The sequence below is a fragment of the Orientia tsutsugamushi genome, assembly GCF_900327275.1.
Classification (GTDB): Bacteria; Pseudomonadota; Alphaproteobacteria; order Rickettsiales; family Rickettsiaceae; genus Orientia; species Orientia tsutsugamushi.
Window position 1 is genome coordinate 1,441,784 of sequence record NZ_LS398548.1, and the last position, 115,343, is coordinate 1,557,126.

Genomic DNA, 115,343 nt, shown 5'->3' on the forward strand with positions numbered 1-115,343 from the left:
ACAAAGTCAAACTATATAAGGAGCTTAGAACATGCATCGTGGGAGCAGTACGCAATTTAATATCCAGGCAATGGGTAGCATCCAATTATGTAAGATGCTTAAAGATAGAGATGTATTATCTAAACCTATTATAACAGAGATTTACAATAGAGCTTTGTTTTTACTGCAAACTGAAGATGCAAGATACAATAGATTGCAGTTTGATGCTAGAGGCTTAGCAACAATTTTATATCAATTTGCAAAGTTAAACTATGTTATAGGTTGGGAGTTTATTGAGGCTTGGACAAATAAAGCTATAAATCTAATGGATGAGTTTAACCCTCAGGAGTTAGCTAATTCTATATGGGCATTAGGACGGTTAGAAATTCATCCATCAGATCAATTCATTAATGCTTGGACAAATAAAGCTATAAATCTAATGGATGAGTTTAACCCTCAAAATTTAGCCAATTCCATATGGGCATTAGGACGGTTAGAAATTCATCCATCAGATCAATTCATTAATGCTTGGATACATCACGCTACTAAAACTATTGATAACTTTAATACTCAAGGGTTGGCTAATTCTATATGGGCATTAGGACGGTTAGAAATTCATCCATCAGACCAATTTATTAAGGCTTGGATACATCATGCTACTAAAACTATTGATAACTTTAATACTCAAGGGTTAGCTAATTCCATATGGGCATTAGGACAGTTAGAAATTCATCCATCATATCAATTCATTAAGGCTTGGATACATCATGCTACTAAAACTATTGATAACTTTAATACTCAAAATTTAGCTAATTCCATATGGGCATTAGGACAGTTAGAAATTCATCCATCATATCAATTCATTCAAGCTTGGATACATCATGCTACTAAAACTATTGATAACTTTAGTCTTCAAGAGTTAGCTAATTCTATTTATGGAATATTCACATTAAATGTTTTATGTAACTCTAAAATTAAAGTACCACAGCAATTTATTTCTGCTGTTAATCAAAATATTGAACTGTTTGATGAAAATATTGAAGATATTGGTCAAATTTTAAAAGCGCATTATTATTTTGGTAAACAAGGTGTAGGAATATTAACTTCACAAAATCGTCAACTTCTTGAAAAAAAGTTTAAAACCAAATTAACACCTTGTCATACTTCAAATTTACAACTAAATGTTCTGAAGGTAGTCAAAAAAGTATTAGCACAACACACTGTTAAAAGCGAGTATTATATTAAGCAGATTACTTCTAGTGTTGATATCTTTATTAAAGAGAAAAATACAGTAATTCAAGTAGATGGCCCATCCCATTTTGATGACAATAATGCTCCCAATTTTTCAACTAGGCTTAATACTGAATTATTGAAAAGTTATGGATACTTAGTACATAGAATTCCATATTGGGTTTGGAATAAGTTAAAAACAAATATTGCCAAAGAAGAATATATATGTGAATTGATATGCACTGATGAATTTGTTTCTCAATCAGAGACGTTAGAGGAGGTGTTCTATGATGCACAAGAGAATATACCAGAGCAATCAACAAGCGAAATTTTACCTCATTCTGAATCACAAATATCAGATGATGTATTTTATGATGCGTACGAATATATTCCACAAGATCCATTAACACATGACTCTTCATTTCATTATGACATGCAAGCATTAGGCAACATATGTTCTTCTGATTTTGAGACATGTAGTTTGTAACCCTTTTTACAAAAACTTAGCAAGCTTTTGATGCGAATGTATGCTAGAAAAATATGAGTTCTATATATAGCGGAAGGCATAACTATAGTTACATTATAATATTGCCAAATTTAGAATACCTACTTTATAGTGCAACTTCACTGTACCAACTGGACCATTACGGTGTTTAGCAACAATTATTTCAGCAGTGTTATAACATTTATTTTGTTTTGTAACCCATTCTGTGTATTCTGGAGTACCTGGATCTGGTTCTGATCTAGACAAGTAATATTCGTCCCGATATATAAGCATTACAATATCAGCATCTTGTTCAATGGAGCCTGATTCTCGTAGATCTGATAGTAGAGGCTTTTTATCTGACCTTTGTTCTACAGCTCTAGATAATTGAGATAATGCAATGACTGGAATATTGAGCTCTTTAGCAAGAGCTTTTAAGCTCTGAGTAATTTCAGAAATCTCCTGTACTCGATTATACTGACTTCCTCTGTTATCAATTTTTATTAGCTGTAAATAATCAATAAATAATATTGCTAAATTATGAGTACGTTTAAGTCTACGAGCTCGAGATCTAATTGCAGATATCGAGATTGCTGGAGCATCATCTATAAAAAAATTCCACTTTTGTATTTCATTTTGTACAGTCTTCAACTTATCAACATCTTGTTCATCTATTTTACCGTTAAATAATGCAGAGCTATTAATTTCTGATTCTATAGAAAGAATTCGAGTAGAGATTTGCTGAGATGACATTTCTAAAGAAAAGAATCCAACTGATGGCACTACATTATCTTTAGTATTTTTTTTAGTAAGAAAATATTTACAAGCATTTATTGCTAAGTTAACTCCTAAAGCAGTTTTACCCATTGATGGTCTGCCAGCTAATATTATTAGGTCAGAATTTTTAAATCCTCCAAGCTTTGAATCAAGGTCAAGTAGTCCACTACTAATACCGTTAATAGAGTTTTTATTTTTAATAGCAGATGAAATTGATGTCCATGATTCTTCAATTGAAGTTTGTAATTTTGTAAATCCTTTACTTAAAGTTCCTCTTGCACCTAGATCATATAATTGAGATTCAGCAGTTTCGATCTGAGTTATAGCTAAATCTGCTAAAGTAGAAGAATATGCATTTGTTACTATTTTTTCTCCAATTTCAATTAAATAACGCCGCAGCGCAAGGTCATATACTATTTTGCCGTACTCATTAACATTAACTATACTTAATGCTAAAGTTGTAAGTTTAGCTAGATAATCCACTCCACCTATTTCATCAAATGTGAGTTCATTGCCTAGCATATTTTTGAGCGAAATTACAGTAGCGCTAATTCCTTTACTAATAATGAGATTAATTGACTTGTATATTTTGCCATGTAATGGTTCATAAAAATGTTCTGGCAGTAAAAATTCGTTAATGTTATATAGCGCACGATTGTTAATCAGAATTGCTCCAAGTATCATTTGCTCTGCTTGAATATTATTTGGAGCAATCTTTGCAAGATCTTTTTCCATATCACTCTTTAAATTTTATTAAAATTACTAAACTTAACTAACTCGAAAGAAAATCCCTGAGCTTTAAAAGAGGACTCAAGATCTTTCAGATAGTTCTCTCTGATGTAACTATTTTCAAATTCTGTTTTTGCTTTGATGAATATTTTTTTGTTAATAAGATATTCTATAGGAAAAATTGGTCTTCTAAGGCAGATAGTATAAGTATGAAGATTTATATAGGTTTGGCATAATGATTTTTGTCAACCTTTTGTCAACCTTTTGCATAAAAATTTGATGGTAATTTGTAAAAAAATTATTTTCTAAAAAACCTACTATAGCTGTATTTTTGGAGATGAAAAATGCGCCCTGTAGTATTCGATTTTTTAACCAATGGTTGTAATTTTGTTAAAAATAATAGTAACAATAATGACACAATATTTTATAACTTTATTGGAAATATCATTCCACCAGAATGGAGAAAGCTAACTGGAGATAATGGAAAAGCATTAAGTAAAACATCTAAACAGCTTTTATCATTCATAGTATTTAGACTACATATCTATTACAACAAAGATATAGATGAATTACAGGAAAGTTATCAGCTTTATGAAGATAAGCTGAATGTTGGTCAAAGAAGAGTTAGGCAATGCTTAGTAGAATTAAGAGATGCAGGTTTTATTGAAATTGAAAATAGGACAATCATTAAAGACAATCTTAAGTTACGTAATGTCCCTTGCATAAAAATTCTGAAAAATTTTCAGCACTATAGCGAAAAAGGAAAAGAAGAAAATATAGCCTTACCAGAAAAAAAATTTCGTCCCAACCTGAAAGAAATTTCAGGTCAACCTGAAACTTTTTTCAGGGACATATATAGATATATAAAAAAATCTAAAATATCTAGATCTACTGAAGGTGAGTTAGTAGAGAATAAAAAAAATGAAAATGAAGAACAAAATTTTCAAAATGTTGATGATTTTGAAAATGATATACAGACTTCAACTAAAAATTGCAATCAAGACATTAAATCACTAATAACAAAGATTCTCAAGTCTTCGAATGGTAAAAAAGAATGGTTCAAAAGGTACAGGCTAGAAGACTTTTACCCACTAACACCAGAAGATGTAGTTACACTGCAACATAAGTCTGATAGAGGCTTTAACATATACTTTATCAACAAATTGCTATTAAAGCTAGCAGATCGATATTCAAATTATCATTTTGGCTGTAAGGCATCAGTTCTAAACTATATAGCACAAGCGTTAGCAAATGAATTACGAACTACTGATCAGGCAAATAGCATCAACCGTAGATTTGATAACGTAGAAAAATCTAATAAGGAAAAATATCTTACTCAAATTGAAACAAGCGCAAATCTTAGTAAGGAAAGTCAGTTGAAGCATAAAATTGCTGGTTCTTTTGAAGCAGCTATGGCTTATCAAATTTTGACTTCTTGTAGTTTTGGGCCAGCAGTTCGAACTAGGTTTTTTGTTAAGTTGCTTAAAAATATCACACTAACAGAATGTGATAGATCAAAGATATTACAAGCTGTACAAGATGTATATGGATACGAAATTCAAGAATTGCAAGTTACACCATTTGAGCAACCTACAACTGTTTCACAGAAACAAATCAATGAAGAAGAGTATCTCTTGAATATCAGTAAACAACTGGGCTCTAACTCGACTTGGTACAAAGTACGAGAATCTTTAGTTACATGTTATGGTCAAGCTATCGGTAAATCATGGTTTAGCAAATTAGAAGTTATAAATGAAGATAGTGTTAACAAAAAAATATTCATCAAAGCAAAAACAGAATTTGAAGATAGTTACATCAGAGAGAACTATCTGAAAGATCTTGAGTCCTCTTTTAAAGCTCAAGGATTTTCTTTCGAGTTAGTTAAGCTTAGTAATTTTAATAAAATTTAAAGGGTGATATGGAAAAAGATCTTGCAAAGATTGCTCCAAGTAATATTCAGGCAGAGCAAATGATACTTGGGGCAATTCTGATTAACAATCGTGCGCTATATAACATTAACGAATTTTTACTGCCGGAACATTTTTATGAACCATTACATGGCAAAATATACAAGTCAATTAATCTCATTATTAGTAAAGGAATTAGTGCTACTGTAATTTCGCTCAAAAATATGCTAGGCAATGAACCCTCATTTGATGAAATAGGTGGAGTAGATTATCTAGCTAAACTTACAACTTTAGCATTAAGTATAGTTAATGTTAATGAGTACGGCAAAATAGTATATGACCTTGCGCTGCGGCGTTATTTAATTGAAATTGGAGAAAAAATAGTAACAAATGCGTATTCTTCTACTTTAGCAGATTTAGCTATAAGTCAGATCGAAACTGCTGAATCTCAATTATATGATCTAGGTGCAAGAGGAACTTTAAGTAAAGGATTTACAAAATTACAAACTTCAATTGAAGAATCATGGACATCAATTTCATCTGCTATTAAAAATAAAAACTCTATTAACGGTATTAGTAGTGGACTACTTGACCTTGATTCAAAGCTTGGAGGATTTAAAAATTCTGACCTAATAATATTAGCTGGCAGACCTTCAATGGGTAAAACTGCTTTAGGAGTTAACTTAGCAATAAATGCTTGTAAATATTTTCTTACTCAAAAAAATACTAAAGATAATGTAGTACCATCAGTTGGATTCTTTTCTTTAGAAATGTCATCTCAGCAAATCTCTACTCGAATTCTTTCTATAGAATCTGAAATTAATAGCTCTGCATTATTTAACGGTAAAATAGGTGAACAAGATGTTGATAAGTTGAAGACTGTACAAGATGAAATACAAAAGTGGAATTTTTTTATAGATGATGCTCCGGCAATCTCAATATCTGCAATTAGATCTCGAGCTCGTAGACTTAAACGTACACATAATTTAGCAATATTATTTATTGATTATTTACAGCTAATAAAAATTGATTCCAGAGGAAGTCAGTATAATCGAGTACAGGAGATTTCTGAAATTACTCAGAGCTTAAAAGCTCTTGCAAAAGAACTTAATATTCCAGTAATTGCATTATCTCAATTGTCTAGAGCTGTAGAACAAAGGACAGATAAAAAGCCTATTCTCTCAGATCTACGAGAATCAGGTTCAATTGAACAGGATGCAGATATTGTAATGCTCATATATCGGGACGAATATTATCTATCTAGATCAGAACCAGATCCAGGTACTCGAGAACACATAGAATGGAAAGCTAGACAAAATAAATGTTATAACACTGCTGAAATAATTGTTGCTAAACACCGTAATGGTCCGGTTGGTACAGTGAAGTTGCACTATAATAGTAGGTATTCTAAATTTGGCAATATTGTTAAAAACTATCAGCAAGCTTAATAAACACTAGATTATGCATAAGATGAAAAAATGCTGGTCCAAAAAAAAAATTACAGCAAAATTTTACTCATTAACACCAGAGATATGCAACGTAAGGTTAGTTTTAGCATCGTGATAACTGAATTCAAAAAATTTATAATTTAATTTGCTTCTTTTCCAGTTTTTATCTGGGATTGGAGTATACAAAAAGTTTAAATTATGGTATAATTTATTAATAACCATTTGGAGGTGGCCAATGATAGATTTTTATAGTGAGAGCTTAATAAATAAGCTGTTCAGAACCAACATAAGATTTAACACCAAAATTGATCTTGATAAAGTTGAAAGAGCAATAAAATATGCTAAAAAATATCATGGTCAGCAAAAGAGAGATACTGGAGAACTCTACTACACACATCCATTAGAAGTAGCGTACATGGTATCAGACTACAGCTCTGAAACAGATACAATTATTACTGCAATACTACATGATACCATCGAAGACACAACACTAACTAAAGAAAGAATAAGGTACGAATTTGGTGCTAATATTGCAGAACAGGTTTCAGACCTTACCAGAGTTAGGGATAATAAGAAAATCAGTGCTATGGAAATGATACAAATATTACGCAGCCAAAATAAAACAGAACTATTACTGATCAAACTTTTTGATAGATTCCATAATATTACAACTATATTCATCAAACCTCCTCACAAAAGGCAAGAAATAATATTTGAAACTCAGCAAGAATTTATAGCTCTTGCTGAATACCTTAAACTACCAGAGATAGGAGAACGCTTAAGCGAATATTGTAAACTTCATGCTAGTTAAAATGTAGTAAATAATTGAGAATGAAAGGATTAAATATATGATATTAAAATCTAAGACTAAGTATACCTTACATAGCGCTATTCAAGATGGTGATATTAAAAAAGTGAAGCAGCTTATTAATAAGGATAGTACACTTGTCAATTCAAAATATAAAGACGGTACTACAGCTTTATCTGTAGCTTTGAAATATAAGAATCTACCTATTGCCGAGATTTTACTAAGCAATGGAGCTAACGTAAACGCACAAGATAATGATGGGCATACTGCTTTACATCTCGTTGTTGACACAATTCAAGTATATTATGAATTTTTCGAAAAATATCCTACCTATTGCAATGATCATATAGCATTACTGCTAAAATATAATGCTGATGTAAATATCGAGAATAATCAAGGTAATACACCTTTATCTGATGCTGTTGAATGCAGATGTGTAGAACCTTTAGCAATTATGCTAAAACATAATTCTACTGGTGTTAATAAAAAATATGATGAAGGAGAAACACTACTACATATTGCTGTTCGTAATAAAATCATAGATATTATACAGCTTTTGATTGATTATGGAGCAGATATTGATGCAAAAGATGATAACGGCATGACTACTATAGATTATGCTGCTAAAAGCGGTAATGCAGATATATTCAACTTTCTAACGGAACAATGGGTCCCATGGTATTAGGTTTCAACAGATAGCTAATATGTTAATGCTAATAAAGAGAAGTTAATATGAATGTTTTGAAATCACTTTTACAACCGTGTTATGCTGTTGTAATGCTAATATCTGTTGTATTATTTTCACCATCGATATGTACAGCAAATAATAATATAAAATTCAATTCTTCTAAAGTTAGTGTTGATACTTCACAATTCTATATAAAATTTTCAACTGGTATTGCTACTAACTACGACACATTAGAAGCTGGAATTGGTTATAGATTAGATCGGCACAGAATGGATGTAAGATTAGGATTTATGTGTCATCACAACTGTAGAGATAACTTTGTTCAAGGAAATTATTATTACAATATAATTGAAGGTAACAAAGCATCAATTGTTGTTACAGGTGGCCTAGTATCAGTTCTCAAGTCTTATAGTGATATTGGAGTAGACTTGGGAGTTGGTACAACAATAAACTTATCAAGAGATACATATTTAGACATTGAATGTAGCACAATTGCTAACTATAGACCACTTCCTATTCATATACGATTTGGATTGCGGGTTCACATTTAATAACTAGCAAGTTTTATAGTTAGTAATGATTAGCTCATTAACAGGATTGCGTTGTTCATTGATTGAGTATACGACTGTAACGGTATTGATATTAAAATCTTTGTATAAGTCTCTAATAAAGGCAGTATTATTATTTGAGATCATAATCTTAACACCTTTATTTGTTAATTCTTGGACAAAATCCCGTAATCTAATTTGATCTTTTTCATCAAATGGAAGTCTAGTATAGAACCTTTCTCCAGATTTATGATAAGGAGGATCAAAATAAACAAAGTCATTTTGTTGAGGCTCTATAAATGAAAAATCTGTAGCATAAATTGATACACCATGTAGAAGGTTGCTGCATTGGTTTATTCTAGATGCAATGTGGAGTTTAATGTAGCATTCACCAGAAAATGTTTGAGCAGATTGTCCGTTTTTGTAGACTCTATAAATTCCTCTAAAAGAATATTTATTAAGATATATAAATTTTGCGGTAATTTCATTCGGATTATTACTATATTTGTTTTTAACTTTATAATAATAATCCTTCGAATGATGTTTGTGATATAAACTCAGTAATCTATTGACCTCATTAGGATTATTTTTAACAGCATTATAGCTAGTAATTAAATCGAGATTGATGTCAGACAAAAAACATTGTTTAAAAAGATGCCTAACTTGAAAAAATAAAGCACCTCCACCAAGGAATGGTTCATAGTAATTATAGTGTGGACCTTGAGGAAGATGTTCTATTAATTTATTAACAATTCTTCGTTTACTACCAATCCAATGAAGAAAAGGCTTAGACTTATTAGCAACAGCTACTGACACATGAAGTTTAATTAATTTCTGTTAGTTGAATCTCTATTGAGATTATACCAGAAAACAGCTTGTAATGCTAGTAATAATAACGCTTACAAGACTTTTTATGTATCCTTTTTGAATAAGATTTATTATTGATTATAACCATAAGTAAGGAATGTAATAATTTTACATCAACATTAGATTATTATGCAAAAATTTAACCTAAAAATTAAAAGATTTTAATAGACTAATAAAAATTATAATGCTACTCTATACCTTATATTATCTAGGTTTCAAAACTTTGATGATAATGATCTGAAGATTAAATAAAACAAAGGGTTGAACTTTTGGAATTAATCTTCAGAAACCATTTTTTAAACAAAAACAGTAGGGGAATTCTATGCCTATTGAAGACGAAGGTCAAAATAAAATCAATAAATTAACCGAAAAATTATCTACAGAGGGAATTAATAGCACAACAATAAAACAAATAGACGCTGAATTGCAAAAACTATACTGTCAGCTAGAGGAATCTGGGCAAGTAAGCATAAAACTCATAGATTGGATACAATATTTTAGGCGAATCGTAAATAACTATGATAAAAAAAAGGTAAATATAATAGCTTCTCTAAATGGAATAATTTTTTTATTTAGACAATACATAGCATCAACAAATATAAGGATTGAAACATTTAATATAGAACCGCTAATAAATAATACTGTTATCAGAATGAGGGAACATTTTGAAAATGAGAATATAAAGCTAAATGTTCAAAATGACATAAAGACGGTTCTGATTGGAGATAGTTTTCGAATAAAAGCAGTAATAAGTCAGTTAATTGGTAGTGCTATTATAAATAGCAGCAAAAATAGCAAGATTACTATTAACCTCAATCAGTATTCAGAAATATTACAATTTACAGTACAAAACATAGGACTAAGCACTTCTAAAGAAAAATTAGAAAGAATAAATGCTGAACTAGAGAATACGAATTTGGTAATGTATCAAGAACTAGGAGAAGGATTAGCATTTATAAAACATCTTACACATCAGATGAAAGGAAATCTACGAGTGAAAGAGCGCAATAATTATGTAACTTTTTCATTTGATGTACCAACAATAGTTTGAATTATTCTTTAGGAGAATGCTATGAAAGAAAAGAAGAAAACAATTAACCAATGGATGGTACAAATTCCTCCAATACCAATTAAGTTGGTGAATGGAGAGAGTGAGAATATCGATGAATATATGGAAATAATAACAAAGCTAAGAAAAGCGAAGTATCAGGTCGAGGTAGCTGAATCATTGAAAGAATATTGTACAGATTTAATACAGGAGATTAAATATAGATTTAATATTGCAACGAGTGAAATTGCAAGGCTAGCAAGCGAGATCATGTTAAATGATTCGGAAAATAAAGATAAGCTGAAAACAATATTAAATCGATCAACAAATCTTCAAGAGTACTGTAATGATGTAGTTTACACGCTTAGAAGCGAAATTGAGAATGAAAATTTATGTTTAAAAAAATTTAGCATACAAAAGCTAGTAAAGAATGCCGTTAGGCGACTAGAAGACATTGCAAAAGAGAAAGATATAAAAATCAATTACAATTTTCAGTACAAAATGAAGGATATTGTGATTGGAAATAGTGATCATTTACAGGCTATATTAAGTCAATTAATAGGAAGCGTCATTAGATTTAATCACAGCTGCCAGGTTATAATTACAGTTCATTTGTTTACTGTAAAAAATTATATAAAAAGCGATAACATACTACAATTTAGAATACACGATACAGGAAGCGGTATTTCAAAAGAAAAATTAGGGAATATAAAAGCTAAATTAGCTGATTTTGAATTGGTACGAGACTATCCGCTAATGCTGGAATCAGGATTATGGTTTGTAAATTACCTTATTAATCAACTTAATGGAGAAATGGAAATAGAAAGCGAAAAAGACAAGTTTACAACCATTACTTGCAATATTCCAGTACAACTTTTTTAATCAAATTAATTCGCTTCTTTCCCAGTTTTTATCTGGGATTGAAGTATATAAAAAGTTTAATTTATTGTATAATTTATTAAAGATTATTTAGAGATGAAAAATGATAGACTTTTATAGCGAAAGCTTACTAAATAAGCTGTTTGAAACCAACGTAAGATTTGACACTAAAATTGATCTTGATAAAGTTGAAAAAGCAATATTTTATGCTAAAAAATATCATGGTCAGCAAAAGAGAGATACAGGAGAACTATACTACACACATCCATTAGAAGTAGCTTATATGGTTGCATACTACAGCTTTGAAACAGATACGATTATTACAGCAATACTACATGATACCATCGAAGACACAACACTAACTAAAGAAAAAATAGGTCAAGAATTTGGTCATAATATTGCAGAACAGGTTTCAGATCTCACCAGGATTAAGGATAATAAAAAAATCAGTTCTAGAGAAATGATTCAAACATTTTATAGACAAAATAAAACAGAACTATTATTAATTAAGCTTTTCGACCGATTCCATAATATTCAGACTGTATCAATAAAACCTTATGAAAAAAGACAAGAAATCATACTAGAAACGCAGCAAGAATTTATACCTCTTGCTGAATATCTTAAACTACAAGAAATTGCTATAGAGCTAAATAAATACTGTGAGCTTTATACTACCAAATAAGCTAAAGTTTAATAGGTGGTTAATGTAGTGAATTGCAGAAATTAAAATTCAATAAGAGAATGTTCATATAAGTTATTTTGTTGTATAATTTAAAAAGAATAGAAAATATGAAAAACATATGCATTTATCAAGATTTCTAGATCCAAAGAATGATGTAGCATTTAAAAAGATATTTGGATCAGAAAAAAACAAGGACATACTAATACATTTTCTGAACGATATATTATTGTTTGAAGGAAATAGAGCAATAACAGAAGTAGAGTTTTTAGGAACGATATTAGATGCAGACATAGCGTCTAAAAAAGAATCAATAGTAGATGTTTTGTGTAAAGATAAAAACGGTGCGCAATATATAATAGAAATGCAAGTAGATCCTACACAAGGATTTGAAAAAAGAGCACAGTATTATGCAGCAAAAGCATATGGCAGGCAACCAAATAGAGGAAAAGAAGGAAAATACTCAGACCTAAAGGAAGTTATATTTATAGCTATAGCAGATTATAAATTGTTTCCAAATAAAGAAGACTATATATCAAGGCATGTAATATTGGATAAAAAGACATATGAGCATGATCTAAAGGACTTTTCATTTACCTTTATAGAATTACCAAAATTTAAAAAAGATAAAGTGGAAGAGTTGAATAATATAACAGAGAAGTGGTGCTATTTTTTTAAACATGCAAAAGAAACAACATTAGATGGATATAATAAAATAATAGGCGAAGATTTAATAATAAAAAGAGCGTATGAGGCATTAGATCAGTTTAATTGGAGTGAAGACGAACTAATAACCTATGAACAAGAGTTAAAGCGTATATGGGATAATAAAGCAGTCGAAGATTATAAACTCGAACGCGCTAAAGCTGAAGGTAAAGCTGAAGGCATAAAGCTCGGTGAGGCTAAAGGTAAAGCTGAAGGTAAAGCTGAAGGTATAAAGCTCGGTGAAGCTAAAGGTAAAGCTGAAGGTAAAGCTGAAGGTAAAGCTGAAGGCATAAAGCTCGGTGAAGCTAAAGGTAAAGCTGAAGCAAAAAAAGATTTGGCAATAAAATTATTGAAATCTGAATTATCAGTTGAGACAATTGCTGAATATACGGATTTATCAATACAAGAAGTATTAAATTTAAAAAATAGTGTAAAATAATAAGAAATATACAACACGAAATCTTACTTTTGATGTGTTGTATGCTACTTCTATTAGATGCTTTATATCACACTACAAGTTCTATACTATACTAAACATTGAGAAGCCTATTCTTTGGCCTCAATGTCCTTAACATGGCCGCACCATTCTTGACTTATGAACATGCGACTCTGTACCTTGATTCTAAAAATTAATCAGTTATGATGCGGAGATTGCTTTTTTTAATTTTTTTTGCAAGTTCATTTGCTAACTGGTATGCGTACACATTATCAGGATCATATTTGATAGCCAGGTTATAACTTTCCATTGCTTCTTGATGTCGCCCCAATTCATTCAAAGCAATTCCTTTATTATTGTAAGTGTATGAAACATCTGGTTTATACTTAATAGCCAAATCAAAATTCTCTATTGCCTCTTGATATTGTTTAAGTGTACATAAAGCAGCTCCTTTACTATTGTAAGCGTCTGCATAATTTGGTCTATATCGAATAGCTTGATCATAATTTTCAATTGCTTCTAGTAGCTTTTCAAGATTTTTCAAAGCATTTCCTTTAGCATGATAAGCTAGTGCAAAATCTGGTTTATACTTAATAGCTATATCATAATTTTTAATTGCCTCTTGATGGTGCCCTAATTCATTCAAAGCAATTCCTTTATTAATATAAGCTTCTACCAAATCTGGTTTATACTTAATAGCTATATCATAATTTTTAATCGCCTCTTGATGGTGCCCTAATGCCTTCAAAGACTCTCCTTTATTAACATAAGCTTCTACCAAATCTGGTTTATACTTAATAGCTACATCATAATTTTTTATTGCCTCTTGATGGTGTCCAAGTTCGCATAAAGAAACTCCTCTATTAATATAAATACCTAGATTAGTTGAATCATATTGAATAGCTTGATCATAATTTTTAATTGCTTCCTGATATTGTCCTAATTCGTCTAAAGATATTCCTTTATTAACATAAGCCTCTGCATCATCTGGTCTGTATCGAATAGCAGTATCAAAATTCTTTATTGCTTCCTGATGTTGTCCTAATTCCTTTAAAACAATTCCTTTACTCATATAAAAGTCTGCATCATTTGGATTGTATTGAATAGCAGTATCAAAATTCTTTATTGCTTCTTGATATTGACCTAACTCTTGAAAAGTTATTCCTTTAGCATAATAAGCTTCTGCCAAATCTGGTTTATATCGAATAGTAGTATCAAAAATTTCAATTGCCTTTTGATATTGTCCCAATTCCTTTAAAGCAATTCCTTTATTAATATAAGCTTCTATACAATCTGGATTACACTTAATAGCTACATCATAATTTTTAATTGCTTTTTGATATTTTCCCAACTTAAGAAATGAATTTCCTTTATTAAAATATTTGTCTGCTAGCATATCTTTACCCTAAAATTAAATACTGTTATATGAGCAGATTATTTTGATGCAACAGATGTAACTGTATTAATAATACTGTCATATATTTTATATGATTTATAAAAATTCCCCTTTAAATTTTTGATTAGCTGTGATAATTGCTAAATCAAATGTGCTGTTACAAATTTTCTTTTTTACAGCCTTATTTTTAACACTATCATAAATTTCATCAAAATTCTTTATTTTTTTTATTATTACCATCAGTTATGTTATTCTAAAATTCTTACTCTATATTTTCTATCAGTACTAATATTGCTAGCTGTGCATATAGTTTGAACTATTATCTAAGATACAAGCTCAAGTTTATACTGAACATTGAGAAGGCCATTCTTTAAGGCCTCAATATCCTTAACATGGCCGCACCATTCTTGACGAAAACTGTTCCATTTTAAGCCATGAAGGCGAATGTAGCGCTTAGTGTTTTCGTCTGGTTCAGAGGCAAATTTTAAAATCACGGCAGCTTTATTTTGCTGTTCTTTATCAAAAATATCTTTACCTATTGTAGTCCAATGATCCTGAACATTTGGATGTTGTGTTAAAATTTCTTTTAGTGAAACAATAGCACCAAATAAAGTGTTTGCTGATAAGTGATCAAGCTTAGCTTTAGAGCAACTAATCCACCCATTTCGATAAGACGTCGAGTACGCATTTTACGTTCTTTAATTTTAAGGTTAACCTCATCCATGATTAGCCTAGCCTTTTTTTGTTGAAGAGTAATTTTTTGCTGCATAAGATTTGCCATGTTAGTAATTCAGAAAGATAAAAAAATCAGGCAAGAATATATCAAAATACAATTCCAGTAAAGAAAAAAAACCGCGCCTACCAAACCAACATCAAATAATTATAGTCAAAAAAACGTGAATTCAAGGTTAGAAGCTTCATTAAAGAATAAGCTTAAGCGGGTAGGTAAGCGCAGAAGCGCTTTTCCTCCCAAAGAACCGTACAAGCGAATTACTCCGCATACGGCTCAAGCAATTTACAAACAGCTGCAATAAGTTGTCCGCGATTACTGTGTACTTGTCGATGGCAGTTTTCATGCAATAAGCACAAATTGTTAATATGGTCAGTGCCACCACATCTTATAGGTGTTATATGATGTACATGAACACTTTCACCATTATCTATTAAATCAAAACAAACAAGACATTTACCCTTTTGTCTACGCCAAAGAATCTGCCTAGATTTAAACAAATACTTAGGGCTATCAGCCTGACGTTTATGCCAATATTCTCTAAGTTTTGAATTATCAGGAGAAGATTTACCTTTAACAAGAATATGTCGTTTAATCGTTGTCCATTGTAATTTCCATAGATATAGATCTTTATTCATAAAGACCCAATTATCATTTCTGCCTTTAATGCGACCCCAATACTTTTTCTTAAGCCATTCCCAGGATTTTTTAGGATGTTTTCTACATGCAAATCTTGCTTGTCGAATCCACATCCAACAGTCTAAATTGGAAAAAATTTTCTTGGACACAACTTTGTTGAAATAACTGCACCATCCAAATATTTTAGAATTTAGATTATCAATTATTCTATCAATATTCCATGAGAAACTTTTTTTCCATTCTATTGACATTCGTTTTTTAAACGACTTTATAGAGTCTTTAGACGGTTTAACTAGTAGAGCTACACCTCTTCTTGTACTATTGGTTTTATATTGTCGAATATTAAATCCAAGGAAATCAAAACCTTCATTAATATGAAGTATCCTGGTTTTTTCCTTTGACAATTCTAAGCCTCTAATACTTAACCAATCATTAATAATACTTTTGGCTCTGATACATGAGCTTTCTGACTTAGCGCAAACGACAAAATCATCAGCGTATCTCACTAAAGCATATTCGGATTTAGAATATAGGTGATCATACTTATTATAGATAATATTAAGTATATCACTCATTCCATGAAGAGTTATGTTTAAAAGTAATGGAGAAATTAATCCACCTTGTGGAGTACCAGCTGTTGTTTTGATAATTTGATAATCCTGCATTACACCAGATTTAAGCCATGCTTGAATCCAATTACGAGCAGGGAAATTTCCTATAATTTTCAAAAGAAAATTATGATCAATATTATCAAATGCTCCTTTAATATCAGCATCTAATATCCAATTTCTATTGGTTCCATGTCGAATAATACCAGATATTCTCTGTATTGCATCGTGAGCGCTACGTCCAGGTCTAAAGCCATAGCTGCAACCTTCAAACTTAGCTTCCCAATATGGTTCAAGTGCTGATTTTACAACAGCCTGTCTACACCTATCCAAAATAGTTGGCAAGCCTAAAGGTCTAGATTCGCCATTACTTTTTGGTATGTATACACGCTTAATCGGTTTTACAGATGATAGATTATTATCTGCTAACTTTTCCATCAACAGACTCCTTTCTTTATCTGTCTTAACAACTATTTTATCAATTCCAGGACTTTTTCGTCCTTTGTTGATTTGAGTAACACGTCTTATAGCAAGTAACCTATTTGCTCTTGATTTTAACATCAATCTTTGTAAGTTACCTACTAACTTCGTATTACCATTTGCGAATGCCCTATAAATACGTCTACGAAGATTATTAACCTTTTGTATAATTTCTTTCCAGTCTATTGAATGCCAATAGATTTTCTTGAAATTATCTTTAGTCTCAATTGTTACATTTGCGTTTAGCATTCACTTTTCCAATTAATTCATAATCTTGTTTACCTATTTAGGGTAAATCACCAGTCTTAAGTTAGCATCATTTCTGATTAGCATATAAATGCCTATACACTCAGTTATTAATTTCTGTAGTCTTTCGACTTAGTGTCATTTGCTTTCTAAGACCTCTCTTACCTACTATCAGTTGCCTAATAATAGGCTTACCATGTTTCACTCATCAGAGAGACGTTAAGTTGGTTATCTTCTTTATACCGAGGAGCTGGCATTTTTAAAAAAAAAGGCTGCGTATTCCTTCTTACAGCTAAGCTTTTCAGCTTTATCCCTATAACAGAATTTATCTGGAGTATCTGCTTTCACATTTACGATATTTTCCATACGAAGATTCACTTTCGTTTAACCAATTTTAACTTTACCTTACCCCTATTTCCCATCCAGATTAGTACTTTAGTTAGGCTTTCTATCGCGCTTAGTACAAGATCGTTACCAATCTCGCACCGCAATAGCGGTAACTAAGGTTTAAATGCAACCTTGCTACATCTGTAGTCTCTGTTTGAGCGACCTCATGTCGCACTATGCAATATGCAATCTATAAAGATTGCTGCTAAAAAATTGAGTACTCATTAACCGATTGAATGTTAAAAAAAAGAAGTTTATGCTAGCAAAATCAAAAAAACCATGCTAACTTAAAACTCAGGTGAGAATTGGTATTGAGATGGCTATACAGTTTACAAGGATTGAATTTTTAACTAGAAGTAAAGGAGGTGATAGTTGTCGTAAGGTAGCGTATAATGCAAGAACTATTGTTAAAAATGAGCAGACAAAAATAAGGTATAACTTCTTTACTAAGCAGGATGTTGAAAAAGCAGTAAAAGATATACCAGATCTAATAGCAAGAGAACAGTTAGTTCAGCAAGTGCTTAGTTCAAATAGAATACTAGAGTTATACCATGATGATGGTGAAAGTAGCAAATATTTTACGACAATTGAGGTTCGAAATGAGGAGACGAGAATAATCAGAATAGCTAATAAAATCAATAATCAGGTTTATTACAACGATATTTACAATCTTAAAAGTGATATCGAAGGTCTAGCAAATGTTAGTGAAGAACAGAAACAAGCTCTAAGGCATATTTTGCTTAGCACTAGTGGAGTTAGAGTCTTGAGAGGAAGAGCTGGTACAGGAAAATCTTATGTTTTAATAAAAGCGCATGAGCTCGCAACAAATCGTGGACAAAAAGTTATTGGTCTTGCTCCTACTCATAAGGCAGTATCAGAGCTGAGGAGCAAAGGTTATACAGAGGTCTATACAGTAAAAGGATTTTTATATAATCGAAAAAAAATTTTTATGCAAGACAGCTTAATAGTAGTAGATGAAGCTGGAATGGTAGGTACTAAAGCTTATGCAGAGCTGTTTAGAGTAGTTAGAAACAATAATTGTCAACTGATACTTGCTGGAGATGAAAAACAGCTAGCTTCAATAGAAAGAGGCGGAATGTTTGAGATGCTGAGTAATATTTTTGGTTCACATGTTTTAGTAAATATTCGAAGACAAAGTGAAAACTGGAGCAAAGAAGCAGCAATGGAGTTTGCTGAGAGTAATATTTTAAGCGGTATAACCTTACTGAGGCAAAATAACTGCGTTAGGTTTGATAATACGTTGCAGGACTCAATGAGTAAGTTAATATACAACTGGAGTCTAAGCAAATTTAAACCACATGAAAAATTGGTAATTACAGTACGTAATAAAGATGTCGACATTCTTAATTCAAGTATTAGGTCTTTGTTAAAAGCAAATGGTACGCTAAAAGGCACAGAATATGAGCGTTCTATTGATGGAAGGAAAAAGTCATATATGGCAGGAGATAGAATCGTATTTCAAAAAAGCTATAAGGATTTACAAATACAAAATAGTGAATTTGCAACTTTAACTTCGGTTAGTAAAAATAAATTTATAGCTAAGACAGATGCAGGAAAAGAGGTGAGTTTTGACCCAAGCAAAATACAATTTAAACATGGCTATGCAAGTACTGTTTATAAGGTCCAGGGAGCTTCTATAAAAGATGTATACGTTTTGCATAACGGAGTAAGTAATATAAGCAGCTCATACGTAGCTATGACAAGGCATATAGAGAACTTGCAGCTATATTGCAATAAGAAAGCTACTGCAAGCATTAACAGTTTAATAAATCAGCTCAGCAGACCAAATGAGAAATCAGCTAGCATAACTCTGAAAACTGCTCATGATTTTGAGAAAGAACGGACAAAGACAACTGTTTTTAGTAAAGTTTTTAGTAAAGTTGAAAACTGGTTTAAGTCTATAATCAATGATATCAATGATAGATCTCATGTGAATGAAGAATATTATCATTTTACCGTTAAACCAGAGCAAGAAGCTAAAGTAGAAAAAGTCCAGCAAGAGAATAGCATAAAGCAATGCACCACCAAAGATATTTCTACTCCATTGTTTATGCAAATCAAAGAACAAAGACAATATGATTATGATGTAACCATTCTGTCAGCAGAAGGAAAAACGATATCAAGTTTTCAGGAAGCTGGCATTGATAGCAGAATGGTATATAGCTCAAATGTAAATAATTTGAAGTACTATCAACCATTTCAAGGAGAAAAGATTCTTATAGCTGCAAATAATTATAAACAGAATAAAGAATATGTAAGCACTATAAACGAGGCTGCAAAAGTACTGACAAGCAAAGGAGCAATCACTAGCATCGTAGTTCCTTCAGAAGGTGAAGATTTTAACGAAATGCTAAAAAATAAAGGAGCCACAGCTGTTAAGGAGCTTATGATACCTGAAATCATGAAGTTAATTAATACTCAGAACGTAAAAACAGAGTCTGAACAAGTGGTGAAAACTAACATAGCTCCAAAAATTGGAGTTAGACGGTAGTGCTGAAGATTTGAAATTGAATGTAAGCTATTCATTCATAGAGCAAATTACAAAATGAGCTATACATAACAGCTCACAGTGATGTTTGTAATTTGCATTATGCCCTGCTAAGATAATAATGACTATATATGTTCTTCATAATAATGGTGTATGCATAGAAAGTTCTAACATAAGCATGATAGGGAATGCAGAGCAAATACGGTTGTACTACAATGTGCAAGCTACAAAAAATGTTGCTAACCTAATAGAGCAGCTTAGCACAGCTAAGACAGACTCTATCAATTCAAAAGAGGAGAATAATGATGTTCAAGCAAATGAAGTAAGGCAATATCAATCTGCTCAAAACTATAGAAAAAACGATTATTATTCAAATAGCAAGGAAGAACTACAAAAATTGAGGGATGCAATAGCTTATAGAGCTGACACTATAGCTCGTGATATTCTTGGAGATCCAAATAACCGCCTATCTAAACACGGAAGATTACGTTGGGAAGACACTGGCAAAATACAAGTAACCACCGAGGGCAAGTACGCTGGACAATGGTATGACTTCAGCACAGGACAAGGTAGTAATTTATTATCTCTGCTTCAAAGAGAAAGAGGAGGCAGCTTTTTTGAGGCAAAGGAATATTTGAAAAGTATGGTTGGAATGTCTAATATTAATCAACGGTATCAGAGACCGCCTAAGACTGACGATTCTCAACAATACACTCAACAATCTGAAAGTGTTAAAATCGCAAAAGTTCAAAACTTGTATGAACTATCAAGCAGAATACATGGTTATGAGATAGATACGAGCCCAAGCGCAGAAGTTGAAATAGTAAAAAAGTATCTTGAAAATCGTGGTATTACTTTTGACAAAAGCACCGCAAGTTCAGACTTAAAAGCAAGTATACTGTTTGATACTCAAACGAGAGAAAATTATCCAGCATTGACAGCATTTGCAAGAAATTCAAAAGGAGAAATTACAGGAGTACAGGCCGTATATCTAAATTCGGCAGGAGATAAGGCGAATATTTCAATTAACAGAAGATCTTTCGGTAAAATCAGCGGATCGTTCATAACAATCGCAAAGCGAAATGCGAATGACCCTAATATAACAATTATAGCAGAAGGCGCTGAAACAGCATTGAGCTTGCAGCAAGCAGGAATTAAAGGTAATATCATTGCTAGTGCAGAAATTTCGAATTTGACAAATTATTCACCATTTCCTGGTGAAAAAATCATCATTGCAGCAGATAATGATAGCAAAAATTCTCTAACTAATAATACTGTAATTAAAGCTGCAAAAATATTAGAAATGAAGGAAGCAATAACTTGTATAGTTAAACCACCAGAAAATGGTGATTTTAATAATCTGCTGCAAAGTTGTGGAGACCAGTCAATTAGAGACATTATAGAACCTGAAATTACTAAACTGACTAAGGCAGTTGAAACAACCAAACTTACTCAAACAGAAAATAATAGTATAGAAAAACAAAATAATATTACGAATGTTAAAGAATTGTATAATAAATCTTCATCTCTATACTACTTTAAACAAGAAGAGGAAGCTAAGGTGGAAACGATAGTAGTAAACAAATTTTTAGAAAACCATACAGGAATTTATAGTGCAAAAATCTTTAACAATTCTAATTTAAGGGCAAATATGGTTTTTGATGAAGAGACTCAAAAATCCTGGCCTGCACTCACTATTTTTGTTAAAAATGAAACAGGCGAAATTACTGGAGCTAAGATATTAGCTCTGAATTCAAAAACATGTAATAAAGCTGATATTCCAGAAAAGTCTATTGGTACAATTAGTGGGTCATTTGCTGAAATTGCTCAACAAAATTCAAAATATTCACCTGTAACAATTATTACAAAGGATATTGAAACAGCGTTAACCATTAGGCAAGCTGGAGTCGAAGGAAAAATCTTATGTGCAATTGAAGCCGAAAATTTGCAAAACTATAATCCTGGCCCAAAAGAAAAGATCATTCTAGCAGTTAAAAATGACGTAAATACTGAAAAAGCAGAAAAAGTTCTGGAGGATAAGGAAGCAGTAGTCTGCACAGTCAAAAATGACTTCAATAATGTATTAAAAACTCAAGGATTATATGCTGTTAGAAATATTATCAGCCCTGAAATAAGAAAACTTAATGAAAAAATTGAATCAATACAAACTAATATGCAACAAAGATTATGTCCGAAACACTAGGCAGAGTATGACACAGCATTTTTTATTTAAAAAACTATAGAGTGAAAAAATATGACAAAAAAATTAAAGCATGATTCATTGGCAAAGACAATCATGAGCGATCCAGTGGCTGCACAAGAATTTCTAGAGTATTATTTACCAATGAATTTCAAGAGTTTAATAGATTTATCACAAATAAAAGTAGAGCAAGAGAGTTATATAGAAGAATCGTTAAAGAAAAAATACAGTGATATCGTCTATAAAGTTGCAACCAAAAAACATGGCAATGCTTTTATTTATATATTAATTGAAGCTCAATCAACCGTCGATTATTGGACAGCTCTGCGGTTATGGAGATACACATTGTTATTGTGCGAAAGGCATAAGAAAGAAAAAACTAAATTACCATTAGTGTATAATTTAGTGATCTACAACGGCAAAGAAGTCTACAATGCACCTAGGAATTTGTGGGATTTATTTACAGATTCAATGATAGCTAAGCAATTAATGACCTCCGACTATCAATTAGTTGATTTGCAAAGTATGTCGAATGATGAAATTGTTAGGAAAAAGCATATCGGAATGCTCGAATATATGCTAAAGCACATTCATCAACGAGATATGTTAAAGCTTTGGGAAGACTTTCTAATAAAGTTCAAACATGTTTTAATACTTGATAAAGAAAAAGGTTATGTTTACCTAAGATCATTTTTATGGTATACTGATACTAAATTACTAGAGAGTCAGCAACCAGAATTAGAGCAGGTTCTGGCTAAGTATTTATCTGAAGAAGAAAAAGGTAATATTATGAGAACTATTGCTGCAAAATATATTGATGAAGGCAGAGCTGAAGGCAGGGCTGAAGGTATAAAGCTTGGTGAGACTAAGGGCAAAGCTGAAGGCAGAGCTGAAGGCAGAGCTGAAGGTATAGAGATTGGCGAAGTAAAGGCTAAACAAGAGCTTGCAAGGAACTTATTAAAAGCTGGCTTTTCAGTTGAATTTATTTCTGAAAATACTGGATTGTCAAAAGAAGAAGTGGTTAATTTAAAAAATAACATAGAGTATTAATTTTTCGAATTAATACTCTACTAACTTAAGTTTTTTGAGCAATTTATATCCCCAAACAAAAGCTGTATTTAAGTTTTGTAGCTGCATAGTTAGTTTTGTGATAGGAAAGTTACCAGCAAGCTTTACATAACAAGTTAGGTCTGGTAGGTTCATAATTTCAGATGGCATAACTAAAATCTTTTTACGCTCAACATTATTCATATTTACTCCATCTCGCATAGTATTTGATCCATATGACAAGTTCTCTTGAGTTTCAATAATTTCTTGCTCACCTAGTGTTAATGCTGATTTATAAGCTGTAACCTGATCACTAACTCGAAAAATAAATTTACTATTAAATAAATCCAGCATAGAAGCACATTCAGCAGCCCCATATATTGCTTCTAATTGATGAATGTTCTGCAATCCAGCAACAAAGCAGCCTCCATACTTTCTACTTTCAGCTAAAGCAACTGGTAAAGACGAAACTTTTTGTAGAGCTGGCAGTTCATCAAGTATAAACCACATGTTTTTGTTATCATGATTAGGATTTCTACACATCAAAGCCTTGATAGCTATGCTTATCCATGCTGAAATAAGTGGGCATAAAGTAGCTCTTTGATTTGGGTTAGCTGTGATAAATAGCCAGCTAGTTTCATCAGAATTACTAAACCATTCTTTTATGCTAAAACTACCTCCAGGCTTTAAATATTGTAGCGAAGTAATATTCTTTCCAAGCGTAGATTGAATTCCTGCAGAAGTCTCGAGCGCGCTTTCGCTTATAATACCTGATACGGCAGTGCTTCTAAAAGCTTTTGCAAATCGTCTATTATCAGAGTAAATGATTGTATGAATTAGTTTTATGATATCTTTATCATCCTTATATAGCTTCAATGCTTCAGACAAGACTAATTCAGCATTTTTAGCAAAAAAGTCATCAAGTTTAGGAGTATAATTACTAAAACTACTCGCTATATCATGAAAATCAGCTGCTTCAAAACAATCATTCCAAGGCAACCATTGCTCACTATTTTTTTCCAAAGGATTAAGCAGTTTATCACATTTAGGGTCAAAAAATCTATCAGTAAAAGCTCCAGTAGTGTCTACAATTATTGCTCGATCCTTATGTAATCGAATTTGTGGTAGCAGTTCGTTAAGCATATTAGTTTTACCGGTACCTGTTGTTCCAGTAATCAGAATGTGTAATCTTTCACTATTCTTTACTAATGGTAAGCCTCCAAAACGGATTTTAGAGGCCTTTTTAGCTCTTTTTAGCATTTTGGCTAAGCATTTGTATCCTACAAAATCAGCACCTCTAATTTTGGCCTTAATAATCGTTTTTTTACCTTGAGCTGTAAAGAAAACAATTGAGATTATCACACCAATAGTAAAAACAATTAATCCTTCTAACAATGCTGAATTGATTAAGAATTCCCATAATTGCTGTATTTTAAATCCATGTTTGCCTGTATAAAACTCATGCAAAAAGTCTTGAGCATTGAGGTGCATCCATTTTTTAAACCTTAAACTATAAAACTTAATGCCTATTTGATCGATATCATAAAAATGCTCACCAATTGCTAGCTTAAGCTGCACATATCTTTCAATTGCAAAATAATACAAGCTGCTCAGAAAAACTTTTTGATATAATCGACATATAATCCAGAATATCGATAATCCTAGCCCAATCATAAAAACGTTGGTACTACCTTGCCCAAACATTCTTAACTTATGGGCAAATAACTGCGAGCCCCTGGTGAAATTTCCTTGATTCTGAAAATTCATCTATCTCAAGAGTATTTTTTCAATATCTGTAGTTTTTGCTCATACTCTTTTACTCCAGTAAAATTCTTCAATTCTGTTAACCTTTTTAACATTGTTTCATGTTCTGCAATGATATTAGGATTATATTTAATAGCTAATAAAAAATTCTCTTTAGCGCTTGAGTACTGCCCTAAGTTTACTAATGAAATTCCTTTTTCAAGATAATTTTTAGCAAAATTAGGATCATATTTAATTGCTATATCATAATTTTTAATTGCTTCTTGATGTTTGCCTAATTTCTCAAAAACCATTCCTTTGATATAATATGAATCTGCACAATTTGGATCAATTTTAATAGCTAGGTTACAACTTTCCATTGCTTCTGCATGTCTCTTTAATAGATTTAATACATATCCTTTATTATTATAAGCTTTTAAATCATTAGGATCGTATTTAATAGCTAAATCAAAATGTTCTATTGCATTCTGAAATTGTCCCAAAATTGCTAAAGTTAAACCTTTATTATGATATGCTTCTGAATAATTTGGTCTGTATCTAATAGCTATATCATAGTTTTTAATAGCCTCTTGAAATTGTCCTAAATTCATTAATACTGTGCCTTTGTTATAATAAGCTTCTGGATAACTAGAGTTATACCTAATAGCAATATCAAAATTTTTCATTGCTTCTTCATACTGTCCTAAGTTGTTCAAAGAAGCTCCTTTATTATTATAGGCAGTTACATAGTTAGGCTTATATTTTATAGCAAGATTACAAAGTGTTATAGCTTCTTCGTTTTTTCCTAATTTTCTATAAGATACAGCTTTATTATTATATGCTTCTGCAAAATGAGGTTTGTGCTTAATAGCTAAATCATAATTTTCTACAGCTTCTAGTGCCTTTCCAAGATCAGCTAAAGCTATTCCTTTACTATTATATGCTGTCGCATAACTTGGATCGTACTTAATAGCTATATTAAAATTTTCTATTGCTTCATGATATTTTTTTAATTTCAGAAAAGAGCTTCCAATATTAAAATATTCTTTAGCGAAAACATTTTCATCGTTACTGCTATTTTGTGGAATTAGCTTGTTTTCTTCTGCCGCAATAGCTGTATTTAAAAGCATTAGCGGTAAAATTATTGTTATAGCTAATTTATATATATTTTTCATAAATCCAACATATCTTTAACTTTTAACTTTTATCTTTATTAGTTATTCCAAAATTTTCCAGAGCTTGTTTACCAGCCCTTAAAATTGTTGAATCAGTAGTATCTGAAAACTTTTTCTGTATTTTTTGAGTCTTATCCTTAATACTATCAGAAATTTGATTAAGATTCTCTATTTTTTCGTTATCAACAAAAGCTTGTTCTATATTTTGAGAATGCATTTGATTGCTTTTATCATAGATAGCTTCTAATTGCTCAACATTTTTATAAAAATCTGATTGTAGATCTTTTTTAGTCGAAAAGTTACCATCATTAATATGATCATTCAAATTTTTAGGTACTTCATTGTTGATTTTAGCAACCTCAAAAGCAATTTTTTCTGCTTTAGCCGAGTGGTTTATTATCCATCTAGCTGCTTGCTCCTTGCTTCTTATTTCAGGATTTTGAGCAATAATTTCATTTAATACAAGTTCATTAATGTTACGATCAATAGTGGCAGAGTTTTGGAATACATAGTTCATACTATGAGTCAGTTGCTCCATTTCTTGTTTAGTTTTAGCTATTTCTTGCCCAACAGATTGTTGCTCAGAAAGGTTAGCACTAAGATTTTCACTTAATGACTTCACCTCACTATTTGTACTACTAAATTTTCCTTCTTGAACTGCGCTTTGAATTTTTGATAATGCTTCACTATGTGATTGTTGTTGATTTGCTGATTTTCCTTGGGTTTCTTCGTCAGCATTTCCTCCTAAAACTCTACTATTAACTCCCCACACCCCACCTCCAGCACTAGTACTAGTACCACTACTTTTACTGTGGCTACTACCTGTATGCTGACTGAAAGACTCACTATCGGAACTTACCTTTTGCAGAGCTTGGTATTCGCTCTCAGTTAGACCTATATACAGAGCTTCATCATGAGTTATCCTGTCGGCTATTTCCATGGTAATGGAGTTTCCTGTTGAAATAAGATTGGACTCTTTTTTTGTCAGTGAATCAAGATTGCTCTGTGAACGCACAAACTGGTTTTGATATCCAGATTGTAGCAGTGCAGAAGAGCGGTAGTTATCTAATAATAAATCTACGTTTTTATTTATAATTTGTCGACCATCATCCGTTGTAGTGACTTTTATACTACCATCATTGATAATAGCAGCCATATGTAATGAAGGAGCTAGGTTTTGTTGAGAAATAGTTCTATTGCCTATGCTGTAATTATCCATACTCAAGTTATTGTCGACTATATTACTTCCTAAGCTGCTAGCAACTTGTATAGGAGAGAACTGGCTGGCTAAGTTAGCTGTAGCATGAGCGCAAGCTTTTATCACTGACCAAGAAAGCATTGGTATTGATGATGCAAGCATTTGAAACGTCGCATAGCTATATAAAATCATCTCTGCAAAGCTTCCTTGCGATAGCATATTCAGACCATAATCACTACCGAAAGCTCCAGATTTACTGGATAAGCTGATCATTCCTAGACAATGGATTATTGTAAAAAATACTGGCCAGCTGCTGACCCATATTATTAATAGAATCCATGTTTTGAGTATGTTGTAACCACCAGGCAGTAAGCCCATTGGAAATACAATAAAGATCATTGAAACTACTAATGCAAAAAAAACAGATTGTAAAATAGGCATCATGTGAGCAGCCATTTCCCCAGCGACTAGATACGAAAATGATTGTTGAAAGAGCCCTCTGATTGCATGCATACTCACCAGATTAGGATAAATTCGTGATAATGAAAACTTCTCACGCCAGTCATCATATGACTCACGATTAGCATTAAGTAGCATAGCTTGCTTCATCCATTCATGAATATCTTGTTGCTCTCTCTGTAAATATTTTAGTGTGTCGCCAGTCATGACTTTTAGTCTTTGACTTAACATGTGTGACTGATCAGATTGAACTCCAATCGCTGCTGCGAACTTTGTTAGAAGCCCTTCATTTAATTCTTTATGAATTGCTGCTTTAATCAATGGAGTAGCTTGTCTGCATGTCTTGAAACTAATACCTAAATTACTAGGCTCACGATAATAAATACCGAAATTATTAGGTATATTCTGCTCGATAAATCCTATAATGTCATTAGTTTGTTGAGCAGCTGCTTTTTTGCCTAGAATATTACCTATGATGTAAGGCTTCATAAAGCATTGTCTAAGAAATTCCTTAGTATTAGTTAAAGTTACTGGATCATGTATTTGCACATCTCGAATCTTAGCTACAGCCTTTGCTCCAAACATAATACCAGTTTTTCTGCTTGATAGTCCTTCATAAGCCGGTAAAAGATGATTTTCCAACATTTTGGACACAAAGTAACTCGTTTGCGATGAAAGAGAAGCAAACATTGCAATACCTATCGGAATATTATCAACTTTTACTGGTGCACTCATTGATACCTCATCCTTCAGCCAAACAGTAGCTTTGGGGGCAAATAACAGCGTAAAAATAAATATCGATGGAAAGAACCACTCCATAGCAAAGATGCCGATATTTCCTCTAAAAATAGCCCTAGTAGCAGCCCATATGCCACCAATAGTCAAGGCTAAGTGTCCTACTGGAGTGAAGTATTCGCTATTTGAAGCAAAGACTCTGCCTATGCCGTTAAACACATGCCATAACAGATCTCCACCACCAAATGTGTATATTACGTAATCCATTAACTTTTCTCCTTCGCTATTAAATGCTGCTCTATTAATCTAGCCCTTTTATCTATTCGACTTGCATCTGTTTGTAGGCTAGTCCATTTCTCATTTGCAAAAAGTTGTACCCGATTCAATTCCTTCAAATATCTTTCTAAATGTTCATTCGAAACTTGCTTAGCACCTAGTGAAGTAACGGCTCTACGTATTTCGGTGATTACTTCCTTCAAATGCTGAACTAATGTATAGCTAGCTATTAATTCTGATGAGCTATCTAAAATTGTGACTCCAGAAATAGCTTCTAATGTAATATAATCATAAATCGGAAATATATCTCCAATCGAAGATAAAAAGGCTATTTCAGAGTCAATGAATTCAGAATTCTTATCAAACTTAATTTTTAGATTAGTCAATTGTTGTTTAGCTTTACCTGCATAAGATTTCTCTGGTGATATTGTGATATTTCGTTGCAAGCGTTGAATGCAAGCAAATGACACTATCACAGCTGTAAATCGAGGCTGATTCTCCGCCTTTTAAATGACTAATCCAACTTTTTTCGTCCTGAGCTAAGGAGTCATAAAAGTGTACATTATTGTTTGTAACCACGATAGTGCCAGTCATAGACATGATTGAATCATGCATATTTGATGGTATTCCAACCTTTGCTGCTGCTTTAGTGAAGATGTTATAATCATCTAGCATTAACTCTGAATCCTTATTTTGTGCTTGTCGCAGAGCTTGTTTTTGAGCTAAATCATTACGACATTTTTTACCAGCTGCAAAATAATCAAACCCGCTTTGTGACTGTATATCACGGCAAACAGCTTCTCTCATAGCCCAGTTTCTTGGTAAAGCTGTAGCAAATAATGCTTTTGTTAATTCACAATCTCCTTTGGCAAATTGATTCATCTCCATTGCTAGATTACGTAAGTCCTTGAGAGCGTTCTCAATCTGTGGAGCAAATGTTTTTAATCCTAATGAAAATGCATAAACTTTAGCTTGAGAACCAATATTTTTCATTAGTTGAACTAATTCTTCTCCAGAAATAACAGAGAAGCTACCAAGATAGGCGTCAATACCGCTACAGCTCATGTTTAAAGATGGGGGAGTTATAGCAAATGGCTGAAAGGATGTTTGGCTTGTTCGAGCAGATAATCCACCAGCAGCATAATATCCAGCTGCTTGATCTTGATATGATCCAGATCTGGTGACATTAACACTCATTCCTTGAAATACGTTTTCGATATTCCAAGCCAGTGATACTGGAGCTTGTAGGGAAAATAATGCTGCAATAACATAAACTCTGATTTTGATGCTCATCTAGTCTCCAATTTATGATAATATCTATCGATTGCTAGAATATTGTCGATAATTTTATCTTCAGAAATTATGCCTCTAGCTACTGCATATATTTTTTTACCATCGCTAGCTACTAGGTATAACACAGGTACAATATGCTTAGGGTTTAGTTTATTCAGCAACTCATTATTCTTACTGACAGCTAGCAACTGAAATGCATATTTATTAGCAAAGCTCTGAACAATAGGAATAAAGGCTTTACAGAGCAAGCAATCTTGTTTAACTTGCAGAATCAGTCCCCAGTTTTTAGCAATATTTTTGAGCTTAAAATCATTTTTCTGCTCTGATTTTTCTTGATACAGTTTTCTATGTAAGCTATTAGATGGCTCATTAGCATTAATCAGTTGATAATCAAGTAGAGTAGCTAGTTGCCACATAGTAGCAAACTTATGCGCCTTCTCCATGATTTGTTTCTGTAGCCTTTGAGCTGTAATTACATTTTCGAGCGTTGGATTATCAAGCGCTATACGCTGAGCTCGATTAAATTGCTCCTTTAATTCCTCGATTCTATGATCATGAGTCCAACTCATCAACTTAGAACTAGAGTTATTAAGCTCATGATCATGTTTATCATTATACCATAGAAATCCTGTTGGCAAAGAGTTAGCAGTAGCTAATTCTATCGACAAGTAACCAAATAGCGCTATTATTACCGATAAGTGTATTGCATTCATTGATCTCAATCCTAAGAAACTCCACTATCATAGTTCATCCACCATTGATCTTCAGCATTTACTATTTCTGCAGTATCTTTTTTTGAAACAGGTAAAAGATAATCTTCAGGTCCATTTTCCCATGCTTCAATATCTTCTTTAAAAAGAGGCTTATCAAATAAAGCTAGGTGCGCACCTTGGGCAAAATACACTAATTTTTGCAGTTTCAATTGAGTTATTACGTCTCCTGCTGCTCTATCAACCAATACCAGAAAATAGCTAGCAACATCAAAACAACTCAATAACTCACCCTTTTGTTGTATAGTCATGATTTTATTATTATATCTTATGACTATTTTATAACAATTTATATCACAAATAAATCATGATAATGCCTTATAATACCTGCTTATTACAGATCTTGTGTTAAAAATCAAGATTACTTTTTAATACCTGCAATTTCTTGTTTGAGAATATTTATTAACTGGTATGCTTTCACATTATTAGTATCATATTTAATAGCTAGATTACAACTTTCTATTGCTTCTTGAAATTGTCCTAATTCAGCTAAACAAACTCCTTTATAAAAATAAGCTTCTGAATAATTAGGTTTGTACTTAATAGCTAAATCAAAATTTTTTATTGCTTTTTCTTGATGTTGTCCTAATTTACCTAAACAAACTCCTTTATTGTAATAAGCATCTTCATGATTAGGTTTATATTTAATAGCTAAATCAAAATTTTTAATTGCTTCTTGATATTGTCCTAATTCAGCTAAAGAAACTCCTTTATTATAATAAGCTTCTGCATAATTAAGTTTATACTTAATAGCTAAATCAAAATTTTCTATTGCTTTTTGATATTGTCCTGATTTACATAAACAAACTCCTTTATTAACATAAGCTTTTGAATAATTAGGTTTGTACTTAATAGCTAAATCAAAATTTTCTATTGCTTCTTGAAATTGTCCTAATTCATCTAAACAATTTCCTTTATTATAATAAGCTTCTGCATCATTAGGATTATACTTAATAGCTAAATCAAAATTTTCTATTGCTTTTTGATATTGTCCTGATTCACATAAACAAACTCCTTTATTAACATAAGCTTTTGAATAATTAGGTTTGTACTTAATAGCTAAATCAAAATTTTCTATTGTTTCTTGAAATTGTCCTAATTTATCTAAACAATTTCCTTTATTATAATAAGCTTCTGCATGATTAGGATTATACTTAATAGCTAAATCGTAGTTTTCTATTGCTTCTTGAAATTGTCCTAATTCAGCTAAAGAAACTCCTTTATTAACATAAGCATTTGCATAATCAGGTTTATACTTAATAGCTAAATCGTAGTTTTCTATTGCTTCTTGATGTTGTCCTAATTTACCTAAACAAACTCCTTTATTATAATAAGCATCTGCATAATCAGGTTTATACTTAATAGCTAAATCGTAGTTTTCTATTGCTTCTTGAAATTGTCCTAATTCATATAAACAAACTCCTTTATTACAATAAGCATTTGCATGATTAGGTTTATACTTAATAGCTAAATCGTAGTTTTCTATTTCTTCTTGATGTTGTCCTAATTTATCTAAACAAACTCCTTTATTATAATAAGCATTTGCATGATTAGGATTATACTTAATAGCTAAATCAAAATTTTTCATTGCTTCTTGATATTTGTTTAACTCAAGAAATGAAATTCCAACATAAAAATGTTTTTCTGCTAATATAGCTTTATCCTGAATTAATTTCTGTTTTACAGGTTGATTGTTGTTTCGTTTTGCTGCAATGGTTGTATTTAACAGTGTTAATAATAAAACAGCTGTTATATATTTTACAAATTTCATATGATTATTAATTACCCTTTAAATTTTTGATTAGCTACTGAACACCAAATAATTACTGAATTAGAGGTATTGTAATTATTCTTTCTTTTATATTTTTTTCAGTCTCATTAATAATACTATCAGAAATTCTATTAATATTCTTTATTTTTTTTTTATTATTACAACCGGTTATAACAAATTATGTTGCATTAAATACGTGTGATTTTTATAGGTAAAGTCATTAATATAAAGTCTATAGGGATTAGAGGTAGTATTAATGACGACTTTGTTGCATACGATGAACTTTATCTTTGATTCCTGCAATAATGTCTTTGTTCATGCTGTTTTGAGCCTTAGTGAGTATATCACCAAATAGTTCATCCATATTGATTTTAGTGAAATCAACTTTTTGTAATTCCTCAACAGTAAGGCCTCTACAATTTGGACATTCAGGTGTTCCAAAGTCTATTTTTAGCTGTTTTCTTGCTTCTTCCTGAAAAATTCTAGCAAGTTTTGACTGAAAGCAGCAATAAGTAGACTTTCTAGCTAAGCAAATACCTAATATCGGAATTCTTGAAGAACAGTATGTTCCAATATAGTAGCAGTAACCTTTTTTTCTATATAGAGCTAATTCTTGTTCCTTAGATTTGCATTGCGATAAGCCTATATCACGCCCCCAGCCAGTCATTGAAGAGCAGCAATTCAAAAAACTAAATACATCTTTTTTGCATTTGCGATGTTTACCTGAAAATACAGAAACGGGATTTGTTTTAATGTCTTTGCTCATCTGATTTAGCATAGCTAGATGAGCTACTTTAGCTATATCCCTGTTTGGTATAATAGTTGGAGTATTGCAATTGCCTCCTAAACAAAAGATTGAGTTATTACGCAATGATGAGTGTAGCATTGTTTGCTTCTCAGTTGAACAGCTGTAATCGTGCTGCCATAGTAAACAAATATTTGCTACTGATTTTTGGCAAGTGCTGTTTTTTAATTCGCAATTTTGAATTTTAAGGTGTTTGCAACCATCTTTTGGATCGCTAGTACAAGAAAAAACAATCTTTTGTTTCCAATATGGACGATTGACTTTAAACTTGTCAAAAAATACTCTATCACCACCATCATAGTTGATTCTATTGACCTCATAGCATTCGTTACTTTCTGTTAATTGCTCAAGTTCAGGGTTTAAAACTTTCCAATATTCTGCTACTTCCCTTAGTTCTTGAGTCTTATCTCTGTAGTCATAGTGAAGTATACATATTTTTTCATTTACTTCTAATAAAAAATTTCTACCAATATTGTGTATAGATGCACCAAGCCTATTAGCAATAGCCCATTTCATTTGTTTTACAATTGCTTCGGGATCATCTGCTAGGCAGTATATTTGCGCATCTAATTCATCATCATAGACATCGCTACGACTATTAAGCCAATTACTATGATTCTCCTTTATTTCTTCTGTTGCAAATTCCATTTGCCGGCTTTGCCATGGAAGCCATACATTCTCTAATTTGCACTCAACGTTTAATTCTCGAATAAGTTCAATATTGAACTTACTGCCTTCAGTACAACTTTGAATGATTTCAGTATTAGTTGTACTTGTCTGAGTTACGAAATTACTGCTATCAAGGGCACTTAAAGGATCAGATTCAATTCTCATTGAATTAGCTATCATATAATTTTGATCGTTGATATTATGTTGAGTTAAGGCATTGTTTTTACTGTTTTCAGCTTGAAATAACATTGCTCCACTTTCTGTACCAAGCTGATTACGGCCATGGTAGGTTAAATCCTCATCATTATTAGGATAATTAACATTACTACCTTGATGAAATAATTCTTGTGTATTTGAAGAATTTCCAAGATTTACATTATAGTTGCTAGCTTCATTATAACTGCTTTGCATTGAAGCTAAACAACAATTGATGTTCAATATTATCAAAACTAGTACTATAAGTTGCTTCATGGAGTATTCTCATTCATAATTTCTAATGCTGTTGCTAAAGGAATATGGCCAGTTAATTTCTTGGTTAATCCTCTTTTTTCATCATCTATTACTATCACTGGTACAACATCAACCTTATATTTCTCAAACAAGCTAGGATCTATATCGAAGCTAATATCAAGCTCCATAGTTTTATTCTTTGTTTGTGTAAATGAGTTATTAATTAACCCACGCATAACTAATTGAGCTCCGACCTTTTGAGACTCAGCAAAATAGCTTTTTAAAGCCTCATCACTCATTGAAAATGAGACAAAAATAAAAGTTTTTTGCTTGTCCAAAAAAAAAGCATTAGCATTATTAACAAATAATAAAACCATCAACATCATTACTCGTATAACCATATTCCTCTCCAAGCTTTATAAATCAAAGCAAACAACAATCTCTTTTTCGCCAAATCAAGTAACCAAAATCTTCACCATTAACTGGAAATTCTCTACCAGCTTGCCATATAGCTTCTGTTTGACCTATGCTCTTGCAGGATTTTGTTTCTGGAATTGGATAAGTCATTTGTAGTCGATACTGACTTTTCTTGATAATAGGCATTGGATACTTACCACATAGGCCTTTATAACCATAATATCCCCATAACATCAGTTGCCTATGCATTTTAGCCATAAACTTACTTACCATTAATACAGATGTTCCAACTCCACCATTATGCGCTGCAGCTGTTCCAGTGAAAGGGTAAAGCATTCCTTGACATCCAGCACACCAAAAAGCATAATCGCTTGCTAATAAACCAGCGCTACAACTGATGCAATCAGCTATACATGCTTGATAAGCAGCTACATTTTGAAACAACAACGTTTCTGGATTTAAAATCGCAGATTTTGCATCGTCACTCCATAATGGATCAAACTCTGTTAAATATGCTATATCGACTGCAGCCATTTCCAGACAAATAAAATCAAGCAAAATTTCCAGCCAGTAAATCACGGGATAGACATACCAATGAATGTGGTAAAAAGCACTTCCTTCAGCCTCATCTTTCATGCCTTTTTGAGTAGCAGTTCCAAATGACAAACCTCCAAGACTTACCATACACATTGGTGACTTTGTAACGTCTACAAGGCGTACTGGCTCCCAAAATCCTACCGGAATACCAGGTATAGGCACTGGAATCCCTGGCTTAGGACAAAGACATATAAGTCTACCAGAAGCATTAGTATCAGGCATTGAACTACTTACTACCTTAAATCCAGCTATAGTAATTGGAAACAAGCACTTCCAACACACATCTGTTATAGGATTTACAAATCTTCCAACACATCCAGCAGCTGCATAACAGTTATTAGCTGTTATAGACATTACTATCGCAAACAAAATTACCAGTTCCTTCACTCACTTTGCTTGCATTGATGAAATTTTACGAAGAAGTTTTGGATATCTATTTCCTGGAATTAAATATAAAGTTTCACCACCTGGATTTACTATCTCTTGTATTTCACCTCGTAGCGTATTATTAACTATTTTAACTAGATCTTGTTCTAATTGCTGCAATTTCCAACTTTTCATATAAAACCTTCTTTTAAGTTGAATTTAGTAGTATATTGAGTTATACTATTTACAGCGTACCTCCATCGTACGTTACATGCTTTTCATAGGGTACTTACTTCGCTAATTTTAAGCACAGTGTTTTCTTGCTCTATTATGGCTGGCACAGCTTGTATTTTAAACTTCATACTCAAAAAACCCAATTGATCGAAGAATACGTGCCGGCCTAATAGATTGCTAAGTTCAATAGGATTTCCATTAACTAACACTATCTTTCCTGGTCTTGATTTTGCCCAAGCGACCTGATCTTCATCATCTCCATCAATTAATATTAGTGGCTCACCCCAATGTATCATCTCCAAAGGATTTATTTTAGTTCCTCCCTTTACTATTATTATACCATTTTTTGTCTTAATGTCATCCTTTTGAACATAGGTAGAATCATATATTCGCGTTTTATTTTCAGTAGCTTTACTCAAATTTTTTACTGGAACTGGTCTCATGATTTTTTGCCTAACTTTTTCCTGAAATTCAAGCTGCATTTGATTCAACAAACCACTTTTTGATGCAGCATTAAGTTTAGCCATAATCACCTCCAGTAATGATTCCTCAATGATTGGAAAAACATGCCCTCTAGTTCCATAATCCTTAATCTCAACACCTATATCAGCATTTAATAAATTGGCCCTTATATCGCTTACTTGATAAGCAACAGCGAATAAAGCAAAGAGTGTGCCTATACCAATTACTACTCCTTGCTTCATGGAATTATTTTCCGCTCTCTTATCACATAATTAATTGCCTCACTGACATTCATACCTTTAGCCATGTGATCTTCTATTGCTTGATAATCTCTAGCATTCGTCGAAGTTAACAGCAGAGTAAATGGATCAATCATTAATCTGCCTACAACACCTGAAACATTAGGGCTGTAAATAGCTATTTCACTATAATACGGAGGATTTGAATGTACAGATTGCAGTAAATTTAGCTTCCAATCCTCATCAACAAAGCCTGCAAGCTTAGGATTAGCTCGCATTGCCTTAAATGATTCAGAATTTTGCTTTAAGATTATCTTATGTGATGAATTCTCAAATGCTTTTTCAGACGCAGAACCCTCTTGACGAAAGTAATCCGTGAGTTGCTGAGTTGCTAAAGCAATCGATCCATTATATTTTCGAGCTATTCGACCTGCTTCTTCAATAAACTCTCCTGAACGCTTTCCAGCTAATAGCTTCCAAGCTTCATCTATCATAATTAAAAATGGTCTACTTCTATCTCCCTTAACCATTGTTTGATTAATATGAACAATCATAATCTGTACAATCACAGCTAATAGCTCTGGTACAGAGCGTAGATGATCAGTTTCAATTACCACAATATCAGAGTTTAGAGATAATTGCGCCTTACCGCTAAAAAATCTTCCATGTTGACCATCTTTAGTAAAAGGAAAGAGCATATTTCCAAGCTCTTTAGCATATGATTCTTCTCTATTTGATAACCAGTCTGCAATATCGGTAATTTCAGCTTTAGCTCCCTTATTTTGCCAGACTGATATCAAAGCTCTCTGCAACATCGGTTGTTGCAAATCACTTGTTCCATACTGTGGAGCTGCCATAGTAGCTAAAATAGATGGAAAGTTAGATAAAAAGTCTGATCTAGCCTCTATAGACTTTGCACTGTCATCCTCTGGCACCTCTGAAAATGGATTAATTGATACAGGATTTTTCATGTCAAATTCTATGTATCTACCGCCTAGAATCAAGCATGTACGCTTAAATGATCTTCCATAATCAAGAACAAAAACTTTACCACCAACTCCTAGAACCGATAGCATTAATTCTTGCATAAAAACGGATTTTCCAGAGCCTGGAACTCCAGCTATACAAAGGTTAAAGTTCTCATTTGGAGCTACTCCATGCTTATTTAATGCAGGTAATAAAGCTCCACCAAAAGGTGACCAATACATTATTTGACCTCGTCTGCCAGCTAGTAACATACCTGGAGAACTTAAATCACCTTTCCATTCACCAATGATTGGTAATAATACTTTGCTCTCTACAGAAACAGTTTTTATGCCTCGACCTAAGCTAGAAAGCGCTACTCCAACTCCTGATGTTTTATTTTGACCCAATACACCTTTTGGGCCTTGTTCAACTAATTGCATTGGTAGGGCAGCTAGTAACACAGCTACATGATCATATTTACATGGAACAAAATACCATCCACTGCGTCTTAACATCGAACAAAAGGCTGATGCAGATTGCTTAGCCTTTTTTGTTTTATCAAACATAATAACGTTGAAGTGAATATTAACTACTCTATCACCACTCTGCAGAGCAGCCACTACACCGGCTAAATCAGCAGCTTCTTGTTGTATATCAGGAAAAAATTTACTCATTCCTGCATTAATATTTCTTTCTAGCGCTTCTCTTTTAGTTATGGCTGCAGTCCTTTCCATCGCTTGATTTGGTAAAATTTGCAGACCAAAATGAATCAGGAAATTTGATTTTATATATTCATCACGACGCATTTCATTGCCTAAAAACAGATCCATGGCAGATAATTTCCATTCTGCAGGTCTTTTGCGAGCTTCTAGGCTGATAAATATTTGATCATCATTTACATTTATACAATCATCATTCTCAAATAACGAGAAATCTCCACTTAAAATTTGTTCAGACAATATTTCATACTGGTTAATATTTGAATGTTCTTCTTCAGGCCAGCCAAATATTACTCTCAGGAACTTTAATAATTGCTGCGCATTCACATTTTCAGTGCTTAATCCAATTGACCTAAACGTATCTTTTAAAGCATCTCGTCTGCGAATCATATCATCGATATTTGCATTTAAATTAGGTATAGTAACTGAAATTAACAATACTATATCCTTTATAGAACCTACTTTTTGAGCTTGATCACGTAAAAATTCTGTTCTTTTATTTGCTAACTCAATAAATATCTCTCCTTTACGATATGACTGCCAGTTGCTTAAAAAATTCTCTATATTATTACTACCAAGCATCAAGACTTGCAGGCTACTTTCAGCAGGTAAATTTTCATCGCTTTTCAGAAATTCAGCAATTTCATTTTGAGCAGAAACACTAGCTCCAACTAATGGCCATGCAAGCAATACAAAACCTATTGAACCACGATTAAAGAATAGCTGAGTCTCCTCATCATACGATTCATAGACAAAATGTTTAGAAAATCTTTCTCGATCAAAATCCTTATGTATGCTTGCGTTCACCTTGACTCTGTTTTGATTTAAATAAATTAATAAGATATTTTTTTGGTTTTTTCTGCGACTTGTTAACAACATCTACGCCTTGAACTGCTTTAGCTTGCCTGTAGCATAGAATACAACGTCTTTTTGATTTAATTTTTGATGTTTCAAGATTATCAATATCAAAAGCGCCTTGAGCAACCATATTCTTTATTTCGTATAAAGACTTACATTTTAGCCCTTTAGGAATTTTACAATCAAAAGTACTTCTGTAAAAGAAACTGGTTAGGCTCATACAGCACAATAGCAATAATAAAAACTTCATTATAAATACTCCTCTAACTTTTGTGATTGATCGAATTTATTATGCAAATTAACTTTTTCATTGTTAGTTGATTGTGAATAAGTTAAATTATGTGGCTTCTTCTTGTGCTCAAGTAAGTCAAAACCTTTTTTAAATACAACATCGATGACTCTACCTGACGCAATAAGAACGACTGGGCTCATAGAATCAGCTCGTTTTATAGCAAAATCAGCTAGCTTATCAAAAGCATTGCTAGCTCCAGCGTAAGCTCCAGACTGAAGCGCATCTCCAATCTGAAACTCTTGTTGTTGGCCTCCAGCTACTAGGTTTAAAGTTGGTAGCATATCAGGTTTAATAGCCTTAGATTGCAGAAACTTAGCTATACTGCTAAATACTCCATTTAATGCAGCCATGCTTGCTATGTTAGACGATTTATCTACCACGATTCCTTTAATTCCAGAACGTCCGTCTTCGCCTATCAACCAGCCTTCCACCTTTTTTTCGATAATATCTCCTTGGTTATTGACTACTGAAAGAGTTTCGATGCGACATTTAGCTCTCTCTGAAGACATCTCTCCGTTACAGGATCCAATTAAAATTGCATTTTTGATTTGATCAGTTTTATATTTATTATAAAGAATTGCTGTATCAAGCAACTGCAGAACAATTGGTTCTGGTGATGAAGAGCTGTTTGTTCCTGTGCCTACAACGACTCCAGTAAGTAGCACAGCTCTAGCAGAACTACCGCTAGTAACATAGTTCTCAACATTTTTTTTTTGCTCAGATTCAGCTCTCCTAAGATTTACATAAGGCTTTACTACTACAGGAGCTTGCTCTGTTTTGTTATCATGTGGTGAATTTAAAATATGATGATTAAGATCAGAACTAAATTCATCACTATCATTATTATATAGACTCTGCTTAGGCTGATTCTCCAATATCTCAAGTTTTTGGTTAAAATTATTAATTTGGGCTGTAATTTCTAAATATCTGCTGTCTATTACACTTTCAAATCTATCTTTTAATGTTTTGACTTCATTAAGTATTTCTTCTGTCCATTTTGCTCTCAAATCTACAGCTTGTTCTATTCCAGAAATCGCTTCTCTTGACTCACGATTTTCAATAAAAATTATAGATTCTTTCGTTTTACCACTTTCAGATAAAAAATATGAAACAACCATTATTGTGATGCTTATAAAAGTTAAGGCAATTACTGGCTTTCTACGAATGATATTTGTTAATTCTGATAACTTGCTATTAGGCCTAACAGATTCAGCCTTTGGTTTATCATTTAGCTCTAAATCTTCTTCTTTTGTATTATTATTGTCTGAATTGTCCTGTTCCACTATTCCTCCGCTTTTTGAATGTTAATGTTTCTACCTTATCAATTAATTTTCATACCACTGGCAATCCAATCTAGGTAAAAGCCTAAAATAACACCAATTGCTACCATTACTCCTGCAAGCTTTATATTCCCTCGTGCTACAGCCCAAATCGATGATAAAATAGTTGCGCTTGATATACCTATTGTTTTTAGCTTTCCACTAAAAAGTCCGTCTATTTTATTAAGCTGTCCTTCAAGAGTATCAGCTAATGCTGGCTCAAAAGAAAAAACACAAGCAGTAATTATAATAATTAACAGCCCTACAACTACATTATTCCACTGTATTCCAAATGTAGGGTTTAGCATATTTAGTCGAGTTTTTTGATATATGAACATTGTTATTGCTTATTAGTAAATTTTGCATTATTCTCCTAGTGCTAGTGAATTCCACGTTGAATAAAATTTTACTTTGAAGAGAGTTTCAGATACCCTACCAGAACTTTAAGGCTTTGAAGTAAAAACTAGCATTTTAAGCCAGTTTTATTTTTCCTTAGTATTTCTACTTTGTTTTTTAGAAGGTTTTGCTGTTAATTCTTTTGTATTAACATCATTACTGAACAAATTGGTGAAGACACATTTGAGCCTTTAACAAATTGCATATGAACATTGTTATTGCTTATTAGTAAATTTTGCATTATTCTCCTAATGCTAGTTAATTCCATACCAGTGAAATTTTACTTTGAAGCGGTTTTAATTAATAATCTTTGTAGAACTTTAAGTCTTTGAAGTAAAAACTAGCACTTTAAGCCAGTTTTATTTTTTTCTTAGTATTTCTACTTTGTTTTTTAGAAGGTTTCGCTGTTAATTCTTTTGTATTAAGGTCATTACTGAACAAATTGTTATTGTTTTGTTTTGAATTATCCTTTTCCTCTATTTTTGTAGCAGCATTAACAAGCATTATAGGGCTTGGAGTTTTTGGAGTAAAAGTTAACATTAAATCCTGAATTGTTTTGTATTCTCCTATTACTGTTAAATAAACCTTGTTTCCTTCTTCTCGTGGAACAATAAACAAAAATCCAGACTCATGAACTACAACTTCAGCTGCATTTTGAGGATACATAAAAATATCATTAATTTTTTCATCTTTAAGATTAATTCTTGTTGGCCCACTATCAGAAATCTCAAGCTTTAGTAAATTGTCAGCTTCTAACTCATATTCTACTGCATATATATTATTAACGTTTACCAAAGCAATAAACCATATGATAAATCTCAAAAATCTAATACTCATTTTTTTATTCCATTCTCTTTAACACCAGTCAACAATAAAAGGTAATTAGGAGTTTGCTTGTAAGTCAAAAGGTAAGTCTTATCGACAGCTATATCTTTACTATCGCTAAACCAATAACGAAGCGTTCCACTAATTAATACTCCATCCTTTATCACTTCAATCTTTTTTGGAAAAAAGACTGAAGATACATTTGAGCCTTTAACAAATTGCAAATGATCATGAAAAAATTTATTTAAAGATTCAGTATTACTAGATGCCACTTTCATGTCTGCTATTTGTCTTTCTACCTCATTTGGAGAAGTAGTAAATAAGAGTTTCGTCACATAAATTGCCCATTCCTTTAAATAGGTTTCATGGTAATTTTTTGATGAAACCATCATTTTACGATCAGGCTCCATTGCTGGAATTAATAACCACTTTTCTTCTTTGGTAATTGCAGCCATTATCGCAATTATATTAGCTGCAGCTAGCAATATAGTTACTGAAAGTAAGCATTTATTATATTTAACCAGCTCTTGTATAGCATTTTGCTTAAAGAGATGATTCATTATTTGCCAACTTTTTTGCCCAGCAATCTTGAATATCCTAATGGAGCTGGCAATAAACCTTTAGCTACTAAAAAACTTTTTAGCAAAAAATTCTCCGATACCTTCTTAAATTTCTTAAAGCAATAACATAGAGCAATTCCTCCAACCATAAATGCTAGGCCTAATTTAGCATGCCTGCTGTTTAGTAGTACAATTCCTGGAGCTACTCCAGCTAGCACTACTCCCCATTCATCAATGCTCAAACCCATATACTTCAATGGCCTCGATAATGCCCAACATAATTTTTGATTTTGCATAATCACCTTTAGCCCCAATTGTAGCATGAGATTTCTCATTCTACTACTATAATGTTTAAATTAGCTAAATATCTTCAAACATAGATTTTACCTGCAATAATTAGTTTACATACATGCATGCATGTGCGACATGAAGTCGCACTATTCTTACCACAACGTTTATATCAGTCAGATAGTATTATAAATATTATAATTTTCAGCACATTCCCTAATTATTTTTGTAGCCTTAGACATATACTGTCGCACTAACTCCATACAAGCTATAGTATAATGCATTGTTGAGTTTGAATTCATATGATTCAATGCTGTGCTAATTGTTTTCTGACTTGCACCTGCATCTGACATACAACTTGCCAACGTCCTTCTTAGATCGTGTATCCTTAAATTTTTTATGCCTGCCTTTTTACAAACCCTATGCCATGAGTTATTTGGCCGCTCTAAGTGTCCGCTTGCGCTAGCACTTGGTAGTACCCATTTACTTTCAGATGTGAATTTCCTTGCTTGCAATATTTCCATTGCCTCATCTGTTAATGGTATATTTTGCGCCTTTCCGTTCTTAGTTTTTGGTATATGCCATATTTTTCTTTCAAAATCTATATTGTCCCATTCCATCTCTAATACATTAGTTTTTCTAGCTCCAGTATATAACGCTAGTAATGCAAAATCTCTTATCAACGTATTTTTTTCTCCACATAATACTTGTAAAAATCTACCAATTTCATCGTAACTTAGACGTCTTTCTCTTGCTTGCAGTTTATGCAGCTCTATCCCTAGAGTAGGATTGTTTTCTATTAATCCCCATTTTTTTGCCTTATTAAATATAGTGCGTAAGGTTGCTAGCAATGCATTTGCTGTGGCATATTTTCCCTCTTTGCTGATATCATTGAATATTTGTTCAATATCATTACTTTTAATATCACTTATCTTTTTTAAAATAACAGTTTCCCATAATTATGTATTCTTGCAGTATCTTTCTGCAAGTTTATAGTATATATTTTGGCATACTCTTCAATATACTTATAACACAGCTCTTTGAATGTAATCTCTTGTCTTTCTTTTATACGATTCTCATTTTCTTCTATCTGTTGTTAACATTTTACTTCTCTTGAATCTATTCCGTTCGCCATTAATGTCTTTAATTCTATTGCTTTTTTTGTAGCTTCTTTAATAGATACATATGGAAATTCTCCTATCCTTATTTTTAAACTCTGGTTTTTAAATTTTTGTTCTAAAACCCATGTTTTTCTTACTCTTCCTCCACAGACTGTACATGAGATTTTCAGTTTAAGTCCTCTTATATATGGATGGTGGATAATTTCTGATTTTTCTCCCTCAGGAATTTTAATTTTATTTAATGACCGCTTTGTAAACTTTGATGATGATGATATTGAAGGCATAATTACCCCACATAATATTAATGTTGATATTATTAATATATATTACGTTTTATTGAACATCTGATATAAATTATGCTTTTTTTGATATCAAATTTTTTATACTAATTTGTTCATAATACATATAACTTGAAAATCACTTATCAATCCCAGGTTGTATATATTTTTTGATCATTAGATTAACCTCTAGATTGAAAACTGATCACCAATTTCCTAAATTTTCTGTCAACCTTTTGTCAACCTTTTGCTTTAATTTTTTTGTTATATTGACAAATATTGCAAATATGTTTATAGTTAAGGTTGAAGCTTGATTAAAAATATTAATAAAAATTAACACAAGTTAATAGTAGGTTCTATAAAGTGTAGAAGTTAATAAAAATTAACTTTTCTTCTTCCTTATATTTGATCTACCTTTGCATTTTTACCTATAGCACATCTTATTGAGTATAAGATGAAGCTTAAAGTCTAAGAACAAGCCATAACTACTTTTACCAATTTTAGAAATTTTGTTAAAAACTCTATTGCTGGAGGTACGTTTATTATGACAAATTGTTAACTTTGTAGCATCGATGTAATAGACCTCTTTCGAAACTGGTTAACGTATCAAAATTATAAATGCCAGAGATCAAATTAAATCTAAGACCGAATCTTTTACGTCTATTTCGATATTTATCAGCAATAATTTTGAACTACCTTAACCAGTTTCGAAAGAGGTCTAATATATACCAGCCTCTTCTCCTTTCAGATAATGCATTAATACGACTAATGGTGGCAACATTCTAGGCCACAGTTGTATTATCCTACTATAGCTTGGTAAACAAAAGTATCTTTTATACTTATGACTCAAGTAATATAGATAATAATTTTTACAATCCTTGCATGAAGACAAATAAAAATGTATAACTACTGTTAATAACTCAGCTAAGGACAACTTTCCATCTATGTTCCTTTGATTACTACTTGGTATTAATCTCTTTCTCTCCAACTCGTGATATATCTTGCAAAAATTGTCTATTAAATAGTATACTGTTATAGTACATTTTTTCATGTTGGGTTATTCCTTGTTTATTTAAATTTTTTTTATAACTCAACATTTTCTCTTTGTATACCTCTTATTCTCTACATTTCATATTCCAACTTATCCTAATCTGGCGTTTAAATGGCCTTAAACAGACTTACGTATAACTTCAATAAATGAGCTATAGTAGAGATTGATATCACAAAGTGTGTCAATACAATTAAGCATTGTGAGTTGATGGAATTTCTAAGAAAAAGAATAGACCTCTTTCGAAACTGATTGAATTACTCCGCATACGGCTCAAGCAATTTACAGACAGATGCAATAAGTTGTCTGCGATTACTGTGTACTTGTTTGATAGCAGTTTTTATGTAATAAGCACAAATTGTTAATATGGTTAGTGCCACCACATCTTATAGGTGTTATATGATGTGTATGAATATTTTCACCATTATCTATTAAATCAAAACAAACAAGACATTTATCTTTTTGTCTACGCCAAAGAATCTGCCTGGATTTAAACAAATACTTAGTGCTATCAGCTTAACGTTTATGCCAATATTCTCTAAGTTTTGGATTATCAGGAGAAGATTTACCTTTAACTAGAATACGTAGTTTTATCGTTGTCAATTGTAATTTCCATAGATTATAGATCTTTATTCATCAAGATCCAATTATCATTTCTACCTTTGGTGCTACCTCAATACTTTTTCTTAAGCCATTCCCAAGATTTTTTAAGATGTTTTCTACATGCAAATCTTGCTTGTCTAACCTACATCCAGCAGTATAATTTGGCTAAAATTCTCTTTGAATACAACTTTGTTAAAATAACTACACCATCCAAATATTTTAGAATTTAACTAGTAAAACTATATCTCTTCTTGTACTATTGGTGTTATATTGTTGAATATTAAATCTTAGGAAATCAAAACCTTCATTAATATGAAGTATCATGGTTTTTTTTGACAATTCTAAGCTTCTAATTTAACCAACTATTAATAATGCTTTTGGCTGTGATACATGAGCTTTCCGATTTAGCACAAGTTATAAAATCATCAGTGTATCTTACTAAAGCATATTCAGATTTAGAAAATGTAGGTAATCATATTTATTATAGATAATATTAAGTATATTGCCTATTCCATAAAGAGTTATGTTTAAAAGTAATGGAGAAATTAATCTACATTGTGGAGTATAAGTTGTTGTTTTGATAATCCTGCATTACACCATATTTAAGCCATGCTTGAACTGAATTACGAATAGAAAAATTTCCTATAATTTTCAAAAGAAAATTATGATCAATATTATCAAATGCTCCTTTTACGTTTGATACAGGTTAGAGGTATCAAACGCATAAAACATCTACAGTGCACTATAAAGATGAAAAATCTAACTTGCTGGAACGATAAATGTTTATTTTCTTTCTGCTACTTGAGCACGTTCTGTAGTTATATGGTCAACTAATCCAAACTCTTTTGCTGCTACTGGATCCATAAAGTTATCACGTTCCATACTTTCCTCTATTACCTGTAATGGTTGATTAGTATGATGAACATACAAGTTATTAATAATCTTTTTCATTTTAAGTATTTCCTGTGCATGAATTTGAATATCTGTAGCCTGCCCTCGAAATCCGCCTGATGGCTGATGAATCATGATTCTGCTATTAGGCAAACAATGACGCATACTCTTCTGGCCTGCTGCAAGTAGCAATGATCCCATTGAACATGCTTGTCCAAGGCATAATGTTAATACAGGCGACTTAATATATTGCATTGTGTCATATATAGCCATGCCTGCAGTTACTGCTCCACCTGGGGAATTAATATACATAAAAATCTTTTTATCAGGTGATTCAGCTTCAAGAAACAATAATTGCGCTACAACTAAATTTGCCATATGATCCTCTATTTCACCACAAACAAATACAATTCTCTCTTTAAGTAATCTAGAGTAGATATCATAAGCTCGCTCCCCACGATTAGTTTGTTCGACAACCATAGGTACATATAAAGAGGTTTGATTATTATTCATAAAATATCCTTAATTTGTATTGAAAATTATTATAGATAAATTTTAGCTAAATAAGTATTAGCAATTTTTACATAATGTGCATGATTGTCAAGGGCTGATGTTATAATATTCTGAAATGAAGAAGCGATATGATATAAAGATATAGAAAAATATTTAATAGACCTCTTTCAAAACTGGTTAAGGTAGTTCAAAATTATAAATGCCAGAGATCAAATTAAATCTAAGACCGAATCTTTTACGTCTATTTCGATATTTGTCAGCAATAATTTTGAACTACTTTAACCAGTTTTGAAAGAGGTCTAATGTAAGAAAAAGAACTAAAATTAAGATTAAGTAATATATAGCCAAACTAGTATAAAGCAATTATAACAATAAGATGTAATGAAAAAGTAATTAGTATGACATATTCTATAGATTTTTGGAGAAAAGGGCTAAGCATAAAGACAAGATAGAAAATTAGTTTTGAAAAAGCATCTAAAAGTTTTGTGACAGAAAAGAATACATTAGACTTCTTTCGAAACTAGACAATGATGTAAAATGGTGTTATAAAAATCTGATTTGAAGTAATAATGAAATTAGATCAGATTAAAGAGTTAGGTGATGAAAAATTTCGTCGATTAACAGGAGTAAGGAAGGGAACGTTTGCAAAGATAGTGGATATTTTGAGGAAAGCTGATGGTCTTAAGAAATCAAAAGGTGGGCGTAAAAATAAGCTTAATTTGGAGGAACAGTTGCTGATGGCCTTAGAATATAGCACGAACGTAGGAAATAGGTACAATCAGATAAACTTCATTAAGTGTTCTACAGCCATGCTAATATCTTTGAATTGAGGAGTAACTTTTCTTATTTCGTTCTTAATCTTAAACCAATAATGTTCTATAGAATTTAAATCTGGACTATATGTAGGTAAGAATAGAATACTGCAGCCAACCGATTCTATTAATACTTTAATTATAGTGTTCTTATGAAAGTTGATATTATCCATAATTACTATTTGTCCAGGACGCAATTCTTTGATTAATATAGTTTTCTACATAAGTTGTAAATATTTCTTTATTACAATTTCCTTCAAATATTACTGGTGCCATAATTTGATTATTACAAAGCTCTGCTATCATACTGACCCTGGATTTATGTTGATAAGCTTTATTGCCATAACATCTAGTACCTTTTATACTCCATCCATATTCTCTACAAGCATTATCCTCTATTCCTGACTCATCAATAGATACTAGATTTTCTTTAGAAATTTGCTTTACCTTCTCGATAAATCCATTTCTTAACACAATATCCCTTTTGGAATGAAAATGAGTTTTTTTTATAAGTGTATCCTAGTAGGTACATTTAATGTTTAAGATGATTTAACTAACAAGAAGAAATAAGTTAGATTAAGAGCTATTATGAGCTTTATACGCCTTATAAAATCTGCTATGTAGTTTATTCTCGTTTGAGTTGATACATGAATTTAACTGTAGATGTATTAATATTACTTGTCAATATGATAATAATATCTTGATGTTAATTGCGGAAATATAACGTAAATTTATGTCTAATATTTGGCTAGTTGAAGTGCTAATTTTTAATCAAACAACTTGAATTTATAGTTGATAAGCTCAGAGTAACCTTCAGTTGATAACGTCGCTTAAAAATATTTTTTATTTTTACAAAAGTATTTGCTATTAAATAAAAATCATACTACAGACTATAAGTTTAAGCTAATTTTAAAAATTAATAAGTTATTATTTAATTACTTCAATTTTAAATTAATGAAGGGTGATAAATATGCCAGTAAAAGTATTTAAATTTACACAATCAGCATTAAATGAAATAAAAGTACCAACCAAAGAAGAAAAAATAATCAAGTGTAGAGATATAATAGAAAGGAACTTACTTTGGATAATATCATATACTGGATTTAGAAGATTTTATTTAGGAATAAACATTGGTGGCATATATTATAAAATAAAAATAGGAGATTCACCAGATCTAACGGTAGCAAAAGCTAGAAAAAAGAGAGAAGAGGCTTAAATTAAAGAATGAACTAACATTCGGACAGGTGCATGTAAAATATACTGAATATAGTAGTCTTTATCATAAAAGTTGGAAGAGAACCGCTGAAAGAGTAAAGATATATGCAGCATTTTTATACAATAAAAAGATATCAGAGATTACCAAAGAAGATATTCAGAAAATTTTTGATGAAATAACAGCAAGGAAACACTATGTAACAGCAAACAGTATTCTAAAACTGTTAAGCCCTATATTTAATAAGGCTATAGAGTGGGGATTAATAGAAAAGAATCCTGTATGTGGAATAAAAAGGCACAAAGAGGAATCAAGATCTAGATATGTAACAAGTGAAGAAATGGAAAGAGTCATGAAAGTGCTGGCAGAGAAAGAAAATAGTCAATTAACAGAAGAGCAAAAACAATCAAAGATATCAGAAAAACTGTTTTTATTTACAGCTTTATTCACAGCAGCTCGTAGTGGCAATATATTAGCAATGAGATGGGACGAGATAAGCCTTAGCGAAAAAATATGGTGTATACCAAAAACTAAGACTAAAAATGGTAAAACTCTATATATAGGGTTAGCAGATAAATTAATAGAAGTATTGCAAACCAGAAAACTATGCTCAAAAAGTGAATGGGTATTTCCAAGTTCAGCAGACAATAGTAAACACATATCAAGTTCAACAATGCAGCGAGCATGGGCTAAGATTCGAAAAAAAGCCGGAATACAGAATGTAACAATACATGATCTTAGAAGAACGTTTGCAACTTGGATGAAAAATAATGGTGAAACACTAGATACAATATCTCAAATACTAGGACATAGTGATACTAACATAACTAAAATTTATATTGTACATAGTTTAGCTAAGGCAAAAATCGCTACAAATAAAGTTGTCGAAAATATGCTGAGTATATTCGGTCCCAATATTTGTTTAAACGAGATACTATCTGGAATAGTGCCATAATTAAGTTGTGGAGAAGAAAAATTGACAACAACTTAGCTAAGTAGTTACTCTACATTAGATTTTGTAAATTTTTGAAAATCACAGTAGTAGAATGAGAAATCTCATGCTACAATTGCGGCTAAAGGTGATTATGCAAAATCAAAAATTATGTTGGGCATTATCGAGGCCGTTGAAGTATATGGGTTTGAGCATTGACGAATGGGGAGTAGTGCTAGCTGGAGTAGCTCCAGGAATTGTACTACTAAACAGCAGGCATGCTAAATTAGGCCTAGCATTTATGGTTGGAGGAATTGCTCTATGTTATTGCTTTAAGAAATTTAAGAAGGTACCGGAGAATTTTTTGCTAAAAAGTTTTTTAGTAGCTAAAGGTTTATTGCCAGCTCCATTAGGATATTCAAGACTTCTGGGCAAAAAAGTTGGCAAATAATGAATCATCTCTTTAAGCAAAATGCTATACAAGAGCTGGTTAAATATAATAAATGCTTACTTTCAGTAACTATATTGCTAGCTGCAGCTAATATAATTGCGATAATGGCTGCAATTACCAAAGAAGAAAAGTGGTTATTAATTCCAGCAATGGAGCCTGATCGTAAAATGATGGTTTCATCAAAAAATTACCATGAAACCTATTTAAAGGAATGGGCAATTTATGTGATGAAATTTTTATTTACTACTTCTCCAAATGAGGTAGAAAGACAAACAGCAGACATGAAAGTGGCATTCAGTAATACTGAATCTTTAAAAATTTTTTTCAGAATCATTTGCAATTTGTTAAAGGCTCAAATGTATCTTCAGTCTTTTTTCCGAAGAATGTTGAAGTGATAAATGAATGGAGTATTAATTAGTGGAACGCTTCGTTATTGGTTTAGCGATAGTAAACATATAGCTGTCGATAAGACTTACCTTTTGACTTACAAGCGAACTCCTAATTACCTTTTGTTATTGACTGGTGTTAAAGAGAATGGAATAAAAAAATGAGTATTAGAGTTTTGAGATTTATGATAGGGCTTATTGCTTTAGTCAACGTTAATAATATATATGCGGTAGAATATGAGTTAGAAGATGATGAGCTGCTTAAGCTTGAGATTTCTGATAGTGGGCCAACAAGAATTAATCTTAAAGATGAAAAAATTAATGATATTCTTATGTACCCTCAAAACACAGTTGAAGGTATAGTTCATGAGTCTGGATGTTTGTTTATTGCTCCACGAGCAGAAGAAAACAAAGTTTATTTAATGGTAATAGGAAAATATAAAACAATTCAAGATTTAATGTCAACTTTTACTCCAAAAACTCCAAACCCTGTAATGCTTGTTAATGCTGCTACAAAAATAGAGGAAAAGGATAATTCAAAACAATAACAATTTGTTCAGTAATGACCTTAATACAAAAGAATTAACAGCAAAACTTTCTAAAAAACAAAGTAGAAATACTAAGAAAAAAATAAAACTGGCTTAAAGTGCTAGTTTTTACTTCAAAGACTTGCCCGCTCTGAATCAAGCTTATTAAAACCACTTCAAAGTAAAATTTCATTGATCATGGAATTCACTAGCACTAGGAGAATAATGCAAAATTTACTAATAAGCAATAACAATGTTCATATATCAAAAATCTCGACTAAATATGCTAAAACCTACATTTGGAATACAGTGGAATAATGTAGTTGTAGGACTGTTAATTATAATTACTGCTTGTGTTTTTTCTTTTGAGCCAGGATTAGCTGATACTCTTGAAGGGCAGCTTAATAAAATAGACGGACTTTTTAGTGGAAAACTAAAAACAATAGGTATATCAAGCGCAACTATTTTATCATCGATTTGGGCTGTAGCACGAGGGAATATAAAGCTTGCAGGAGTAATGGTAGCAATTGGTGTTATTTTAGGCTTTTACCTAGTGAATTGCCAGTGGTATGAAAATTAATTGATAAGGTAGAAACATTAACATTCAAAAAGCGGAGGAATAGTGGAACAGGACAATTCAGACAATAATAATACAAAAGAAGAAGATTTAGAGCTAAATGATAAACCAAAGGCTGAATCTGTTAGGCCTAATAGCAAGTTATCAGAATTAACAAATATCATTCGTAGAAAGCCAGTAATTGCCTTAACTTTTATAAGCATCACAATAATGGTTGTTTCATATTTTTTATCTGAAAGTGGTAAAACGAAAGAATCTATAATTTTTATTGAAAATCGTGAGTCAAGAGAAGCGATTTCTGGAATAGAACAAGCTGTAGATTTGAGAGCAAAATGGACAGAAGAAATACTTAATGAAGTCAAAACATTAAAAGATAGATTTGAAAGTGTAATAGAAAGCAGATATTTAGAAACTACAGCCCAAATTAATAATTTTAACCAAAAACTTGAGATATTGGAGAATCAGCCTAAGCAACTTCTATATAATAATGATAGTGATGAGTTCAGTGCTGATCTTAATCATCATATTTCAAATTCACCACATGATAACAAAACAGAGCAAGCTCCTGTACAATCATTTGTCAATCTTAGGAGAGCTGAATCTGAGCAAAAAAAAAATGTTGAGAACTATGTTACTAGCGGTAGTTCTGCTAGAGCTGTCCTACTTATTGAAGTCGTTGTAGGCACAGGAACAAACAGCTCTTCATCACCAGAACCAATTGTTCTGCAGTTGCTTGATACAGCAATTCTTTATGATAAATATAAAACTGATCAAATCAAAAAGGCGATTTTAATTGGATCATGTAATGGAGAGATTTCCTCAGAGAGAGCTAAATGTCGCATCGAAACTCTTTCAGTAGTCAATAACCAAGGAGATATTATCGAAAAAAAAGGTGGAAGGCTGATTGATAGGCGAAGACGGACGTTTTGGAATTAAAGGAATAGTGGTGAATAAATCGTCTAAAGTAGTAAAAATGGCTGCATTAAATGGAGTATTTAGCAGTATGGCTAAGTTTCGGCAAGCTAAAGCTATTAAACCTGATATGACAACAGCTCCAACGTTAAATATAATGACTCCAGGTCAGGCGCAATCAGAGTTAAGTGTTGGAGATGCGCTTCAGTCTGGAGCTTACGCTGGAGCTAGCAATGCTTTTGATAAGCTAGCTGATTTTGCTATAAAACGAGCTGATTCTATGAGCCCAGTCATTGTTGTTGCCTCAGGTAGAGTCATCGATGTTGTATTTAAAAAAGGTTTTGACTTACGTGAGCACAAGAAGAAGCCACATAATTCAACTTATTCACAATCAACTAACAATGAAAAAGTTAATTTGCATAATAAATTCGATCAATCACAAAAGTTAGAGGAGTATTATTTATAATGAAGTTTTTATTATTGCTATTGTGCTGTATGAGCCTAACCAGTTTCTTTTTCGAAAGTACTTTTGATTGTAAAATTCCTAAAGGGCTAAAATGTAAGTCTTTATACGAAATAAAGAATATGGTTGCTCAAGGCGCTTTTGATATTGATAATCTTGAGAAAGTTGAAACATCCAAAACTAAATCAAAAAGACGTTGTATTCTATGCTACAGGCAAGCTAAAGCTATTCAAAGCGTAGCTGTTGTTAACAAGTCGCCGAAAAAACCAAAAAAATATCTTATTAATTTATTTAAATTAAAACAGAGTCAAGGTGAACGCAAGCATACATAAGGATTTTGATCGAGAAAGATTTTCTAAACACTTTGTCTATGAATCATATGATGATGAGACTCAGCTATTCTTTAATCGTGGTTCAATAGGTTTTGTATTGCTTGCATGGCCATTAGTTGGAGCTAGTGTTTCTGCTCAAAATGAAATTGCTGAATTTCTGAAAAGCGATGAAAATTTACCTGGTGAAAGTAGCCTGCAAGTCTTGATGATTGGTAGTAATAATATAGAGAATTTTTTAAGCAACTGGCAGTCATATCGTAAAGGAGAGATATTTATTGAGTTAGCTAATAAAAGAACAGAATTTTTACGTGATCAAGCTCAAAAGTCAGGCTCTGTAAAGGATGTAGTATTGTTGATTTCAGTTACTATACCTAATTTAAATGCAAATATCGATGATATGATTCGCAGACGAGATGCTTTAAAAGATACGTTTAGGTCAATTGGATTAAGCACTGAAAATGTGAATGCACAGCAATTATTAAAGTTTCTGAGAGTAATATTTGGCTGGCCTGAAGAAGAACATTCAAATATTAACCAGTATGAAATATTGTCTGAACAAATTCTAAGTGGAGATTTCTCGTTATTTGAGAATGATGATTGTGTAAATGTAAATGATGATCAAATATTTATCAGTCTAGAAGCAAGAAATAGGCCTGCAGAGTGGAAATTATCTGCTATGGATCTGTTTTTAGGTAATGAAATGCGTCGTGATGAATATATAAAATCAAATTTCCTGATTCATTTTGGTCTGCAAATTTTACCAAATCAAGCTATGGAAAGAACTGCTGCTATAACCAAAAGAGAGGCACTAGAAAGAAATATTAATGCAGGAATGGGCAAATTTTTTTCATGACATACAACAAGAAACTGCTGATTTAGCTGATGTAGTAGCTGCTCTACAGAGTGGTGATAGAGTTGTTAATATTCACTTCAACGTTATTATGTTTGATAAAACAAAAAAGGCTAAGCAATCTGCATCGGCCTTTTGTTCGATGTTAAGACGCAGTGGATGGTATTTTGTACCATGCAAATATGATCATGTAGCCGTGTTACTAGCTGCGCTACCAATGCAGTTAGTTGAGCAAGGCCCAAAAGGTATATTTGGTCAAAATAAAACATCAGGAGTTGGAGTAGCTCTTTCTAGCTTAGGTAGAGGCATAAAAACTGTTTCTGTAGAGAGCAAAGTATTATTGCCAATAATCGGTGAATGGAAAGGTGATTTAAGTTCTCCAGGTATGTTGCTAGCTGGAAGACGAGGTCAAATAATGTACTGGTCTCCTTTTGGTGGAGCTTTATTACCTGCATTAAATAAGAATGCAGCAGCTCCAAATGAGAACTTTAACCTTTGTATAGCTGGAGTTCCAGGCTCTGGAAAATCTGTTTTCATGCAAGAATTAATGCTATCTGTTCTAGGAGTTGGTGGTAAAGTTTTTGTTCTTGATTACGGAAGATCGTTTAAGCGTACATGCTTGATTCTAGGTGGTAGATACATAGAATTCGACATGAAAAATCCTGTATCAATTAATCCATTTTCAGAGGTGCCAGAGGATGACAGCGCAAAGTCTATAGAAGCTAGATCGGATTTTTTATCTAACTTTCCATCTATTTTAGCTACCATGGCTGCTCCACAGTATGGAACAAGCGATTTGCAACAACCGATGTTGCAGAGAGCTTTGACACTTGTGCTATTCTCCCTCATATATAGCATATGCTCCTGCAAGTTTATCTTCCATTAAGTCATTGAAGTAAGTGGGTTGAAGTTTTGTTAAATCATTATTACCTAGATTCTCTAATATCATCATCTTTAATTCTGGTGGTAAGTGAAGCCAAGATGTCTGACTTTCTTGATTAGCATCCTGATTGGATTCAAATATCTCATTTATTGATTCAGCTGCTCCTTGTAGCATCATAGATCTTGTTGTCATCACTTCTACAATAGCCCTTTCAATAAAGGGAGAATACATACAAAACTCACCCTTAATCTTTATAAGATCAAGATCATAAGCCAATCTTGCTAGCGCTTCTTTATCTTTTTTCAGCATAAATATATCAAAAAAAGATAAGTTACTTTCGCTATCAAGAGTAGACTTCATTTGTTCTATTTCATTATGACATTTCTGTTCGAGTTCCTTTAGCAGATCTGATCCACTAATAAGTTGTTTATTGAAATTAAACCCTTTTAAAGTACTTTCACTAATCTTTACGCCACTGTGATCTAATTTAACAATCTCAGCAACTAACAACTGCATAACTTCTCTATTTTTCTCTTGATCTTCCATAAATATCGTGAAAACTTCTCTAAATGGAGTTGTTGTGCCAAGTATATCTAGTGCATTAAGATCACCCCCCTCCTTCAATAATAGAAGTTTTATAATATCAGGGTTGCAGTAATGAGCTGCATAATGAAAAGGAATATCATCATGGTGATTTCGTATATTAGGATCAGCTCCATTCTTCAATAGAAGCTTTATAAATTGTAAGCTTCCTTTACGAAAAGCGGAATGAAAAGGAGTGTTACCATATGTATCTTGTGCATTAGGATCAGCTCCATGAGTTAATAAAAGGCTTGCAATTTCTAAGTGACCTGCTCTGATAGCATAATGTAAAGCCGTCGTATTAATCCTATCAGGTGAATTTATATAATCTAAATCATTTCCTTTCTCATGAAGAATTGATTGTACAGTTTGTATATTGCCACTTTTAGCAGCTTCATGTAAAGCAGTATTCATCATTATCTCCTAAATTAGTTTTTTTTATTAACAATTAGAAACTTGAAAAGCTTCTGTGTAGAATTGCATTGTAAGTAAATGTAAAATAGCAAATAATTACTCAATTTTTACCTTGAAATTAATTATATCTTACAAAGATAAGACACATTAAATAAGTAATTTGCAATCTAAAATTGAATATCTTTTTAATTATTTTATATGATTTTTTATTAACAAAATCATACTTTCCTCAAAACATCGCAAAATCACTTTTAAAGCAAAAAATAAATTAGCTGCCTTTGTCCTAAGCCAGGGATTCCAGTGCCTGTACCTGGTATTCCTGTTGGATTTTGGGAGCCAGTACGCCTTGTAGACGTTACAAAGTCACCAATGTGTATGGTAAGTCTTGGAGGTTTGTCATTTGGAACTGCTACTCAAAAAGGCATGAAAGATGAGGCTGAAGGAAGTGCTTTTTACCACATTCATTGGTATGTCTATCCCGTGATTTACTGGCTGGAAATTTTGCTTGATTTTATTTGTCTGGAAATGGCTGCAGTCGATATAGCATATTTAACAGAGTTTGATCCATTATGGAGTGATGATGCTAAATCTGCGATTTTAAATCCAGAAACGTTGTTGTTTCAAAATGTAGCTGCTTATCAAGCATGTATAGCTGATTGCATGAGTTGTAGCGCTGGTTTATTAGCAAGTGATTATGCTTTTTGGTGTGCTGGATGTCAAGGAATGCTTTACCCTTTCACTGGAACTGCTGCAGCGCATAATGGTGGAGTTGGAACATCTGTATTAATGGTAAGTAAGTTTATGGCTAAGATGCATAGGCAGCTGATGTTATGGGGATATTATGGTTATAAAGGCCTATGTGGCAAGTATCCTATGCCTATCATAAAGAAAAGTCAGTATCGACTACAAATGACTTATCCGATTCCAGAAACTAAATCCTGTAAGAGCATAGGTCAAACAGAAGCTATATGGCAAGCTGGTAGAGAATTTCCAGTTAATGGTGAAGATTTTGGTTACTTGATTTGGCGAAAAAGAGATTGCTGTTTGCTTTGATTTATAAAGCTTGGAGAGGAATATGGTTATACGAGTAATGATGTTGATGGTTTTATTATTTGTTAATAATGCTAATGCTTTTTTTTTGGATCAGCAAAAAACTTTTATTTTTGTCTCATTTTCAATGAGTGATGAGGCTTTAAAAAGCTATTTTGCTGAATCTCAAAAGGCTGGAGCTCAATTAGTGATGCGTGGGTTAATTAATAACTCATTTATACAAACAAAGAATAAAACTATGGAGCTTGGTATTAGCTTCGATATAGATCCTAGCTTGTTTGAGAAATATAAGGTTGATGTTGTACCAGTGATAGTAATAGATGATGAAAAAAGAGGATTAACCAAGAAATTAACTGGCCATATTCCTTTAGCAATAGCATTAGAAATTATGAATGAGAATACTCCATGAAGCAACTTATAGCGCTAGTTTTGATAACATTGAACATCAATGGTTGTATAGCTTCAATGCAAAGCAGTTATAATGAAGCTAAAAACTATAATGTAAATCTTGGAAATTCTTCAAATACACAAGAATTATTTCATCAAGGTAGTAATGTCAATTATCCTAATAATGATGAGGATTTAACCTATCATGGCCGTAATCAGCTTGGTACAGAAAGTGGGGCAATGTTATTTCAAGCTGAAAACAGTAAAAACAATGCCTTAACTCAACATAATATCAACGATCAAAATTATATGATAGCTAATTCAATGAGAATTGAATCTAATCCTTTAAGTGCTCTTGATAGCAGTAACTTCGTAACTCAGACAAGTAAAATTAATACTGAAATTATTCAAAGTTGTACTGAAGGCAGTAATTTTAACAAAGTTGATTTCATTAAAATCAATATGGATGAACTATTTGGTGATATACTCACTAAGGCTTAAAACAGCATGAACAAAGACATTATTGCAGGCATCAAAGATAAAGTTCATCGTGTGCAACAAAATCGAGTTGCTTCATAAAGTATATTCTTTATAAATGATTTTATTTTCCTCATTTAGATATTGCTTTACTTTCGAAAAAAACTAAGTTACCATCGCTAACTCTTAGTGTATAGGTGATTATAAGTATATTTAAAGATGCAGATAATAAAAATCATGTTAAGTGCTGTAAATTATTGGGGATATAAATGTTATACTCAATTAGTTCATGGATCTAATCTGGATGAAAATCAAGATTTATATAGCAAAAATATTTTTTTAACAGGAGGAAGAGCACAGAGTTTTAAGTGTAAAGGAGTTCGCGAATTATTATGTATAAATGAACGAGTTAATCATTCTATATGGATAGAAAAAAGGCGATTAGATATAGAGATGCAGCAAAATAATCAAGATAGTAGCATCGTAGTTGATGATTTTTGTTGTAGTATTTCATTAATTTGGAGCAAGAATCTTTCTGACCTTGCAACTGAAGATGAGATTATTGTTAATGGTTATTGTTCTATGCCTATAACAAATTTGTTATCTAAACCAAATTTATGCCGTCAAACAAAAGCTTTTTCTTTTACTTCATATGATAATTGTGATTTAACACAATTATCTTTAGTATTTGGAGATTTTTTAATAGAAATAAAAAATGTATTTAAAAACGCACAAAATAATATACCAGATGATAGGTGGGTAATATTTTCTAAGTTTGTAGATATATTTTTTGTTGAAGTTATGCGTAATCCTACAACATTAATCACTCTACCTATGTGTTTTGAGTTATATAATCATCTTGTTAATAATAGCGATGACCTAGAAAAATTTATACAAAGCAATATTTTATTATATCAAAATATTAATCAAGAAAGTATGCAAAATAGCGAAGATGATGATGATCAAAGCAACAACGATAATCATGATATTATTTTGCGTTGTATACTAATGGACTACTTTTCAATGTCTACTGAAGGAGCTGTAGTTTCTAGTATGCTTTTTTCTCAAAAAATAAATGAAGTATTAGAAAATCATGGATTATGCAAATATTATTACTCTTATGATAATCGTGCTACTAATCGTGCTACTAAAGGAAAAATTTCATTGATACATACTTTTGCTAATAAGGAGGCTAAAATTGTTCAAGAATGGCTATCTTTGGTTCGAAATGTTAAATCAGAAGATTATAGTCCTACAAATAAGGCAATTACTCTTTTTGCGAAAGAGATAGATAATTTATTAGTTGATTGGTATGGAGAGGAAAATATTCACAATTTATGTTCTGAATCAATACACAAAGATGTACTAATTGGCATTAGTGATGCAGTATATAAGGATATAAAACTTGAATAATTGAGTTATACTAAATTTTATTTAAAAAATAATTGACTGTGATCTATTAACTTAGTTATAATAAAAATTATACTAAAATTATGGGGTGAAAAATGGGATATAAAACACTTACAGAACAAAAACAGTGTTATATTCAGTACCAAAAAGAGTATTTACTTCGAGAACAACAAAGGATTTATAAGCAGAGAAATGATGCACTTAAGGCAAAATTACGAAAAAATGACGATGAATCTAAATTTCTAACAAAATTAATTAACTGTATAAAAGATACTAGTGATAATGCTATAAAAATCAAGCAAATACATAGTCTTGTAGAAGGTAAGGTAGATATATTCAAATGTTTAATGAAAAAGGAATCATCTGGTAGTGTAAGTAAAATAATGGATGCTGTAGATGCAATTGCTGAAGAATGTGGCGGAGTAGAACTATCTGTAGAGTTTGAAAAAGAAGTATCAAAACACTGTGGTATATCAGCTTTGCTTAATGATTGGGATTAATGCAAACACTTCATTAATTTAAAAAAGTAGAAGGTAATAGCCAATAATAACAATACTTAATTACTTATCGATAGAATTAGCTATTGCTAACTCTTCGCCTACATGGTTTTTTATGGTACAATGATAAACATGGTCATGAGCCTGATGACTCTACTTCTAAGTTGATAAATTTGGCCCATGATCATAGAATCGAGGAATTAAAGGAGCAATTTAATGGAGCTCAGCGTATAGCGCTTGATAATCCAACGCTCGAAAATGTAATTACAGCCCAAAGATTGCAGAAGCAAATCATGGAGAAGGCGCATAAGTTTGCTACTATGTGGCAATTAGCTACTCTACTTGATTATCAACTGATTAATGCTCATGAGCCATCTAATAGCTTACATAGAAAGCTATATCAAGAAAAATCAGAGCAGAAAAACGACTTAAAACTCAAAAACATTGCTAAAAACTGGGGCTTGATTCTGCAAGTTAAAGAAGATTGCTTGCTCTGTAAGGCCTTTATGCCTATTGTTCAGGGCTTTGCTAATAAATATGCATTTCAGTTGCTAGCTGTCAGTAAGAATAATGAGTTGCTTAATAAACTAAATCCTAAGCATATTGTACCTGTATTATATCTAGTAGCTAGCGATGGTAAAAAAATATATTCAGTAGCTAGAGGCATAATCTCTGAGAATAAAATTATCGACAATATTCTAGCAATCGATAGATATTATCATAAATTGGAGACTAGATGAGCATCAAAATCAGAGTTTATGTTATTGCAGCATTATTTTTGCTACAAGCTCTAGTATCACTAGCTTGGAATATCGAAAACGTATTTCAAGGAATGAGTGTTAATGTTACTAGATCTGGATCATATCAGAATCAAGCGGCTGGATATTATGCGGCTGGCGGATTATCTGCCAGAACAAGCCAAACATCCTTTCAGCCATTTGCTATAACTCCACCATCTTTAAACATGAGCTGTAGCGGTATTGACGCCTATCTTGGTAGTTTCTCTGTTATTTCTGGAGAAGAATTAGTTCAACTAATGAAGAATATTGGTTCTCAAGCTAAAGTTTATGCATTTTCATTAGGATTAAAAACATTTGCTCCACAGATCGAAAATGCTCTTAAGGACTTGCGTAATCTAGCAATGGAGATGAATCAATTTGCCAAAGGAGATTGTGAATTAACAAAAGCATTATTTGCTACAGCTTTACCAAGAAACTGGGCTATGAGAGAAGCTGTTTGCCGTGATATACAGTCACAAAGCGGGTTTGATTATTTTGCCGCTGGTAAAAAATGTCGTAATTATTTAGATCAAAAACAAGCTCTACGACAAGCACAAAACAAGGATTCAGAGTTAATGCTTGATGATTATAACATCTTCACTAAAGCAGCAGCAAAGGTTGGAATACCATCAAATATGCATGATTCAATCATGTCTATGACTGGCACTATCGTGGTTACAAACAATAATGTACACTTTTATGACTCATTAGCTCAGGATGAAAAAAGTTGGATTAGTCATTTAAAAGGCGGAGAATCAGCCTCGATTTACAGCTGTGATAGTGTCAGTTGCTTGCATTCAGAGCTTGCAACGAAATATCACAATATTACCAGAGAAATCTTATGCAGGTAAAGCTAAACAACAATTGAAGAATCTAAAAATTAAATTTGATAATAATACTGAATTTAGTAACCCTGAAATAGCCTTTTTATCTTCGATTGGAGATATATTTCCGATTTATGATTATATCATATTAGAATATATTTCTGGAGTCACAATTTTAGATAGCTCATCAGAATTAATAGCTAGCTATACATTAGTTCAGCATTTAAAGGAAGTAATCACCGAAATACGTAGAGCCGTTACTTCACTAGGTGCTAAACAAGTTTCGAATGAACATTTAGAAAGATATTTGAAGGAATTGAATCTAGTTCAACTTTTTGCAAATGAAAAATGGACTAGCCTACAAACAGATGCAAGTCGAATAGATAAAAGGGCTAGATTAATAGAGCAGCATTTAATAGCGAAGGAGAAAAGTTAATGGATTACGTAATATACACATTTGGTGGTGGAGATCTGTTATGGCATGTGTTTAACGGCATAGGCAGAGTCTTTGCTTCAAATAGCGAATACTTCACTCCAGTAGGCCACTTAGCCTTGACTATTGGCTGCATATGGGCTGCTACTAGGGCTATTTTTAGAGGAAATATCGGCATCTTTGCTATGGAATGGTTTTTTCCATCGATATTTATTTTTACGCTATTATTTGCTCCCAAATCTACTGTTTGGCTGAAGGATGAGGTATCAATGAGTGCACCAGTAAAAGTTGATAATATTCCGATAGGTATTGCAATGTTTGCTTCTCTTTCCTCGCAAACGAGTTACTTTGTGTCCAAAATGTTGGAAAATCATCTTTTACCGGCTTATGAAGGACTATCAAGCAGAAAAACTGGTATTATGTTTGGAGCTAAGGCTGTAGCTAAGATTCGAGATGTGCAAATACATGATCCAGTAACTTTAACTAATACTAAGGAATTTCTTAGACAATGCTTTATGAAGCCTTACATCATAGGTAATATCTTAGGCAAAAAAGCTGCTGCTCAACAAACTAATGATATCATAGGATTTATCGAGCAGAATATACCTAATAATTTCGGTATTTATTATCGCGAACCTAGTAATTTAGGTATTAGTTTCAAGACATGTAGGCAAGCTACTCCATTAATTAAAGCAGCAATTCATAAAGAATTAAATGAAGGGCTTTTAACAAACTTTGCAGCTGCGATTGGAGTTCAATCTGATCAGTCACACATGTTAAGTCAAAGACTAAAAGTCATGACTGGCGACACACTAAAATATTTACAGAGAGAGCAACAAGATATTCATGAATGGATGAAGCAAGCTATGCTACTTAATGCTAATCGTGAGTCATATGATGACTGGCGTGAGAAGTTTTCATTATCACGAATTTATCCTAATCTGGTGAGTATGCATGCAATCAGAGGGCTCTTTCAAAAATCATTTTCGTATCTAGTCGCTGGGGAAATGGCTGCTGACATGATGCCTATTTTACAATCTGTTTTTTTTGCAGTAGTAGTTTCAATGATCTTTTACCTACTAAATATAATCCTAATATTATTTCAGAACATGAACTAACAATTCAAAAGTTAACAGAATTGAACAATTCTACTATTGCAAAAGAATTTGAGCAAAAACTACAGATATTGAAAAAATACTCTTGAGATAGATAAATTTTCAGAATCAAGGAAATTTCACTAGGGGCTCACAGTTATTTGCTCATAAGTTAAGAATGTTTGAGCAAGGTAGTACCAACGTTTTTATAATTGGATTAGGATTATCGATATTCTGGATTATATGTCGATTATATCAAAAAGTTTTTCTGAGCAGCTTGTATTATTTTGCAATTGAAAGATATGTGCAGCTTAAGCTAGCAATTGGTGAGCATTTTTATGATATCGATCAAATAGGCATTAAGTTTTATAGTTTAAGGTTTAAAAAATGGATGCACCTCAATGCTCAAGACTTTTTGCATGAGTTTTATACAGGCCAACATGGATTTAAAATACAGCAATTATGGGAATTCCTAATCAATTCAGCATTATTAGAAGGATTAATTGTTTTTGCTATTGGTGTGATAATTTCAATTGTTTTCTTTACAGCTCAAGGCAAAAAAACGATTATTAAGGCCAAAATTAGAGGCGCTGATTTTGTACGGAGTAGGAGGAAATCTATCTAAAATGCTAAAAAGCGCTAAAAAGGCCTCGAAAATCTGTTTTGGAGACTTGCCATTAGTAAAGAATAGTGAAAGGCTACACATTCTTATTACTGGAACAACAGGTACTGGTAAAACTAATATGCTTAACGAACTGCTACCACAAATTCGATTACACAAAGATCGAGCAATCATTGTAGACACTACTGGAGCTTTTACTGATAGATTTTTTGATCATAAATGTGATAAACTGCTTAATCCTTTTGAAAAAATAGTGAGCAATGGTTGCCTTGGAATGATTGTTTTGAAGCAGCTGATTTTCATGATATAGCGAGTAGTTTTAGTAATTATACTCCTAAACTTGATGACTTTTTTGCTAAAAATGCTGAATTAGTCTTGTCTGAAGCATTGAAGCTATATAAGGATGATAAAGATATCATAAAATTAATTCATACAATCATTTACTCTGATAATAGACAATTTGCAAAAGCTTTTAGAAACACAGCTGTATCAGGTATTATAAGCGAAAGCGCACTTGAAACTTCTGCAGGAATTCAGTCTACGCTTGGAAAGAATATTACTTCGCTACAATATTTAAAGCCTGGAGGTAGTTTTAGCATAAAAGAATGGTTTAGTAATTCAAATGAAACTGGCTGGCTATTTATCACAGCTAACCCAAATCAAAGAGCTACTTTATGCCCACTTATTTCAGCTTGGATAAGCATAGCTATCAAAGCTTTGATGTGTAGAAATCCTAATCATGATAACAAAAACATGTGGTTTATACTTGATGAACTTCCAGCTCTACAAAAAGTTTCGTCTTTACCAGTTGCTTTGGCTGAAAGTAGAAAGTATGGAGGCTGCTTTGTTGCTGGATTGCAGAACATTCATCAATTAGAAGCAATATATGGGGCTGCTGAATGTGCTTCTATGCTGGATTTGTTTAATAGTAAATTTATTTTTCGAGTTAGCGATCAGGTTACAGCTTATAAGTCAGCATTAACACTAGGTGAACAAGAAATTATTGAAACTCAAGAGAACTTGTCATATGGATCAAATACTATGCGAGATGGAGTAAATATGAATAATGTTGAGCGTAAAAAGATTTTAGTTATGCCATCTGAAATTATGAACCTACCAGACCTAACTTGTTATGTAAAGCTTGCTGGTAACTTTCCTATCACAAAACTAACTATGCAGCTACAAAACTTAAATACAGCTTTTGTTTGTGAATATAAATTGCTCAAAAAACTTAAGTTAGTAGAGTATTAATTCGAAAAATTAATACTCTATGTTATTTTTTAAATTAATCACTTCTTCTTTTGACAATCCGGTATTTTCAAAAATAAATTCAACTAAAAAGCCAGCTTTTAATAAGTTCATTGCAAGCTCTTGTGCAGCTTCAGCTCTGCCTTCAGCTCTGCCTTCGTCAATATATTGTGCAGCAATTGTTCCCATAATCCTTTTTCTATCCTCAATTGATAAATTTTCGTCCAGTAATTTTTTTAACCTAGGTTGCTCATCTTTACTAACCTTACTTATAGTATAATGCAATAACGCTTTTATGTAAAGAAAGCCATTTTCTTTATCTTTTTGTGCTATTTCTTGTAGTGTATCAAAAAATTTTGCCCATAGCTCTATTATATCCGGTTGATTATGAATATACTTCATAAAATGAACTAGTGCAGCAGTTGCTTTTCTTTTTATTTCACTATCTGGCATTGCTTGCCAATCGATTAATAAGTATTCAGAACCCATCAACTCTTTAGCTAATTTAGGATCATCAAACAGTTCCCATAAGGTTCTTGGAGCATTAAATCGTTCAGATCCGTGATATACTACTATTGGTACAACAATTGGTAATTTACAACGTTCTTTTGTACGCTTTTTTAGTCCTTTTTTATGCCTTTTTAATATTGATAATGTGTATTGCCATAATTTGAACGCGATACAATAATCAGATCTTAATTCTGCCTCGATAAGTACATATATAAATGCATCATTATTATTTTTTGTTTTAACTGAAAATAGCACGTCACACATACTACTGCGTAAATTAGCTTCAACAAACGATTCTTGTTCAACTTTTATAGTACTTAAATCTAGTATGTTTTTAACTTCATTTGGTAAAAAATCATTTGTAAAATCCAGAGCTGCTTTTGGATCATTCATTAAATCTTTAAATAGTCCATCGTGTTTTAAATTTTCAGAAATAATCCTGGTTGTATATTAGTTTGTATTGATTCAATTTTTTCATTAAGTTTTCTTATTTCAGGGCTGATAATATTTCTAACAGCATATAATCCTTGAGTTTTTAATACATTATTGAAGTCATTTTTGACTGTGCAGACTACTGCTTCCTTATCCTCCAGAACTTTTTCTGCTTTTTCAGTATTTACGTCATTTTTAACTGCTAGAATGATCTTTTCTTTTGGGCCAGGATTATAGTTTTGCAAATTTTCGGCTTCAATTGCACATAAGATTTTTCCTTCAACTCCAGCTTGTTGAATGGTTAACGCTGTTTCAATATCCTTTGTAATGATTGTTACAGGTGAGTATTTTGAATTCTGTTGAGCAATTTCAGCAAATGAGCCACTAATTGTACCAACAGATTTTTCAGCTACATCAGCTTTATTACATGTTTTTGAATTCAGAACTAATATCTTAGCTCCAGTAATTTCGCCTGTTTCATTTTTAACAAAAATAGTGAGTGCAGGCCAGGATTTTTGAGTCTCTTCATCAAAAACCATATTTGCCCTTAAATTAGAATTGTTAAAGATTTTTGCACTATAAATTCCTGTATGGTTTTCTAAAAATTTGTTTGCTACTATTGCTTCCAGTTTAGCTTCCTCTTCTTGTTTAAAGTAGTATAGAGATGAAGATTTATTATACAATTCTTTAACATTCGTAATATCATTTTGTTTTGCTATACTATTATTTTCTGTTTGAGTAAGTTTGGTTGTTTCAACTGCCTTAGTCAGTTTAGTAATTTCAGGTTCTATAATGTCTCTAATTGACTGCTCTCCACAACTTTGCAACAGATTATTAAAGTCACCATTTTCTGGTGGTTTGACTATACAAGTTATCGCTCCCTTCATTTCTAACATTTTTGCGGATTTAATTACAGTATCATTAGTTATAGAATTTTTGCTATCATTATCTGCTGCAATGATGATTTTTTCACCAGGAAATGGTGAATAATTTCTCAAATTCGCAATTCCTGCACTAGCAATGATATTACCTTTAATGCCTGATTGCTGCAAGCTCAATGCTGTTTCAGCGCCTTCTGCTATAATTGTTATATTAGGGTCATTCGCATTTCGCTTTGCGATTGTTATGAACGATCCGCTGATTTTACCAAAAGATCTTCTGTTAATTGAAATATTCGCCTTATCTCCTGCCAAATTTAGATATACGGCCTGTACTCCGGTAATTTCTCCTTTTGCATTTCTTGCAAATGCTGTCAATGCTGGATAATTTTTTCTCGTTTGAGTATCAAATAGTATACTTGCTTTTAAGTCTGAACTTGCAGTGCTTTTGTCAAAAGTAATACCACGATTTTCAAGATACTTTTTTACTATTTCAACTTCTGCGCATTGATAGAGTCTGTCTTAGCTGTGCTAAGCTGCTCTATTAGGTTAGCAACATTTTTTGTAGCTTGCACATTGTAGTACAGCCGTACTTGCTCTGCATTCCCTATCATGCTTATGTTAGAACTTTCTATGCCTACACCATCATTATGAAGAACATATATATCTTTTTTGACAGCTGTTTGTGGGTTACAAACTGTTGTAGCATATCCATGTTTAAAGCTTATTTTATTCAAATCAAAGCTTACCTCGTTTCCTGTATCTGTCTTAGCTACAAACTTATTTTCATCAATTGATACTAGAGTTGCAAATTCACTGTTTTGTATTTGTAAATCCTTATCGTTTGTTTGAAATACAATTCGGTCTCCAGCCATGTAGTTAGCATATTTTTTTGATTCGGCTCCTGAAATTAAAATGCTGTATTCTGGACCTTTCAGAGCACCATTTTCCTTCATGTAGTTTCTGATGTTTTGATTAATATTTTCAGCTTCTTTATGGTCAGCAATTATCAAACGATCCTGCAGCTCAAATTTACTATTCTTCCAATCATTGATTAATTGGTTTATTGATTCTTTCAGAGTGTTATCAGCTCTCAAGCTATTATTATCACTAAGTAGCACTATACCATCAGCAATATCACCATTTATCAACTTTATAGCTACGTTGTGGTTCAAGCTGTTAGCCTTAGGATTTTCTATATCTGTTTTTGAATTATGAATGTTATTGAAATTATTTGAATCATTGATTTTGTCAGTCATATAAAACCTCACCTTCGCATCACTAAATTGTTTTGCGGTATAAATATTTGCTATTTTTACCGTTTGAATTATAATTTTATTGCTAGGTGATTATTGGAATAGTTTTCCTGTTAAATGTAGAGCTTGCAAAAGTTCAAACGCTTTCAGTATTCTCTTAGCGGGGCATAATGCGAATTACAAACATCACTGTGAGCTGTTTATGTATAGCTCATTTTGTAATTTGCTCTGTGAATGAATAGCTTACATTCAATTTCAAATCTTCAGCACTACCGTCTAATTCTAATTTTTGGAGCTATATCAGCTTTTACAATTTGTTCAGGCTCTGTTTTTACGTTCTGAGTATTAATTAACTTCATGATTTCAGGTATCATAAGCTCCTTAACAGCTGTGGCTCCTTTATTTTTTAGCATTTCGTTAAAATCTTCACCTTCTGAAGGAACTACGATGCTAGTGATTGCTCCTTTGCTTTTTAATGCTTTTGCAGCCTCGTTTATAGTACTTGCATACTCTTTATTCTGTTTATAATTATTTGCAGCTATAAGAATCTTTTCTCCTTGAAATGGTTGATAGTACTTCAAATTATTTACATTTGAGCTATATACCATTCTGCTATCAATGCCAGCCTTCTGAAAACTTGATATCGTTTTTCCTTCTGCTGACAGAATGGTTACATCATAATCATATTGTCTTTGTTCTTTGATTTGCATAAACAATGGAGTAGAAATATCTTTGGTGGTGCATTGCTTTATGCTATTCTCTTGCTGGACTTTTTCTACTTTAGCTTCTTGCTCTGGTTTAGCGGTAAAATGATAATATTCTTTATTCACATGAGATCTATCATTGATATCATTGATTATAGACTTAAACCAGTTTTCAACTTTACTAAAAACTTTACTAAAAACAGTTGTCTTTGTCCGTTCTTTCTCCAAATCATGAGCAGTTTTCAGAGTTATGCTAGCTGATTTCTCATTTGGTCTGCTGAGCTGATTTATTAAGCTGTTAATGGTTTTAGTTGCTTCCTTATTGCAATATAACTTTAAGTTCTCTATATGCCTTGTCATAGCTACGTATGAGCTGCTTATATTACTTACTCCATTATGCAAAACGTATACATCTTTTATAGAAGCTCCCTGGACCTTATAAACAGTACTTGCATAGCCATGTTTAAATTGTATTTCACTAGGATCAAAACTCACTTCTTTTCCTGTGTCTGTCTTAGCTATAAATTTATTTTTACTAACCGAAGTTAAAGTTGCAAATTCACTATTTTGTATTTGTAAATCCTTATAGCTTTTTTGAAATACTATTCTATCTCCTGCCATATATGACTTTTTCCTTCCATCAATAGAACGCTCATATTCTGTGCCTTTTAGCGTACCATTTGCTTTTAACAAAGACCTAATACTTGAATTAAGAATGTCGACATCTTTATTACGTACTGTAATTACCAATTTTTCATGTAGCTTAAATTTGCTTAGACTCCAGTTGTATATTAACTTACTCATTGAGTCCTGCAACGTATTATCAAACCTAACGCAGTTATTTGCCTCAGTAAGGTTATACCGCTTAAAATATTACTCTCAGCAAACTCCATTGCTGCTTCTCTGCTCCAGTTTTTACTTTGTCTTCGAATATTTACTAAAACATGTGAACCAAAAATATTACTCAGAATCTCAAACATTCCACCTCTTTCTATTGAAGCTAACTGCTTTTCATCTCCAGCAAGTATCAGTTGACAATTATTGTTTCTAACTACTCTAAACAGCTCTGCATAAGCTTTAGTACCTACCATTCCAGCTTCATCTACTACTATTAAGCTGTCTTGCATAAAAATTTTTTTTCGATTATATAAAAATCCTTTTACTGTATAGACCTATGTATAACCTTTGCTCTTCAGCTCTGATACTGCCTTATGAGTGGGAGCAAGGCCAATAACTTTTTGTCTACGATTTGTTGCAAGCTCATACGTTTTTGCTAAAACATAAGATTTTCCTATACCAGCTCTTCCTCTCAAGACTCTAACTCCACTAGTGCTAAGCAAAATATGCCTTAGAGCTTGTTTCTGTTCTTCACTAACATTTGCTAGACCTTCGATATCACTTTTAAGATTGTAAATATCGTTGTAATAAACCTGATTATTGATTTTATTAGCTATTCTGATTATTCTCGTCTCCTCATTTCGAACCTCAATTGTCGTAAAATATTTGCTACTTTCACCATCATCATGGTATAACTCTAGTATTCTATTTGAACTAAGCACTTGCTGAACTAACTGTTCTCTTGCTGTTAGATCTGGTATATCTTTTACTGCTTTTTCAACATCCTGCTTAGTAAAAATAGATTTGTAATGTGTTATAGAATCTGTTATTACGTCAGCATCATTAATAATCTTCAAATGAGCCTCTTTACGTAACTCATTTTCATTTAATACTTCATTAATTAAATTCCTAATTTCAATATATTTAATATTCCCAATATGCTTTCCCGGCACTTCGCTTATCTCGTCAACTCTATATGGTAAGCCTAATTTAGCGAAATATGCATTAATTATTTCTTTTACTCTTTCATGAATCATCTCGGGATCTTTAATAACAACCTTTTTGCCATTAACTGTTATGATTTTTGGGTTTAAATCTACTGCTATATCTCCTAAACCAGTTCCATCTTCTCTAAATCTTCTCATAGTAAGCAATATATGTACATGCCAGTTTTTATCTCCTGTTTGAGGCTTATGAATGTCTATCTGTACTCCAATACCTTTTTGCACCCATTCCATTTCATCAACTATTTGATGAGTTAGTTCTATTCTATGCTCTAAATTTAGCTCCTTCTCGTCTGGCAATGCTATTACTATATCCTTCAACAACTGGCTGTTGTCTTTTTTTGCTGTTCGTTCCACCTCATTCATTAATGTTTGAATATTCTTGAATTTTTGATTTACATAATCCGGTATCAGCACTGTATGATATACGTTATCTTTCTTACGAGAGAAGTTATACCTTATACCTGTCTGCTTATTTTTAACAATAGTTCTTGCATTATATGCTGCCTTACGACAACTATCACCTCCTGCACTTCTACGTAAAAAATTCAATCCTTGCAAACTGTATAGCCATCTCAATACCAATTCTCACCTGAGTTTTAAGTTAGCATGGTTTTTTTGATTTTGCTAGCATAAACTTCTTTTTTTTTAACATTCAATCGGTTAATGAGTACTCATTTTTTAGCAGTAAACTTTCAAGTTTACGTATTGCGTAAGCTTATTCTTTAATGAAGCTTCTAACCTGAATTCAAGTTTTTTTGACTATAATTATTTGATGTTGGTTTGGTAGGTACGGTTTTTTTCTTTACTGAGATTTTATTTTGATATATTCTTGCCTGATTTTTTTATCTTTTTGAATTACTAACACAGCAAATCTTATGCAGCAAAAAATTACTCTTCAACAAAAAAAGGCTAAGCTAATCATGGATGAGGTTAACCTCAAAATTAAAGAACGTAAAATGCGTACTCGACGTCTTATCGAAATGGGTGGATTAGTTGCTAAAGCTAAGCTTGATCACTTACCAACAAATACTTTATTGAGGTCTTTTGTGTCTTTAAAAAATACTCTAGTGCAGCATTCAGTTTATTAAATAAATGTTCATTAATTGAGTCTGTCTTTAATGTACTAAAAAAGTATATGCATTTAGAGCATACTAGACATCGTTCTTCTCTTAATTTCTTTGCTTCTCTTGCTAGTTATTCTACCTCCAAACTTATAATTCCTATCTTATTTTTCCTTCTTTAATTAAAAGTTAAAATTGCTAAAGAAATAAATTCAATGAAAGAAATGAGTAAGCAAAATATATAACTAAAAATTGACTTGTATATTTATTGATCCTATATAAAAATTATACTCTTTTGCTAAGTAAGAGTTGTATGACATTCCTAATCCAATTTGATCATGCCAAATAGTTACTGCCATACCTAATTGATAAAATAATTTATGCATTTCAACTGGAGTAAAATTAACATTACAATAGTCTCGTGAATTGCTATATTTTAGCATTATATTACTACTGGCAGTGTACAAATTCATATGAATGAAGGCATGAATTTTAGGTATTATCAACATATTTGTATCAATATTATTGATACGGCATTCTATTGTGGATCCTAGTCTTCCATCCAGTATATAATGCTTTATACTACCTACAGTAGTGCCGTCAAATAATTCATGACTAAAATTTTCAAGTGTATTATATCTAATTCCAACTATTGGTGATAAAATCAACTTCTGATAATGATTAACTAAATATAAATTATACTCAAGCATTAAATCACAGTAGTAACCTTTGCCGCTAATTTTATTGAAATGTTGATCAGGTAAATATTGAGTTTTTCCGCCATACTTAGTAAAGCCTATTATTCCTTGCGTAAATACATTTTGTTTAAGATAATATCTATCATATAAAGATATTGAATACGCGCTATAATCAGTGTTGTTTAATATTTTCTTAGAATCTTGAATATTAAGATTTGAATATAATCCTGTAACCCCAATAATAGTTTTGTCATTTAAATATTTATTTGCTGCAATACATATACCATTAATGGCTATCTTATGCTTCTGGATTTTTTTATGTTTTTTTGGATTAATACTAGCAATGAAAAATTCGCTCTGAATATTCCAAACATTGTTACTGTAGATATTTGATCCAGAACTTATCATTTTTGATGACTGTTTAGCTATTATGCAAGATAGGCTTGAGGTTATAATATCTACAGCAGCACTAGTAGCAGTATTAATCGCAATAGTTGTTATAGTATCATGAGATGTTATAGATTCATTCAGTACTTGTTGTTTCTTTTTAATACTTGCTACTAGTTGAGTATTTTCTATATGGTCTTGAATATCTATTTGCTGATTGCAATTATCTATCTGTTGATTGATATTCAACGGCTTTTTTTTAGTTGCATAAACTATTTCTCGATTTAGAGCAGCTTGTTGCTGATTCAGCTGGTGTATTTGCTGCATAAGTGGTTGTATTTTTCGATCAAAAAAATCATTAATCTGCTGTATTTCTTGTTGATTTAGCGGTAGAATGCTGTTTTGTATTTGTAGTAGATTATTATTAATTTGATGTATTTGCAATTGTATGTTCAATAGCATACCATTTAGCTTTTGTATACGCTTATTAATATCTATTACTGATAGTGAAATGGGCATCTGCTTTAGACTGAAATTTTCCTGATCTAATTTTAGTAAAGCGTTATTAAGCATCTGTATTTTCTGTTCAATATTAAGCTTCTGTATTTGTTGTAGTACATGTTGTATCCGCTTATTTAGTGGCTGTATATATTGCAGTTCTCGATTTAGTGACAGTATTTTCAGTATATCATTATTAAGATCCATTAGATCTATCATACAGTCCAGTTTATCTAACCGTATGTTAGATGCATAAGTAAGTATTAGTGTATTCTGACTTAGTTGCTGTGGATTGCTTATATTAAGCAGTTGTGGTTGTAGCAGATTAGTATTGAGTAAAGGTAACAGTTTTTGATGTGGTAGTTGTAGTACAAACAGATGCAGTCGCTGTATTTTTTGTATGTCCAGATCAAGCTGTAGTACTTGCTGAGTTAGTTGATTATTATATTGGTTTAGGCTAGCTATCTTATTATTATGCTGAGTTACTTCCTTAAGCTCTGAGTCTATGCCTAACACACTCTGAATTGCTAAAATAAAAGACCATATAAAAAGAATTGATAATTTTTTAATAAAAGTTGTTGGCTTATTAATTTTTTCCATATTTAACAATTTAATCTATCAAAGCTAAATAATGTTTGAAAAAGTATATGTATAAGATAACAGATATTAAAACTTTTAAAATTTTTATTAAAATTAACAAAGAAGAAAGTAATATAGAATCTGCTATGAACACTACTTACAAGGATATATTCTAGTCAAAACTAGAGTTTGATATAATTAAGTATGCCAAATTGTAGGAATAGAAAATGGTAGAACTTTGTATTCTACTGCTATTAATACATTAAGCATAACTAGCTACAAATCTTAACTAATTCAAATTAAAATCACTTGATCTTCAAAAAGCATATCCTAGTTATCTATGTAATTTAATCTTATATACGCCAGATTAGGATAAGAAAAAGTATGGAAAGCATAATGTAAAAGGTCTACAAGAGATATAGTATTATGAACTAAATACTTAAATATAAGCAATAAATAAACCGTTATTAATTGAAATTATATTTAAATATATTGCACAATTATAATTGTACATTATCTCTTGTAGACCTTTTTTCATTATGTTTGTCATACTTTTCCTTATCCTAATCTGGAGTTTCTAACTTTGGATTCACGTTTTTTTGACTATAATTATTTGATGTTGGTTTGGTAGGCGCGGTTTTTTTTCTTTACTGGAATTGTATTTTGATATATTCTTGCCTGATTTTTTTATCTTTCTGAATTACTAACATGGCAAATCTTATGCAGCAAAAAATTACTCTTCAGCAAAAAAAGGCTAGGCTAATCATGGATGAGGTTAACCTTAAAATTAAAGAACGTAAAATGCGTACTCGACGTCTTATCGAAATGGGTGGATTAGTTGCTAAAGCTAAGCTTGATCACTTACCAACAAATACTTTATTTGGTGCAATTGTTTCACTAAAAGAAACTTTAACACAACATCCAAATGTTCAGAATCATTGGACTACAATCGGTAAAGATATTTTTGATAAAGAACAGCAAAATAAAGCTGCTGTGATTTTAAAATTTGCTTCTGAACCAGACGAAGACACTAAGCGCCACATTCGCCTTCATGGCTTAAAATGGAACAGTTTTCGTCAAGAATGGTGCGGCCATGTTAAGGACATTGAGTCCTTAAAGAATGGCCTTCTCAATGTTCAGTATAGTATAGAATTGGTATCCTGAATTGAAAATATTTAAGCAACAAAAAAGTTATTGCAAATTAGCTAGTATAATTTATAAACTTATAATATAAACTTACTTAACAATAGGGTGATTATGTATAGAAACAATTTGTACCAGGGTTTAGCTAGCAATCTTATATCCACAGACATAGTACAGTTAGCTACTAATTTTATATTCAAAAAAGAAGGTAATAATACTTTAATCTTGATTGGGTGGAATAATAGCCAATACAATGATATTATTCAAAAAGCCCAAAGTAATTGTAACAGAGAAAAAGAAGCTGTTAGTTATATTTCTTCAAGTATAAAACAGTATGCAGTAGTTGAGCACTATGAATATGCTAAAAAAACATATAATATATTATATGCAGTAGAAGAGCTTAATCATAACCAGCTCATACCTATAGTAGTAAAATATGATAATGAATCTATTCTAAATAGTAGTAAAAAGTCATTAACTGATAAAGAATTAACTATTGTATGTAATGATTTGAGTGAGAGACCAGCAGAATTAAATACATTTACTGACGACGACAGAATTGCTTATTATGAAGATAATCTTCGTATTTATACACCTGATCAATTTAAAGATTGTTGTATGGGGGACATATCAAATTGTACATCCGAATGATAATATTTTACTAGTTAAACCATATACTAGCTAGCATTAAGTTTGCAATATTCACTTAAGAGTTCTCCAATCTTTGGTAGATTAAGGTACTTAGCAAGAGGTATAAATTCTTGCTGCGTTTCTAGTATGATTTCTTGTCTTTTTTCATAAGGTTTTATTGATACAGTCTGAATATTATGGAATCGGTCGAAAAGCTTAATTAATAATAGTTCTGTTTTATTTTGTCTATAAAATGTTTGAATCATTTCTCTAGAACTGATTTTTTTATTATCCTTAATCCTGGTGAGATCTGAAACCTGTTCTGCAATATTATGACCAAATTCTTGACCTATTTTTTCTTTGGTTAGTGTTGTGTCTTCGATGGTATCATGTAGTATTGCTGTAATAATCGTATCTGTTTCAAAGCTGTAGTCTGATACCATATAAGCTACTTCTAATGGATGTGTGTAGTATAGTTCTCCTGTATCTCTCTTTTGCTGACCATGATATTTTTGGGCATAAAATATTGCTTTTTCAACTTTATCAAGATCAATTTCAGTATTAAATCTTACGTTGGTTTCAAACAGCTTATTTAGTAAGCTCTCGCTATAAAAGTCTATCATTTTTCATCTCTAAATAATCTTTAATAAATTATACAATAAATTAAACTTTTTATGTACTCCAATCTCAGATAAAAACTGGAAAAGAAGCGAATTAATTTGATTAAAAAAGTTGTACTGGAATATTGCAAGTAATGGTTGTAAACTTGTCTTTTTCGCTTTCTATTTCCATTTCTCCATTAAGTTGATTGACAAGGTAATTTACAAACCATAATCCTGATTCAAGCATTAGCGGATAGTCTCGTACCAAGTCAAAATGAGCTAATTTAGCTTTTATATTCCCTAATTTTTCTTTTGAAATACCGCTTCCTGTATCGTGTATTCTAAATTGTAGTATGTTATCGCTTTTTATATAATTTTTTACAGTAAACAAATGAACTGTAATTATAACCTGGCAGCTGTGATTAAATCTAATGATGCTTCCTATTAATTGACTTAATATAGCTTGTAAGTGATCACTATTTCCAATCACAATATCCTTCATTTTGTACTGAAAATTGTAATTGATTTTTATATCTTTCTCTTTTGCAATGTCTTCTAGTCTCATGACGGCATTTTTTACTAGCTTTTGTATGCTAAATTTTTTTAAACATAAATTTTCATGCTCAATTTCGCTTCTAAGCGTGTAAACTACATCATTACAGTACTCTTGGAGATTTGCTGATCGATTTAATATTGTTTTCAGCTTATCTTTATTTTCCGAATCATTTAACATGATCTCGCTTGCAAGCCTTACAATTTCACTCGTTGCAATATTAAATCTATATTTAATCTCCTGTATTAAATCTGTACAATATTCTTTCAATGATTCAGCTACCTCGACCTGATACTTCGCTTTTCTTAGCTTTGTTATTATTTCCATATATTCATCGATATTCTCACTCTCTCCATTCACTAACGTAATTGGTATTGGAGGAATTTGTACCATCCATTTGTTAATTGTTTTCTTCTTTTCTTTCATAGCATTCTCCTAAAGAATAATTCAAACTAGTTATTGGCACTTCAAATGAAAAAGTTATGTAATTATTTTCCTCTTTTGCTCTTAGTCTTCCTTTTAGCTGATCTGTAAGATGTTTTATAAATGCTAATCCTTCTCCTAGTTCTTGATACATTACCAAATTCGTATTCTCTAGTTCAGCATTTATTCTTTCTAATTTTTCTTTAGAAGTGCTTAGTCCTATGTTTTGTACTGTAAATTGTAATATTTCTGAATACTGATTGAGGTTAATAGTAATCTTGCTATTTTTGCTGCTATTTATAATAGCACTACCAATTAACTGACTTATTACTGCTTTTATTCGAAAACTATCTCCAATCAGAACCGTCTTTATGTCATTTTGAACATTTAGCTTTATATTCTCATTTTCAAAATGTTCCCTCATTCTGATAACAGTATTATTTATTAGCGGTTCTATATTAAATGTTTCAATCCTTATATTTGTTGATGCTATGTATTGTCTAAATAAAAAAATTATTCCATTTAGAGAAGCTATTATATTTACCTTTTTTTTATCATAGTTATTTACGATTCGCCTAAAATATTGTATCCAATCTATGAGTTTTATGCTTACTTGCCCAGATTCCTCTAGCTGACAGTATAGTTTTTGCAATTCAGCGTCTATTTGTTTTATTGTTGTGCTATTAATTCCCTCTGTAGATAATTTTTCGGTTAATTTATTGATTTTATTTTGACCTTCGTCTTCAATAGGCATAGAATCCTCCTGCTGTATTAGTTTATATAGCAGCTAGAGATTTAAAAAGTAAATTTTAGGTTTATCGTCTTTAATCTCTAGCAGAATATTATCTAAATCTTGAATCTCAGATAATATCAGGTACACAGTATCATTTAGATTTTTATCAGTACATGACTTTTTGTCATAATTATGAAAAATTTTTCATCTTTTTTAAAGTAGATGCGAAATTGTCGCATTGTTATTTACATCTAAAAAAACAAAATATCCTTCAAAATTAGATATACAATTGATTCTGAGTTATAAAAAAAGACTTTGATAATTTAGTATATTAACTGAAAAAGTTCTGAACTTATCTTATTGCTCTTAATTTAAACATCAGGTTCGAGCACGTCTTTAAAACGACCCATAATATCACAAATATAAAAATCAAGTGCTGTATTAACTAAGTCAAAATCTTTTTTTTCTATCGAATTAAGATCTTCTTTTATTTCAAGCTGCCCTTGAGCCAATAGTAGTTGTTTGATAATTACGTTTCTTTGTTTCGAATTAATACAATGATAATACTTAAGTGTGCGGTATAGTAGTTTTTGTTCAAGATAAATTATATTCTTAAAATGTTCTGGTGTAATAAATTCCTGAAAGGGTTTGATCCCTTTATTTATTAGCATATTGCTAGAACATTTTTTGATTGGTATTTCAAGTGCTATGGAATGCATTCGTATAATTTTATACATACAAAAATCAAGAAAGTTTTGACCTTTCTTATTCCAAATAAAATCATTTTCATTTGTTAATTTTAAAATATATTTTTGTTCCTTTCTGGTTAAGTTATAATTTAGATCAGTTAAATAACCTGTTAAACATTTTTTTTGCTGATCTATTGTTAAATTAGATTTTATCTTTATAAGATGAGTTATTAGAAGTTGTATTAAATTTTTTTGTTCTGTATGACTGTGCAAGTCATTAAAAAAAGCAAACCATTTTTCCTGTGAAACTGAAAAAATTTGTGTTGCTTTATTTTGTTTGCGTAGGTTAAACATTCGATAGAACAAGTGTTTTGCTGCGCTTAAGACTTGTATATGCATACTTTACTCTTTAAAACCCCGCATAATATTTAACAATTATATATTTATTATTAATCTTGAGTTATAAATTGAGATAGCCTAAAATAATTAGGCCATTAGCAAAATGTAAAACGTAGCTATGGAGATATCGTATTTTTAGATTTTTTTTGTTTATTGTTATTTTTATAACTAATAATCATAGCATTACTTTTGCTATTTGAAGTAGTAATTAAAGTGTAGCTAGAGATTCATTTGTACCTTTACTAACAGATTCTGAAGTTTTAATGAAATAACCTCTAGCTAAATATTATCTAAATCTTGAATCTCAGATAATATCAGGTATACAGTATCATTTAGATTTTTATCAGTACATGACTTTTTGTCATAATTATGAAAAATTTTTTCATCTTTTTTAAAATAGATGCGAAATTATCACATTGTATCTCTAGCTACAAAAATATCATTCAAAAAAGATTTATAAAAAAAGCTCTGTAGCAGTTATTATTACTGGCTTTAAGGCTTGTTTTCTGCTATAATTCATAGCAGAGATTTAATTAATCAAAAATTCTTGTGTCAATAGCAATTTCTAATGAACTAAAGCCTTTTCTCCATTGAGTTGGAGGCAAAAGGAGAATTGTTAATAAATTAATAGAGCATCTTCCTTCAGGGCCACACTATAATTACTATGAACCATTCCTTGGAGGTGGGGCTTTATTTTTTCAAGTTAGGCATCTGTTTAAACAATGTTTTTTTCTGATATTAATCTCGACTTAATTACTAGTTATCACGCTGTAAAAAAGACTTCTTCATTACTCATATTGGATTATATACTCAATCAATGAACAACGCAATCCTGTTAATGAGCTAATCATTACTAACTATTCGAACTAACTACTTGACCTGAGCTTAGCAATTAAAGATGAACCCGCAATCCAAATCGTATATGAATAGGAAGTGGTCTATAGTTAGCCATTGTGCTACATTCAATGTCCAAATATGTATCTCTTGATAAGTTTATTGTTGTACCAACTCCTAAGTCTATACCAGTACCGCTATCACTATTGAAAGCTGATACTAGGCCACCTGTAACAAAAATTGATGCTTTGTTACCTTCAATTATATTGTAATAATAATTTCCTTGAATAAAGTTATCTCTACAGTTGTGATGACACATAAATCCTAATCTTACATCCATTCTGTGCCGATTTAATCTATAACCAATTCCAGCTTCTAATGTATCGTAGTTAGTAACAATACCAGTTGAAAATTTTATATAGAATTGCGAAGTATCAATACCACCTTTAGAGGCATTGAAGTTTACATTATTATTCGCTGTACATATCGATGGTGAAGATAATACAACGAATGCTAATATAACAGCATAACCCGGTTGTAAAAGTAATTTCAAAACATTCATATTAACTTCTCTTTTTAATATTAACATATTAGCTATCTGTTAAAACCTAATACCATGGGACCGATTGTTCCGTTAGAAAGTTGAATACATCTGCATTACCGCTTTTAGCAGCATAATCTATAGTAGTCATGCCGTTATCATCTTTTGCATCAATATCTGCTCCATAATCAATCAAAAGCTGTATAATATCTATGATTTTATTACGAACAGCAATATGTAGTAGCGTTTCTCCTTCATCATATTTTTTATTAATACCAGTAGAATTATGTTTTAGCATAATTGCTAAAGGTTCTACACATTTGCATTCAACAGCATCAGATAAAGGTGTATTACCTTGATTATTCTCGATATTTACATCAGCATTATATTGTAGCAGTAATGCTATATGATCATTGCAATAGGTAGGATATTTTTCGAAAAATTCATAATATACTTGAATTGTATCCACAACAAGATGTAAAGCGGTGTGCCCATCATTATCTTGTGCGTTTATGTTAGCTCCATTGCTTAGTAAAATCTCGGCAATAGGTAGATTCTTATATTTCAAAGCAACAGATAAAGCTGTAGTACCGTCTTTATATTTTGAATTGACAAGTGTACTATCCTTATTAATAAGCTGCTGTACTTTGCTTCTGAACAGCTTATTTATTAAGCTCTCACTATAAAAATCTATCATTGGCCACCTCTAAATGGTTATTAATAAATTATACCATAATTTAAACTTTTTGTATACTCCAATCCCAGATAAAAACTGGAAAAGAAGCAAATTAAATTATAAATTTTTTGAATTCAGTTATCACGATGCCAAAAAAAACTAATCTTGAGTTGCATATCTCTGGTGTTAATGAGTAAAATTTTGCTGTAATTTTTTTTTTGGACCAGCATTTTTTCATCTTATGCATAATCTAGCGTTTATTAACATTGCTGAGAGTTTTTAACAATATTGCCAAATTTAGAATACCTACTATTATAGTGCAACTTCACTGTACCAACTGGCTCATTACGGTGTTTAGCAACAATTATTTCAGCAGTGTTATAACATTTATTTTGTCTAGCTTTCCATTCTGTATATTCTGGAGTACCTCGATCTGGTTCTGATCTAGACAAGTAATATTCGTCACGATATATAAGCATTACAATATCGGCGTCCTGTTCAATTGAGCCTGATTCTCTTAGATCTGAAAGAATAGGCTTTTTATCTGACCTTTGTTCTACAGCTCTAGACAATTGAGATAACGCAATGATTGAAATATTGAGCTCTTTAGCAAGAGCTTTTAAGCTCTGAGTAATTTCAGAAATCTCCTGTACTCGATTATACTGACTTCCTCTGGAATCAATTTTTATTAGCTGTAAATAATCAATAAATAATATTGCTAAATTATGAGTACGTTTAAGTCTACGAGCTCGAGATCTAATTGCAGATATCGAGATTGCTGGAGCATCATCTATAAAAAAATTCCACTTTTGTATTTCGTCTTGTACAGTCTTTAACTTATCAACATCTTGTTCACCTATTTTACCGTTAAATAATGCAGAGCTATTAATTTCTGATTCTATAGAAAGAATTCGAGTAGAGATTTGCTGAGATGACATTTCTAAAGAAAAGAATCCAACTGATGGCACTACATTATCTTTAGTATTTTTTTTAGTAAGAAAATATTTACAAGCATTTATTGCTAAGTTAACTCCTAAAGCAGTTTTACCCATTGATGGTCTGCCAGCTAATATTATTAGGTCAGAATTTTTAAATCCTCCAAGCTTTGAATCAAGGTCAAGTAGTCCACTACTAATACCGTTAATAGAGTTTTTATTTTTAATAGCAGATGAAATTGATGTCCATGATTCTTCAATTGAAGTTTGTAATTTTGTAAATCCTTTACTTAAAGTTCCCCTTGAACCTAGATCATATAATTGAGATTCAGCAGTTTCGATCTGACTTATAGCTAAATCTGCTAAAGTAGAAGAATACGCATTTGTTACTATTTTTTCTCCAATTTCAATTAAATAACACCTCAGCGCAAGATCATATACTATTTTGCCGTACTCATTAACATTAACTATACTTAATGCTAACGTTGTAAGTTTAGCTAGATAATCTACTCCACCTATTTCATCAAATGTGAGTTCATTGCCTAGCATATTTTTGAGCGAAATTACAGTAGCGCTAATTCCTTTACTAATAATGAGATTAATTGACTTGTATATTTTGCCATGTAATGGTTCATAAAAATGTTCTGGCAGTAAAAATTCGTTAATGTTATATAGCGCACGATTGTTAATCAGAATTGCTCCAAGTATCATTTGCTCTGCTTGAATATTATTTGGAGCAATCTTTGCAAGATCTTTTTCCATATCACTCTTTAAATTTTATTAAAATTACTAAACTTAACTAACTCGAAAGAAAATCCCTGAGCTTTAAAAGAGGACTCAAGATCTTTCAGATAGTTCTCTCTGATGTAACTATTTTCAAATTCTGTTTTTGCTTTGATGAATATTTTTTTGTTAACACTATCTTCATTTATAACTTCTAATTTGCTAAACCATGATTTATCGATAGCTTGACCATAACATGTAACTAAAGATTCTCGTACTTTGTACCAAGTCGAGTTAGAGCCCAGTTGTTTACTGAGATTCAAGAGATACTCTTCTTCATTGATTTGTTTCTGTGAAACAGTTGTAGGTTGCTCAAATGGTGTAACTTGCAATTCTTGAATTTCGTATCCATATACATCTTGTACAGCTTGTAATATCTTTGATTCATCACATTCTGTTAGTGTGATATTTTTAAGCAACTTAACAAAAAACCTAGTTCGAACCGCTGGCCCAAAACTACAAGAAGTCAAAATTTGATAAGCCATAGCTGCTTCAAAAGAACCAGCAATTTTATGCTTCAACTGACTTTCCTTACTAAGATTTGCGCTTGTTTCAATTTGAGTAAGATATTTTTCCTTATTAAATTCGTTATCAAATCCACAGTTGTCTCTATTTGCCTGATCAGTAGTTCGTAATTCATTCGCTAACACTTTTGCTATATAGTTTAGAACTGATGCTTTACAGCCAAAATGATAATTCGAATATCGACCTGCTAGCTTTAATAGCAATTTGTTGATAAAGTATATGTTAAAAACCTTTATCAGACTTGTGTTGCAGTGCAACTGCATCTTCTGGTGTTAGTGGGTAAAACTCTTTTAGCCTGTACTTTTTGAACCATTCTTTTTTACCATTCGAAGACTTGAGAATCTTTGTTATTAGTGATTTAATGTCTTGATTACAATTTTTAGTTGAAGTTCGTATATCATTTTCAAAATCATCAACATTTTGAAAATTTTGTTCTTCATTTTCATTTTTTTTATTCTCTACTAACTCACCTTCAGTAGATCTAGATATTTTAGATTTTTTTATATATCTATATATGTCCCTGAAAAAAGTTTCAGGTTGACCTGAAATTTCTTTCATGTTGGGACGAAATTTTTTTTCTGGTAAGGCTATATTTTCTTCTTTCCCTTTTTCACTATAGTGCTGAAAATTTTTCAGAATTTTTATGCAAGGGACATTACGTAACTTAACATTGTCTTTAATTATTGTCCTATTTTCAACTTCAATAAAACCTGCATCTCTTAATTCTACTAAGCATTGCCTAACTCTTCTTTGACAAACATTAAGCTTATCCTCATAAAGTAGAAAAAAATTTTTATGCCAAACTATATATAGTCATTTACAATGAAGTTTGCGTATAAAATATCCTGTTGGTAAATCTTATGATGCTATTGTCGCTTTTTCTATGCTAAAACTTCATTAGATCTCTTTCGAAACTGGTTAAGGTAGTTCAAAATTATAAATGCCAGAGATCAAATTAAATCTAAGACCGAATCTTTTACGTCTATTTCGATATTTGTCAGCAATAGTTTTGAACCGTTTTAGCATAGCAATAACGTTTTCATTGACAACTCTTTCTCCTGCTAACCTACGATTATTCTTTTTATCATTTTTAGTTAAAGGATTTTTCTTGCTTTTTTTCTTTGGTAATTCAGAATTATTGTGAATTTTTTGTATACCTTGATATCCTGTATCAGTAATCGCTTTAACCTTATGATGAATAAGAATTTTGGATTCCTTAAATAATCTAAAGTCATGCTTTTTACCGTTAGAAAATCTGTACATATTACTTGGTATGTTTGCTTGTCTAACACTATTTGAGTTTTTAGTGTATGCCATTTCTTCTTTCCTGAATAATAGAATTTTTGTTTTTTGGGTCTTTCTATAGGAGTCTCAGTAGCATCAATCAAGACTACTTCATAATTCATATCACTCTTCATTATAGCTTTACGACCTGGAAGAGCAAAGTTTTGGTGTTTAACTAGGGTATCTTCTACCCATTTTACAGCTTTATATGCTTAACTTTCACTAATCCCATAGTTCTGACCTATATGGAAATAAGTGCAGTATTCTCTAAGGTATTCTAAGACCATCAGCAACTGTTCATCCAAATTGAGCTATTTTTACCCACACATTTTGATTTCTTAAGACAATCAGCTTGCCTAAAAATATCCACCATCTTTAAGAATGTTCCCTTCCTTACCACTGTTAATCAACGAAATTTTTCATCCTTTAACTCTTTAATCTGATCACATTTCATTATTACCTCAAATCAGATCTTTATAACACTATTCTACATCATTCTCTAGTTTCGAAAGAAGTCTATTATAAATGACTATACATCTTCATACTGATACTATCTGCCTTAGAAGACCAATGTTACCTATAGACAATCTTATAATTAATTAATAAAGGCTAAATAATGTCAATTAAATTTACTAAAGGCAATAAAAGCAACCTATCTGTAGCATGACTAATGAATTTTCATACTTAAGGCTTCACTATGTAGTATTGCAATTTTGATCATGATTTGCTTTAAAAGTGATTTTTTATGTTTTTATAAGTTGCTATGTGTTCTGATAGCTACATATGTACTTATTTGTTATATTAATATAGCAAGAGATATATAGCTTTAATTTTGTGATAGTAGTAAGCTTAAATTAATAGTTTTAGGTTGGTGGTTTCTAAAATCTATTAATATCATGTAACAATAAAAGCTAGGGAGGTCTTTATATGGGACAGGTCATTAAAGCAGCAACAAGAATATTTGCAGGAGTGCATAATTTTAGCAAAGCTTTAGCATTTAACAAAAGCACATTGGCAAATAGTCATCATTGGTTTAATACACAAAATTATTCTAATTCTTTTTCTACAGTTTCAACAAATAATCATGTTGTTAATCAAACTGAGAGTACATCAATACAAGATTATTCAAAGCACAGTGATTCAAGTAAGCAATCTCAACTGTTTAAACTAGGTGAGTCAGAAAAGAACGCTCAATCATTAGCAGTTTTAATAAAATTAATGAGCAGCAGCAATGTAAATCATATAGACAATGTGGGTGAAAGTTTTGTTCACAAAATTGGAAAAAATAGTAAGCTAAATTTACTAGACAAGTATTATCTTTTCTGTCAGCTGAAAGCTAAAGGGGCAAATTTTGAGCAAGAAAATAAAGTTGGTAATACAGTTGCTAATGTTTTGCTTGAAAAATATATAGAAACTGGAGATTCTAAAATATTATCATATTTTCTGAATAATACAGAAATTTACAGTCCTAATAAAGCATTCTTGCTTTCTCTTATGCGATATATTCAAGAAGCAGGCAACCCTAAGCAGGACGAAATGAATTTATTTGTAAAAACCATCGAAAATCTACCAAAAAAAAATATTCCGCTGAGTAACGGCGAAGAAGAGATGGCTTTAAAACTGTTACTATCTTATGGATTATCATCATCTTGTACTTTACATAATCAAGATAAAATATTACATGCAGCCAAAAGTATTATAAATTATTATCCACAAGCTTTAGGAAAAGCTGCAGTTGATGAATTTATAAAATATATACAATACAGTGATACTGTTTCATCATCTGTAGCTCAGTTTGGAGTATTAGTTATACAGCATTTATCTAGTGATGAAGCTGCGAGTCAGCGTGTAATATTAGACTCATTAGCTAAAAAATATTCATATGCAGATAAATCAAAAATATTACAATCTGCTATAGAAGCATCAGATTCTGAAGCCCTAAATATTAAAGATTTATCTAATAAAGGAAATACATTTTTGCATGTTCTTAAAAAATCTAGCCTGCAAGACTATCATAAGCTTATTGGTTGTGCTATGGCTTATGGAGCTGATGTTTTACAAAATGACAAAGGTAAAACTATCTTAGACGAAATTGACCTAAAGAGTTATGATGATCAGCTTCTGATGCGTGAAATCACATCAAGTGGTTGTTTAGATAAGTTATGTACTGCAAGTGATGCTATTGGTAAATCTCTCTTTCAAAAAGCAATTAAATTTATGGCAAAAGGAAAGTTGTTTATATTACCAGAAATTAAAAATGCAATTCTAGAGTTTAATCCAAGTCAGGCTTTATCATCTTTAGCAGAAATGTGTAATAACCGCAAAGTTGACTTAAAGACAGCACTGGAACTTATACAAGATCTTAGCACTAAAACTGATCTAAGTAATTTTGTGATGAATTGTTCGCATAGCACTTTAAAAGAAATATCTAAGTTACCATATTGGCATGCATTAATTAATTCATTAGAACAAAATGATTGTATAGCTTCATTAACGGGCGCGAATGGAAAATTATATCCTTTATTAGAAAGTACAAAAGAAACTGAATTAAGTAATGTGTCAGCTTTTGAGCGTAAATTTGCTCCTTCTGTACCTGAAGCATTAGACATTGATCAGTATTTCTTACATGGGCAAAATTTAATTGTAAATGATAGTACTTCAGAAAATGTTGATATGTACTTACCAACCATGCAAGCAATTGGTCAGATATCATAACGTGCAATGTAAATCTATTTAATGTTAAAGATTAAGTTAAACGATAAATAACATCAAAATAAATTTAGTAAATAACTTCTTAGTCTATTGTTAAACACTGTTATTCTATAATTATTTAGGTAGTGGTAGCAATGATTAAAGGTTATTTACATAAAATTCTTGATAAAGTTAATATTCTTTCTAATAAAAAAGCCTGCTACAAAAATTTTCAGCCTTTTGACTTACAATATGTTGCTAGTAGCAATTATACTACAGAAGCTACAGTTAGCGCTTATTTTCAAAATGTTATTGTGTATCGGTGTGTTAACTTGATAGCTAACTCTGCAAGTCATGTGCCATGGTATATAAAAAAAAAGAAACAGCTTACATATGAAAGACTTTTACATCATCCTATACTTGATTTACTACAACGCCCAAATTACAGCGTATCTGGTGCAGATTTTTTTTCTGAGTTGATTATTAATAAACTACTTACAGGTAATGCTTTTATATTGGCTACAGGTATAAAGGATATGTTACCTAAAGAACTATATTTACTCAATATTAATGATGTAGAAGTACAAGAACAAGCTGGGCAAGTGATAGGATATCGCTATCCTAGCAATAGTAACAATTTTTATCGAATTAGCAATACACATGACAAGTGTCCGATATTACATATGAAAAATTATAATCCATTGAGTAAGAAGTATGGTATGTCTTGTTTAGATCCAGCCTCTATGCCAATAACTTTATATAATCAGGTTGTGCAATGGAATTATGCTTTATTGAAAAATGGAGCTCGTCCCAGTGGAGCTCTGATATTAAAGGATAGTAATTCTTATTTAAGCGAAGAACAATTTGAAAGATTAAGAGATCAATTATTACAAAAATATACTAGTTCGTCAAATTCTGGCGCACCTCTGTTATTAGAAGGAGGACTTGATTGGAAAGAAATGAGTATTAATCCAAAAGATATGGATTTTATGGAATCTAAGAATTCTGCTGCTAGAGAAATTGCATTAGCATTTGGTGTACCTCCGCAATTATTAGGGATTAATGGCGATAATACATATAGCAATATGCAGGAGGCTAGATTAGCATTATGGGAAGAAACACTGATTCCATTGCTTGACCGTATTGCTGATTCGTTAACTATGTGGTTCTCAAAATTATTTAAAGAAAATATTATTATTGATTTTGATAGAGACTGTATATCAGCTTTAACAGAAAAACGAGAAAATTTATGGTCTAAAATTTCTACAGCTAATTTTATGACAATTAATGAGAAGCGACGCATAATATCCCTTCCTCCGATAGATGGTGGAGATAAATTAATATGAGTTTTGTACATAGAGACTATGAATGAGCAATTAATTAAACTGTCGCAGCTTAGCATTCACTTAGTTAATATTTTAGACAAAGAGTTGATTAACCTGCAAAATCGTGACTGTAACAATAAAATTGTTGAGCTTAAAACCATAGTTAATATCTTTTCTAAGATAGTAGATACTATTGTACAGTTACAAAAGTTTAATAAGGATAATCAAATAGAGCAATGTGATGAATTAACATCAGAGGATTTAAATATTATCAAGCGCTTTATTGATAGACATAGTAAAACTTAAAGTTGCTAGTGGTTTTTAATAGCAAAATATGCATATAAAAAATTTAGGAAAATGTTATAAAAACATGAGATTTTCAAGTAAATACATACATAAAAATGGAATAGCATTATTACTGTTATAAACACAATGTCAATGGTTATATATATCTTTAGTACATTCTTTTATATGTAGAAACATATTGTAAATACTACTGTCTTTAAAATTCTTATACCTGAAATGTGTATAGTAACTTGACTATTTTATTTATTCCAATTGTATTTATATACTGCTTTTATATTAATTTGTTAGATCTCTTATACCAATTTATTTTTTTAGCTTTTTAAATTATCAAACGAGTATAAACTTTAGTTGTAATTTTAACTCAATGCACTTAAAACATTGAATTAATAAAGTTAACTTTATTAATTCACTTTATTATGTTATTGGTAAAAATATCTTAACTATAATTCAACTTTAACTTATATATCAGCACCATCGTAAAAAAAATCTACATTTTTATTTAAAGCTTTGGCAATTAGCATCAACCTTCCTATAGAAATACGATTAATTCCTTTTTCATATTTATGTAATTGCTGGTGCGTAACACCTATAGAAGCAGCTAAATTATTGCGTGATAATTTTTGTTCTAACCTTACCATATAAATTCTGTTTCCAATAAAACGATTGGCTCTATCTATATATTCATGATGTTTAGCCATGATTTTAACTCTATTGAATAGTTAACTTAAATTTATTTTATGATAACATAGTTTAATGCTAATTGCAATAATAATTTAGCTTTTTAATTAACATATTATGTGGGTTAAATTAAAATATTTGAATGAATTATAAATGCAAAATAATTAATAATTATATATTTAGCCTCTGATAGTAATTATGTGCCAATCTAATTTATCATTTCAAATATTTATGCATCACTTAGTAAAGGCATTACTGATTTTTTTAATAACAGTATTTACCATATGTAACTCTAAAAGTATAACTCCAGAAAAGGGAAAATGTCCTCAGGCAGAGAATATACACAAAGAAGATGAAGAAGAGGTTGCAGATAATGATCTATCAAATGTTGTCAGTAATATGAATTTGGATATATCTAATATGGGAGAGGCAAGAGAAGGATTAAGAAAAGATATAGCAGAAGTATCTAAGTTACTCTGTATGCTAGAACAAAGCACTACTTCTTCTAAGAATTTAACAATGAGGTTACAACAGTCTAATACAAGAGCAACTGAGCAAAGTGACTATATAAGATTGCTAATAACAGAAATAGAATCCCTAAATAAAGAAAATGATTATCTGCAACAAAAAAATAACCAACTAAAAATAAAATTACAGCAACTAGAAGCAAAACTAGAGCAAGTACTAGCAAAAAATACTGATTTACAACCAATTTTACCAGAAACTCGAGCTGAAATAGATGATCTACGGAAACAAAATGAACAACTAAAAATACAGCTACAGCAGCTACAAGTAACGTTACAGAACTCACTGTTTTTGCAAAACAAAAACAACAACCCAGCACTAATAAATAGCGTTAAATTAAACTATATCAGTGATGTTAAGTATATTGCTTTAGCTAATATTGTTATTGTTAAAGCTTTAGCTGGGACTTTTTCAGATAAATTGTCTAAAAGCCATAGGATAAAAAAACATTGTCACATTACCAGTTCTGGCTTAAATATTGATAAGTACTGGAATGTTTGGGTTGAACCTTCCTTTATTAATACTCATCAACAAGAATATGGAAAAATTCAGGAACATAGCGCTATTGTTAATGGTATACTTGTTGGAGTCAATAAATATTTAAACGATAGAATTGCTATCGGTATTATTGCATCATATTTAAAGCTTGATGCACAGTATGCTAGCAATGTATTAAGGAAAACAAAATGTAGAGTATACTCACTATATTTAGGCAGTAGATATTATTTTCAGAAAAATCTATTTACACAGGGAATAATAGGGTTTGCTAATTATGATGGCAAAAACAAATATCAGCATATATATAAACAACCTTCTGCTAAGATTGATAATATAAGTTATTATGGCAATCTCATGATAGGGTATCATTTTACAAATCAACGACAGCTAAATTTAGAACCGTCGATTGGTATCAGTTGCATTTATTTTGATATGAAAAGTTATAAGCCATCTAACGATAAAATTCTAGAAAGTATAATTGGTGCTACTATAAAATATCCGATTATTTATAATATCAGTAATGCTACTGAGATAGTGACTGAGCTTTCTGGATTCATTAATTATAACATATTAGATAATTATGATTACATGTATAAAACTTATTATCAACTAGGAGCTAAAATAAATATTAACTATGATATGATAAAGTTAGCTGTTTCATATAATGCCTACTTAACAGAGAAATATATTGCTCATGCTGGAACGATACATATAGGAACTAATTTTTAGGTATCGCACCTATAGTAATTAATTTTTGACTATTCAGCGTAACTACATAGTGACGCATCACAATATGAAATAGCTAAACGCCTAGGACTAAGTAAGTCTGATATACAAAAAGCATTAAAGAGATTAAATATTACACATAAAAAAGCTATAGAACATCTGAATGCAAAAAAGAAGAGAGATTAAAATTTCACGGTAAGATAAAAATATAAAGACAAAGGAAAAGTTATTGTTTTTTACGGATGAGAGCGGTTTTATCACTAGAACTCACGTATATAGTCATTTACAATGAGGTTTGAGCATAGAAAGAAGCGATAAAAATTAATAGAATCTGTTGGTTATAAAGTTATTTTTTTTGTTACATTGTTCTTCAGATTTAAATCTGATAGAAAAGTTTTGGACTAATATGAAGATGTGGACTAGAAATCAAATTACTCAATTTGCTAAATCTTATGAATCTATTATCGCTTCTTTCTATGCTCAAACCTCATTATAAATGACTATAATGACTTTGCTTATGGAAATTGAAACCATAACACTACCGCTGCTATTACTCGCACCTATCTTTTGGATAAAAAGCTCTACATGCTAGTTGAATTGAGTAATTTTTTTGCCTATGGCAGTTTTAAATATCTGCTTTACTATTTAGATTTATATATATTTTTAGTGTCATATTGTTTGCATACTTACTTTTCATAGTCTCAAATATATTACTTATATTAACTTGGGTTGTTTAAAGTAAAAAATGAAATAAGAAAAGCAACTTACGACTTTTTGCAACGTTCTTTATTATTATGCTTAGCAAAAAGTAACTATCTTATCAATTTAAGCGATATAACTTAAAAAATAATAAAACAAATTAATCAATCTTTCATTGTATGTATGGTCTTAACACCTGAAACAAACTAGTAAGATGTTTATTGGATATATAATGGCGCGTCCTAGAGGACTCAAACCTCTGACCCACAGATTAGAAATCTATTGCTCTATTCAACTGAGCTAAGGACGCATCAATAATTTTTGAAAAAATGTTTCTACAACAACTAGTATGTGTATAAAAATTATTACAAGCTTATACTTACAGCTAATCATTAAGCTTAAGTATACACTCTAACTTAATCAAGAAATTATACAGCATACTAATTAGCCTTATATGGAAGTATAGTTACCACCAATTTTCAAGTCTTAATCATACATTAAAATTATATAATAAGCAATAGATATCAGCATTGTAATCAAATTTTGACATCATTAATTACTTCTGCAAAATACATATATAGCTAAACTAGTATAAAACAATTATGTTATATACTTTTTGAAAAGCGTATCTAAGTCACAATAATATTTTATTCTTCTTGATTTAGCTTGAAACCATTCCTTCAATATAACATAACTGTTTTATACTATTTTTTACATCAAACTCGTGTTTAATTTAGGCTATGCAAGAGCCTTAATACTTAACAAAAGTTAAAGATAGTTATAGATTTGTTTATTTTATTATATTATAGTTAACTATGTTATAGTTATGATTTTTTGTAGCATAGTGTAAATGGTTCAAGAAAAAACCTATAAGCAATGGTCATACATAAAGATTATAAATTACTTTAACTTTATTAGTAAATAAGTTCATTAAGGTAGTAACAATGAAATCAAATAAAGGTGGTAGATACACAATGATGCCTCAATTGCATCATGCTGCTGAAAGTTTAAATGTAGACAAAGTGCAAGAGCTTATTAAGAATGGAGCTGATGTTAATGCAAAAGACTTTGCTGGTAATACTTGCATATGCATGCTTGCACAGCGTAAGTCAAAATCACATATTGGTTCAAAAGAACGTGAAACGATTAGTAAAATTATTGATATTCTGCGTGAGAATGGTGCTGACAGTACCATAGAAAACAAGGAAGGGCTAAATGCTGTAAATTATTTGTATGTTGGTAAATGCGCTAGAAGAGCAGGCAAAAAAAAATTGCTTTCTGGTAATAAAAATGAGAATAATGAAGAGGAGATTTCTAGCAACAAAGAGGTTAAGCAGATGATGATGCCTCAATTGCATCAAGCTGCTGAATGCTTAGATATAGAAAAAGTGAAAGATCTTATAAGTAGTGGAGCAGATATCAATGCAAAAGATATTACAGGTAGCACTTGCATATGCAGGATGGCAAAACGTTATTCGAACCCATATCTTGACTCAGAAGAACGTAACGCTATTCAAAATATTATGAATATTTTGAGAGAGAATGGTGCTGACTATAACATAACAAACAATAGCGGACAATCTGCTACATCTTTTTTAGATATGAAAAGTGGTAAAAATATAGGGCTTTAGCTAAAAGAAAAAATTGATTTCTAAAGTAAAATGAAGAGAAGATTTCTCTCCACATTTCAAATGAAGATAGTAATGGTATTAGCGCTATATAGTGCAAGCATCTAATTAATAGCTAAATAATAATACAAAGTAATTAATTTAAAAGATTTAGCTCTTTTTTTGAAATAAGACTGTAAGTAATTTGACGACTTAAACACAGTATAAATAATCACGAAAAGTTTATCAAGACTTCAGTATTACATGATGCAGCTTCATATCTGATCTACTATCTTTTTCACTGCATTATTGTGATAAGAACCAAAGAATCCTTATCACACAAGCTAGAATCTTATAAAGAAATAAGTCAAAAATCTTTGCTAGAAATACTATAACAGCTTTACTTAATTTCTTTATACATTCATTTATATATAAATTATGTGTTGATAATTGTAACTGAATGGTATAGCATTTTACATAGACATATTTTTGGAGGGTGTTTATGTTTAAGTGTCAAGATAGTACTATAACTCTAATTAAAGCAGTAACGGAAGCAGTTCATAATATATCTGTTGCATTTAATAATATATATAGCAAAATTATATATAGTGAAGTTGTTACAGCAGATAGTTGTAATACTTCTCATGATAATGATTATGATTGCGCAATTATTGATAGAATTGACAATGTGAATTATGTAGTTAGACCAGGGATACCAAATAATTTTACATCAGTTTTATCACGACTCATGCATTATTTTCAGGAGCCATATAAAATTCATAGATTTTGTTCTTCATCTATAAAATTAGTTTCTGGTAGTATTGATCCTGCCATTGATTATAGTAATACTACACTTTTATATGATGCTACAAACTGCATTAATAGCAATTTTCTTCAACAAGACTTAGATGATCCTGAAGCATATCTTAGGTTGAATGATAGCTTTTGCTTTGGCAAGCCAGTAGGAATCGTTAGCCATGTTTTTGCTGGTAGCCATAGCTATGTTAAAAAAAATCTAACCGAATTAGAAAGGCAACTATATTCAGGACCTCGAATTATGGCAATGCTGGATTGCGATGATAACACTTTAACTTCTAGATTTATTGACACTTGTAAGGAATATATAACAATAGCAAAAGGCTGTACTGTAAAAAGTATAATAGATGCCATTAATGAAAAGTTTTATCAAGACAATTTAGTTCAATGTTATAATTATCAAAATTCAACATATACTAAATATACTAAAACAGAAGAAGCAGAAGTAGGGAATAATAGTGGTGATGAAAATACTTCGATGTTGTCATCACTACCTACAATTCCATTACATTATTACATAGTATGTGGAATATGTGTAGTAGTTGGTGGTATTTATATTAATTATTATTTAAAAAAAACACAGTGTAATATAGAAAAACAATCTGTACACTCGCAAAGCGATGCTAATAATTGCGATGATACAGAATTACAAAATCCAAGTGAAGGGATATATGCAGAGATAACAGAATACGAAGATCTAAAAGTAGTTTCTGCTGGAGCTCAACAAGATGACTCTACAGCATCTAGCTTTTTTTACAACGTATTGTAGAATGTGCTGTGCATGTGAAGTTGTAGATCACCCATACCATAAAGAGTTATGTTTAAAGTAATGTTAATATACCTTGTGGAGTAGCAGTTGTTGTTTTGATAATTTGATGTATTACATGAGATTGAAGCCATGCTAGAATCCAATTACGAGCAGAAAAATTTCATATAATTTTCAAAAGAAAATTATGATCAATATTATCAAATGCTCCTTCATCAGCGTCTAGTATCCAATTCCTAGTAGTTCCATGGCGAACAATACTAGACATTCTCTGTATTGCATCGTGAGGGCTACGTTCAAGTCTAAAGCAACTGCAACTTTCAAACTTAGCTGCCAAATATGGTTCAAGTGCTGATTTTACAACAGCATGTTTACACCTATTCAAAATAGTTGGCAACCCTAAAGGTCCAGATTTGACTTTACTTTTTGGTATGTGCACATGCTTAATCGGTTTTACAGATGATAGATTGTTATCTGCTAACTTTTTCATCAGCAAACTCCTTTCTTTATCTGTGTTAACAACTATTTTATCAACTATCTTATTTTCAAAACATGATATTACTAAAGGTATTTTGTCTCCATCTTCTTTCAGAATTTCTGTTATTCATGCAGGTTTAGCTTGATATTGCCATCTGAGTACGGTTATTGTTTCACTCTTTTACTTTTCTGCTAATATTTCACTCTACCCACATTATTGAGTTTCATCACTACTATAGCTAACTCATCTATCCTTATACCATCTCCAAAGCCTCATATTTCAACACTTGTACTTTGGATACTTACTTAATTAAGTAAGAGTTATAAGGACTTCTCAAGTTGTGTCATTAATCTTTACAAACTCGCTGACGCCTGTGGCTTCAATGGTTGAAAATTTTTAGATTTTCACTAGCTTGACCTCCAATCTTCTTTTGCATACTATGTGGTAGAACATATCAGCTTCCACTACATCATACTTTCTGGGCTATCACATTCACCGTTTAGTTTTGGCTCAAATGTTTAACTGTCTACGCTTTACTACTGTCGTTACCTTTAGTCGTACAAGATTCGCTATATGGTAGAGCTAGCTTCTCCTTCCATAACAAGACTTTCACCAGTAAGATTAATTCACCTTATCTTGACTCACCTATAACTTATGCAATCAGCTATACATGCTTGATAAGCAGCTACATTTTGAAACAACAACGTTTCTGTATTTAAAATCGCAGATTTAGCATCATCACTCCATAATGGATCAAACTCTGTTAAATATGCTATATCGACTGCAGCCATTTCCAGACAAATAAAATCAAGCAAAATCTCTAGCCAATAAATCACAGGATATACATACCAATGAATGTGATAAAAAGCGCTTCCTTCAGCCTCGTCTTTCATGCCTTTCTGTGTGGCGCTTCCAAATGACAAACCTCCAAGACTTACCATACACATTGGTGACTTTGTAACATCTACAAGGCGTACTAGTTCCCAAAATCCTACAGGAATACCAGGTACAGGCACTGGAAGTCCTGGTTTAGGACAAAGACATATAAGTCTACTAGAAGCATTAGTATCTGGCATTGAACTACTCACTACCTTAAATTCAGCTATAGAATTGGAAACAAGCACTTCCAACATACATCTGTTATAGGATTTACAAATCTTCCAACACACCCAGCAGCTGCATAACAGTTATTAGCTGTTATAGCCATTACTATCGCCAACAAGATTGCCAGTTCCTTTACTCACTTTGCTTGCATTGATGAAATTTTATGAAGAAGTTTTGGATATCTATTTCCTGGAATTAAATATAAAGTTTTACCACCTGGATTTACTATCTCTTGTATTTCACCTCGTAGAGTATTATTAACTATTTTAACTAGATCTTGTTCTAATTGCTGTAATTTCCAACTTTTTATATAAAACCTTCTTTTAAGTTGAATCGACTAGTATATTGAGTTATACTGTTTACAGCGTATTGTATTTCCATCGTACGTCATATAGTTTTAATAGGTGCTTATTTCGCTAATTTTAATTACGTTATTTTCTTGCTCTATTATGGCTGGCACAGCTTGTATTTTAAATTTTCTAATCAACATACCTAATTGATCAAAAAATATGTGCCGGCCTAATAGATTGCTTAGTTCAATAGGATTTCCATTAACTAAATCAACAAAGCTTGCAAGCTTAGGATTAGCTCTCATTGCCTTGAATGATTCCGAATTTTGCTTCAAAATTATCTTATGTGATGAGTTCTCAAATGCTTTTTCAGACGCTGATCCTTCTTGACGAAAGTAATCTGTGAGTTGCTGAGTAGTCAAAGCAATCGATCCATTATATTTTCGAGCTATTCTTCCAGCTTCGTAATACTGAAACAGAAATAATTAGGATTATACGTAGTACTCAGGATGATCTTCCTATATTCTTAGAATACTTTTGTGAAGACCAAAGCAAACAAAATGTATTATATGCACAAGTAAGTTTTACTTTTAATACACTAAGATTAATAGTAGAGAAGCATTATTATTTATCTATATGGTGCCAACCTTACAAATATAACCTAGCTATTGTATATAATAATCACAATGAAAATTTATAGAAATAATTAGATAACTTCTTTTACTCAACAATGCATGAATCGCAATGAAAGTAGCATTAGTGTTTTAAATATTGATCAATTCGGGATTTTATTATAGATAATACATTATTAATTGATGATCTAGAACTAATATATGTATGCTGAGCAGCTATGCTCCATTTTGCAAATGGAAATATATGTTAATGTTATGTGTGCTAGTTAGAAAAAGTTTGTATTCTAACTAGCATAAAGCTTACAATAGTTATTTAGCTCTATAGCAATTTTTGGTAATTTAAGGTATTCAGCAAGATGTATAAAGATTATTGCTCAGTTTCTAGTATGATTTCCTGCATTCTTTTGAAGAGCTTTATGAATACTGTTCTCTAGAACAGATTTTTTTATTATCCATAATTTTTGTAAGGTCAAAAACCTGTTCTGCAATCTTTTTACTAAACGCATTAGCAATTTTTTTTGTAAGTGCCTGTGTCTTCAATAGCATAATGCAATATAGCTATTACTGGTATACTTGTTTCAACGCAATAATCTGTGTGAGTAGACCTAACCCAATCGCTCAATTAGCTTTCTCTAATCAGAACCAGACTTGCAGAATTACAGCATCATGCTTCCGAAAAATAAGATAAGCTTTATGCATTATGTGTTGTTTAGAACATTGAGATAATCTTTCCATTTTTAGGAAAATTTACACTTTTAATATCTCGGTTAGTCTTTTCCAATTTATATCTTATGTTTCCCTCCTCATAATAACTCTAATGACTTGTGATAATATCTGTTTTGCTGATTTAGCTGACCACGCAAATATTTTCTCAGTCCTTTCAGTTTCTCGATAAAACTATCTCTCCTTGAGGTATATTTTAGTCTCAATTAAATAGTATAATGTTACAATAGATCTTTTTCGAAACTGGTTAAGGTAGTTCAAAATTATAAATGCCAGAGATCAAATTAAATCTAAGACCGAATCTTTTACGTCTATTTCGATATTTATCAGCAATAATTTTGAACTACCTTAACCAGTTTCGAAAGAGGCCTAATATATTTTTTCATGTTGGGTTATTCCTTGTTTATTTAAATTTTTTTTATAACTCAACATTTTTTTCTTTGTATACCTTTTATTCTCTACATTTCATGTTTCCACTTATCCTAATCTGGCGTTTATAGTCATTTACAATGAGGTGTGAGCATAGAAAGATGCGATAAAAATTAATAGAATATGTTGGTTATAAAGTTATTTTTCTCTACTCTATTCTCCAGATTTAAATCTGATAGAAAAGTTTTGGGCTAATATAAAGATGGTGGATTAGAAATCAAATTACTCAATTTGCTAAATCTTATGATGAGGCTATTGTAGCTTTTTTCTATACTCAAATCTCATTGTAAATGACTATAATTAATAATAAAGGTGAAATAAAATGACAGTTAAAATGACTAAAGCTGATAAAAGTGACTTATCTGCAGCTTTAGTCATTTCAAAAGCTTTATCAGGTAGATTGTTTGCTGATAAAGCTTGCATATTAAAAGCGTTATTTCATCAACTTTTCACTAATGGTCTACTTTTATTCACTAATCTTAGTAAAGATATGCAAACATATTTATTTGGACATAAGATGATAAGCTTTTATTAAATAGACGTTCCTTACATCCTTCTCATATTTAATTTCTTTGTTCATATAATTGCTTCTCTTGCAACTTATTCTATCTCCAACTTAATTCCAATCTTATTCCATCTTCTTTTTCTTCTCTTCAATTATCCTATTCTGGTGTTTATAAACTGTTTCTTTTTTTGTAGTTAAGCAGTAGAAGACTTTATTTTCTGAAAAATAAACAAAGAAATTAATGAAAATACTACTACTAATATCGAAAGAGGTAATATCGTACCATTATAGAGATAACTGATTATTTTTATACCTAAAGATCCTAAAAGCATTTCTGTAGAACCTATGATTGCAGAGGCTGTTCCATAGTTTGTAATTTGCATTAAAGATAATGCTGATGCATTACCTAAAGTAAATCCAACTCCAATAGCAGCTGGTAACTTAAGAAGTAGAACTATATATGCTGTTAGAGTAAAATAGATTGCACCAAAAGTTAATGATATACCGCTGAGTAGTATTAATATAATACCATATAGTATCATTTTTTCAGGCCCTTTAAATTGGACAAGTTTTTGATTGGCTACAATACCTATAATGTATACTGTAACATTTGCAATAATGTAATATCCATAGTGTTCTGTTGGAACATTCATATCTTTAATAAAAATAAATGGTAAGTTTACTATATCTGCCCATAACCATCCAAATGTTAAAGATTGAATCAATAAATAACATATAAAATTTTTATTAGATAATACTTCCTTAAAGCTAGCTTTAATATTATTAAAATTAATTCCTATATTTGTCTGAGTTAAAGTTTCCTTGAATAAAGTTATTAGTAATAAAAGTACTGGAAATGCAAGAGAAGGAATGATAGCAAGTGGTAAATACCACCTATTATCATATGCTGCTATCTGACTACCAATTATAGGCCCAAGTGCTGGAGAAAAAGCAACTACCATATTTAGTCTTGACATCATTTTTGCTCTTTCATTACCTTTATATATATCGCTTATTGTAGCTAACCCAACTGTAACTGAGGCTCCTCCTCCAATTCCTTGTAATAATCTCCAAAATACTATTAACTCAATCGTGCTTACGTATATACAAAATAAACTCGAAAAACAAAAAATTGTTATTCCTAATAGTAAAACTTTCTTACGCCCTATTGCATCAGATAATGGACCATATAATAATCCAGATAATGATAACCCCATTAAGTTGATACTTACAGTCAACATTACTTTATACTCTGATGTATTAAATGCGCTAGCTATTCTAGGTAAGCTAGGAACATAAATATCAGTTGCTAACTCTGTAATAAATATTAGCAAAGTGATTATCGTTAAATTATACTTCCAATGGTTATTTATCATTGTATCAACATTATAAAACTATTGTTTAACTTTACTTAGCATGATTTCTGCAAAAATAAGCATATAATAATACAATTAAACTACTTAATACATAATCATTGATTATATCAGGAGTATTGCAGTTTTAATTCTGACTTATTTTTTACTTTAAAAGTAATTATAGGTATACAGTATCATTTCGATTTTTATCAGTACATGACTTTTTGTCATAATTATGAAAAAATTTTTTCATCTTTTTTAAAATAGATGCGAAATTGCCGCATTGTTATTTACAGTTTAAAAAACAAAATATCTTTCAAAATAAAATATACAATTGATTCTGAGTTATAAAAAGACTTTGATAATTTAGTATATTAACTGAAAAAGTTCTGGACTTATCTTATTGCTCTTAATTTAAACATCAGGTTCGAACACGTCTTTAACCAGATAAATCTTTTTCCATTAAAGATTGAAAACGCTCTTGATGAGAGGTTATCATGCAATTCATAGCTTCAATTTTTTTGGCATCATCATCACCTTGGCTTATACTATTGATTAATGCATTTAAAAAACTTTTCTTTTGTTCATCATCACGCCAAAGTTGCTTGTTTTGCTCTTCAGTATTTATATTCTGCTTGCTTGCTTATGCTTCTGTTTGTGTATAGCTTGTAACCTTATTTTTGCAAGCTTTACATGTCGTTGGGCTATCTTGTACACACTTGAAGAATTATGTAATTTTTCCTTACATTTACTTTTAATTTCCATATATCGCATGTTTATCAAATATTTTATAGATTAGGTTCAAAATAAACTTAGACAAGAAATAATAATAAATAATTATTCATGAATTTTCACCTTTTTGAGCCTTCACAATTTATTAAAGAATTATCATATAATTGTAGCAGTATAACAAAACAATAAATAAAGCGCAACGATTATTCTGGCAGAACTCTGTATTTCACAGATATTAATCATTAATCTAACTTGCTGCAAACTCAACTAATTCAAACGAAAACCCTTGAGATTCAAAAGCACGCTCTAGAATGGGTTTAAAATTTGATTTGATATAGCTATCTGCAAAGCTTGTTACAGCCTTAATGAATATCTTTTTAATAAAAAAAATATTCATCAAAGCAAAAACAGAATTTGAAGATGATTACATTAGAAACAACTGTATGCAAGGTCTTGAATATGCTTTTAAAGCTCAAGGATTTTCTTTCGAGTTAGTTAAGTTTAGTAATTTTAATAAAATTTAAAGGGTGATATGGAAAAAGATCTTGCAAAGATTGCTCCAAATAATATTCAAGCAGAGCAAATGATACTTTGAGCAATTCTGATTAACAATCGCGCGCTATATAACATTAATGAATTTTTACTGCCGGAACATTTTTATGAACCATTACATAGTAAAATATACAAGTCAATTAATCTCATTATTAGTAAAGGAATTAGCGCTACTGTAATTTCGCTCAAAAATATGCTAGGCAATGAACTCACATTTGATGAAATAGGTGGAGTAGATTATCTAGCTAAACTTACAACGTTAGCATTAAGTATAGTTAATGTTAATGAGTACGGCAAAATAGTATATGATCTTGCGCTGAGGTGTTATTTAATTGAAATTGGAGAAAAAATAGTAACAAATGCGTATTCTTCTACTTTAGCAGATTTAGCTATAAGTCAGATCGAAACTGCTGAATCTCAATTATATGATCTAGGTTCAAGGGGAACTTTAAGTAAAGGATTTACAAAATTACAAACTTCAATTGAAGAATCATGGACATCAATTTCATCTGCTATTAAAAATAAAAACTCTATTAACGGTATTAGTAGTGGACTACTTGACCTTGATTCAAAGCTTGGAGGATTTAAAAATTCTGACCTAATAATATTAGCTGGCAGGCCATCAATGGGTAAAACTGCTTTAGGAGTTAACTTAGCAATAAATGCTTGTAAATATTTTCTTACTAAAAAAAATACTAAAGATAATGTAGTGCCATCAGTTGGATTCTTTTCTTTAGAAATGTCATCTCAGCAAATCTCTACTCGAATTCTTTCTATAGAATCAGAAATTAATAGCTCTGCATTATTTAACGGTAAAATAGGTGAACAAGATGTTGATAAGTTAAAGACTGTACAAGACGAAATACAAAAGTGGAATTTTTTTATAGATGATGCTCCAGCAATCTCGATATCTGCAATTAGATCTCGAGCTCGTAGACTTAAACGTACTCATAATTTAGCAATATTATTTATTGATTATTTACAGCTAATAAAAATTGATTCCAGAGGAAGTCAGTATAATCGAGTACAGGAGATTTCTGAAATTACTCAGAGCTTAAAAGCTCTTGCTAAAGAGCTCAATATTTCAATCATTGCGTTATCTCAATTGTCTAGAGCTGTAGAACAAAGGTCAGATAAAAAGCCTATTCTTTCAGATCTAAGAGAATCAGGCTCAATTGAACAGGACGCCGATATTGTAATGCTTATATATCGTGACGAATATTACTTGTCTAGATCAGAACCAGATCGAGGTACTCCAGAATACACAGAATGGAAAGCTAGACAAAATAAATGTTATAACACTGCTGAAATAATTGTTGCTAAACACCGTAATGAGCCAGTTGGTACAGTGAAGTTGCACTATAATATTAGGTATTCTAAATTTGGCAATATTGTTAAAAACTCTCAGCAATGTTAATAAACGCTAGATTATGCATAAGATGAAAAAATGCTTGTCCAAAAAAAAATTACAGCAAAATTTTACTCATTAACACCAGAGATATGCAACTCAAGATTGGTTTTTGGCATCGTGATAACTGAATTCAAAAAAATTATAATTTAATTTGCTTCTTTTCCAGTTTTTATCTGGGATTGGAGTATACAAAAAGTTTAAATTATGGTATAATTTATTAATAACTATTTAGAGGTGGAAAATGATAGATTTTTATAGTGAGAGCTTAATAAATAAGCTGTTCAGAACCAACATAAGATTTAACACCAACATTGATCTTGATAAAGTTGAAAGAGCAATAAAATATGCTAAAAAATATCATGGCCAGCAAAAGAGAGATACTGGAGAACTATACTACACACATCCATTAGAAGTAGCCTACATGGTATCAGACTACAGCTTTGAAACAGATACAATTATTACTGCAATACTACATGATACACTTGAAGACACAAAACTAACTAAAGAAAGAATAAGGTACGAATTTGGTGCTAATATTGCAGAACAGGTTTCAGACCTTACCAGAGTTAGGGATAATAAGAAAATCAGTGCTATGGAAATGATACAAATATTACGCAGCCAAAATAAAACAGAACTATTACTGATCAAGCTTTTTGATAGATTCCATAATATTACAACTATATTCATCAAACATCCTCACAAAAGGCAAGAAATAATATTTGAAACTCAGCAAGAATTTATAGCTCTTGCTGAATACCTTAAACTACCAGAGATTGGAGAACGCTTAAGTGAATATTGTAAACTTCATGCTAGCTAAGGATTAAATATATGATATTAAAATCTAAGACTAAGTATACCTTACATAGCGCTATTCAAGATGGTGATATTAAAAAAGTGAAGCAGCTTATTAATAAGGATAGTACACTTGTCAATTCAAAATATAAAGATGGCACTACTGCTTTATCTGTGGCTTTAAAATATAAGAATCTACCTATTGCCGAGATTTTACTAAGCAATGGAGCTAACGTAAACGCACAAGATAATGATGGGCACACTGCTTTACATCTTGTTGTTGACACAATTCAAGTATATTATGAATTTTTCGAAAAATATCCTATCTATTGCAATGATCATATAGCATTACTGCTAAAATATAATGCTGATGTAAATATCGAAAATAATCAAGGTAATACACCTTTATCTGATGCTGTTGAATGCAGATGTATAGAACCTTTAGCAATTATGCTAAAACATAATTCTACTGGTATTAATAAAAAATATGATGAAGGAGAAACACTACTACATATCGCTGTTCGTAATGAAATCATAGATGTTATACAGCTTTTGATTGATTATGGTGCTGATATTGATGCAAAAGATGATAACGGCATGACTCCTATAGATTACGCTGCTAAAAGCGGTAATGCAGATGTATTCAACTTTCTAACGGAACAATCAGTCCCATGGTATTAGGTTTTAACAGATAGCTAATATGTTAATGCTAATAAAGAAAGTTGACGCAGAATACAATTAATATTAAGCTTCATAAAAATATTGTAATTAGATAGAACTGCTATGAGTATTTTGAAATCACCTTTACAACCGTGTTATGCAGTTATGTTAGCATTCGTTGTATTATCTTCACCATCGATATGTACAGCGAATAATAATGTAAACTTCAATGCTTTCAAAGATAGTATTGATACTTCACAATTCTATATAAAATTTTCAACTGGTATTGCTACTAACTACGACACATTAGAAGCTGGAGTTGGTTATAGATTAGATCGGCACAGAATGGATGTAAGATTAGGATTTATGTGTCATCACAACTGTAGAGATAACTTTGTTCAAGGAAATTATTATTATAATATAATTGAAGGTAACAAAGCATCAATTTTTGTTACAGGTGGCCTAGTATCAGTTTTCAATGGTGATAGCGGTACTGGTATAGACTTAGGAGTTGGTACAACAATAAACTTATCAAGAGATACATATTTAGACGGAGTTGGTACAACAATAAACTTATCAAGAGATACATATTTAGACATTGAATGTAGCACAATTGCTAACTATAGACCACTTCCTATTCATATACGATTTGGATTGCGGGTTCACATTTAATAACTAGCAAGTTTTATAGTTAGTAATGATTAGTTCATTAACAGGATTGCGTTGTTCATTGATTGAGTATACGACTGTAACGGTATTGATATTAAAATCTTTGTATAAGTCTCTAATAAAGGCAGTATTATTATTTGAGATCATAATCTTAACACCTTTATTTGTTAATTCTTTGACAAAATCCCGTAATCTAATTTGATCTTTTTCATCAAATGGAAGTCTAGTATAGAACCGTTCTCCAGATTTATGATAAGGAGGATCAAAATAAACAAAATCATTTTGTTGAGGCTCTATAAATGAAAAATCTGTAGCATAAATTGATACACCATGTAGAAGGCGGCTGCATTGATTTATTCTAGATGCAATATGGAGTTTAATGTAGCATTCACCAGAAAATGTTTGAGCAGATTGTCCATTTTTGTAGACTCTATAAATTCCCCTAAAAGAATATTTATTAAGATATATAAATTTTGCGGTAATTTCATTCGGATTATTACTATATTTGTTTTTAACTTTATAATAATAATCCTTCGAATGATGTTTGTGATATAAACTTAGTAATCTATTGACCTCATTAGGATTATTTTTAACAGCATTATAGCTAGTAATTAAATCAAGATTGATGTCAGACAAAAAACATTGTTTAAAAAGATGCCTAACTTGAAAAAATAAAGCACCTCCACCAAGGAATGGTTCATAGTAATTATAGTGTGGACCTTGAGGAAGATGTTCTATTAATTTATTAACAATTCTTCGTTTACTACCAATCCAATGAAGAAAAGGCTTAGACTTATTAGCAACAGCTACTGACACATGAAGTTTAATTAATTTCTGTTAGTTGAATCTCTATTGAGATTATACCAGAAAACAGCTTGTAATGCTAGTAATAATAACGCTTACAAGACTTTTTATGTATCCTTTTTGAATAAGATTTATTATTGATTATAACCATAAGTAAGGAATGTAATAATTTTACATCAACATTAGATTATTATGTAAAAATTTAACCTAAAAATTAAAAGATTTTAATAGACTAATAAAAATTATAATGCTACTCTATACCTTATATTATCTAGGTTTCAAAACTTTGATGATAATAAGCTGAAGATTAAATAAGATAAAGTATGAAGCTTTTAACTTTAATCTTCAGCAACCATTTTTTCAACAAAAATAGTAGGGGAATTCTATGCCTATTGAAGACGAAGGTCAAAATAAAATCAATAAATTAACTGAAAATTATCTACAGAGGGAATTAATAGCACAACAATAAAACAGATAGACGCTGAATTGCAAAAACTATACTGTCAGCTAGAGGAATCTGGGCAAGTAAGCATAAAACTCATAGAGTGGATACAATATTTTAGGCGAATAGTAAATGACTATAATAAAAAAAAGGTAAATATAATAGCTTCTCTAAATGGAATAATTTTTTTATTTAGACAATAGACCTCTTTCGAAACTGGTTAAGGTAGTTCAAAATTATAAATGCCAGAGATCAAATTAAATCTACGAGAGAATCTTTTACGTCTATTTCGATATTTGTCAGCAATAATCTTGAACCGTTTTAGCATAGCAATAACGTTTTCATTGACAACTCTTTCTCCTGCTAACCTATGATTATTCTTTTTATCATTTTTAGTTAAAGGAATTTTCTTGCTTTTTTTTCTTTGGCAATTCAGAATTATTGTGAATTTTTTGTATACCTTGATATCCTGTGTCAGTAATCGCTTTAACTTTAGGATGAATAAGAATTTTGGATTCCTTAAATAATCTAAAGTCATGTTTTTTATAGTTAGAAAAATCTGTACATATTACTTGGTTGGTTTTCTTGTCTACCACTATTTGAGTTTTTAGTGTATGCCAGTTCTTCTTTCCTGAATAATAGAATTTTTGTTTTTTTTATGTCTTTCTATAGGAGTCTCAGTAGCATCAATCAAGACTACTTCATAATTCATATCACTCTTCATTATAGCTTTACGACCTGGAAGAGCAAAGTTTTGGTGTTTAACTAGGGTGTCTTCTACCCATTTTACAGCTTTATATGCTGAACTTTCACTAATTCCATAGTTCTGACCTATATGGAAATAAGTACGGTATTCTCTAAGGTATTCTAACACCATCAGCAACTGTTCCTCCAAATTGAGCTTATTTTTACGTCCACCTTTTGATTTCTTAAGACCATCAGCTTTCCTCAAAATATCCACCATCTTTGAAAATGTCCTCTTCCTTACTCCTGTTAATCGACGAAATTTTTCATCCTTTAACTCTTTAATCTGATCTAATTTCATTATTACTTCAAATTAGATTTTTATAACACCATTCTACATCATTCTCTAGTTTCGAAAGAAGTCTATTATGTACTTTATCAAGCCACATGAATAACTTGCTATATTCATTGTCTTTATACCAACTTATTATGCTTCTCTAACCACCAAGTAGACAGGGTTTTGCATGAACTTACTATTGTCTTTTATAACCTACTTGAGTGCTATATTTTGTAATCCTTTTTGTGCTTTATGATTCTTATATACTAAATTTCCTAGTTTGGTTAACTCTATTCCCCAAATGTCTTCTAGTTGCGAAACTTGCCACCGATTTTGTATTGCATTACGCACATTGCACTCAATCTTTAAATACTCCTCAAATAATAAATCTTGTAATTTTATTTTTTCTACCACGTATAATTTGGTCTCTTGTGTTTTGATATACTCCTTACAGTTTCTCAATACTTTAAATTCATTTATGCTATTATATGAATATGATTTTAGCTCGAATTTATGAGCAACATTCGGTTCAGATATTATTAGTTGTGCTGTACCTTTTGCTCCCTGTCTTGCAGTTCTACCAAATGCTTGTTCTTCTACTCTCAAATTTTCAGGCAAAAAAGCAACTATTACATCTCCTGAATTCACTTCATCTTTGACTGCTAAATACTCATAATTATCATTTCGAGAATATAATCTTACTTTATCTGAATCATAGCCAACAACTGAAATGAAGCGTTCACGAATCTCTATCGCATCTTTGATTGTTGCACAAATAATAAGTACAGCTCTTCCTTTTTCAACTTCATCAAGTATGCTACTTGTTATTCTACCATGCCATGTTGTTTCATTGTTTTGTATATCTCCATCAATTTCTTCAAATTGTTTTGGTTTATAAGTTGGCATAAACCCAATATTTACTCCATATACAGAACGTACTAGTTCTTGAGCAGAATCAGACCCAATGGTACCTGTTCATACCATATAACTTTTGCCCATAATGTTTGAAATATCCTAAATTAGAAATAAAACTTGTGACTAAATTTTCTGATGTTAGTTTTAACCCATGTTTTATCTGTAGAAACTGATGTAAATAATCAGTCCAATGGCAATTTGATCTTATTATTCCTGTACTTACATAATCAACTGGAATAATATCTAAATTATCATTATCTCTCTTAGCAATTATATAATCTTCATTCTCTTTGAAAAACTGTGCTTGAAATGCTGAAGATGCAATAACTTCCGACTGATATAGAATAAAATCTTTTAAGAAATTAGGTACTTGCAGTTCACCTCCAGTAACCATCTCTTGAATCAGATCCTTTAAAATTCCAATAACAAAAGCATAGTGATCACTGATATAATATTCACTACTATCTTTTCCTAAAATTAGTTCTCCATCTTTATATTCGAACTCTCCATTTATATATATTGTTTTATCGCCTTGCTGTATTATTTTTTTATTTAAATTAGATAATTCACTTGCTACTCCGCATAATATAGGTGCTATATGCTCCATTCCAGGCACAGATCGAGCCAATCTAGCTGTTTGATCAAGTTCGTCAATTAGCATGCTATCCACTTCGTCTACAATTACTACTCCAAATTCTCTATCACCTCGTGTACCATATTTCTTATGTTCATGCCTTAACCAATCGAACTGAAATTCATGTATTGGACCATAGACTATGTCTTTTGAGTAGCATATCTTTTCTTGTCCATCAAATGGATCTTCAACATTCGAACCACAACTTAGACCTAGTATATTAAAAAAGCCTTCTTTTTCATTTGCATCTCTTTGTGCTAAAACTGAAGAAGTAGTAACTATATCAACTTTATTTCCTTGTAATGCCTTGATAGCTGCTAGCATTGCACAAGTTGTAGATTTTCCTTCTCCAGTACCTATTTGTAATAATGTTCCTGTATCTTGTAATGACTCAAATATTAAAACTGATAAAATTTGTGTAATCCTTGGTATATTATTGCAATGATGTATGTTTGCTCTTTTTACTATCGCAATAGCTTCTTCCAAAAAGTTTTGAGATAATAACTTAGATTCTCTTATTTCTTTTGACCAGTTTTTTATATCATTCTCACTCCAAGAGTTAATCTTTTTTCCTTGAGGACACACTTTTGAATCATGGTTATAAGCTTCTTCTCCCCTTTTAAACTTATCTTTTAAAATTCCTCTAGTTGCTAAATCATGAATTTTACCAGAATTACTATTTAATATTTCTTGTATTATCTCATCTAAACTTAAATCTTTATCTAACTCTTGAGGATTAATATTCTTCAGCGAACTGAATTCATCATCACTTAATGGTAACATTCCATCATCAGTATTCATATCATACCTTTAGTTAGAGTGCTAAATTACTGATGGTATTATTTAGTTATAGTAACGTTACAGTCAAAAGAAGTAAAATTGCTACTAAATACTAATTGAAAGGCTTGGCATGCTTCATTAGTATTGATTCTGCTTTAGATTTGTTACTATATAACTAACAATACTCATTAATAATCACCTAATTTGATTGCTATTAGTTAACCGTAACACTATTTATAAAATATTGTCAACTACTCTATTATTTCGTTTTTGGTTGTATATTAACAAGTAGTAGGTACTAGAGCTATTTCCTATAAAAGGTATAGTTAAGCAAAGGCACTGTGTTTTTTATACACATTTCCATTGTAATCAAACATAACGTACAGATTCTCAAATTACGCTTTCCTGATAACTTCCTATCATTAAATATTTTTAAAATCTAAGATACAAGCTCTAGTTTGTACTGAACATTGAGAAGGCCATTCTTTAAGGCCTCAATGTCCTTAACATGGCCGCACCATTCTTGACGAAAACTGTTTCATTTTAAGCCATGAAGGCGAATGTGGCGCTTAGTGTTTTCGTCTGGTTCGGAGGAGGTAAATTTTAAAATCACGGCAGCTTTATTTTGCTGTTCTTTATCAAAAATATCTTTACCTATTGTAGTCCAATGCTCCTGAACATTTGGATGTTGTGTTAAAGTTTCTTTTAGTGAAACAATTGCACCAAATAACGTATTTGCTGATAAGTGATCAAGCTTAGCTTTAGCAACTAATCCACCCATTTCGATAAGACGTCGAGTACGCATTTTACGTTCTTTAATTTTAAGGTTAACCTCATCCATGATTAGCATAGCCTTTTTTTGTTGAAGAGTAATTTTTTGCTGCATAAGACAATTCATGATCAATACTATTGTTTATAAATCAGATATATTTATAATACTTCAATTAGCAATTATACTCATAATGCAAATTTTTATTATAACTATCATACAAACTGATATTATAATCAGAACTTAAACTACTATGTTGATTTACCAAGTTCAATATTTGACTCTCTTCTAAAGAGAAATTTGCTTTTTTATTAGAAAATTCAGTGTAAATATCTTCTCTTTTTCTCTTGAAGCTTGATTGTATAGCATCATTATTGGCAATTTGTTTATCACTATAGCTCAAATAATCTTCAGCTATATTAATATCAAGCTCTGAAGTTGAAAAAGTTGTTGCAAGTATATTATTAATTTCTGTTTCCGAAAGAATATTATTGATTTGTTCTTTAATATTAGGATTATTAGCCAAACATTCACTTATTAAATCATCATCACTTTTTTGCGCTATACTACTAGTGCTAGCTGTGTAGGTACAATCAGAATTTTGATTATCTATGCATAATTCTTTTTTCGAAACGCTATTATTATCTTCCTGAGTGTTTAATTGGCTACTGTGCGGTATAAATCTTTTTATTATTATAGTACCATCTATATTTTTTTTATAAAAAATTTGCAGATCAGAGAAATGCATATCAATACAGATTCCTAGCCCTGAATTTGATGTTAATCTTTCATGATGAATATTACAAACCAAAGCATCAGGTTCTACTATTAAAGTACCACCACATTTCATAAAATTGTCTATAGACTTCATCCATACATTGTAGTCCCTTTGCTGACGATGATAAATGAATGGTTTGATAGATATAAATGAATCGCTTGATTTTTTCATGTTATATGATACATCCAAGATTATATTTAATTTATTACTTTCATTAATACAATTAAGAATTTGTTTTATAACAGCATGCGATATTGAATTATTTCCAATATTTAATTCAGATATGTTAGGTAGATTATTTAACAATTTTTTTATAGGATTACGAATATCAGCACCAGATGTAGGACCAGTACCAGATGTAGGAGCAATACAATGCTTATGCACTTTCTTTAATCCAATTTTATCATTAACAAGAGTTAATGATGTCAAATTATTATTACAATAATTCGATAAAATATCAAACCCTGCAAGATATAACTCTATATCTGAAATATTAAGATAACGAATTTCATTAAACCTAGATAAATGAGATATAAACACGTTATCAATTGAAGAAAATTGTATGTACCCGTTATGCCTACTGCTACTAGACTGTAGATCTATAGTGTCACATGTCACGTTAGGTAATTTATCTACATCTCTGTTTTCTATTTTTAATGTTCGAAATGGTATGGTCATAAACCTCAAACTGTAATCCTGATTATTTGCACTAAGTATAATTTGATACCATAAATGCATAAAACACCCCCATAATTAACTTGCTCTACTTTTGAAGATAATTAAACAAATATTAATATTAATCAAGATTTAAATAGATGAAATTCCAGTAAAGAAAAAAAACCGCGCCTACCAAACCAACATCAAATAATTATAGTCAAAAAAACGTGAATTCAAGGTTAGAAGCTTCATTGAAAAATAAGCTTAAGCGGGTAGGTAAGCGCGAAAGCGCTTTTCCTCCCAAAGAACCGTACAAGCGAATTACTCCGCATACGGCTCAAGCAATTTACAAAAACAGCTGCAATAAGTTGTCCGCGATTACTGTGTACTTGTCGATGGCAGTTTTCATGCAATAAGCACAAATTGTTAATATGGTCAGTGCCACCACATCTTATAGGTGTTATATGATGTACATGAACACTTTCACCATTATCTATTAAATCAAAACAAACAAGACATTTACCCTTTTGTCTACGCCAAAGAATCTGCCTAGATTTAAACAAATACTTAGGGCTATCAGCCTGACGTTTATGCCAATATTCTCTAAGTTTTGAATTATCAGGAGAAGATTTACCTTTAACAAGAATATGTCGTTTAATCGTTGTCCATTGTAATTTCCATAGATATAGATCTTTATTCATAAAGACCCAATTATCATTTCTGCCTTTAATGCGGCCCCAATACTTTTTCTTAAGCCATTTCCAAGATTTTTTAGGATGTTTTCTACATACGAATCTTGCTTGCTAAATCCACATTCAGCAGTCTAAATTGGAAAAAATTTTCTTGGACACAACTTTGTTAAAATAACTGCACCATCCAAATATTTTAGAATTTAGATTATCAATTATTCTATCAATATTCCATGAGAAACCTTTTTTCCATTCTATTGATATTCGTTTTTTAAACGATTTTATAGAGTCTTTAGACGGTTTAACTAGTAGAGCTACACCTCTTCTTGTACTATTGGTGTTATATTGTCGAATATTAAATCCAAGGAAATCAAAACCTTCGTTAATATGAAGTATCCTGGTTTTTTCTTTCGACAATTCTAAGCCTCTAATACTTAACCAATCATTAATAATACTTTTGGCTCTGATACATGAGCTTTCTGACTTAGCACAAATTACAAAATCATCAGCGTATCTCACTAAAGCATATTCAGATTTAGAATGTAGGTGATCATATTCATTATAGATGATATTAAGTATATCACTCATTCCATGAAGAGTTATGTTTAAAAGTAATGGAGAAATTAATCCACCTTGTGGAGTACCAGCTGTTGTTTTGATAATTTGATAATCCTGCATTACACCAGATTTAAGCCATGCTTGAATCCAATTACGAGCAGGGAAATTTCCTATAATTTTCAAAAGAAAATTATGATCAATATTATCAAATGCACCTTTGATGTCAGCATCTAATATCCAATTCCTAGTAGTGCCAGGACGAACAATACTAGATATTCTCTGTATTGCATCGTGAACGCTACGTCCAGGTCTAAAGCCATAGCTGCAACCTTCAAACTTAGCTTTCAAATATGGTTCAAGTGCTGATTTTACAACAGCCTGTCTACACCTATCCAAAATAGTTGGCAAGCCTAAAGGTCTAGATTTGCCATTACTTTTTGGTATGTACACACGCTTAATCGGTTTTACGGATGATAGATTGTTATCTGCTAACTTTTCCATCAACAGACTCCTTTCTTTATCTGTATTAACAACTATTTTATCAATTCCGGGACTTTTTCGTCCTTTGTTGATTTGAGTAACACGTCTTATAGCAAGTAACCTATTTGCTCTTGATCTTAACATCAATCTTTGTAAGTTACCTACTAACTTCGTATTACCATTTGCGAATGCACTATAAATACGTCTACGAAGATTATTAACCTTTTGTATAATTTCTTTCCAATCTATTGAATGCCAATAGATTTTCTTGAAATTATCCTTAGTCTCAATTGTTACATTTGCGTT

At 31.3% G+C, this 115,343-nt stretch carries 88 protein-coding genes, 1 tRNA gene and 33 pseudogenes (1 of these 122 cut by a window edge); 52 read left to right on the forward strand and 70 right to left on the reverse strand.

Annotated elements, in window-relative coordinates; translation table 11 throughout:
- Nucleotides 1-94: 94 nt before the first annotated feature.
- Nucleotides 95-1,696, forward strand: coding sequence for an RAP domain-containing protein (locus DK405_RS07580; RefSeq protein WP_231967712.1), 1,602 nt, complete (start codon nucleotides 95-97; stop codon nucleotides 1,694-1,696).
- A gap of 88 nt (nucleotides 1,697-1,784) precedes the next feature.
- On the opposite strand, the pseudogene DK405_RS07585 reads toward DK405_RS07580, so the two are convergent.
- Together DK405_RS07585 and DK405_RS16200 are read right to left on the reverse strand one after the other, a co-directional pair.
- A pseudogene (locus tag DK405_RS07585) lies at nucleotides 1,785-3,205 on the reverse strand (replicative DNA helicase).
- Nucleotides 3,206-3,213: 8 nt separating this feature from the next.
- Nucleotides 3,214-3,360: pseudogene (locus DK405_RS16200) on the reverse strand (DnaA N-terminal domain-containing protein); the annotation flags it as partial.
- Nucleotides 3,361-3,543: 183 nt separating this feature from the next.
- On the opposite strand from DK405_RS16200, the gene DK405_RS07595 reads away from it, so the two are divergent.
- The 5 genes from DK405_RS07595 (at nucleotide 3,544) to DK405_RS07615 (ending at nucleotide 8,601) form a co-directional block, all read left to right on the forward strand.
- Nucleotides 3,544-5,109, forward strand: coding sequence for a DnaA N-terminal domain-containing protein (locus DK405_RS07595; RefSeq protein WP_109510648.1), 1,566 nt, complete (start codon nucleotides 3,544-3,546; stop codon nucleotides 5,107-5,109).
- Between the two features lie 8 nt (nucleotides 5,110-5,117).
- Nucleotides 5,118-6,554: a replicative DNA helicase gene (locus DK405_RS07600; RefSeq protein ID WP_108839488.1), complete on the forward strand. Its 1,437-nt coding sequence runs from the start codon at nucleotides 5,118-5,120 to the stop codon at nucleotides 6,552-6,554.
- A 235-nt stretch (nucleotides 6,555-6,789) separates the two neighbouring features.
- The gene (locus tag DK405_RS07605; RefSeq protein WP_064613103.1) at nucleotides 6,790-7,365 is read left to right on the forward strand and encodes an HD domain-containing protein; all 576 of its coding nucleotides are present in this window, start codon (nucleotides 6,790-6,792) and stop codon (nucleotides 7,363-7,365) included.
- A gap of 37 nt (nucleotides 7,366-7,402) precedes the next feature.
- The gene (locus tag DK405_RS07610) at nucleotides 7,403-8,047 is read left to right on the forward strand and encodes an ankyrin repeat domain-containing protein (protein WP_064613100.1); all 645 of its coding nucleotides are present in this window, start codon (nucleotides 7,403-7,405) and stop codon (nucleotides 8,045-8,047) included.
- A 47-nt stretch (nucleotides 8,048-8,094) separates the two neighbouring features.
- The gene (locus tag DK405_RS07615; RefSeq protein ID WP_064613098.1) at nucleotides 8,095-8,601 is read left to right on the forward strand and encodes a hypothetical protein; all 507 of its coding nucleotides are present in this window, start codon (nucleotides 8,095-8,097) and stop codon (nucleotides 8,599-8,601) included.
- A gap of 3 nt (nucleotides 8,602-8,604) precedes the next feature.
- On the opposite strand, the gene DK405_RS07620 is transcribed toward DK405_RS07615, so the two are convergent.
- Nucleotides 8,605-9,414, reverse strand: a complete 810-nt coding sequence (locus DK405_RS07620) for a DNA adenine methylase (protein WP_045917470.1) — start codon at nucleotides 9,412-9,414, stop codon at nucleotides 8,605-8,607.
- A 373-nt stretch (nucleotides 9,415-9,787) separates the two neighbouring features.
- Between DK405_RS07620 and DK405_RS07625 the strand changes: the two genes are divergently transcribed.
- The 4 genes from DK405_RS07625 (at nucleotide 9,788) to DK405_RS07640 (ending at nucleotide 13,215) form a co-directional block, all read left to right on the forward strand.
- A complete protein-coding gene (locus DK405_RS07625) occupies nucleotides 9,788-10,516 on the forward strand; it encodes an ATP-binding protein (RefSeq protein ID WP_064613096.1) in 729 nt (242 codons plus the stop codon).
- A gap of 21 nt (nucleotides 10,517-10,537) precedes the next feature.
- On the forward strand, nucleotides 10,538-11,395 hold the full coding sequence (locus DK405_RS07630) for a sensor histidine kinase (RefSeq protein WP_064613094.1): 858 nt from the start codon (nucleotides 10,538-10,540) through the stop codon (nucleotides 11,393-11,395).
- 100 nt (nucleotides 11,396-11,495) lie between these two features.
- Nucleotides 11,496-12,074, forward strand: coding sequence for an HD domain-containing protein (locus DK405_RS07635; protein WP_045915533.1), 579 nt, complete (start codon nucleotides 11,496-11,498; stop codon nucleotides 12,072-12,074).
- 118 nt (nucleotides 12,075-12,192) lie between these two features.
- Complete coding sequence (locus tag DK405_RS07640; protein WP_064613092.1) at nucleotides 12,193-13,215, forward strand: Rpn family recombination-promoting nuclease/putative transposase; 1,023 nt, start codon at nucleotides 12,193-12,195, stop codon at nucleotides 13,213-13,215.
- Nucleotides 13,216-13,405: 190 nt separating this feature from the next.
- On the opposite strand, the gene DK405_RS07645 is transcribed toward DK405_RS07640, so the two are convergent.
- From DK405_RS07645 to DK405_RS15090, 5 genes and pseudogenes are all read right to left on the reverse strand, one after another.
- On the reverse strand, nucleotides 13,406-14,608 hold the full coding sequence (locus tag DK405_RS07645) for a tetratricopeptide repeat protein (RefSeq protein ID WP_064613090.1): 1,203 nt from the start codon (nucleotides 14,606-14,608) through the stop codon (nucleotides 13,406-13,408).
- A 96-nt stretch (nucleotides 14,609-14,704) separates the two neighbouring features.
- A complete protein-coding gene (locus tag DK405_RS12810) occupies nucleotides 14,705-14,848 on the reverse strand; it encodes a hypothetical protein (protein WP_162562879.1) in 144 nt (47 codons plus the stop codon).
- Nucleotides 14,849-14,931: 83 nt separating this feature from the next.
- A pseudogene (locus tag DK405_RS07650) lies at nucleotides 14,932-15,389 on the reverse strand (conjugal transfer protein TraD).
- Between the two features lie 209 nt (nucleotides 15,390-15,598).
- Nucleotides 15,599-17,314, reverse strand: a complete 1,716-nt coding sequence (gene ltrA / locus DK405_RS07655; RefSeq protein ID WP_109510607.1) for a group II intron reverse transcriptase/maturase — start codon at nucleotides 17,312-17,314, stop codon at nucleotides 15,599-15,601.
- 234 nt (nucleotides 17,315-17,548) lie between these two features.
- Nucleotides 17,549-17,677: a hypothetical protein gene (locus DK405_RS15090; protein WP_269459342.1), complete on the reverse strand. Its 129-nt coding sequence runs from the start codon at nucleotides 17,675-17,677 to the stop codon at nucleotides 17,549-17,551.
- 337 nt (nucleotides 17,678-18,014) lie between these two features.
- Here DK405_RS15090 and DK405_RS16205 point away from each other — a divergent pair.
- The 4 genes and pseudogenes from DK405_RS16205 to DK405_RS07670 all read left to right on the forward strand — a co-directional run.
- Nucleotides 18,015-18,890: pseudogene (locus DK405_RS16205) on the forward strand (AAA family ATPase); the annotation flags it as partial.
- A 483-nt stretch (nucleotides 18,891-19,373) separates the two neighbouring features.
- Nucleotides 19,374-20,210, forward strand: a complete 837-nt coding sequence (locus DK405_RS16210; RefSeq protein WP_458692999.1) for a conjugal transfer protein TraA — start codon at nucleotides 19,374-19,376, stop codon at nucleotides 20,208-20,210.
- Nucleotides 20,211-20,328: 118 nt separating this feature from the next.
- Nucleotides 20,329-22,410: a toprim domain-containing protein gene (locus tag DK405_RS14270; protein WP_231967713.1), complete on the forward strand. Its 2,082-nt coding sequence runs from the start codon at nucleotides 20,329-20,331 to the stop codon at nucleotides 22,408-22,410.
- A gap of 51 nt (nucleotides 22,411-22,461) precedes the next feature.
- Nucleotides 22,462-23,457 carry an Rpn family recombination-promoting nuclease/putative transposase gene (locus tag DK405_RS07670; protein ID WP_064613257.1) on the forward strand — a complete coding sequence of 332 codons (996 nt, stop codon included), beginning with the start codon at nucleotides 22,462-22,464 and terminating at the stop codon, nucleotides 23,455-23,457.
- Nucleotides 23,458-23,466: 9 nt separating this feature from the next.
- Here DK405_RS07670 and DK405_RS07675 read toward each other — a convergent pair whose 3' ends face one another.
- From DK405_RS07675 to DK405_RS07805, 27 genes and pseudogenes are all read right to left on the reverse strand, one after another.
- Nucleotides 23,467-25,221 carry a type IV secretion system DNA-binding domain-containing protein gene (locus DK405_RS07675; protein WP_064613259.1) on the reverse strand — a complete coding sequence of 585 codons (1,755 nt, stop codon included), beginning with the start codon at nucleotides 25,219-25,221 and terminating at the stop codon, nucleotides 23,467-23,469.
- A gap of 5 nt (nucleotides 25,222-25,226) precedes the next feature.
- Nucleotides 25,227-26,372, reverse strand: a complete 1,146-nt coding sequence (locus DK405_RS07680) for a tetratricopeptide repeat protein (RefSeq protein ID WP_064612987.1) — start codon at nucleotides 26,370-26,372, stop codon at nucleotides 25,227-25,229.
- Nucleotides 26,373-26,394: 22 nt separating this feature from the next.
- On the reverse strand, nucleotides 26,395-29,031 hold the full coding sequence (locus DK405_RS07685; protein WP_109510649.1) for a conjugal transfer protein TraG N-terminal domain-containing protein: 2,637 nt from the start codon (nucleotides 29,029-29,031) through the stop codon (nucleotides 26,395-26,397).
- Nucleotides 29,031-29,486: a conjugal transfer protein TraH gene (locus DK405_RS15470; RefSeq protein WP_331828113.1), complete on the reverse strand. Its 456-nt coding sequence runs from the start codon at nucleotides 29,484-29,486 to the stop codon at nucleotides 29,031-29,033. The genes DK405_RS07685 and DK405_RS15470 overlap by 1 nt, the downstream gene beginning before the upstream one ends.
- Entirely contained in the window at nucleotides 29,440-30,333 is an 894-nt protein-coding gene (locus tag DK405_RS07690) for a conjugal transfer protein TraH (protein WP_331828123.1), read from the reverse strand. Before DK405_RS07690 ends, DK405_RS15470 begins: the two co-directional genes overlap by 47 nt.
- Nucleotides 30,330-31,046, reverse strand: a complete 717-nt coding sequence (locus DK405_RS07695) for a conjugal transfer protein TraF (protein WP_109510650.1) — start codon at nucleotides 31,044-31,046, stop codon at nucleotides 30,330-30,332. The genes DK405_RS07690 and DK405_RS07695 overlap by 4 nt, the downstream gene beginning before the upstream one ends.
- Before the next feature lie 11 nt (nucleotides 31,047-31,057).
- Complete coding sequence (locus DK405_RS07700; protein WP_045913454.1) at nucleotides 31,058-31,354, reverse strand: Panacea domain-containing protein; 297 nt, start codon at nucleotides 31,352-31,354, stop codon at nucleotides 31,058-31,060.
- A 110-nt stretch (nucleotides 31,355-31,464) separates the two neighbouring features.
- A complete protein-coding gene (locus tag DK405_RS07705) occupies nucleotides 31,465-32,874 on the reverse strand; it encodes a tetratricopeptide repeat protein (RefSeq protein WP_109510651.1) in 1,410 nt (469 codons plus the stop codon).
- A gap of 253 nt (nucleotides 32,875-33,127) precedes the next feature.
- Nucleotides 33,128-34,819, reverse strand: a complete 1,692-nt coding sequence (gene traN / locus DK405_RS07710) for a conjugal transfer protein TraN (RefSeq protein WP_109510652.1) — start codon at nucleotides 34,817-34,819, stop codon at nucleotides 33,128-33,130.
- Complete coding sequence (trbC, locus tag DK405_RS07715; protein ID WP_064612696.1) at nucleotides 34,816-35,199, reverse strand: type-F conjugative transfer system pilin assembly protein TrbC; 384 nt, start codon at nucleotides 35,197-35,199, stop codon at nucleotides 34,816-34,818. Before trbC ends, traN begins: the two co-directional genes overlap by 4 nt.
- Before the next feature lie 22 nt (nucleotides 35,200-35,221).
- Complete coding sequence (traU, locus tag DK405_RS07720; RefSeq protein ID WP_174197582.1) at nucleotides 35,222-36,199, reverse strand: conjugal transfer pilus assembly protein TraU; 978 nt, start codon at nucleotides 36,197-36,199, stop codon at nucleotides 35,222-35,224.
- Nucleotides 36,200-36,373, reverse strand: coding sequence for a hypothetical protein (locus DK405_RS13095; protein ID WP_174190469.1), 174 nt, complete (start codon nucleotides 36,371-36,373; stop codon nucleotides 36,200-36,202).
- 83 nt (nucleotides 36,374-36,456) lie between these two features.
- The gene (gene traW / locus DK405_RS07725) at nucleotides 36,457-37,116 is read right to left on the reverse strand and encodes a type-F conjugative transfer system protein TraW (protein ID WP_109510653.1); all 660 of its coding nucleotides are present in this window, start codon (nucleotides 37,114-37,116) and stop codon (nucleotides 36,457-36,459) included.
- The gene (locus tag DK405_RS07730) at nucleotides 37,113-39,605 is read right to left on the reverse strand and encodes a TraC family protein (protein ID WP_109510654.1); all 2,493 of its coding nucleotides are present in this window, start codon (nucleotides 39,603-39,605) and stop codon (nucleotides 37,113-37,115) included. The genes traW and DK405_RS07730 overlap by 4 nt, the downstream gene beginning before the upstream one ends.
- Entirely contained in the window at nucleotides 39,586-39,906 is a 321-nt protein-coding gene (locus DK405_RS07735) for a conjugal transfer protein (RefSeq protein ID WP_109510655.1), read from the reverse strand. The genes DK405_RS07730 and DK405_RS07735 overlap by 20 nt, the downstream gene beginning before the upstream one ends.
- Nucleotides 39,906-41,231 (reverse strand): TraB/VirB10 family protein, encoded by a 1,326-nt coding sequence (locus DK405_RS07740; protein WP_109510656.1) that lies wholly within the window; start codon nucleotides 41,229-41,231, stop codon nucleotides 39,906-39,908. Before DK405_RS07740 ends, DK405_RS07735 begins: the two co-directional genes overlap by 1 nt.
- Nucleotides 41,232-41,269: 38 nt before the next feature.
- The gene (locus DK405_RS07745; RefSeq protein WP_109510642.1) at nucleotides 41,270-41,605 is read right to left on the reverse strand and encodes a hypothetical protein; all 336 of its coding nucleotides are present in this window, start codon (nucleotides 41,603-41,605) and stop codon (nucleotides 41,270-41,272) included.
- 406 nt (nucleotides 41,606-42,011) lie between these two features.
- Entirely contained in the window at nucleotides 42,012-42,500 is a 489-nt protein-coding gene (locus tag DK405_RS07750) for a hypothetical protein (RefSeq protein ID WP_064613303.1), read from the reverse strand.
- Entirely contained in the window at nucleotides 42,497-43,048 is a 552-nt protein-coding gene (locus DK405_RS07755) for a TraE/TraK family type IV conjugative transfer system protein (RefSeq protein WP_045912835.1), read from the reverse strand. Before DK405_RS07755 ends, DK405_RS07750 begins: the two co-directional genes overlap by 4 nt.
- Nucleotides 43,048-43,383, reverse strand: a complete 336-nt coding sequence (locus DK405_RS07760) for a hypothetical protein (protein WP_045918854.1) — start codon at nucleotides 43,381-43,383, stop codon at nucleotides 43,048-43,050. The genes DK405_RS07755 and DK405_RS07760 overlap by 1 nt, the downstream gene beginning before the upstream one ends.
- A 129-nt stretch (nucleotides 43,384-43,512) precedes the next feature.
- Nucleotides 43,513-44,187 carry a tyrosine-type recombinase/integrase gene (locus tag DK405_RS07765; RefSeq protein ID WP_231967715.1) on the reverse strand — a complete coding sequence of 225 codons (675 nt, stop codon included), beginning with the start codon at nucleotides 44,185-44,187 and terminating at the stop codon, nucleotides 43,513-43,515.
- Between the two features lie 245 nt (nucleotides 44,188-44,432).
- A complete protein-coding gene (locus DK405_RS07770) occupies nucleotides 44,433-44,741 on the reverse strand; it encodes an Arm DNA-binding domain-containing protein (RefSeq protein WP_064612844.1) in 309 nt (102 codons plus the stop codon).
- Between the two features lie 436 nt (nucleotides 44,742-45,177).
- A pseudogene (locus DK405_RS07780) lies at nucleotides 45,178-45,315 on the reverse strand (transposase); the annotation flags it as partial.
- Between the two features lie 142 nt (nucleotides 45,316-45,457).
- Nucleotides 45,458-45,786, reverse strand: a pseudogene (locus DK405_RS14275) (IS982 family transposase); the annotation flags it as partial.
- 309 nt (nucleotides 45,787-46,095) lie between these two features.
- Nucleotides 46,096-46,281: an HNH endonuclease gene (locus DK405_RS07795; RefSeq protein ID WP_080503907.1), complete on the reverse strand. Its 186-nt coding sequence runs from the start codon at nucleotides 46,279-46,281 to the stop codon at nucleotides 46,096-46,098.
- Nucleotides 46,282-47,169: 888 nt separating this feature from the next.
- A complete protein-coding gene (locus DK405_RS07800) occupies nucleotides 47,170-47,790 on the reverse strand; it encodes an ATP-dependent Clp protease proteolytic subunit (RefSeq protein ID WP_011944867.1) in 621 nt (206 codons plus the stop codon).
- Nucleotides 47,791-47,967: 177 nt separating this feature from the next.
- A pseudogene (locus DK405_RS07805) lies at nucleotides 47,968-48,063 on the reverse strand (IS5/IS1182 family transposase); the annotation flags it as partial.
- A gap of 296 nt (nucleotides 48,064-48,359) precedes the next feature.
- Here DK405_RS07805 and DK405_RS07810 point away from each other — a divergent pair.
- A pseudogene (locus tag DK405_RS07810) lies at nucleotides 48,360-48,542 on the forward strand (IS5/IS1182 family transposase); the annotation flags it as partial.
- A gap of 26 nt (nucleotides 48,543-48,568) precedes the next feature.
- On the opposite strand, the pseudogene DK405_RS07815 reads toward DK405_RS07810, so the two are convergent.
- Nucleotides 48,569-49,128, reverse strand: a pseudogene (locus tag DK405_RS07815) (IS630 family transposase); the annotation flags it as partial.
- 444 nt (nucleotides 49,129-49,572) lie between these two features.
- Here DK405_RS07815 and DK405_RS12815 point away from each other — a divergent pair.
- The 9 genes and pseudogenes from DK405_RS12815 to DK405_RS07860 all read left to right on the forward strand — a co-directional run bounded on the left by DK405_RS12815 (nucleotide 49,573) and on the right by DK405_RS07860 (nucleotide 56,130).
- A complete protein-coding gene (locus DK405_RS12815; protein ID WP_064613302.1) occupies nucleotides 49,573-49,818 on the forward strand; it encodes a DUF4102 domain-containing protein in 246 nt (81 codons plus the stop codon).
- 28 nt (nucleotides 49,819-49,846) lie between these two features.
- Nucleotides 49,847-50,770: a tyrosine-type recombinase/integrase gene (locus DK405_RS12820; protein WP_064613300.1), complete on the forward strand. Its 924-nt coding sequence runs from the start codon at nucleotides 49,847-49,849 to the stop codon at nucleotides 50,768-50,770.
- Between the two features lie 91 nt (nucleotides 50,771-50,861).
- On the forward strand, nucleotides 50,862-51,197 hold the full coding sequence (locus DK405_RS07825) for a hypothetical protein (RefSeq protein ID WP_045913081.1): 336 nt from the start codon (nucleotides 50,862-50,864) through the stop codon (nucleotides 51,195-51,197).
- Nucleotides 51,197-51,748: pseudogene (locus DK405_RS07830) on the forward strand (TraE/TraK family type IV conjugative transfer system protein). The gene DK405_RS07825 and the pseudogene DK405_RS07830 overlap by 1 nt, the downstream one beginning before the upstream one ends.
- Nucleotides 51,745-52,131, forward strand: a complete 387-nt coding sequence (locus DK405_RS07835) for a hypothetical protein (RefSeq protein ID WP_064613177.1) — start codon at nucleotides 51,745-51,747, stop codon at nucleotides 52,129-52,131. Before DK405_RS07830 ends, DK405_RS07835 begins: the two are co-directional and overlap by 4 nt.
- 232 nt (nucleotides 52,132-52,363) lie before the next feature.
- Nucleotides 52,364-52,694: pseudogene (locus DK405_RS07840) on the forward strand (hypothetical protein).
- Nucleotides 52,695-52,732: 38 nt separating this feature from the next.
- Nucleotides 52,733-54,065: pseudogene (locus DK405_RS13350) on the forward strand (TraB/VirB10 family protein).
- A complete protein-coding gene (locus DK405_RS07855; protein WP_064612672.1) occupies nucleotides 54,065-54,394 on the forward strand; it encodes a hypothetical protein in 330 nt (109 codons plus the stop codon). Before DK405_RS13350 ends, DK405_RS07855 begins: the two are co-directional and overlap by 1 nt.
- A pseudogene (locus DK405_RS07860) lies at nucleotides 54,375-56,130 on the forward strand (TraC family protein). Before DK405_RS07855 ends, DK405_RS07860 begins: the two are co-directional and overlap by 20 nt.
- On the opposite strand, the gene DK405_RS07865 reads toward DK405_RS07860, so the two are convergent.
- Nucleotides 56,080-57,126 carry an ankyrin repeat domain-containing protein gene (locus tag DK405_RS07865; RefSeq protein WP_045912981.1) on the reverse strand — a complete coding sequence of 349 codons (1,047 nt, stop codon included), beginning with the start codon at nucleotides 57,124-57,126 and terminating at the stop codon, nucleotides 56,080-56,082. The pseudogene DK405_RS07860 and the gene DK405_RS07865 sit on opposite strands and share 51 nt — an antisense overlap.
- A gap of 264 nt (nucleotides 57,127-57,390) precedes the next feature.
- Here DK405_RS07865 and DK405_RS07870 point away from each other — a divergent pair.
- From DK405_RS07870 to DK405_RS15485, 10 genes and pseudogenes are all read left to right on the forward strand, one after another.
- Nucleotides 57,391-58,176 (forward strand): annotated as a pseudogene (locus DK405_RS07870) (TraU family protein); the annotation flags it as partial.
- A gap of 22 nt (nucleotides 58,177-58,198) precedes the next feature.
- On the forward strand, nucleotides 58,199-58,582 hold the full coding sequence (locus tag DK405_RS07875; RefSeq protein ID WP_064613379.1) for a TrbC family F-type conjugative pilus assembly protein: 384 nt from the start codon (nucleotides 58,199-58,201) through the stop codon (nucleotides 58,580-58,582).
- Nucleotides 58,579-58,998, forward strand: a pseudogene (locus DK405_RS07880) (conjugal transfer protein TraN); the annotation flags it as partial. The gene DK405_RS07875 and the pseudogene DK405_RS07880, both read left to right, overlap by 4 nt.
- Before the next feature lie 276 nt (nucleotides 58,999-59,274).
- Entirely contained in the window at nucleotides 59,275-60,450 is a 1,176-nt protein-coding gene (locus DK405_RS07890; protein ID WP_125330231.1) for a hypothetical protein, read from the forward strand.
- 92 nt (nucleotides 60,451-60,542) lie between these two features.
- Nucleotides 60,543-60,947: a hypothetical protein gene (locus DK405_RS07895; protein WP_045912848.1), complete on the forward strand. Its 405-nt coding sequence runs from the start codon at nucleotides 60,543-60,545 to the stop codon at nucleotides 60,945-60,947.
- Nucleotides 60,948-61,030: 83 nt separating this feature from the next.
- Nucleotides 61,031-61,684, forward strand: a complete 654-nt coding sequence (locus tag DK405_RS07900; protein ID WP_231967717.1) for a conjugal transfer protein TraF — start codon at nucleotides 61,031-61,033, stop codon at nucleotides 61,682-61,684.
- Complete coding sequence (locus DK405_RS07905; RefSeq protein ID WP_331828124.1) at nucleotides 61,681-62,574, forward strand: conjugal transfer protein TraH; 894 nt, start codon at nucleotides 61,681-61,683, stop codon at nucleotides 62,572-62,574. The genes DK405_RS07900 and DK405_RS07905 overlap by 4 nt, the downstream gene beginning before the upstream one ends.
- A complete protein-coding gene (locus tag DK405_RS15480) occupies nucleotides 62,528-62,983 on the forward strand; it encodes a conjugal transfer protein TraH (RefSeq protein ID WP_331828125.1) in 456 nt (151 codons plus the stop codon). The genes DK405_RS07905 and DK405_RS15480 overlap by 47 nt, the downstream gene beginning before the upstream one ends.
- Nucleotides 62,983-64,077, forward strand: a pseudogene (locus DK405_RS07910) (conjugal transfer protein TraG N-terminal domain-containing protein); the annotation flags it as partial. The gene DK405_RS15480 and the pseudogene DK405_RS07910, both read left to right, overlap by 1 nt.
- 112 nt (nucleotides 64,078-64,189) lie before the next feature.
- Nucleotides 64,190-65,947, forward strand: a pseudogene (locus tag DK405_RS15485) (type IV secretion system DNA-binding domain-containing protein).
- A gap of 9 nt (nucleotides 65,948-65,956) precedes the next feature.
- On the opposite strand, the gene DK405_RS07920 reads toward DK405_RS15485, so the two are convergent.
- The 5 genes and pseudogenes from DK405_RS07920 to DK405_RS14290 all read right to left on the reverse strand — a co-directional run bounded on the left by DK405_RS07920 (nucleotide 65,957) and on the right by DK405_RS14290 (nucleotide 72,150).
- Nucleotides 65,957-66,889 carry an Rpn family recombination-promoting nuclease/putative transposase gene (locus tag DK405_RS07920; protein ID WP_064613369.1) on the reverse strand — a complete coding sequence of 311 codons (933 nt, stop codon included), beginning with the start codon at nucleotides 66,887-66,889 and terminating at the stop codon, nucleotides 65,957-65,959.
- Nucleotides 66,874-68,256: a toprim domain-containing protein gene (locus tag DK405_RS07925; RefSeq protein WP_458693002.1), complete on the reverse strand. Its 1,383-nt coding sequence runs from the start codon at nucleotides 68,254-68,256 to the stop codon at nucleotides 66,874-66,876. Before DK405_RS07925 ends, DK405_RS07920 begins: the two co-directional genes overlap by 16 nt.
- Nucleotides 68,253-69,023, reverse strand: a complete 771-nt coding sequence (locus tag DK405_RS07930) for a conjugal transfer protein TraI (RefSeq protein WP_231967723.1) — start codon at nucleotides 69,021-69,023, stop codon at nucleotides 68,253-68,255. Before DK405_RS07930 ends, DK405_RS07925 begins: the two co-directional genes overlap by 4 nt.
- A 266-nt stretch (nucleotides 69,024-69,289) precedes the next feature.
- Nucleotides 69,290-70,126 carry a conjugal transfer protein TraA gene (locus DK405_RS14285; RefSeq protein WP_458693003.1) on the reverse strand — a complete coding sequence of 279 codons (837 nt, stop codon included), beginning with the start codon at nucleotides 70,124-70,126 and terminating at the stop codon, nucleotides 69,290-69,292.
- A 398-nt stretch (nucleotides 70,127-70,524) separates the two neighbouring features.
- Nucleotides 70,525-72,150, reverse strand: a pseudogene (locus DK405_RS14290) (AAA family ATPase).
- 293 nt (nucleotides 72,151-72,443) lie between these two features.
- On the opposite strand from DK405_RS14290, the pseudogene DK405_RS07940 reads away from it, so the two are divergent.
- Both DK405_RS07940 and DK405_RS07945 read left to right on the forward strand, forming a co-directional pair.
- Nucleotides 72,444-72,644, forward strand: a pseudogene (locus DK405_RS07940) (conjugal transfer protein TraD); the annotation flags it as partial.
- A 5-nt stretch (nucleotides 72,645-72,649) separates the two neighbouring features.
- Nucleotides 72,650-72,811 (forward strand): annotated as a pseudogene (locus DK405_RS07945) (transposase); the annotation flags it as partial.
- A gap of 63 nt (nucleotides 72,812-72,874) precedes the next feature.
- Here DK405_RS07945 and DK405_RS07950 read toward each other — a convergent pair.
- The gene (locus tag DK405_RS07950) at nucleotides 72,875-74,812 is read right to left on the reverse strand and encodes an autotransporter outer membrane beta-barrel domain-containing protein (RefSeq protein WP_052691741.1); all 1,938 of its coding nucleotides are present in this window, start codon (nucleotides 74,810-74,812) and stop codon (nucleotides 72,875-72,877) included.
- 687 nt (nucleotides 74,813-75,499) lie between these two features.
- Here DK405_RS07950 and DK405_RS07955 point away from each other — a divergent pair.
- Nucleotides 75,500-75,955 (forward strand): conjugal transfer protein TraD, encoded by a 456-nt coding sequence (locus DK405_RS07955; protein WP_045912945.1) that lies wholly within the window; start codon nucleotides 75,500-75,502, stop codon nucleotides 75,953-75,955.
- Nucleotides 75,956-76,048: 93 nt separating this feature from the next.
- Nucleotides 76,049-76,585 carry a hypothetical protein gene (locus DK405_RS07960; RefSeq protein WP_045912944.1) on the forward strand — a complete coding sequence of 179 codons (537 nt, stop codon included), beginning with the start codon at nucleotides 76,049-76,051 and terminating at the stop codon, nucleotides 76,583-76,585.
- A gap of 26 nt (nucleotides 76,586-76,611) precedes the next feature.
- Here the strand turns inward: DK405_RS07960 and DK405_RS07965 are convergent, their stop codons facing one another.
- The 4 genes from DK405_RS07965 to DK405_RS07980 form a co-directional block, all read right to left on the reverse strand.
- Complete coding sequence (locus tag DK405_RS07965) at nucleotides 76,612-77,187, reverse strand: HD domain-containing protein (RefSeq protein WP_045912943.1); 576 nt, start codon at nucleotides 77,185-77,187, stop codon at nucleotides 76,612-76,614.
- A gap of 100 nt (nucleotides 77,188-77,287) precedes the next feature.
- Entirely contained in the window at nucleotides 77,288-78,145 is an 858-nt protein-coding gene (locus DK405_RS14295; RefSeq protein WP_064612792.1) for a sensor histidine kinase, read from the reverse strand.
- Nucleotides 78,120-78,896, reverse strand: a complete 777-nt coding sequence (locus DK405_RS14300) for an ATP-binding protein (protein WP_064612791.1) — start codon at nucleotides 78,894-78,896, stop codon at nucleotides 78,120-78,122. The genes DK405_RS14295 and DK405_RS14300 overlap by 26 nt, the downstream gene beginning before the upstream one ends.
- Nucleotides 78,897-79,246: 350 nt before the next feature.
- Nucleotides 79,247-79,963 carry a hypothetical protein gene (locus DK405_RS07980; protein ID WP_064612658.1) on the reverse strand — a complete coding sequence of 239 codons (717 nt, stop codon included), beginning with the start codon at nucleotides 79,961-79,963 and terminating at the stop codon, nucleotides 79,247-79,249.
- A 549-nt stretch (nucleotides 79,964-80,512) separates the two neighbouring features.
- On the opposite strand from DK405_RS07980, the pseudogene DK405_RS07985 reads away from it, so the two are divergent.
- A pseudogene (locus DK405_RS07985) lies at nucleotides 80,513-80,742 on the forward strand (DNA adenine methylase); the annotation flags it as partial.
- 113 nt (nucleotides 80,743-80,855) lie between these two features.
- Here the strand turns inward: DK405_RS07985 and DK405_RS07990 are convergent.
- The 6 genes and pseudogenes from DK405_RS07990 to DK405_RS08010 all read right to left on the reverse strand — a co-directional run bounded on the left by DK405_RS07990 (nucleotide 80,856) and on the right by DK405_RS08010 (nucleotide 85,941).
- The gene (locus DK405_RS07990) at nucleotides 80,856-81,359 is read right to left on the reverse strand and encodes a hypothetical protein (RefSeq protein ID WP_109510733.1); all 504 of its coding nucleotides are present in this window, start codon (nucleotides 81,357-81,359) and stop codon (nucleotides 80,856-80,858) included.
- Nucleotides 81,360-81,405: 46 nt separating this feature from the next.
- Nucleotides 81,406-82,035 (reverse strand): ankyrin repeat domain-containing protein, encoded by a 630-nt coding sequence (locus DK405_RS07995; RefSeq protein WP_109510530.1) that lies wholly within the window; start codon nucleotides 82,033-82,035, stop codon nucleotides 81,406-81,408.
- Between the two features lie 239 nt (nucleotides 82,036-82,274).
- The gene (locus DK405_RS08000; protein WP_109510659.1) at nucleotides 82,275-83,711 is read right to left on the reverse strand and encodes a replicative DNA helicase; all 1,437 of its coding nucleotides are present in this window, start codon (nucleotides 83,709-83,711) and stop codon (nucleotides 82,275-82,277) included.
- Nucleotides 83,712-83,719: 8 nt separating this feature from the next.
- Complete coding sequence (locus DK405_RS14305) at nucleotides 83,720-84,460, reverse strand: DnaA N-terminal domain-containing protein (RefSeq protein WP_231967730.1); 741 nt, start codon at nucleotides 84,458-84,460, stop codon at nucleotides 83,720-83,722.
- A gap of 19 nt (nucleotides 84,461-84,479) precedes the next feature.
- The gene (locus DK405_RS14310) at nucleotides 84,480-84,815 is read right to left on the reverse strand and encodes a hypothetical protein (protein ID WP_231967613.1); all 336 of its coding nucleotides are present in this window, start codon (nucleotides 84,813-84,815) and stop codon (nucleotides 84,480-84,482) included.
- Between the two features lie 360 nt (nucleotides 84,816-85,175).
- Nucleotides 85,176-85,941, reverse strand: a pseudogene (locus DK405_RS08010) (IS5 family transposase).
- 527 nt (nucleotides 85,942-86,468) lie between these two features.
- Here DK405_RS08010 and DK405_RS08015 point away from each other — a divergent pair.
- The 3 genes from DK405_RS08015 to DK405_RS08025 all read left to right on the forward strand — a co-directional run bounded on the left by DK405_RS08015 (nucleotide 86,469) and on the right by DK405_RS08025 (nucleotide 89,863).
- Nucleotides 86,469-88,256, forward strand: a complete 1,788-nt coding sequence (locus DK405_RS08015; protein WP_045912207.1) for a hypothetical protein — start codon at nucleotides 86,469-86,471, stop codon at nucleotides 88,254-88,256.
- Nucleotides 88,257-88,387: 131 nt separating this feature from the next.
- Nucleotides 88,388-89,578, forward strand: coding sequence for a phage portal protein (locus DK405_RS08020; RefSeq protein ID WP_045912206.1), 1,191 nt, complete (start codon nucleotides 88,388-88,390; stop codon nucleotides 89,576-89,578).
- 18 nt (nucleotides 89,579-89,596) lie between these two features.
- Nucleotides 89,597-89,863 (forward strand): hypothetical protein, encoded by a 267-nt coding sequence (locus tag DK405_RS08025; RefSeq protein WP_012461133.1) that lies wholly within the window; start codon nucleotides 89,597-89,599, stop codon nucleotides 89,861-89,863.
- A gap of 464 nt (nucleotides 89,864-90,327) precedes the next feature.
- On the opposite strand, the pseudogene DK405_RS08030 reads toward DK405_RS08025, so the two are convergent.
- Nucleotides 90,328-90,561: pseudogene (locus tag DK405_RS08030) on the reverse strand (helix-turn-helix domain-containing protein); the annotation flags it as partial.
- Nucleotides 90,562-90,772: 211 nt separating this feature from the next.
- Here DK405_RS08030 and DK405_RS08035 point away from each other — a divergent pair.
- Nucleotides 90,773-92,293: an autotransporter outer membrane beta-barrel domain-containing protein gene (locus DK405_RS08035; RefSeq protein WP_231967731.1), complete on the forward strand. Its 1,521-nt coding sequence runs from the start codon at nucleotides 90,773-90,775 to the stop codon at nucleotides 92,291-92,293.
- 929 nt (nucleotides 92,294-93,222) lie between these two features.
- Here the strand turns inward: DK405_RS08035 and DK405_RS08040 are convergent.
- Nucleotides 93,223-93,299, reverse strand: a tRNA-Arg gene (locus DK405_RS08040).
- A 634-nt stretch (nucleotides 93,300-93,933) separates the two neighbouring features.
- On the opposite strand from DK405_RS08040, the gene DK405_RS08045 reads away from it, so the two are divergent.
- Both DK405_RS08045 and DK405_RS08050 read left to right on the forward strand, forming a co-directional pair.
- Nucleotides 93,934-94,620, forward strand: a complete 687-nt coding sequence (locus tag DK405_RS08045; RefSeq protein WP_045912204.1) for an ankyrin repeat domain-containing protein — start codon at nucleotides 93,934-93,936, stop codon at nucleotides 94,618-94,620.
- Nucleotides 94,621-95,098: 478 nt separating this feature from the next.
- The gene (locus tag DK405_RS08050; protein WP_045912203.1) at nucleotides 95,099-96,181 is read left to right on the forward strand and encodes a hypothetical protein; all 1,083 of its coding nucleotides are present in this window, start codon (nucleotides 95,099-95,101) and stop codon (nucleotides 96,179-96,181) included.
- A gap of 160 nt (nucleotides 96,182-96,341) precedes the next feature.
- Here DK405_RS08050 and DK405_RS08055 read toward each other — a convergent pair whose 3' ends face one another.
- The 6 genes and pseudogenes from DK405_RS08055 to DK405_RS15830 all read right to left on the reverse strand — a co-directional run.
- Complete coding sequence (locus DK405_RS08055) at nucleotides 96,342-96,668, reverse strand: RNA-dependent RNA polymerase family protein (RefSeq protein WP_052691632.1); 327 nt, start codon at nucleotides 96,666-96,668, stop codon at nucleotides 96,342-96,344.
- A gap of 638 nt (nucleotides 96,669-97,306) precedes the next feature.
- Nucleotides 97,307-97,863, reverse strand: a pseudogene (locus DK405_RS08070) (TraU family protein); the annotation flags it as partial.
- Nucleotides 97,864-98,157: 294 nt separating this feature from the next.
- Nucleotides 98,158-98,319 (reverse strand): annotated as a pseudogene (locus DK405_RS08075) (conjugal transfer protein); the annotation flags it as partial.
- Nucleotides 98,320-98,514, reverse strand: a pseudogene (locus tag DK405_RS15825) (hypothetical protein); the annotation flags it as partial.
- A 452-nt stretch (nucleotides 98,515-98,966) separates the two neighbouring features.
- Nucleotides 98,967-99,274: pseudogene (locus DK405_RS14315) on the reverse strand (HD domain-containing protein); the annotation flags it as partial.
- A 378-nt stretch (nucleotides 99,275-99,652) separates the two neighbouring features.
- Nucleotides 99,653-99,748 (reverse strand): annotated as a pseudogene (locus DK405_RS15830) (IS5/IS1182 family transposase); the annotation flags it as partial.
- 382 nt (nucleotides 99,749-100,130) lie between these two features.
- On the opposite strand from DK405_RS15830, the pseudogene DK405_RS16215 reads away from it, so the two are divergent.
- Nucleotides 100,131-100,537, forward strand: a pseudogene (locus DK405_RS16215) (transposase); the annotation flags it as partial.
- Here the strand turns inward: DK405_RS16215 and DK405_RS08105 are convergent.
- A complete protein-coding gene (locus DK405_RS08105; protein ID WP_045912200.1) occupies nucleotides 100,534-101,715 on the reverse strand; it encodes a multidrug effflux MFS transporter in 1,182 nt (393 codons plus the stop codon). The pseudogene DK405_RS16215 and the gene DK405_RS08105 sit on opposite strands and share 4 nt — an antisense overlap.
- A 1,076-nt stretch (nucleotides 101,716-102,791) precedes the next feature.
- Here DK405_RS08105 and DK405_RS12840 point away from each other — a divergent pair.
- The 5 genes and pseudogenes from DK405_RS12840 (at nucleotide 102,792) to DK405_RS08125 (ending at nucleotide 106,513) form a co-directional block, all read left to right on the forward strand.
- Nucleotides 102,792-102,950, forward strand: a complete 159-nt coding sequence (locus DK405_RS12840; RefSeq protein ID WP_162562992.1) for a hypothetical protein — start codon at nucleotides 102,792-102,794, stop codon at nucleotides 102,948-102,950.
- Between the two features lie 8 nt (nucleotides 102,951-102,958).
- Nucleotides 102,959-104,395 (forward strand): annotated as a pseudogene (locus tag DK405_RS08110) (replicative DNA helicase).
- Between the two features lie 235 nt (nucleotides 104,396-104,630).
- Nucleotides 104,631-105,206: an HD domain-containing protein gene (locus DK405_RS08115; protein WP_109510533.1), complete on the forward strand. Its 576-nt coding sequence runs from the start codon at nucleotides 104,631-104,633 to the stop codon at nucleotides 105,204-105,206.
- Nucleotides 105,207-105,217: 11 nt separating this feature from the next.
- Complete coding sequence (locus tag DK405_RS08120) at nucleotides 105,218-105,862, forward strand: ankyrin repeat domain-containing protein (RefSeq protein WP_109510532.1); 645 nt, start codon at nucleotides 105,218-105,220, stop codon at nucleotides 105,860-105,862.
- A gap of 102 nt (nucleotides 105,863-105,964) precedes the next feature.
- Nucleotides 105,965-106,513, forward strand: a complete 549-nt coding sequence (locus tag DK405_RS08125; protein ID WP_045912774.1) for a hypothetical protein — start codon at nucleotides 105,965-105,967, stop codon at nucleotides 106,511-106,513.
- A 3-nt stretch (nucleotides 106,514-106,516) separates the two neighbouring features.
- Here DK405_RS08125 and DK405_RS08130 read toward each other — a convergent pair whose 3' ends face one another.
- Complete coding sequence (locus tag DK405_RS08130; RefSeq protein ID WP_064612960.1) at nucleotides 106,517-107,326, reverse strand: DNA adenine methylase; 810 nt, start codon at nucleotides 107,324-107,326, stop codon at nucleotides 106,517-106,519.
- 373 nt (nucleotides 107,327-107,699) lie between these two features.
- On the opposite strand from DK405_RS08130, the pseudogene DK405_RS15490 reads away from it, so the two are divergent.
- A pseudogene (locus DK405_RS15490) lies at nucleotides 107,700-107,956 on the forward strand (ATP-binding protein); the annotation flags it as partial.
- A 20-nt stretch (nucleotides 107,957-107,976) separates the two neighbouring features.
- On the opposite strand, the pseudogene DK405_RS08140 reads toward DK405_RS15490, so the two are convergent.
- The 7 genes and pseudogenes from DK405_RS08140 to ltrA (DK405_RS08165) form a co-directional block, all read right to left on the reverse strand.
- Nucleotides 107,977-108,801 (reverse strand): annotated as a pseudogene (locus DK405_RS08140) (IS5 family transposase).
- A gap of 189 nt (nucleotides 108,802-108,990) precedes the next feature.
- A complete protein-coding gene (locus tag DK405_RS08145) occupies nucleotides 108,991-109,683 on the reverse strand; it encodes a methyltransferase domain-containing protein (protein WP_045913027.1) in 693 nt (230 codons plus the stop codon).
- A 49-nt stretch (nucleotides 109,684-109,732) separates the two neighbouring features.
- Complete coding sequence (locus DK405_RS08150; protein WP_045913028.1) at nucleotides 109,733-111,127, reverse strand: DEAD/DEAH box helicase; 1,395 nt, start codon at nucleotides 111,125-111,127, stop codon at nucleotides 109,733-109,735.
- Nucleotides 111,128-111,545: 418 nt separating this feature from the next.
- Nucleotides 111,546-112,004 (reverse strand): annotated as a pseudogene (locus DK405_RS08155) (conjugal transfer protein TraD).
- Between the two features lie 46 nt (nucleotides 112,005-112,050).
- Nucleotides 112,051-113,391 (reverse strand): hypothetical protein, encoded by a 1,341-nt coding sequence (locus DK405_RS08160; protein WP_045913069.1) that lies wholly within the window; start codon nucleotides 113,389-113,391, stop codon nucleotides 112,051-112,053.
- A 167-nt stretch (nucleotides 113,392-113,558) separates the two neighbouring features.
- Nucleotides 113,559-114,011, reverse strand: a complete 453-nt coding sequence (locus DK405_RS13355; RefSeq protein ID WP_197709771.1) for an HNH endonuclease — start codon at nucleotides 114,009-114,011, stop codon at nucleotides 113,559-113,561.
- A 114-nt stretch (nucleotides 114,012-114,125) separates the two neighbouring features.
- A protein-coding gene (ltrA, locus tag DK405_RS08165) for a group II intron reverse transcriptase/maturase (protein ID WP_197709772.1) crosses the window boundary here: on the reverse strand, nucleotides 114,126-115,343 show its 3' portion. It continues 6 nt past the right edge of the window; the window shows 1,218 of its 1,224 coding nt (coding positions 7-1,224); its start codon lies beyond the right edge, outside the window; it ends in the stop codon at nucleotides 114,126-114,128.

Bases quoted from the DNA above. Each gene is read 5' to 3' on its own strand.
- DK405_RS07580 (WP_231967712.1), top strand. From the start codon at position 95: ATGCTTAAAGATAGAGATGTATTATCTAAACCTATTATAACAGAGATT.
- DK405_RS07595 (WP_109510648.1), top strand. From the start codon at position 3,544: ATGCGCCCTGTAGTATTCGATTTTTTAACCAATGGTTGTAATTTTGTT.
- DK405_RS07600 (WP_108839488.1), top strand. From the start codon at position 5,118: ATGGAAAAAGATCTTGCAAAGATTGCTCCAAGTAATATTCAGGCAGAG.
- DK405_RS07605 (WP_064613103.1), top strand. From the start codon at position 6,790: ATGATAGATTTTTATAGTGAGAGCTTAATAAATAAGCTGTTCAGAACC.
- DK405_RS07610 (WP_064613100.1), top strand. From the start codon at position 7,403: ATGATATTAAAATCTAAGACTAAGTATACCTTACATAGCGCTATTCAA.
- DK405_RS07615 (WP_064613098.1), top strand. From the start codon at position 8,095: ATGAATGTTTTGAAATCACTTTTACAACCGTGTTATGCTGTTGTAATG.
- DK405_RS07625 (WP_064613096.1), top strand. From the start codon at position 9,788: ATGCCTATTGAAGACGAAGGTCAAAATAAAATCAATAAATTAACCGAA.
- DK405_RS07630 (WP_064613094.1), top strand. From the start codon at position 10,538: ATGAAAGAAAAGAAGAAAACAATTAACCAATGGATGGTACAAATTCCT.
- DK405_RS07635 (WP_045915533.1), top strand. From the start codon at position 11,496: ATGATAGACTTTTATAGCGAAAGCTTACTAAATAAGCTGTTTGAAACC.
- DK405_RS07640 (WP_064613092.1), top strand. From the start codon at position 12,193: ATGCATTTATCAAGATTTCTAGATCCAAAGAATGATGTAGCATTTAAA.
- DK405_RS07645 (WP_064613090.1), bottom strand. From the start codon at position 14,608: ATGCTAGCAGACAAATATTTTAATAAAGGAAATTCATTTCTTAAGTTG.
- DK405_RS12810 (WP_162562879.1), bottom strand. From the start codon at position 14,848: ATGGTAATAATAAAAAAAATAAAGAATTTTGATGAAATTTATGATAGT.
- ltrA (WP_109510607.1), bottom strand. From the start codon at position 17,314: ATGCTAAACGCAAATGTAACAATTGAGACTAAAGATAATTTCAAGAAA.
- DK405_RS15090 (WP_269459342.1), bottom strand. From the start codon at position 17,677: ATGGAAAATATCGTAAATGTGAAAGCAGATACTCCAGATAAATTCTGT.
- DK405_RS14270 (WP_231967713.1), top strand. From the start codon at position 20,329: ATGACTATATATGTTCTTCATAATAATGGTGTATGCATAGAAAGTTCT.
- DK405_RS07670 (WP_064613257.1), top strand. From the start codon at position 22,462: ATGACAAAAAAATTAAAGCATGATTCATTGGCAAAGACAATCATGAGC.
- DK405_RS07675 (WP_064613259.1), bottom strand. From the start codon at position 25,221: ATGAATTTTCAGAATCAAGGAAATTTCACCAGGGGCTCGCAGTTATTT.
- DK405_RS07680 (WP_064612987.1), bottom strand. From the start codon at position 26,372: ATGAAAAATATATATAAATTAGCTATAACAATAATTTTACCGCTAATG.
- DK405_RS07685 (WP_109510649.1), bottom strand. From the start codon at position 29,031: ATGGATTACGTAATATACACATTTGGTGGTGGAGATCTGTTATGGCAT.
- DK405_RS07690 (WP_331828123.1), bottom strand. From the start codon at position 30,333: ATGAGCATCAAAATCAGAGTTTATGTTATTGCAGCATTATTTTCCCTA.
- DK405_RS07695 (WP_109510650.1), bottom strand. From the start codon at position 31,046: ATGAATGCAATACACTTATCGGTAATAATAGCGCTATTTGGTTACTTG.
- DK405_RS07700 (WP_045913454.1), bottom strand. From the start codon at position 31,354: ATGACTATACAACAAAAGGGTGAGTTATTGAGTTGTTTTGATGTTGCT.
- DK405_RS07705 (WP_109510651.1), bottom strand. From the start codon at position 32,874: ATGAAATTTGTAAAATATATAACAGCTGTTTTATTATTAACACTGTTA.
- traN (WP_109510652.1), bottom strand. From the start codon at position 34,819: ATGAAGCAACTTATAGTACTAGTTTTGATAATATTGAACATCAATTGT.
- trbC (WP_064612696.1), bottom strand. From the start codon at position 35,199: ATGGTTATACGAGTAATGATGTTGATGGTTTTATTATTTGTTAATAAT.
- DK405_RS13095 (WP_174190469.1), bottom strand. From the start codon at position 36,373: ATGAAAAGTTGGAAATTGCAGCAATTAGAACAAGATCTAGTTAAAATA.
- traW (WP_109510653.1), bottom strand. From the start codon at position 37,116: ATGAAGCAAGGAGTAGTAATTGGTATAGGCACACTCTTTGCTTTATTC.
- DK405_RS07735 (WP_109510655.1), bottom strand. From the start codon at position 39,906: ATGAAGTTTTTATTATTGCTATTGTGCTGTATGAGCCTAACCAGTTTC.
- DK405_RS07745 (WP_109510642.1), bottom strand. From the start codon at position 41,605: ATGTTCATATATCAAAAAACTCGACTAAATATGCTAAACCCTACATTT.
- DK405_RS07750 (WP_064613303.1), bottom strand. From the start codon at position 42,500: ATGAGTATTAGATTTTTGAGATTTATCATATGGTTTATTGCTTTGGTA.
- DK405_RS07755 (WP_045912835.1), bottom strand. From the start codon at position 43,048: ATGAATCATCTCTTTAAGCAAAATGCTATACAAGAGCTGGTTAAATAT.
- DK405_RS07760 (WP_045918854.1), bottom strand. From the start codon at position 43,383: ATGAGAAATCTCATGCTACAATTGGGGCTAAAGGTGATTATGCAAAAT.
- DK405_RS07770 (WP_064612844.1), bottom strand. From the start codon at position 44,741: ATGCCTTCAATATCATCATCATCAAAGTTTACAAAGCGGTCATTAAAT.
- DK405_RS07800 (WP_011944867.1), bottom strand. From the start codon at position 47,790: ATGAATAATAATCAAACCTCTTTATATGTACCTATGGTTGTCGAACAA.
- DK405_RS12815 (WP_064613302.1), top strand. From the start codon at position 49,573: ATGCCAGTAAAAGTATTTAAATTTACACAATCAGCATTAAATGAAATA.
- DK405_RS07825 (WP_045913081.1), top strand. From the start codon at position 50,862: ATGAGAAATCTCATGCTACAATTGCGGCTAAAGGTGATTATGCAAAAT.
- DK405_RS07835 (WP_064613177.1), top strand. From the start codon at position 51,745: ATGAGTATTAGAGTTTTGAGATTTATGATAGGGCTTATTGCTTTAGTC.
- DK405_RS07855 (WP_064612672.1), top strand. From the start codon at position 54,065: ATGAAGTTTTTATTATTGCTATTGTGCTGTATGAGCCTAACCAGTTTC.
- DK405_RS07865 (WP_045912981.1), bottom strand. From the start codon at position 57,126: ATGATGAATACTGCTTTACATGAAGCTGCTAAAAGTGGCAATATACAA.
- DK405_RS07875 (WP_064613379.1), top strand. From the start codon at position 58,199: ATGGTTATACGAGTAATGATGTTGATGGTTTTATTATTTGTTAATAAT.
- DK405_RS07890 (WP_125330231.1), top strand. From the start codon at position 59,275: ATGTTAAGTGCTGTAAATTATTGGGGATATAAATGTTATACTCAATTA.
- DK405_RS07895 (WP_045912848.1), top strand. From the start codon at position 60,543: ATGGGATATAAAACACTTACAGAACAAAAACAGTGTTATATTCAGTAC.
- DK405_RS07905 (WP_331828124.1), top strand. From the start codon at position 61,681: ATGAGCATCAAAATCAGAGTTTATGTTATTGCAGCATTATTTTTGCTA.
- DK405_RS07930 (WP_231967723.1), bottom strand. From the start codon at position 69,023: ATGACTGACAAAATCAATGATTCAAATAATTTCAATAACATTCATAAT.
- DK405_RS07950 (WP_052691741.1), bottom strand. From the start codon at position 74,812: ATGGAAAAAATTAATAAGCCAACAACTTTTATTAAAAAATTATCAATT.
- DK405_RS07955 (WP_045912945.1), top strand. From the start codon at position 75,500: ATGGCAAATCTTATGCAGCAAAAAATTACTCTTCAGCAAAAAAAGGCT.
- DK405_RS07960 (WP_045912944.1), top strand. From the start codon at position 76,049: ATGTATAGAAACAATTTGTACCAGGGTTTAGCTAGCAATCTTATATCC.
- DK405_RS07965 (WP_045912943.1), bottom strand. From the start codon at position 77,187: ATGATAGACTTTTATAGCGAGAGCTTACTAAATAAGCTGTTTGAAACC.
- DK405_RS14295 (WP_064612792.1), bottom strand. From the start codon at position 78,145: ATGAAAGAAAAGAAGAAAACAATTAACAAATGGATGGTACAAATTCCT.
- DK405_RS14300 (WP_064612791.1), bottom strand. From the start codon at position 78,896: ATGCCTATTGAAGACGAAGGTCAAAATAAAATCAATAAATTAACCGAA.
- DK405_RS07980 (WP_064612658.1), bottom strand. From the start codon at position 79,963: ATGCATATACAAGTCTTAAGCGCAGCAAAACACTTGTTCTATCGAATG.
- DK405_RS07990 (WP_109510733.1), bottom strand. From the start codon at position 81,359: ATGAATGTTTTGAAATTACTTTTACAACCGGGTTATGCTGTTATATTA.
- DK405_RS07995 (WP_109510530.1), bottom strand. From the start codon at position 82,035: ATGATAGATTTTTATAGTGAGAGCTTAATAAATAAGCTGTTCAGAAGC.
- DK405_RS08000 (WP_109510659.1), bottom strand. From the start codon at position 83,711: ATGGAAAAAGATCTTGCAAAGATTGCTCCAAATAATATTCAAGCAGAG.
- DK405_RS14310 (WP_231967613.1), bottom strand. From the start codon at position 84,815: ATGAAAGAAATTTCAGGTCAACCTGAAACTTTTTTCAGGGACATATAT.
- DK405_RS08015 (WP_045912207.1), top strand. From the start codon at position 86,469: ATGGGACAGGTCATTAAAGCAGCAACAAGAATATTTGCAGGAGTGCAT.
- DK405_RS08020 (WP_045912206.1), top strand. From the start codon at position 88,388: ATGATTAAAGGTTATTTACATAAAATTCTTGATAAAGTTAATATTCTT.
- DK405_RS08025 (WP_012461133.1), top strand. From the start codon at position 89,597: ATGAATGAGCAATTAATTAAACTGTCGCAGCTTAGCATTCACTTAGTT.
- DK405_RS08035 (WP_231967731.1), top strand. From the start codon at position 90,773: ATGCATCACTTAGTAAAGGCATTACTGATTTTTTTAATAACAGTATTT.
- DK405_RS08045 (WP_045912204.1), top strand. From the start codon at position 93,934: ATGAAATCAAATAAAGGTGGTAGATACACAATGATGCCTCAATTGCAT.
- DK405_RS08050 (WP_045912203.1), top strand. From the start codon at position 95,099: ATGTTTAAGTGTCAAGATAGTACTATAACTCTAATTAAAGCAGTAACG.
- DK405_RS08055 (WP_052691632.1), bottom strand. From the start codon at position 96,668: ATGAAAAAGTTAGCAGATAACAATCTATCATCTGTAAAACCGATTAAG.
- DK405_RS08105 (WP_045912200.1), bottom strand. From the start codon at position 101,715: ATGATAAATAACCATTGGAAGTATAATTTAACGATAATCACTTTGCTA.
- DK405_RS12840 (WP_162562992.1), top strand. From the start codon at position 102,792: ATGAATATCTTTTTAATAAAAAAAATATTCATCAAAGCAAAAACAGAA.
- DK405_RS08115 (WP_109510533.1), top strand. From the start codon at position 104,631: ATGATAGATTTTTATAGTGAGAGCTTAATAAATAAGCTGTTCAGAACC.
- DK405_RS08120 (WP_109510532.1), top strand. From the start codon at position 105,218: ATGATATTAAAATCTAAGACTAAGTATACCTTACATAGCGCTATTCAA.
- DK405_RS08125 (WP_045912774.1), top strand. From the start codon at position 105,965: ATGAGTATTTTGAAATCACCTTTACAACCGTGTTATGCAGTTATGTTA.
- DK405_RS08145 (WP_045913027.1), bottom strand. From the start codon at position 109,683: ATGCCAACTTATAAACCAAAACAATTTGAAGAAATTGATGGAGATATA.
- DK405_RS08150 (WP_045913028.1), bottom strand. From the start codon at position 111,127: ATGAATACTGATGATGGAATGTTACCATTAAGTGATGATGAATTCAGT.
- DK405_RS08160 (WP_045913069.1), bottom strand. From the start codon at position 113,391: ATGCATTTATGGTATCAAATTATACTTAGTGCAAATAATCAGGATTAC.
- DK405_RS13355 (WP_197709771.1), bottom strand. From the start codon at position 114,011: ATGAATAAAGATCTATATCTATGGAAATTACAATGGACAACGATTAAA.